Origin of the sequence: Rhizobium sp. CF080, from assembly GCF_000282095.2 — a bacterium.
GTDB lineage: Bacteria > Pseudomonadota > Alphaproteobacteria > Rhizobiales > Rhizobiaceae > Neorhizobium.
This window is the reverse complement of record NZ_AKKC02000008.1, coordinates 115344-228624: the sequence shown is the minus strand read 5'-3', so window position 1 is coordinate 228624 and position 113281 is coordinate 115344. Positions and strand designations below refer to the sequence as shown.

At 62.0% G+C, this 113281-nt stretch carries 105 protein-coding genes, 5 tRNA genes, 3 rRNA genes and 1 pseudogene (1 of these 114 running past the window's edge); 59 read left to right on the top strand and 55 right to left on the bottom strand.

Annotated features, from left to right (window positions below):
- Nucleotides 1–27: 27 nt before the first annotated feature.
- A complete protein-coding gene (locus tag PMI07_RS18430; RefSeq protein WP_007766598.1) occupies nucleotides 28–927 on the bottom strand; it encodes a dihydrodipicolinate synthase family protein in 900 nt (299 codons plus the stop codon).
- Nucleotides 928–1176: 249 nt separating this feature from the next.
- On the opposite strand from PMI07_RS18430, the gene PMI07_RS18425 reads away from it, so the two are divergent.
- From PMI07_RS18425 to PMI07_RS18380, 10 genes are all read left to right on the top strand, one after another.
- Complete coding sequence (locus tag PMI07_RS18425; RefSeq protein WP_024163913.1) at nucleotides 1177–1926, top strand: fumarylacetoacetate (FAA) hydrolase; 750 nt, start codon at nucleotides 1177–1179, stop codon at nucleotides 1924–1926.
- Between the two features lie 23 nt (nucleotides 1927–1949).
- Nucleotides 1950–3584 carry an FGGY-family carbohydrate kinase gene (locus PMI07_RS18420; protein ID WP_007759162.1) on the top strand — a complete coding sequence of 545 codons (1635 nt, stop codon included), beginning with the start codon at nucleotides 1950–1952 and terminating at the stop codon, nucleotides 3582–3584.
- Between the two features lie 40 nt (nucleotides 3585–3624).
- Nucleotides 3625–5238 (top strand): hypothetical protein, encoded by a 1614-nt coding sequence (locus PMI07_RS18415; protein WP_007759163.1) that lies wholly within the window; start codon nucleotides 3625–3627, stop codon nucleotides 5236–5238.
- A 132-nt stretch (nucleotides 5239–5370) separates the two neighbouring features.
- On the top strand, nucleotides 5371–6249 hold the full coding sequence (locus tag PMI07_RS18410) for a dihydrodipicolinate synthase family protein (RefSeq protein WP_007759164.1): 879 nt from the start codon (nucleotides 5371–5373) through the stop codon (nucleotides 6247–6249).
- Between the two features lie 5 nt (nucleotides 6250–6254).
- Nucleotides 6255–6935, top strand: coding sequence for a GntR family transcriptional regulator (locus tag PMI07_RS18405; RefSeq protein ID WP_007759166.1), 681 nt, complete (start codon nucleotides 6255–6257; stop codon nucleotides 6933–6935).
- Between the two features lie 51 nt (nucleotides 6936–6986).
- On the top strand, nucleotides 6987–8318 hold the full coding sequence (locus PMI07_RS18400) for a sugar ABC transporter substrate-binding protein (RefSeq protein WP_024163912.1): 1332 nt from the start codon (nucleotides 6987–6989) through the stop codon (nucleotides 8316–8318).
- The gene (locus PMI07_RS18395; RefSeq protein WP_007759156.1) at nucleotides 8318–9253 is read left to right on the top strand and encodes a sugar ABC transporter permease; all 936 of its coding nucleotides are present in this window, start codon (nucleotides 8318–8320) and stop codon (nucleotides 9251–9253) included. Before PMI07_RS18400 ends, PMI07_RS18395 begins: the two co-directional genes overlap by 1 nt.
- A gap of 29 nt (nucleotides 9254–9282) precedes the next feature.
- A complete protein-coding gene (locus PMI07_RS18390; protein ID WP_037087600.1) occupies nucleotides 9283–10104 on the top strand; it encodes a carbohydrate ABC transporter permease in 822 nt (273 codons plus the stop codon).
- A gap of 27 nt (nucleotides 10105–10131) precedes the next feature.
- Complete coding sequence (gene ugpC, locus PMI07_RS18385; protein WP_024163911.1) at nucleotides 10132–11190, top strand: sn-glycerol-3-phosphate ABC transporter ATP-binding protein UgpC; 1059 nt, start codon at nucleotides 10132–10134, stop codon at nucleotides 11188–11190.
- Nucleotides 11191–11336: 146 nt separating this feature from the next.
- On the top strand, nucleotides 11337–11612 hold the full coding sequence (locus PMI07_RS18380) for a DUF6522 family protein (RefSeq protein WP_007772836.1): 276 nt from the start codon (nucleotides 11337–11339) through the stop codon (nucleotides 11610–11612).
- Nucleotides 11613–11654: 42 nt separating this feature from the next.
- Here PMI07_RS18380 and hemN read toward each other — a convergent pair whose 3' ends face one another.
- The 9 genes from hemN to PMI07_RS18325 all read right to left on the bottom strand — a co-directional run bounded on the left by hemN (nucleotide 11655) and on the right by PMI07_RS18325 (nucleotide 22349).
- A complete protein-coding gene (hemN, locus tag PMI07_RS18375) occupies nucleotides 11655–13007 on the bottom strand; it encodes an oxygen-independent coproporphyrinogen III oxidase (protein ID WP_007772838.1) in 1353 nt (450 codons plus the stop codon).
- A 208-nt stretch (nucleotides 13008–13215) separates the two neighbouring features.
- Nucleotides 13216–14832 (bottom strand): copper resistance protein CopC, encoded by a 1617-nt coding sequence (locus PMI07_RS18370; RefSeq protein ID WP_007772840.1) that lies wholly within the window; start codon nucleotides 14830–14832, stop codon nucleotides 13216–13218.
- 31 nt (nucleotides 14833–14863) lie between these two features.
- The gene (locus PMI07_RS18365; RefSeq protein ID WP_007772843.1) at nucleotides 14864–15391 is read right to left on the bottom strand and encodes a YcnI family protein; all 528 of its coding nucleotides are present in this window, start codon (nucleotides 15389–15391) and stop codon (nucleotides 14864–14866) included.
- Nucleotides 15392–16312: 921 nt separating this feature from the next.
- Nucleotides 16313–16389 (bottom strand) — tRNA-Met (locus PMI07_RS18355).
- Between the two features lie 242 nt (nucleotides 16390–16631).
- Nucleotides 16632–16746 (bottom strand): 5S ribosomal RNA (rrf, locus tag PMI07_RS18350).
- 231 nt (nucleotides 16747–16977) lie between these two features.
- A 23S ribosomal RNA gene (locus PMI07_RS18340) occupies nucleotides 16978–19778 on the bottom strand.
- Between the two features lie 588 nt (nucleotides 19779–20366).
- Nucleotides 20367–20442: transfer RNA gene (locus tag PMI07_RS18335), tRNA-Ala, on the bottom strand.
- 126 nt (nucleotides 20443–20568) lie between these two features.
- A tRNA-Ile gene (locus PMI07_RS18330) sits at nucleotides 20569–20645 on the bottom strand.
- Between the two features lie 223 nt (nucleotides 20646–20868).
- Nucleotides 20869–22349, bottom strand: a 16S ribosomal RNA gene (locus tag PMI07_RS18325).
- Together the 16S, 23S and 5S rRNA genes with 3 tRNA genes alongside form the textbook arrangement of a ribosomal RNA operon.
- Before the next feature lie 763 nt (nucleotides 22350–23112).
- On the opposite strand from PMI07_RS18325, the gene PMI07_RS18320 reads away from it, so the two are divergent.
- Nucleotides 23113–25053 carry a M23 family metallopeptidase gene (locus PMI07_RS18320; RefSeq protein ID WP_024163910.1) on the top strand — a complete coding sequence of 647 codons (1941 nt, stop codon included), beginning with the start codon at nucleotides 23113–23115 and terminating at the stop codon, nucleotides 25051–25053.
- A gap of 73 nt (nucleotides 25054–25126) precedes the next feature.
- Here the strand turns inward: PMI07_RS18320 and clpB are convergent, their stop codons facing one another.
- Nucleotides 25127–27727 carry an ATP-dependent chaperone ClpB gene (gene clpB / locus PMI07_RS18315; RefSeq protein ID WP_024163909.1) on the bottom strand — a complete coding sequence of 867 codons (2601 nt, stop codon included), beginning with the start codon at nucleotides 27725–27727 and terminating at the stop codon, nucleotides 25127–25129.
- 383 nt (nucleotides 27728–28110) lie between these two features.
- On the opposite strand from clpB, the gene PMI07_RS18310 reads away from it, so the two are divergent.
- Nucleotides 28111–29187 carry a 3-deoxy-7-phosphoheptulonate synthase gene (locus tag PMI07_RS18310; protein ID WP_007764289.1) on the top strand — a complete coding sequence of 359 codons (1077 nt, stop codon included), beginning with the start codon at nucleotides 28111–28113 and terminating at the stop codon, nucleotides 29185–29187.
- A 78-nt stretch (nucleotides 29188–29265) separates the two neighbouring features.
- Here the strand turns inward: PMI07_RS18310 and PMI07_RS18305 are convergent, their stop codons facing one another.
- From PMI07_RS18305 to PMI07_RS18275, 7 genes are all read right to left on the bottom strand, one after another.
- Nucleotides 29266–30135 (bottom strand): DUF4167 domain-containing protein, encoded by an 870-nt coding sequence (locus PMI07_RS18305; protein WP_007764294.1) that lies wholly within the window; start codon nucleotides 30133–30135, stop codon nucleotides 29266–29268.
- A 301-nt stretch (nucleotides 30136–30436) separates the two neighbouring features.
- Nucleotides 30437–31300, bottom strand: coding sequence for a peptide chain release factor N(5)-glutamine methyltransferase (gene prmC / locus PMI07_RS18300; RefSeq protein ID WP_007764296.1), 864 nt, complete (start codon nucleotides 31298–31300; stop codon nucleotides 30437–30439).
- On the bottom strand, nucleotides 31297–32379 hold the full coding sequence (prfA, locus tag PMI07_RS18295) for a peptide chain release factor 1 (protein ID WP_007764300.1): 1083 nt from the start codon (nucleotides 32377–32379) through the stop codon (nucleotides 31297–31299). Before prfA ends, prmC begins: the two co-directional genes overlap by 4 nt.
- A gap of 30 nt (nucleotides 32380–32409) precedes the next feature.
- Nucleotides 32410–34677 (bottom strand): phosphoenolpyruvate--protein phosphotransferase, encoded by a 2268-nt coding sequence (gene ptsP, locus PMI07_RS18290; RefSeq protein WP_024163908.1) that lies wholly within the window; start codon nucleotides 34675–34677, stop codon nucleotides 32410–32412.
- 80 nt (nucleotides 34678–34757) lie between these two features.
- Nucleotides 34758–36032 carry an aspartate kinase gene (locus tag PMI07_RS18285; RefSeq protein ID WP_037087471.1) on the bottom strand — a complete coding sequence of 425 codons (1275 nt, stop codon included), beginning with the start codon at nucleotides 36030–36032 and terminating at the stop codon, nucleotides 34758–34760.
- A 269-nt stretch (nucleotides 36033–36301) separates the two neighbouring features.
- The gene (locus PMI07_RS33705; protein WP_024163907.1) at nucleotides 36302–36994 is read right to left on the bottom strand and encodes an SH3 domain-containing protein; all 693 of its coding nucleotides are present in this window, start codon (nucleotides 36992–36994) and stop codon (nucleotides 36302–36304) included.
- Between the two features lie 143 nt (nucleotides 36995–37137).
- Nucleotides 37138–38187, bottom strand: a complete 1050-nt coding sequence (locus PMI07_RS18275; RefSeq protein ID WP_007771782.1) for a LacI family DNA-binding transcriptional regulator — start codon at nucleotides 38185–38187, stop codon at nucleotides 37138–37140.
- A 147-nt stretch (nucleotides 38188–38334) separates the two neighbouring features.
- Between PMI07_RS18275 and PMI07_RS18270 the strand changes: the two genes are divergently transcribed.
- From PMI07_RS18270 to ugpC (PMI07_RS18240), 7 genes are all read left to right on the top strand, one after another.
- Nucleotides 38335–39435, top strand: coding sequence for a glycoside hydrolase family 88 protein (locus PMI07_RS18270; RefSeq protein ID WP_007771783.1), 1101 nt, complete (start codon nucleotides 38335–38337; stop codon nucleotides 39433–39435).
- Nucleotides 39432–40268, top strand: a complete 837-nt coding sequence (kduI, locus tag PMI07_RS18265; RefSeq protein WP_007771786.1) for a 5-dehydro-4-deoxy-D-glucuronate isomerase — start codon at nucleotides 39432–39434, stop codon at nucleotides 40266–40268. The genes PMI07_RS18270 and kduI overlap by 4 nt, the downstream gene beginning before the upstream one ends.
- 7 nt (nucleotides 40269–40275) lie before the next feature.
- On the top strand, nucleotides 40276–42759 hold the full coding sequence (locus PMI07_RS18260) for a hypothetical protein (RefSeq protein WP_007771788.1): 2484 nt from the start codon (nucleotides 40276–40278) through the stop codon (nucleotides 42757–42759).
- An 89-nt stretch (nucleotides 42760–42848) separates the two neighbouring features.
- Nucleotides 42849–44117: an ABC transporter substrate-binding protein gene (locus PMI07_RS18255; protein WP_007771790.1), complete on the top strand. Its 1269-nt coding sequence runs from the start codon at nucleotides 42849–42851 to the stop codon at nucleotides 44115–44117.
- 247 nt (nucleotides 44118–44364) lie between these two features.
- Nucleotides 44365–45393, top strand: coding sequence for a sugar ABC transporter permease (locus PMI07_RS18250; RefSeq protein WP_007771798.1), 1029 nt, complete (start codon nucleotides 44365–44367; stop codon nucleotides 45391–45393).
- Entirely contained in the window at nucleotides 45393–46445 is a 1053-nt protein-coding gene (locus PMI07_RS18245) for a carbohydrate ABC transporter permease (RefSeq protein ID WP_007771799.1), read from the top strand. Before PMI07_RS18250 ends, PMI07_RS18245 begins: the two co-directional genes overlap by 1 nt.
- Nucleotides 46446–46454: 9 nt before the next feature.
- The gene (gene ugpC / locus PMI07_RS18240; RefSeq protein ID WP_024163906.1) at nucleotides 46455–47537 is read left to right on the top strand and encodes a sn-glycerol-3-phosphate ABC transporter ATP-binding protein UgpC; all 1083 of its coding nucleotides are present in this window, start codon (nucleotides 46455–46457) and stop codon (nucleotides 47535–47537) included.
- 16 nt (nucleotides 47538–47553) lie between these two features.
- Here ugpC (PMI07_RS18240) and PMI07_RS18235 read toward each other — a convergent pair whose 3' ends face one another.
- Nucleotides 47554–48447 carry a dienelactone hydrolase family protein gene (locus PMI07_RS18235; RefSeq protein WP_007771879.1) on the bottom strand — a complete coding sequence of 298 codons (894 nt, stop codon included), beginning with the start codon at nucleotides 48445–48447 and terminating at the stop codon, nucleotides 47554–47556.
- A gap of 508 nt (nucleotides 48448–48955) precedes the next feature.
- Here PMI07_RS18235 and PMI07_RS18230 point away from each other — a divergent pair.
- The 4 genes from PMI07_RS18230 to PMI07_RS34320 all read left to right on the top strand — a co-directional run bounded on the left by PMI07_RS18230 (nucleotide 48956) and on the right by PMI07_RS34320 (nucleotide 50785).
- Nucleotides 48956–49393 (top strand): hypothetical protein, encoded by a 438-nt coding sequence (locus PMI07_RS18230; RefSeq protein WP_007771881.1) that lies wholly within the window; start codon nucleotides 48956–48958, stop codon nucleotides 49391–49393.
- Nucleotides 49390–50154, top strand: a complete 765-nt coding sequence (gene ubiG, locus PMI07_RS18225) for a bifunctional 2-polyprenyl-6-hydroxyphenol methylase/3-demethylubiquinol 3-O-methyltransferase UbiG (RefSeq protein WP_024163905.1) — start codon at nucleotides 49390–49392, stop codon at nucleotides 50152–50154. Before PMI07_RS18230 ends, ubiG begins: the two co-directional genes overlap by 4 nt.
- 62 nt (nucleotides 50155–50216) lie before the next feature.
- Nucleotides 50217–50486 carry a hypothetical protein gene (locus tag PMI07_RS18220; RefSeq protein ID WP_007770977.1) on the top strand — a complete coding sequence of 90 codons (270 nt, stop codon included), beginning with the start codon at nucleotides 50217–50219 and terminating at the stop codon, nucleotides 50484–50486.
- Complete coding sequence (locus tag PMI07_RS34320; RefSeq protein ID WP_007770976.1) at nucleotides 50486–50785, top strand: type II toxin-antitoxin system RelE/ParE family toxin; 300 nt, start codon at nucleotides 50486–50488, stop codon at nucleotides 50783–50785. The genes PMI07_RS18220 and PMI07_RS34320 overlap by 1 nt, the downstream gene beginning before the upstream one ends.
- A 62-nt stretch (nucleotides 50786–50847) precedes the next feature.
- On the opposite strand, the gene PMI07_RS18210 is transcribed toward PMI07_RS34320, so the two are convergent.
- From PMI07_RS18210 to PMI07_RS18190, 5 genes are all read right to left on the bottom strand, one after another.
- Nucleotides 50848–51387 carry a DUF3291 domain-containing protein gene (locus PMI07_RS18210; protein ID WP_007770974.1) on the bottom strand — a complete coding sequence of 180 codons (540 nt, stop codon included), beginning with the start codon at nucleotides 51385–51387 and terminating at the stop codon, nucleotides 50848–50850.
- A 1-nt stretch (nucleotide 51388) separates the two neighbouring features.
- On the bottom strand, nucleotides 51389–51817 hold the full coding sequence (locus PMI07_RS18205) for a DUF1178 family protein (protein ID WP_024163904.1): 429 nt from the start codon (nucleotides 51815–51817) through the stop codon (nucleotides 51389–51391).
- Complete coding sequence (locus PMI07_RS18200; RefSeq protein ID WP_024163903.1) at nucleotides 51814–52668, bottom strand: carbon-nitrogen hydrolase family protein; 855 nt, start codon at nucleotides 52666–52668, stop codon at nucleotides 51814–51816. The genes PMI07_RS18205 and PMI07_RS18200 overlap by 4 nt, the downstream gene beginning before the upstream one ends.
- Nucleotides 52669–52680: 12 nt before the next feature.
- Complete coding sequence (grxC, locus tag PMI07_RS18195) at nucleotides 52681–52938, bottom strand: glutaredoxin 3 (RefSeq protein ID WP_007774047.1); 258 nt, start codon at nucleotides 52936–52938, stop codon at nucleotides 52681–52683.
- Nucleotides 52939–53009: 71 nt separating this feature from the next.
- Nucleotides 53010–53786, bottom strand: a complete 777-nt coding sequence (locus PMI07_RS18190; RefSeq protein ID WP_037087589.1) for a ComF family protein — start codon at nucleotides 53784–53786, stop codon at nucleotides 53010–53012.
- 58 nt (nucleotides 53787–53844) lie between these two features.
- Between PMI07_RS18190 and PMI07_RS18185 the strand changes: the two genes are divergently transcribed.
- Nucleotides 53845–54720, top strand: a complete 876-nt coding sequence (locus PMI07_RS18185) for a methyltransferase domain-containing protein (protein ID WP_007774053.1) — start codon at nucleotides 53845–53847, stop codon at nucleotides 54718–54720.
- A 17-nt stretch (nucleotides 54721–54737) separates the two neighbouring features.
- On the opposite strand, the gene PMI07_RS18180 is transcribed toward PMI07_RS18185, so the two are convergent.
- The 6 genes from PMI07_RS18180 to PMI07_RS18155 form a co-directional block, all read right to left on the bottom strand.
- On the bottom strand, nucleotides 54738–54911 hold the full coding sequence (locus PMI07_RS18180; RefSeq protein ID WP_007774054.1) for a Flp family type IVb pilin: 174 nt from the start codon (nucleotides 54909–54911) through the stop codon (nucleotides 54738–54740).
- 58 nt (nucleotides 54912–54969) lie between these two features.
- The gene (locus tag PMI07_RS18175; RefSeq protein WP_007774056.1) at nucleotides 54970–55290 is read right to left on the bottom strand and encodes a hypothetical protein; all 321 of its coding nucleotides are present in this window, start codon (nucleotides 55288–55290) and stop codon (nucleotides 54970–54972) included.
- A 107-nt stretch (nucleotides 55291–55397) separates the two neighbouring features.
- Nucleotides 55398–55811, bottom strand: a complete 414-nt coding sequence (gene mutT, locus PMI07_RS18170) for an 8-oxo-dGTP diphosphatase MutT (protein WP_007774060.1) — start codon at nucleotides 55809–55811, stop codon at nucleotides 55398–55400.
- The gene (locus tag PMI07_RS18165; RefSeq protein WP_024163902.1) at nucleotides 55808–56590 is read right to left on the bottom strand and encodes a GNAT family N-acetyltransferase; all 783 of its coding nucleotides are present in this window, start codon (nucleotides 56588–56590) and stop codon (nucleotides 55808–55810) included. Before PMI07_RS18165 ends, mutT begins: the two co-directional genes overlap by 4 nt.
- A gap of 5 nt (nucleotides 56591–56595) precedes the next feature.
- The gene (gene argJ, locus PMI07_RS18160) at nucleotides 56596–57837 is read right to left on the bottom strand and encodes a bifunctional glutamate N-acetyltransferase/amino-acid acetyltransferase ArgJ (RefSeq protein ID WP_007759129.1); all 1242 of its coding nucleotides are present in this window, start codon (nucleotides 57835–57837) and stop codon (nucleotides 56596–56598) included.
- Nucleotides 57838–57899: 62 nt separating this feature from the next.
- Nucleotides 57900–58769 (bottom strand): peptidylprolyl isomerase, encoded by an 870-nt coding sequence (locus PMI07_RS18155; RefSeq protein WP_007759132.1) that lies wholly within the window; start codon nucleotides 58767–58769, stop codon nucleotides 57900–57902.
- A 253-nt stretch (nucleotides 58770–59022) separates the two neighbouring features.
- Here PMI07_RS18155 and secA point away from each other — a divergent pair, with 253 nt between their 5' ends.
- The 3 genes from secA to PMI07_RS18140 all read left to right on the top strand — a co-directional run bounded on the left by secA (nucleotide 59023) and on the right by PMI07_RS18140 (nucleotide 64616).
- Nucleotides 59023–61734 (top strand): preprotein translocase subunit SecA, encoded by a 2712-nt coding sequence (secA, locus tag PMI07_RS18150; protein ID WP_024163901.1) that lies wholly within the window; start codon nucleotides 59023–59025, stop codon nucleotides 61732–61734.
- A 180-nt stretch (nucleotides 61735–61914) separates the two neighbouring features.
- Nucleotides 61915–63336 (top strand): lipopolysaccharide biosynthesis protein, encoded by a 1422-nt coding sequence (locus PMI07_RS18145; protein WP_280949773.1) that lies wholly within the window; start codon nucleotides 61915–61917, stop codon nucleotides 63334–63336.
- A 53-nt stretch (nucleotides 63337–63389) separates the two neighbouring features.
- The gene (locus tag PMI07_RS18140; protein WP_245277198.1) at nucleotides 63390–64616 is read left to right on the top strand and encodes a GNAT family N-acetyltransferase; all 1227 of its coding nucleotides are present in this window, start codon (nucleotides 63390–63392) and stop codon (nucleotides 64614–64616) included.
- On the opposite strand, the gene PMI07_RS18135 is transcribed toward PMI07_RS18140, so the two are convergent.
- Both PMI07_RS18135 and PMI07_RS18130 read right to left on the bottom strand, forming a co-directional pair.
- The gene (locus PMI07_RS18135) at nucleotides 64617–66251 is read right to left on the bottom strand and encodes an AMP-binding protein (protein WP_024163900.1); all 1635 of its coding nucleotides are present in this window, start codon (nucleotides 66249–66251) and stop codon (nucleotides 64617–64619) included.
- Nucleotides 66252–66382: 131 nt separating this feature from the next.
- Complete coding sequence (locus tag PMI07_RS18130) at nucleotides 66383–67033, bottom strand: hypothetical protein (protein WP_007767830.1); 651 nt, start codon at nucleotides 67031–67033, stop codon at nucleotides 66383–66385.
- A gap of 245 nt (nucleotides 67034–67278) precedes the next feature.
- Here PMI07_RS18130 and PMI07_RS18125 point away from each other — a divergent pair.
- The 3 genes from PMI07_RS18125 (at nucleotide 67279) to PMI07_RS18110 (ending at nucleotide 68922) form a co-directional block, all read left to right on the top strand.
- Nucleotides 67279–67363, top strand: a tRNA-Leu gene (locus PMI07_RS18125).
- A 241-nt stretch (nucleotides 67364–67604) separates the two neighbouring features.
- Entirely contained in the window at nucleotides 67605–68069 is a 465-nt protein-coding gene (locus PMI07_RS18120) for a DUF5343 domain-containing protein (protein WP_007767834.1), read from the top strand.
- Between the two features lie 259 nt (nucleotides 68070–68328).
- On the top strand, nucleotides 68329–68922 hold the full coding sequence (locus PMI07_RS18110) for a Swt1 family HEPN domain-containing protein (RefSeq protein WP_007767840.1): 594 nt from the start codon (nucleotides 68329–68331) through the stop codon (nucleotides 68920–68922).
- Nucleotides 68923–69127: 205 nt separating this feature from the next.
- Here the strand turns inward: PMI07_RS18110 and PMI07_RS18105 are convergent.
- Nucleotides 69128–69204, bottom strand: a tRNA-Arg gene (locus PMI07_RS18105).
- A gap of 263 nt (nucleotides 69205–69467) precedes the next feature.
- Between PMI07_RS18105 and PMI07_RS18100 the strand changes: the two genes are divergently transcribed.
- A complete protein-coding gene (locus PMI07_RS18100) occupies nucleotides 69468–69983 on the top strand; it encodes a disulfide bond formation protein B (protein WP_007767844.1) in 516 nt (171 codons plus the stop codon).
- A 43-nt stretch (nucleotides 69984–70026) separates the two neighbouring features.
- Here the strand turns inward: PMI07_RS18100 and PMI07_RS18095 are convergent, their stop codons facing one another.
- Complete coding sequence (locus tag PMI07_RS18095; protein WP_007767848.1) at nucleotides 70027–70584, bottom strand: HNH endonuclease; 558 nt, start codon at nucleotides 70582–70584, stop codon at nucleotides 70027–70029.
- Nucleotides 70585–70685: 101 nt separating this feature from the next.
- On the bottom strand, nucleotides 70686–71327 hold the full coding sequence (locus tag PMI07_RS18090; protein WP_024163899.1) for a DNA-3-methyladenine glycosylase: 642 nt from the start codon (nucleotides 71325–71327) through the stop codon (nucleotides 70686–70688).
- Between the two features lie 49 nt (nucleotides 71328–71376).
- On the opposite strand from PMI07_RS18090, the gene gluQRS reads away from it, so the two are divergent.
- Complete coding sequence (gluQRS, locus tag PMI07_RS18085; RefSeq protein WP_024163898.1) at nucleotides 71377–72258, top strand: tRNA glutamyl-Q(34) synthetase GluQRS; 882 nt, start codon at nucleotides 71377–71379, stop codon at nucleotides 72256–72258.
- On the opposite strand, the gene PMI07_RS18080 is transcribed toward gluQRS, so the two are convergent.
- A complete protein-coding gene (locus PMI07_RS18080; RefSeq protein ID WP_007766699.1) occupies nucleotides 72187–73161 on the bottom strand; it encodes a YihY/virulence factor BrkB family protein in 975 nt (324 codons plus the stop codon). The two genes, gluQRS and PMI07_RS18080, sit on opposite strands and share 72 nt — an antisense overlap.
- 70 nt (nucleotides 73162–73231) lie before the next feature.
- On the opposite strand from PMI07_RS18080, the gene PMI07_RS18075 reads away from it, so the two are divergent.
- From PMI07_RS18075 to PMI07_RS18045, 7 genes are all read left to right on the top strand, one after another.
- Nucleotides 73232–74065 (top strand): SDR family oxidoreductase, encoded by an 834-nt coding sequence (locus tag PMI07_RS18075; protein ID WP_024163897.1) that lies wholly within the window; start codon nucleotides 73232–73234, stop codon nucleotides 74063–74065.
- Between the two features lie 21 nt (nucleotides 74066–74086).
- Nucleotides 74087–74290 (top strand): twin transmembrane helix small protein, encoded by a 204-nt coding sequence (locus PMI07_RS18070; protein ID WP_007766527.1) that lies wholly within the window; start codon nucleotides 74087–74089, stop codon nucleotides 74288–74290.
- 15 nt (nucleotides 74291–74305) lie between these two features.
- Nucleotides 74306–74878, top strand: a complete 573-nt coding sequence (locus PMI07_RS18065; RefSeq protein ID WP_007766529.1) for a cob(I)yrinic acid a,c-diamide adenosyltransferase — start codon at nucleotides 74306–74308, stop codon at nucleotides 74876–74878.
- Nucleotides 74879–74903: 25 nt separating this feature from the next.
- The gene (locus PMI07_RS18060) at nucleotides 74904–75650 is read left to right on the top strand and encodes a rhomboid family intramembrane serine protease (RefSeq protein WP_007766531.1); all 747 of its coding nucleotides are present in this window, start codon (nucleotides 74904–74906) and stop codon (nucleotides 75648–75650) included.
- Between the two features lie 139 nt (nucleotides 75651–75789).
- A complete protein-coding gene (locus tag PMI07_RS18055; RefSeq protein ID WP_007766532.1) occupies nucleotides 75790–76536 on the top strand; it encodes an electron transfer flavoprotein subunit beta/FixA family protein in 747 nt (248 codons plus the stop codon).
- Between the two features lie 19 nt (nucleotides 76537–76555).
- A complete protein-coding gene (locus tag PMI07_RS18050) occupies nucleotides 76556–77485 on the top strand; it encodes an electron transfer flavoprotein subunit alpha/FixB family protein (protein WP_007766534.1) in 930 nt (309 codons plus the stop codon).
- Between the two features lie 145 nt (nucleotides 77486–77630).
- Nucleotides 77631–78512, top strand: coding sequence for a 3-hydroxybutyryl-CoA dehydrogenase (locus tag PMI07_RS18045; RefSeq protein ID WP_007766536.1), 882 nt, complete (start codon nucleotides 77631–77633; stop codon nucleotides 78510–78512).
- Between the two features lie 336 nt (nucleotides 78513–78848).
- Here the strand turns inward: PMI07_RS18045 and PMI07_RS18040 are convergent, their stop codons facing one another.
- A complete protein-coding gene (locus PMI07_RS18040) occupies nucleotides 78849–79517 on the bottom strand; it encodes a TlpA disulfide reductase family protein (protein WP_007766539.1) in 669 nt (222 codons plus the stop codon).
- A gap of 23 nt (nucleotides 79518–79540) precedes the next feature.
- Between PMI07_RS18040 and argH the strand changes: the two genes are divergently transcribed.
- The 4 genes from argH to PMI07_RS18020 all read left to right on the top strand — a co-directional run bounded on the left by argH (nucleotide 79541) and on the right by PMI07_RS18020 (nucleotide 85382).
- On the top strand, nucleotides 79541–80944 hold the full coding sequence (gene argH / locus PMI07_RS18035) for an argininosuccinate lyase (RefSeq protein WP_007766541.1): 1404 nt from the start codon (nucleotides 79541–79543) through the stop codon (nucleotides 80942–80944).
- Between the two features lie 103 nt (nucleotides 80945–81047).
- Nucleotides 81048–81254, top strand: a complete 207-nt coding sequence (locus tag PMI07_RS18030; RefSeq protein WP_007766542.1) for a hypothetical protein — start codon at nucleotides 81048–81050, stop codon at nucleotides 81252–81254.
- Nucleotides 81255–81269: 15 nt separating this feature from the next.
- Nucleotides 81270–82538, top strand: a complete 1269-nt coding sequence (lysA, locus tag PMI07_RS18025; RefSeq protein WP_007766543.1) for a diaminopimelate decarboxylase — start codon at nucleotides 81270–81272, stop codon at nucleotides 82536–82538.
- A 135-nt stretch (nucleotides 82539–82673) separates the two neighbouring features.
- On the top strand, nucleotides 82674–85382 hold the full coding sequence (locus PMI07_RS18020; protein ID WP_024163896.1) for a TIGR02302 family protein: 2709 nt from the start codon (nucleotides 82674–82676) through the stop codon (nucleotides 85380–85382).
- A gap of 4 nt (nucleotides 85383–85386) precedes the next feature.
- Here PMI07_RS18020 and PMI07_RS18015 read toward each other — a convergent pair whose 3' ends face one another.
- From PMI07_RS18015 to PMI07_RS18005, 3 genes are all read right to left on the bottom strand, one after another.
- Nucleotides 85387–85764: a response regulator gene (locus PMI07_RS18015; protein ID WP_007770731.1), complete on the bottom strand. Its 378-nt coding sequence runs from the start codon at nucleotides 85762–85764 to the stop codon at nucleotides 85387–85389.
- 131 nt (nucleotides 85765–85895) lie between these two features.
- The gene (gene hpt, locus PMI07_RS18010; RefSeq protein WP_007770732.1) at nucleotides 85896–86438 is read right to left on the bottom strand and encodes a hypoxanthine phosphoribosyltransferase; all 543 of its coding nucleotides are present in this window, start codon (nucleotides 86436–86438) and stop codon (nucleotides 85896–85898) included.
- A gap of 62 nt (nucleotides 86439–86500) precedes the next feature.
- Nucleotides 86501–87160, bottom strand: a complete 660-nt coding sequence (locus tag PMI07_RS18005) for a hypothetical protein (protein ID WP_007770733.1) — start codon at nucleotides 87158–87160, stop codon at nucleotides 86501–86503.
- A gap of 207 nt (nucleotides 87161–87367) precedes the next feature.
- Here PMI07_RS18005 and ftsE point away from each other — a divergent pair, with 207 nt between their 5' ends.
- The 4 genes from ftsE (at nucleotide 87368) to PMI07_RS17985 (ending at nucleotide 90750) form a co-directional block, all read left to right on the top strand.
- A complete protein-coding gene (gene ftsE / locus PMI07_RS18000; protein WP_007770735.1) occupies nucleotides 87368–88027 on the top strand; it encodes a cell division ATP-binding protein FtsE in 660 nt (219 codons plus the stop codon).
- 100 nt (nucleotides 88028–88127) lie between these two features.
- Nucleotides 88128–89078, top strand: coding sequence for an ABC transporter permease (locus tag PMI07_RS17995; protein ID WP_245277197.1), 951 nt, complete (start codon nucleotides 88128–88130; stop codon nucleotides 89076–89078).
- A 178-nt stretch (nucleotides 89079–89256) separates the two neighbouring features.
- Nucleotides 89257–89874, top strand: coding sequence for a YdcF family protein (locus PMI07_RS17990; protein WP_245277196.1), 618 nt, complete (start codon nucleotides 89257–89259; stop codon nucleotides 89872–89874).
- Nucleotides 89875–89958: 84 nt separating this feature from the next.
- The gene (locus PMI07_RS17985; RefSeq protein WP_024163895.1) at nucleotides 89959–90750 is read left to right on the top strand and encodes a 1-acyl-sn-glycerol-3-phosphate acyltransferase; all 792 of its coding nucleotides are present in this window, start codon (nucleotides 89959–89961) and stop codon (nucleotides 90748–90750) included.
- On the opposite strand, the gene PMI07_RS17980 is transcribed toward PMI07_RS17985, so the two are convergent.
- Nucleotides 90735–91283, bottom strand: coding sequence for a gamma-glutamylcyclotransferase (locus tag PMI07_RS17980; RefSeq protein ID WP_024163894.1), 549 nt, complete (start codon nucleotides 91281–91283; stop codon nucleotides 90735–90737). The two genes, PMI07_RS17985 and PMI07_RS17980, sit on opposite strands and share 16 nt — an antisense overlap.
- Nucleotides 91284–91338: 55 nt before the next feature.
- Between PMI07_RS17980 and PMI07_RS17975 the strand changes: the two genes are divergently transcribed.
- From PMI07_RS17975 to PMI07_RS17965, 3 genes are all read left to right on the top strand, one after another.
- Nucleotides 91339–92343, top strand: a complete 1005-nt coding sequence (locus PMI07_RS17975; RefSeq protein ID WP_007763515.1) for a DUF2125 domain-containing protein — start codon at nucleotides 91339–91341, stop codon at nucleotides 92341–92343.
- Between the two features lie 112 nt (nucleotides 92344–92455).
- Complete coding sequence (locus PMI07_RS17970; protein ID WP_007763516.1) at nucleotides 92456–92827, top strand: Fucose-binding lectin II (PA-IIL); 372 nt, start codon at nucleotides 92456–92458, stop codon at nucleotides 92825–92827.
- Complete coding sequence (locus PMI07_RS17965; RefSeq protein ID WP_007763518.1) at nucleotides 92824–94239, top strand: metallophosphoesterase; 1416 nt, start codon at nucleotides 92824–92826, stop codon at nucleotides 94237–94239. The genes PMI07_RS17970 and PMI07_RS17965 overlap by 4 nt, the downstream gene beginning before the upstream one ends.
- A gap of 31 nt (nucleotides 94240–94270) precedes the next feature.
- Here PMI07_RS17965 and PMI07_RS17960 read toward each other — a convergent pair whose 3' ends face one another.
- The 3 genes from PMI07_RS17960 to PMI07_RS17950 form a co-directional block, all read right to left on the bottom strand.
- Nucleotides 94271–95203 (bottom strand): prephenate/arogenate dehydrogenase family protein, encoded by a 933-nt coding sequence (locus PMI07_RS17960; RefSeq protein ID WP_007763520.1) that lies wholly within the window; start codon nucleotides 95201–95203, stop codon nucleotides 94271–94273.
- Nucleotides 95200–96309: a histidinol-phosphate transaminase gene (gene hisC, locus PMI07_RS17955; protein ID WP_007763521.1), complete on the bottom strand. Its 1110-nt coding sequence runs from the start codon at nucleotides 96307–96309 to the stop codon at nucleotides 95200–95202. Before hisC ends, PMI07_RS17960 begins: the two co-directional genes overlap by 4 nt.
- A 304-nt stretch (nucleotides 96310–96613) precedes the next feature.
- Nucleotides 96614–97354 (bottom strand): class I SAM-dependent methyltransferase, encoded by a 741-nt coding sequence (locus PMI07_RS17950; RefSeq protein WP_007753688.1) that lies wholly within the window; start codon nucleotides 97352–97354, stop codon nucleotides 96614–96616.
- 88 nt (nucleotides 97355–97442) lie between these two features.
- On the opposite strand from PMI07_RS17950, the gene gloB reads away from it, so the two are divergent.
- Together gloB and PMI07_RS17940 are read left to right on the top strand one after the other, a co-directional pair.
- Nucleotides 97443–98213: a hydroxyacylglutathione hydrolase gene (gene gloB, locus PMI07_RS17945; protein ID WP_007753690.1), complete on the top strand. Its 771-nt coding sequence runs from the start codon at nucleotides 97443–97445 to the stop codon at nucleotides 98211–98213.
- Nucleotides 98214–98633 (top strand): cupin domain-containing protein, encoded by a 420-nt coding sequence (locus PMI07_RS17940; protein WP_007753692.1) that lies wholly within the window; start codon nucleotides 98214–98216, stop codon nucleotides 98631–98633.
- Here the strand turns inward: PMI07_RS17940 and PMI07_RS17935 are convergent.
- From PMI07_RS17935 to PMI07_RS17925, 3 genes are read right to left on the bottom strand one after another with little or no spacing between them, the layout of a single operon-like run.
- Nucleotides 98630–99283 carry a lysoplasmalogenase gene (locus PMI07_RS17935; protein WP_007753694.1) on the bottom strand — a complete coding sequence of 218 codons (654 nt, stop codon included), beginning with the start codon at nucleotides 99281–99283 and terminating at the stop codon, nucleotides 98630–98632. The genes PMI07_RS17940 and PMI07_RS17935 overlap by 4 nt on opposite strands.
- A 34-nt stretch (nucleotides 99284–99317) precedes the next feature.
- The gene (locus PMI07_RS17930) at nucleotides 99318–100205 is read right to left on the bottom strand and encodes an EamA family transporter (protein ID WP_007753696.1); all 888 of its coding nucleotides are present in this window, start codon (nucleotides 100203–100205) and stop codon (nucleotides 99318–99320) included.
- Between the two features lie 34 nt (nucleotides 100206–100239).
- The gene (locus PMI07_RS17925; RefSeq protein ID WP_007753698.1) at nucleotides 100240–101013 is read right to left on the bottom strand and encodes a DUF3108 domain-containing protein; all 774 of its coding nucleotides are present in this window, start codon (nucleotides 101011–101013) and stop codon (nucleotides 100240–100242) included.
- A 250-nt stretch (nucleotides 101014–101263) separates the two neighbouring features.
- Here PMI07_RS17925 and rpmB point away from each other — a divergent pair, with 250 nt between their 5' ends.
- Both rpmB and PMI07_RS17915 read left to right on the top strand, forming a co-directional pair.
- Entirely contained in the window at nucleotides 101264–101563 is a 300-nt protein-coding gene (rpmB, locus tag PMI07_RS17920; protein ID WP_007753701.1) for a 50S ribosomal protein L28, read from the top strand.
- Nucleotides 101564–101678: 115 nt separating this feature from the next.
- Complete coding sequence (locus tag PMI07_RS17915) at nucleotides 101679–102317, top strand: queuosine precursor transporter (protein WP_007753703.1); 639 nt, start codon at nucleotides 101679–101681, stop codon at nucleotides 102315–102317.
- 236 nt (nucleotides 102318–102553) lie between these two features.
- Here the strand turns inward: PMI07_RS17915 and PMI07_RS17910 are convergent, their stop codons facing one another.
- From PMI07_RS17910 to PMI07_RS17890, 5 genes are all read right to left on the bottom strand, one after another.
- Nucleotides 102554–103540, bottom strand: coding sequence for an esterase-like activity of phytase family protein (locus PMI07_RS17910; RefSeq protein WP_007753705.1), 987 nt, complete (start codon nucleotides 103538–103540; stop codon nucleotides 102554–102556).
- An 11-nt stretch (nucleotides 103541–103551) separates the two neighbouring features.
- A complete protein-coding gene (cobT, locus tag PMI07_RS17905; protein WP_007753708.1) occupies nucleotides 103552–105447 on the bottom strand; it encodes a cobaltochelatase subunit CobT in 1896 nt (631 codons plus the stop codon).
- Nucleotides 105447–106262 carry a hypothetical protein gene (locus PMI07_RS17900; protein WP_007753718.1) on the bottom strand — a complete coding sequence of 272 codons (816 nt, stop codon included), beginning with the start codon at nucleotides 106260–106262 and terminating at the stop codon, nucleotides 105447–105449. The genes cobT and PMI07_RS17900 overlap by 1 nt, the downstream gene beginning before the upstream one ends.
- A 39-nt stretch (nucleotides 106263–106301) precedes the next feature.
- The gene (gene cobS, locus PMI07_RS17895; RefSeq protein WP_007753727.1) at nucleotides 106302–107294 is read right to left on the bottom strand and encodes a cobaltochelatase subunit CobS; all 993 of its coding nucleotides are present in this window, start codon (nucleotides 107292–107294) and stop codon (nucleotides 106302–106304) included.
- A gap of 61 nt (nucleotides 107295–107355) precedes the next feature.
- Nucleotides 107356–107991, bottom strand: a complete 636-nt coding sequence (locus PMI07_RS17890) for a J domain-containing protein (RefSeq protein WP_007753729.1) — start codon at nucleotides 107989–107991, stop codon at nucleotides 107356–107358.
- A 104-nt stretch (nucleotides 107992–108095) separates the two neighbouring features.
- Here PMI07_RS17890 and PMI07_RS17885 point away from each other — a divergent pair, with 104 nt between their 5' ends.
- Together PMI07_RS17885 and PMI07_RS17880 are read left to right on the top strand one after the other, a co-directional pair.
- Nucleotides 108096–108377 carry a BolA family protein gene (locus PMI07_RS17885; protein WP_007753730.1) on the top strand — a complete coding sequence of 94 codons (282 nt, stop codon included), beginning with the start codon at nucleotides 108096–108098 and terminating at the stop codon, nucleotides 108375–108377.
- 223 nt (nucleotides 108378–108600) lie between these two features.
- On the top strand, nucleotides 108601–108840 hold the full coding sequence (locus PMI07_RS17880) for a hypothetical protein (protein ID WP_007753745.1): 240 nt from the start codon (nucleotides 108601–108603) through the stop codon (nucleotides 108838–108840).
- Nucleotides 108841–109015: 175 nt separating this feature from the next.
- Here PMI07_RS17880 and PMI07_RS17875 read toward each other — a convergent pair.
- The 3 genes and pseudogenes from PMI07_RS17875 to PMI07_RS17865 form a co-directional block, all read right to left on the bottom strand.
- A pseudogene (locus PMI07_RS17875) lies at nucleotides 109016–109888 on the bottom strand (transporter associated domain-containing protein); the annotation flags it as partial.
- An 11-nt stretch (nucleotides 109889–109899) separates the two neighbouring features.
- Nucleotides 109900–111042: a 3-dehydroquinate synthase gene (gene aroB, locus PMI07_RS17870; RefSeq protein ID WP_007753750.1), complete on the bottom strand. Its 1143-nt coding sequence runs from the start codon at nucleotides 111040–111042 to the stop codon at nucleotides 109900–109902.
- Nucleotides 111039–111647 carry a shikimate kinase gene (locus PMI07_RS17865; protein WP_007753753.1) on the bottom strand — a complete coding sequence of 203 codons (609 nt, stop codon included), beginning with the start codon at nucleotides 111645–111647 and terminating at the stop codon, nucleotides 111039–111041. The genes aroB and PMI07_RS17865 overlap by 4 nt, the downstream gene beginning before the upstream one ends.
- A gap of 147 nt (nucleotides 111648–111794) precedes the next feature.
- On the opposite strand from PMI07_RS17865, the gene PMI07_RS34990 reads away from it, so the two are divergent.
- From PMI07_RS34990 to PMI07_RS17850, 3 genes are all read left to right on the top strand, one after another.
- Nucleotides 111795–111953, top strand: a complete 159-nt coding sequence (locus PMI07_RS34990) for a hypothetical protein (RefSeq protein ID WP_007753755.1) — start codon at nucleotides 111795–111797, stop codon at nucleotides 111951–111953.
- A gap of 11 nt (nucleotides 111954–111964) precedes the next feature.
- Complete coding sequence (gene xerD, locus PMI07_RS17855) at nucleotides 111965–112909, top strand: site-specific tyrosine recombinase XerD (protein WP_007753758.1); 945 nt, start codon at nucleotides 111965–111967, stop codon at nucleotides 112907–112909.
- A gap of 63 nt (nucleotides 112910–112972) precedes the next feature.
- Nucleotides 112973–113281, top strand: partial view of an acetyl-CoA carboxylase carboxyltransferase subunit alpha gene (locus PMI07_RS17850; protein WP_007753759.1) — the start only. It continues 645 nt past the right edge of the window; only the first 309 of its 954 coding nucleotides appear in the window; the start codon lies at nucleotides 112973–112975; its stop codon lies beyond the right edge, outside the window.

The following is a 113281-nucleotide window of genomic DNA, read 5'->3' as shown; positions in this document are numbered from 1 at the left end:
TCCTATCGCCGGCATGCACCGGGCGGGTCAAGCAGCGGCGCGATAACCCGTCCGCTCAAACAATTCAATGAGCATAACACGATCACGCTGGTTGAGAGCAACCAGAGGGGGCACCGCATATGCTAGACTTTCGTCTTTCCGATAATGGGCAAGAGCCGCCTTGAGGGCAACGAGCGATCCGTAAGCATCCACTGCCTCGATGCGCCGCGACTGCTTTTCCAGAAGAACGGCATCGTCTGGATTGTCGTAAAGCGCCTTCAGGTCGCTGGCAAAGAGGTTCGGCATGCCACCGATCATCCCGGCGCCCCCAGCCTCGACGAGCCTGGGCAGAACCCGGTCGTCGCCCGTGAAGACGGCCAGCTCCGGGAAGGACTTCACCAGCATCAGTCCATTGTCGAGATCGCCGGTCGAATCCTTGATCCCGGCGATGCGGCTACCATGCTTGCGTATCAGAGCGGCGATCAGCGGCTGCGTGAAGCGGACCCGGCTGAGCTGCGGGATGTTGTAGAGTACGAGATCGATTACCGTATGCGCCTTGGTCCGCTCGATCAGCGCATCGAAGAAAGCAGCGACGCCATCCTCGCTCGCACCGTAGTAGAAGGGCGGCAGGACGAGGGCCGCGCGACAGCCAAGGTCTCCATAGGCGATCAGCGACGTGACCGCATCCTCGAAGCTGGCGGTCATGATCGCCGGCAGCTGACAGCCCATATCCATCCCGCCCGCCTTGAGGGCTTTGAGAGCTTCGAGCTTCTGGGCGGTCGAAAAGGAGGCGCCTTCGCCCGTCGTGCCGAACGTCGAAATGAAGCTGCAGCCGTTTGCCAGGAGATGATCGATATGCGCCTTCAGCCGGACGGTATCGATACGGAAGTCGGCCGTCACCGGCGTGACGGAGGCGGCAACAATGCCTTTCAGGGCGACATTCGACATAATCAGTTCCTCGTTATAGAACTGATATAATCAGTATATCTATCAGTCGTCAAATGTCTATTTACATCAGTCCTTCGCTGCGGCATGTTGCGTCGGGAGTGAGGATGGAGGACGGAATGCCCGACCGCGGCCGGCATAGTTTGAAGCGTGCCAAGTCCATTGATCTTATTGGGATGCCTGAGAATTCGGCTATTGGTATTGATTGTGAACGCCCTGCGGCTTCCATCGCAAACCAAGGAAACTGAGCCTATGCCTGATACGTCGACCGACACCCGCCCCACCCGTCTCGCGAATGCGATTCGCAATGCCATCCAGTCCAGGACCGTGCTTGATCCAGAACCGTTTCTGGGGCTGCCGCTGGCGGATGCCTATACGGTGCAGACCGATGTGTTTCACGCGCTCGGCCAGCCGTTCAAGGGCGCGAAGCTCACCCTGAAGGGCGATTTCTGCCAGAGCGCACCGCTTCTGTTCGTCGATGAAGAAACAGGCCATGCCCACCAGCCGGGCATTTCGCTGGAAGTGGAACTCGCCTTCGTGCTCGGCAAGGATGTCGTGGCCCGCGACGGCGACGTGACCCGCCGGGATATCGTCGACGCCATCGGCTCGGTGAGGATCGGCGTTGAGCTTCTCCGCAGCCGTTACCAAGGCGGCTCCCGGGGCGATCCGGCCCTCGCCGCCGCCGACATGATGAGCAATATCGGCTATGTCCTCGGCCCGTCGCTGGATCGGAGCCTGCTGGATGAAGGCGCCTCGATCGGTCAATTGTCGGTTATCATCAACGGACAGATCGGTTTCGACAAGCCGGCGGCGCATTCCGACGGTGATCCGCTGAAGACCATGGTCGTGCTGGCGAACCAGAACCAGCTCTCCTCCTTCTCCATGCTCAAGGCCGGACAGGTGATGACGACGGGGACATTGTGCGGACTGATCCCGGTCGGGGAGCCGGGCAGGATCGAAGTGAACATGGGCGGACAACGGTTCGTCCTCGACCTGAGCTGACGCGACCTCCGGAGGATTTGGTGATGACGTATTTCGTGGGCGTCGATGTCGGCACGGGGAGTGCGCGGGGAGGCGTATTCGATGCGGCCGGCCAACTGCTGGGCTCGGCATCGCGGCCGATCGCGACATTAAAGCCCGCGGAGGATTTCGTCGAACAGTCGTCGCGGGACATATGGGAAGCGGTGTGCGATTGCGTGCGCCGCGCCTGCGCCGAAGCAGCGATCGATGTCGGCAAGGTCGCCGGCATCGGCTTCGACGCCACCTGCTCACTGGTCGTGGTGGATGCGGGTGGCGGACCGGTGACGGTCAGTCCGACCGGTGAAGACGACTGGAACGTCATCGTCTGGATGGACCACCGGGCGATCGGCGATGCGGAAGCGATCAACGGCTTCGGCGGCCGGGTGCTCGACTATGTCGGCGGCGTCATCTCGCCGGAGATGGAGATCCCCAAACTTCGCTGGCTGAAGCGGGAAATACCGGCAAGCTGGAAGCGGGCAGCCGCCTTCTTCGACCTGCCCGACTGGCTGGTGTTTCGCGCCACCGGCTCGGCTACCCGCTCGCTCTGCAGCACGGTCTGCAAATGGACCTATCTCGGGCAGGAAGGCATGAACGGCGAAGGCTGGGGGCCGGGCTTCCTGGAGACCATCGGCCTCGGCGACCTGGCAAAGGACGGCTTTGCCGCCATCGGCCAGCACTTTGCCGCGCCGGGCGACAAGGTCGGCGTGCTGTCGGGCATGGCAGCGGTGGAACTCGGACTGCCGGAAGGCGTGGCGGTGGCGGCGAGCCTGATCGACGCCTATTCCGGCGCCCTTGGTACGCTCGGCGTCGGGATGGAGCATGGGCCTCTCGACAGCCGGCTGGCGCTGATCGCCGGCACCTCGTCCTGCCATATCACCGTCAGCCCGGAACCGCCCTTCGTGCCGGGCGTCTGGGGTCCCTATTATTCCGTGCTGCTCTCCGGCCTGTGGGCAAACGAGGCGGGGCAGTCAGCCGCTGGCGCCTTGATCGACAGGGTGATCGACGGCCATGGCGCCGCAGCCAAGACAAGAAAGAGCGCCTCCGAACAGGGTATCAGCCTCTTCGAACTGCTCGACCGCCGTCTGGAAGCCATGGCGGCGGACGGTGGCGAAGGGGAGACCGCGATCCTGACGACGGGCCGGCACGTGCAGCCGGATTTCCACGGCAACCGGTCGCCGCTCGCCGATCCGCACCGCAAGGGCGCTATCGTCGGGCTCTCGCTGGACCGCGGCATCGACGACCTGGCGCTCGATTATCTCGCAACGCTTCAAGCCCTTGCCTACGGCACCCGCCACATCATCGAGGAGATGCGTGCGAACGGCGTGACGGTCGAGACCCTCGTGGTCAGCGGTGGGCTTGCCCAGAACAGGCTGTTCCTGCGCGAACATGCCGACGCCAGCGGCTGCCTGATCGTCGTGCCCGACCAGAAGGAACCGGTGCTCGTCGGCAGCGCCATGCTCGGCGCAGTGGCCGCGGGTCATTATGCCAACCTGCCGCAAGCCATGGCCGCGATGAGCGGCGCGGGCACGGCGATCAGGCCGCGCGGTGGGGAAATCGCCGCCTACCATGACCGCAAATACCGGGTTTTCCGCCGCATGCAGGAGGACTTCGCCGCCTATGCGGCGCTGATGGCCGAATAACGACGACCAGCCGGTTCGTCACCGAATGAGGGATGAGGATATGACGAAGGAAATTGCACTCTTTGCCAGCGGCGACCTGAGGCTCAGCGCTAACCAGCAATGCTGGGCGACCCAGGAGGCAATGGAGAAGACCCTGTCAGACGTGCTGGCCGGCATGGGCTATGTCGTCAAGCGCGCCCATCCCTACAAGCCGGAGGAGAAGCATGGTTTCCTCTCGTCCCAGCGCGAAGGCATGGATGCGTTTGCGACGATCGACCCGCATGTGCCGGTGATCGTTGCCGAATCCGTCTGGCAATATTCCCACCATGTGCTCGCCGGCCTCACCTCCCACAAGGGCCCGATCCTGACCGTCGCCAACTGGTCCGGCCAGTGGCCGGGCCTGGTCGGCATGTTGAACCTCAACGGTTCGCTGACCAAGGCCGGCGTCCCCTATTCCACCCTCTGGAGCGAGGCTTTCGACGACACTTTCTTCCTCGACGGGTTGAGGGAATGGCTAGGGACGGGAACGATCAGGCACGACGCGTCCCACGTGACGCCGCTCGATGCCGCGGCACTGCCCGCCGACCTCAAGGCACTGGCGAGAGAGATCGCCGAAGACTTCCGCCGCAACAAGGTCATCCTCGGCATTTTCGATGAGGGCTGCATGGGCATGTACAATGCCATCATTCCGGACGAACTGCTGATGCCGCTCGGCATCTTCAAGGAGCGCCTGTCGCAGTCGAGCCTCTATTACGCCACCACCCAGGTGCCGGTCGAAGAAGGCAGGGCCATCTATCAGGACCTCCTCGCCAGGGGCATGACCTTCCACCTCGGCTCGGATCCGAAGACCGAGCTTACCGAGGCGCAGGTGATCGACCAGTGCCGCATGTATATCGCAGCCGTTCGCATCGCCGAGGAATTCGGCTGCGAGGCGATCGGCATCCAGTACCAGCAGGGGCTGAAGGATCTTCTCCCCGCCTCCGACCTGGTGGAGGGCATTCTCAACGACGACGGACGGCCGGACGTCAGGAACAAGCGGGGCCAGGTGATCCGCAAGGGCCAGGCGATCGTCCACTTCAACGAGGTGGACGAATGCGCCGGCCTCGACGGACTGATGACCAACCGGTTGCACCGGGCGCTCGGCCAGCCGGTCGAGAACACCTTGCACGACCTGCGCTGGGGCGACCGGGACGCCTCGGGCTCCGTCGACGACTTCGTCTGGGTGTTCGAGATCTCCGGTGCAGTTCCCCCCTCGCATAACGAAGGCGGCTGGAAAGGTTCCGACAGCCTGCGCCAGCCGGCGATGTTCTTCCCGGCCGGCGGCGGCACGCTGCGCGGCATCGCCCGCCCTGGCGAGATCGTCTGGTCGCGCGTCTTCGTCGAGGATAACAGACTGAAGATGGATATCGGTCGCGGCCGGGCGATCTCGCTTCCGAGGGAGGAGACCGAACGCCGCTGGAAATCCACCAACGAACAGTGGCCGATGATGCATGGCGTGCTGACCGGCGTCACCCGAGACCAGATGATGGCCCGCCACAAGGCCAACCACATTCAGGTCGCCTATGCCGACTCGCCGCGCGAAGCCGATCGCGCCGCCCTTGCCAAGGCTGCATTGGCGGCGGAGCTTGGGATCGAGATCAGTTTCTGCGGCCTCAGCCAGGGCCAGCTCGCCTGATTGCACGGGAAAGGCCGGACTCGCGACCGGCCGCTCAGCGTATATCTCGAAATCCCTCAAATTACCTAGTTGATCTCTGACATGTCAGTATGCCAATGTATATTCCAACACTGGGAGGATAGATAATCCAATATGAGTTTCGGGCTCTCTGTCGCACTCGCGACTCCTTTTGACAAAGACGGCCGGATTGCGCTTGACGCGATGGTTGCACAGGCTCGCCGCAGCCTCGATGCCGGCTGTGCCAGCGCCACGATTTTCGGCACCACCGGCGAAGGCTGCTCGATCGGCAATCGCGAACGGGAGGCGGTTCTGTCCGCCATGATTTCGGGCGGCATTGCGCCGCATCAGATCGTTGCAGGCGTTCTCGTCGATGCGGCAGAGGATGCCGCCGAACAGGCCGCATATGCCTTGTCCAAGGGTGCGCGCAACATTCTGCTCGCCCCGCCTTCCTATTTCAAGAATGTCAGCGACGAAGGCCTGTTCGGCTGGTTCTCCACCGTATTCGCGCTTCTGGGCGACCAGGCCCGCGACATCATCGTCTACCACATCCCGTCGGTGACGATGGTGCCGCTCAGCCACGCGCTGATTGGCCGGCTCCGCCAGGCATTTCCCGGCATTGTCACCGGGGTGAAGGATTCCGGCGGCGAATGGGCCTTCACCGAAAAGCTGCTCAAGGAACATGGCGACCTCATCATCCTGATCGGCGACGAGCGGCATCTGGCTCAAGGCGTACGCCTCGGCGGACAGGGCGCGATCTCCGGTGTTGCCAATTTCGCCCCGCGCGAAGTCCGCCGCATGGCCGTCGATGGCGAGGACGACCAGCGGATTGTCGATCTCGTCCTCGAATTGCTGAAATATCCTGTGACGCCGGCCGTCAAGGCGATGATCGCCCATCTTTCGAGCGACCCGTCGTGGCTGACGGTGCGTCCGCCGCTTCTTTCGATCAACGACGAGGGGCAGCGCCTGTTGGCCTCGGCCTTCGACACCCTGTTCCGTTCGAAGGCGGCCTGAAGATCATGGATCAGGCGCGCCCCACGGAAAGTCCGGTCGAGGAGCCGTCCACGCTGAGGGAGAAGGCTTACGAGAGCTTCACGCGCCACCTTCTGGCGCGTGACGTTCGCCCGGGCCAGTTCGTCTCGCAGCGCCGGCTGGTGGAATTGACGGGCCTGACGCTGGGCGCCATCCGTGAACTCGTGCCGAGGCTCGAGGCCGAGGGGCTGATTAAGACCGTACCGCAACGCGGCCTGCAGATCGCCCATATCGACCTCAACCTCATCCGTGAGGCCTTCCAGCTTCGCGTCTTCCTGGAAAAGGAAGCCGTTGCACTGTTCACCCGCTCGGCCTCCGACCAGGCGGTCGCCAGGCTTTTGAAGGAGCATCGCGAGATCGCCCAGGCGATCCAGGGCGGCAATGACAGCCGCGAGCTGGAGCTCCATGCGCAGGCGGTCGACTGGGGCATGCATGACGCCTTCATCGATGCGCTCGGCAACACGATCATTTCGAACGTCTACCGGGTGAATTCCATCAAGATGCGGCTGATCAGGCAGGAGCGGTTCCGCATCGACGGCCGGGTCGGCCCCGTCATGAACGAGCATCTGAAAGTGCTCGAAGCGATCGAGCGGCGCTCCGTAGAGGAAGCGGTCGCGGCACTCGTCGCCCATATCAATCACGCGAGGGATCGCGCGATCAGACTTTAGAAAAAGCAGCCGGAGACAAGGGTATCCGGCGCATTAGGAGGAGGGAATAGCATGTCATCTTCGTTCTGGAATCCCACCCGCCGCAGCTTCCTGGCCGGTTCGGCAGCGCTCGGCGCCGCCGGACTGGTCGGTTCGCGCCCGGCCTCGGCCGCCGTCGACTGGAAGCGCTTCGCCGGCACCACGCTGGAAGTGAACCTCGTCAAAAGCCCGCGCGGCGACACCATCATCAAGTACCTGGCCGAGTTCGAGGCCCTGACCGGTATCAAGGTCAATGCCGAAGCGACCCCGGAACAACAGCAGCGCCAGAAGGCGACGATCGAGCTCTCGTCCGGCAAGCCGAGCTTCGACGTCATCCACCTGAGCTACCATGTCCAGAAGCGCCAATTCGAAAAGGGCGGCTGGCTTGCCGATATCAGCGGCTTCCTGAAGGATCCGTCGCTCACCGACCCGTCTTTGACGGAAAGTGATTTCGCCGAAGCCGGCCTCACCTTTGCAAAGGACAAGGACGGCAAGCTGCGCTCCCTGCCCTTCTCGGTCGACTACTGGATCGTCTACTGGAACAAGGAGCTCTTCGAGAAGAAGGGCCTCGCCTACCCGAAGACCTTCGACGAAATGGCGGCGGCAGCCGAGGCGCTGACCGACAAGAGCTCCAATACCTATGGTTTCGTTGCCCGCGGCCTGAAGAACGCCAACGTTCCGGTCTGGACGACGCTCATGCTCGGCTACGGCGCGACGCCCCTCGGTCCGGATGGCAAGCTGCGCACGACCTCCGACGAGGCCGTCGAAGCCGCCAAGCTTTACCAGCGCCTGATGACCAAGTCGGCCCCGGCCGGCATTTCCGGCTTCAACTGGGCGGAATCCCAGTCGGCTTTCCTGCAGGGCAAGGTCGGCATGTGGCTGGATGGGGTCGGCTTTGCTCCTCCGCTCGAAGATCCGCAGAAATCCCGTGTCGTCGGCAAGGTCGGTTACGGCGTCATGCCGAAGGGACCGAAGGCGCAGGCTGCCGCCACCACCGGCGACGGCATTGGCGTCACTGCCGGCAGCCAGAAGAAGGAAGCCGCCTATCTGTTCTGCCAGTGGGTCATCTCGAAGGAGATGGGCGCACGTCTGCTGCAGGCCGGTGCCGGCGTTCCCTTCCGCCAGTCGATCCTCGCCGATGCGGAAGTCCGCAAGGGTGTCACCATGCCGAGCGCATGGGTTGATGCCGTTGCCGCTTCCGGCAAGGTGTCGCAGCTCGCGCTGCCGGTCATCATCCCGGTCACGGAATTCCGCGACATCTACGGCGTCGGCCTGACCAACATGATCGGCGGTGCCGACCCGGCGACGGAACTCAAGACGGCAACGGCACAGTTCGAACCGGTGCTTGCCAAGAGCGAGGGATAATGGCCTCCGTGAGCATCGAAACAGCACGGACGGAAACCGATAACAAGAGGAGCAAGCCGAGCCGGCTTGCTCCCAATTATTGGCCTTTCGTTGTTCCCGCCCTGATCGTCATCGGCGCGGTCATCGTCTTCCCGTGGGTGTTCACCCTCTGGATGAGCGTGAACAGCTGGACACTGGGACAGGAGCAGACCTTTGCCGGGTTGGACAATTACATCCGGCTGGCGACCGATTTCCGCTTCTGGGAATCGCTCTGGCACACGCTGATCTTCACGGTGTTGGCGGTCGCCGCACCCCTGTTTCTCGGCACGCTCGCAGCACTTATCTTCGATGCTCAATTTCCACTCAGGGGCTTCCTGCGCGGCGTCTTCGTCATGCCGATGATGGCGACCCCGGTCGCCATCGCACTCGTCTGGACCATGATGTTCCATCCGCAGCTCGGCGTGCTCAACTATCTCCTGTCGCTGGTCGGCATCGGCCCGCAGGAATGGATCTATAACCGTTACAGCGTCATCCCCTCGCTGGTCCTCGTCGAAACCTGGCAATGGACGCCGCTGATCATGCTGATCGTGCTCGGCGGCCTCGCCTCGCTTCCCCGCGAACCCTATGAAAGCGCAGAGATCGACGGCGCCAACGCCTGGCAGAAATTCCGCTACCTGACGCTTCCGATGATCGCGCCTTTCCTGATGATCGGCGTCATCATCCGCGCGATCGACGCGATCAAGAGCTTCGACATCATCTACGCGATGACGCAAGGCGGGCCCGGCACGGCGTCCGAGACGATCAACATCTACCTCTACAACACCGCCTTCTCCTACTACGATATCGGCTACGGCTCGGCGATGGCGGTCGTCTTCTTCGTCATCATCGTCGCACTCTCCCTCGTGCTGATGATGGTCCGCGCACGGACGAACTGGTCGGACATGGAGACGCGCTGATGGAACGCCCCCTCGTCAAACGCCCCCTCATCAAACGTAAGACGCTCGATCGCATCGGCCTGCTGTTCGCGGCCCTCGTCATGGTGTCGCCGGTCGTGCTGTTCTTCCTCTGGATGATCTCGCTGTCGCTCAAATACGAGATCGACAACGGCGCCTATCCGCCGATCCTGATCCCGGAAAATTTCGCCTGGTCGAACTATGTGCAGGTGTTCCGCGAAAACAATTTCTTCCTGTACTTCTGGAACTCCGTTCTGGTGACGGGGGCCGCAACGCTGCTGGCGCTCATCATCGGTGTTCCGGCGGGCTACGGCATCGCACGGTTGAAGGCGGAGAAGGCAGCGATCGTCATCATGATCGCCCGCATGACGCCGGGCCTTTCCTTCCTCATTCCGCTCTTCCTGCTGTTCCAGTGGCTGAACCTGCTCGGCACGCTCTGGCCGCAGATCATCATTCATCTCGTCGTCACCGTGCCGATCGTCGTGTGGATCATGATCGGTTATTTCGAGACGACGCCGATGGAGCTCGAGGAGGCCGCGAGCATCGACGGTGCAACGCCCTGGCAGGTGTTTCGCCTCGTGGCGCTGCCGATCGCCAAGCCCGGCATCGTGGTCGCCTTCATCCTGGCGCTGATCTTCTCCTGGAACAACTTCGTCTTCGGCATCGTGCTCGCCAGCCGCACCACGCGAACGCTGCCGGTCGCCGTCTACAACATGCTTTCCTTCGAACAGGTCAGCTGGGGGCCGCTCGCCGCGGCTGCGCTGATCGTCACCCTCCCCGTGCTGGTACTCACCCTGTTCGCCCAGAAGCAGATCGTCGCAGGCCTGACGGCCGGCGCGGTCAAGGGCGGCTGAGCAGGCTCACAAACAGGATCGAACTTCATGGCAACCGTCACTCTCCAGAACATCCAGAAGCGCTTCGGCGCGGTCAACGTCATCCAGGACCTGAGCGTCGATATTGCCGACGGCGAATTCGTCGTTCTCGTCGGCCCTTCGGGCTGCGGCAAGTCCACCCTGCTGCGCATGGTCGCCGGGCTCGAAGAGGTCAGCGGCGGCGAGATCCGCATCGGCGCACGCGAAGTCAGCAACCTGCCGGCCCGCGACCGCGACATTGCCATGGTGTTCCAGAACTACGCGCTCTATCCGCATATGACGGTGGAGGACAACATGGGCTTCGCGCTGAAGCTGAAGCGGGCGAACCCCGCCGATACCGCGGAGCGGGTGAAGAAGGCGGCCGCGATCCTCGGCCTGGAAAACCTGCTCGACCGCTACCCCCGCCAGCTTTCCGGCGGCCAGCGGCAGCGCGTCGCCATGGGCCGGGCGATCGTCCGCAATCCGCAGGTGTTTCTCTTCGACGAACCCCTCTCGAACCTCGACGCCAAGCTGCGCGTGGTGATGCGCGGCGAGATCAAGGCCATGCACCAGCGCATCGGCACGACGACAATCTACGTGACGCATGACCAGATCGAGGCCATGACCATGGCCGACAAGATCGTCGTCCTGCATGACGGCAATATCGAGCAGGTCGGCGCTCCCCTGGAACTCTACGACCGGCCGGCCAACCTCTTCGTCGCGGGCTTCATCGGATCGCCGGCCATGAATTTCCTGGATGGCAAGATCGAGGAAGGCGTTTTCCGCACCGAAAAGGGGCTGATCCTGCCGCTTCCGGCGGAAGTGTCGCCGGCCAAGGCGGGCGGCCGCCCGCTCGTCTACGGCATCAGGCCGGAGCACATCCGCGCCAGCGACCAGGGCATCCAGGGCCGCGCGACCATCGTCGAAGGCACCGGCTCGGAAATCTTTGCCAAGCTCGATTGCGGCAGCGAGCAGCTCTCCTGCCTTTTCCGCGAGCGCATCGATATCCGGTTCGGCGACACCGTCGGCATTTCGATCGACGCGAAACAGGTTCACCTCTTCGACAAAACAACGGGGCACAGGCTCTGAGTAAGGCTGGCTCGCCATGGCGACCGGCACACTTGCGACGAAATCGTTGTCGACCAGACCGTTCCACAACTTCAATCAGTGTCGTAGAACATAAAAAGCGTTGAACAGCGAACCTCGCCTCAACATCACCGGCCTGAGGAAGAGCGATGCATATCGAACGCGACCCGAACGGCGACTTTATCCTGGAGTCCGGCGAGATCGCCGGTAGGTTCGGGCTGTCTCGCGACGAGTTTCGGCAGAGAATCCGCCAGGGTCTCGTGACGAGCACGGTGGAGCGTGGCGAAGCCGAGGACATCGGCACGTCCCGCCTGAGCGTTCGTCTCGGAAACCGCCTCTGGCGTGCCGTCCTGAACAACGAAGGCGAGGTTCAAAACGAAGCCGTGACCTTCGTTCGTGGGAGAGGTCGATTGAGCGGATCGTGACGCCGATACCGCCCATGCGGCGATCGAACGAGCTGAATGCCCCTATGCCGCCTTGCTGAAGGACCTGCCGCTCTTGTTCAGATAGGCGTCAAACGCGGAAGCTGCGGCTCTGACAATGAACCGGTGATCCTCCGAAACCCGGATATACCCGCCCTGGCGTTCGATCAGCCCGTCTCGTTCAAGCTCATCGAGCCGATCATTGCCCCGCAGCAGAAGATCGGCATCGAAGCCGTGCGCCGCCGCAAGCGTGGTGATGTCTACCGCAAAGTCGCACATCAGCCTTTCAATCACGTCGCCGCGCAGACGGTCCTCCGGGGTAAGACGATAGCCCTTGGCGACCGGCAGTTCGCCTTTCGACACCTGGGTCGCATAGAGGCCGGGGGGAACCTCGTTCTGGATATATCCCTGCGGCAGCCGGCCGATAGAGGACGCGCCGAGCCCGATGAGCGCCTCGCAGGCATCCGTCGTATAGCCTTGGAAATTCCGGTGCAGCCGTCCTTCGGCCTGCGCAAGCGAGAGGTCGTCGGCGGGCAGGGCGAAATGATCGAGGCCGATTTTGACATAACCGGCCGCCACCAGGGTGTCTGATATCGCGGATGCCTGAAGCGCGCGCTCCCGCGCGTCGGGAAGTGCCGCCTCGTCGATGAGGCGCTGATGCTTCTTGAAACTCGGGATATGCGCATAGCCGAAGACGGCGAGACGATCCGGCCGCATGCTGACGGCCGCCTCGACCGTCTCGACACAGGATTCCACCGTCTGAAACGGCAGTCCGTAGATCAGATCGAAGTTGATCGCGTTGATGTCGTTCTGGCGAAGATGTTCCACCGCATCCATGGTCGTCTCGACGCTCTGGACGCGGTTGATCGCCTTCTGGACCGTCGGGTCGAAACTCTGGACGCCAAGGCTTGCACGGGTAACGCCCGACTCTCCGAGCGCCATCGCCATCTCCCCGGTCAAGGTTCGCGGATCGATTTCGACCGCCGCATTGACGGCGCCCGCAAAACCGAGACGGTTGCGAAACGCATCCATCAGCGCGATGAATTCGTCCGGCTTGATGATCGTCGGCGTGCCGCCGCCGAAGTGGATTTCCCCGAAGCTGAAGCCGTCGTTTCTGGCGGATGCCAGAAGTTCGATCTCCCGGTGCAAGGTCTCGATATAGTCGAGAATGGGCCTGTCGCGCTCGGTGATCGTCGTGTGACAGCCGCAATACCAGCACATCGCCCGACAGAAGGGGATGTGAATATAGAGCGAGGTGGCTTGTCCTTCGGGCAGCCGCTTGAGCCAGGCCGGATAGTCGAGGGCGTCGAAATCCGAGCTGAAGTTCGGAGCCGTCGGATAGCTTGTGTAGCGCGGCAGCCGCGCGTCGCCATATTTCTCGATTATCGCCGCGGACATGTCGGGCTCCTTTCCGGTTTTCTTCGGAAAGCATTAGCGGCCCGGCGGCCGCCTCTCTTTGTGCAAAATCAACGACAGCGGCCCGTTTCTGCAAAATATTTGTCCCGACGCAAATTTCCTCCGATGCGCCGCTGCTAAATCAAGAAAGCGGCAGGGATCGGCCAAGCCGCTGTACCAGCGCAGGCGTGGCGCGTCAGCCGGCATGGTGTCAAGGCGCGATCTCGATTTCCCCCTCCATCCGAGTGATCTCAAAATCGCTGATGATCACGTCGAGGCGAAGTCGCCACCGCCCGGGAATGGGAAGCACGATATCGGGCACGGTCCAGCCGTCCTTTCCTTTCTCGGCTTTCCGCCTTATGGCTTCGATCTCCGCCCCGGGGTTCGACAGCACAACCGTCACTTCCTGAGGATCGAGCGGAGACCGGTCACCCTTGGCGATGACTGCTGATATCGCCAGTTCCCCGACCCTGTCCGGCGTGATCGTGACGTCAGCCACGGCCTTGCTGGTCTGCAGGTGAACCACGGCAATCCTTTCGACTTCGGCGAGCAAGGTGCGTGGGGGCGGCGTGAACCGCCACGTCGCGGCCACTGCGAAAACGAGGAGCAGAATGACGGTTTCCGCAGTGATCGAACGAACGAGCAGACGGATCGCAGCCGGCTCCCCCTTTTCCGAACCGGACGTGAATTTCCATCGGTTGACGGCAGCCAGGGCAAACAACAGGACGAGCAGCCCGAGCTTGATGAGGAATACGATACCATACGCCGTCGTCACCAGCCCAGCCGGAGTGCGGACCTGAACGACGGCGAGCACACTGCCGGCCAAGGCAAGAACCAGGACGGCCCATGGTATGAAGACCGAGAAGCGATGCAGCGCCGCACCGGCCGCTTCCCCGCCCTTTCTGAACTCGGCCAAGAGCGGCAGCAGCGCGCCCGCCCAGATCGCTAGGGCCGCGACATGCAGGAAAACGGCTGGACGCATCAGCCATTGCGGGTCTGCCGCACTCGCATGACCGCTGAGGCAGAGGGCAAATGCCGCCGTGATGAGGGCCGATATCGATATCCAGCGGGCGTCCCTGCCCCGGCCGCTGGCCAGAGCGAGCCCTGCAAGCGCCAGCGCCGCAATCGCAAAGATGACCGTCGGTCCGAAACTGGTGGTCATTCCCGCCCGCCAGACAGCTGGCGCGAAGAGCCGCGAAATTGGCTCGCCCACCGTGTCGAGACCCTGGAAGCCGGCCGAAAGCAGCGCACCCACAAAGCCGGCGCCAAGGGTAACCACAATCTGCCTCAGCGCCTTTCCGGATCCGTCCGCGAACCAGTGGATGGCAAACACCCCGCCGACGCCCAGGAAGAGTCCGACATAAAGCGCGACCTTGCCGATCCAGAGGCCGGCGCGGACCGGCCAGTCGATATCGGCAGCAGCGCCCCGAGGGTTGGCGTTTGGCTGTCCGATCGAGAAGACGACCGTGCCGCCGATCGGGTGCCCATCTTCCGAAACGACCCGCCAGGAGAGAAGATAGCTGCCGTCCGAAAGATCGCCGGGCGGCGTGATCTCGACCGTCCTGTCCTTCAGGACGACGTTCTTGAGAACAACGGTACTGCCATCCGGCCGCGTGAACCGGAGACTGGTCGGCGAAACAGGCTCGCTGAAGGTGAGAGCGATCACGCGCGGGGCCACGGACACGACCGAGCCGTCGCGCGGCTCGGTCGTGTTGAGGGACGCATGGGCGGATGCCGCCGCCGTCATGACCGACCACAGCAGGATCGCAGACGCGAACCGCTGCAGAGTGCCAGTCAGTGAAATTGCCTTGCGGCAGAACGGCGCCATCAGCCTTCATGCTCCCGAGTGGATGGATCGTTTAGTTGCCAACCTTCTGAAGAAGCTTGACGCCGGGGGCCGGGAGTTCGAGGTCGGAAGCCTTCTGACCCGCGGTCGGCACTTCGATCCAGCGTTCCTTGAGGCCTTCCGGGCATTCCTGGATCACCGGGAAATAGAGCATGTCGCCAGCTTTCAGGTCGGCCGCGATCGTGCCCCGCAGGACGAACTCGTCATATTCGTCGTCGCCGAGATTGCCGCCGCTCCAGACCACTTCCTTGACCCCTTCTGTGACGGGAGAGCCGTGATTGTCATAGGGCTTGGCATAGGCGCCCTTGACCTTGTCGAGCGTCCAGCCGGCCTTCGGCTGCGGCTTGACGCCGTAGAAGCCTTCCGGAATCTGGACGCGCACGGTGTTCGTGGGTTTGCCCTCGCAACCATGCGGCACGCGCAGCACCGCCTTATAGGTCGAATCTACGGGAGCTTCTCTTGCCTCCAGGGTGACATGCGCCAGAGCGGCGGTGCTGCCGAACACGAGGACGGCGGCGGTTGTGGTGATTGTCTTCAACATGTAACTCTCCATGCTTGGCCGCGCTATGGACGGCCCGGTTTCGAGCGACCGGCAGCCGGGATGGCACCGATCCGGTCTGGATTTTGAGAGGGCGATCCTGTCCGTGTTCCGGTTCTGTCGGCCGCGCGGGCGCACCACACGTCTTTCGCCGCTTCGTCGCCGGTTGGTCCGGACCGAACTCAGGAACAGAAGATCCAGGGATTGCCCGACTTAAAGCGCCTCACGATCTCTCAGATTCGCTTCTCACGCTTTAAGCCTTTGTTTTCGCGTGCCCTATCGCAAAACCGCTTCCGGTTTTTGCGTGACATGCCTTCAGGCCGCCTGGGGTGGCGCGCGGGGATTTCCGGGAGAGGTCTCGGGGCGTTCGAAGGGACCTATATCCGCTTCGGCCGGAATCGGTCTGGATTTGGCCTCCAGCCGGTTGCTCAGAAAATTGTCGGAAAATTGTGGTGCGAGTACCGGGGCTAGAACGCTGCACGCCTGCGTGCAGCACTCGGGCAGTTTCGAACTGTCCTTATGATTGGATTGCCCGCTGCTGTCGGCATGGGTAATGCAAAGCGGGTTTCCAAAGTCATCGAAGACGGGAGCTGCGACCGCCGATCCGAGAAGGACGGACCCAAGCAGCATCTGCAGGACGAGCGCGTATGCCGCGATCATCGTGAAGACAATACTTGAGACAGGTGTCCTGCGGTTTCTCACGATCCCCTCATCAGTTGCGACCAGCCATCGATGTCCGGTGCGAACACCCGTTACTGGCACGGCACAGTCACGTCTGTCTATGCGCCCTTCCGCCACAGCATTCTTTGATGCGCGTCAACCCTCGGCTGATGTCGGCAGAGTAGCAGCGAAGATGGAGGCAGGATATCCTCCAAGGCCATGACGCAACGCAAAAAGCCCGCACAAGGCGGGCTTTTGGGAATATGGTTGCGGGGGCAGGATTTGAACCTGCGGCCTTCAGGTTATGAGCCTGACGAGCTACCGGGCTGCTCCACCCCGCGTTATAAGGTTTTTGCCTGCGGCAAAATACCGGTGCGATAAAACCGAAGGCTTTTTCGCGTCTGCGTAAGCCACTTGGGCTTGCCCAAGTTGTCTGATGTGAGGGCCGCAGCGGGAGATTTCCGGTGCGATTTTCCTCGTCTTTCAGTTTTAACAAAGCAAAAAGGCCGCTTTGTGGGCGGCCCTTTGGTCGGCTTAAGGGCCGTAGGTTTCGTGGATCGAGAAGATATGTTGCGTTTAGCAGACCTGGCAGCGACCTACTCTCCCGCGTCTTGAGACGGAGTACCATTGGCGCAGGGGCGTTTCACGGCCGTGTTCGGAATGGGAACGGGTGCGGCCGCCCCGCAATGACCACCAGGTCAGCGAAGCGCAACATTTGAGAAGCTGGTGAAGTTTTCACTTCGTTTTTAGTCTTTTGAACACGTCTTTGAACCTTTCCAGCCCTAGGGATGCTTGTGGCACCCATACAGGCCAGCGGCCGTCGCCAATCGTTTGGCGGGCCGTCCGCAGCGCAGCATCCGAAGGATGCGACAGCGTCAGGACAAGGTCTAATGCCATCAAGCTTTGCTTGATGAGCATGAACAATGAGAACGATCAAGCCAATCGGGCGATTAGTACCGGTAAGCTTCATGCATTGCTGCACGTCCACACCCGGCCTATCAACGTGGTCGTCTTCCACGGCCCTGATAGGGAACACTCGTTTTCAGGTTGGTTTCCCGCTTAGATGCCTTCAGCGGTTATCCATTCCATATATAGCTACCCTGCTATGCCCTTGGCAGGACAACAGGTCCACCAGAGATATGTCCATCCCGGTCCTCTCGTACTAGGGACAGATCCTGTCAATATTCCTACACCCACGGCAGATAGGGACCGAACTGTCTCACGACGTTCTGAACCCAGCTCACGTACCGCTTTAATTGGCGAACAGCCAAACCCTTGGGACCTGCTCCAGCCCCAGGATGCGATGAGCCGACATCGAGGTGCCAAACAACCCCGTCGATATGGACTCTTGGGGGTCATCAGCCTGTTATCCCCGGCGTACCTTTTATCCGTTGAGCGATGGCCCTTCCACGCGGGACCACCGGATCACTATGACCGACTTTCGTCTCTGCTCGACTTGTCAGTCTCGCAGTCAGGCGGGCTTATGCCATTGCACTCGACGACCGATTTCCGACCGGTCTGAGCCCACCATCGCGCGCCTCCGTTACTCTTTCGGAGGCGACCGCCCCAGTCAAACTACCCACCATACACTGTCCCGGATCCGGATGACGGACCGCGGTTAGACATCCATGACGATAAGGGTGGTATTTCAAGGATGGCTCCACGAAGACTGGCGTCCCCGCTTCAAAGCCTACCACCTATCCTACACATGCCGACACGAATGCCAGTGTAAAGCTATAGTAAAGGTGCACGGGGTCTTTCCGTCTGACCGCAGGAACCCCGCATCTTCACGGGGAATTCAATTTCACTGAGTCTATGTTGGAGACAGCGGGGAAGTCGTTACGCCATTCGTGCAGGTCGGAACTTACCCGACAAGGAATTTCGCTACCTTAGGACCGTTATAGTTACGGCCGCCGTTTACTGGGGCTTCGATTCAAAGCTTGCACCTCTCCTCTTAACCTTCCAGCACCGGGCAGGCGTCAGGCCCTATACGTCGTCTTTAGACTTCGCAGAGCCCTGTGTTTTTGATAAACAGTCGCTACCCCCTGGTCTGTGCCACCCCATTATGGTTGCCCAAAATGGGGTCACGCTTCTTCCGAAGTTACGCGTGCAATTTGCCGAGTTCCTTCAACATAGTTCTCTCAAGCGCCTTGGTATACTCTACCTGACCACCTGTGTCGGTTTCGGGTACGGTCTATACGGTGGAGCTATTTCCTGGAACCGCGTCCCTGCAAGATCAATCCAATAAGACCTCACAAGTTGAGCAATCCGTCACTACCACCAGGCCCACGAATATTAACGTGGTTCCCATCACCTACGCATTTCTGCCTCGGCTTAGGGGCCGGCTAACCCTGCTCAGATTAACTTTAAGCAGGAACCCTTGGTCTTTCGGCGAGAGGGTCTCTCACCCTCTTTATCGTTACTCATGTCAACATTCGCACTTCCGATACCTCCAGAGGCCCTCACGGGTCCTCCTTCACAGGCTTACGGAACGCTCCGCTACCACGTGCGACAAGTCGCACATCCTCAGCTTCGGTGCATGGCTTTAGCCCCGTTACATTTTCGGCGCAAAGACCCTTAATTAGACCAGTGAGCTGTTACGCTTTCTTTAAATGATGGCTGCTTCTAAGCCAACATCCTGGTTGTTTTGGGATCCTCACATCCTTTCCCACTTAGCCATGACTTGGGGACCTTAGCTGGAGGTCAGGGTTGTTTCCCTTTTCACGACGGACGTTAGCACCCGCCGTGTGTCTGCCGATTAGTACTCCCGGGTATTCGGAGTTTGGTTAGGATCAGTAAGACGGTGAGTCCCCATAGCCCATCCAGTGCTCTACCCCCCGGGGTATTCGATCGACGCACTACCTAAATAGTTTTCGCGGAGAACCAGCTATTTCCGAGTTTGATTGGCCTTTCACCCCTAGCCACAAGTCATCCCAATCTATTGCAACAGATGCGGGTTCGGTCCTCCAGTTGGTGTTACCCAACCTTCAACCTGCTCATGGCTAGATCACTCGGTTTCGGGTCTAATGCAACTAACTGAACGCCCTGTTCAGACTCGCTTTCGCTGCGCCTACACCTACCGGCTTAAGCTTGCTAGTTACACTAAGTCGTTGACCCATTATACAAAAGGTACGCCGTCAGGCTTGCGCCCTCCGACTGTTTGTAGGCATCCGGTTTCAGGTTCTATTTCACTCCCCTTGTCGGGGTGCTTTTCACCTTTCCCTCACGGTACTTGTTCGCTATCGGTCATGCACGAGTACTTAGGCTTGGAGAGTGGTCTCCCCATGTTCAGACAGGATTTCACGTGTCCCGCCCTACTCTAGGACAATGAGTGTTCTACGCCTACGGGGCTATCACCCGCTACGGCCGCCTTTTCCAAAGCGTTCGGCTTTATTCCTCATTGCCACTGGCCTGGTCCGTGTTCGCTCGCCACTACTTACGGAGTCTCGGTTGATGTCCTTTCCTGCAGGTACTTAGATGTTTCAGTTCCCTGCGTTCGCTTCTTACCCCTATTTTATTCGAAGGTAAGATACCTTTTAACAATACCTAGAAACCTAAACCGTCCCGAAAGACGGCTTAAACTTTCTAGGTATCTAAGGTGGGTTGCCCCATTCGGAGATCCATGGATCAAAGCTCATTCGCAGCTCCCCACGGCTTATCGCAGCGTATCACGTCCTTCTTCGCCTGTGCATGCCAAGGCATCCACCAAATGCCCTTACGACACTTAATCGTTCTCATTGCCAATGCTCATCAATATAGCCACCCATCGGGCTTTCACACCCAATGCGTGGCGGACCGGTTACCTTTTACAACCAGCCCTTCTCATGATGCCATCGACGTGTTCGACAAGCTTGCTTGATTGGGGTCACGCCGAGCGACCCGCTTGCAAACCTGTCTTTAAGACCAGCTTCTCGAGATATGATCCAGGACCGCGCGGTCAGGCAACGGCCATCAGTAATCCGTCAGAAGCACCCCATAAGGAATACCAACAACGAACGACCAGAGTGACAAGCTTCCTACCTACTCCGATCCCTCTTTCGTATCCGGCCGGCTAGGCCATCAACGACATCATTGGAACCGGCTTCGGACATGGGCCTAAACCCATACCTGGAAGCCTCCAGATCAATCTTCTCTTCACGATTTTTGCAGAACAGGCACAGACACTAGAATAGCATCGTGCAAACTTGTTTTTCTTCAGAAGACAAAGGCGGCAAACCAACAACGGGTTCACCCATACAGGCCAGAGGCCGTCGCCGATCGTTCGGCGGCCCGTCCGGAGCGCAGCGGCCAAAGGCCGCGACAGCGTCAGGACAATATATGGTGGAGCTGAGCGGGATCGAACCGCTGACCCCCTGCTTGCAAAGCAGGTGCTCTCCCAGCTGAGCTACAGCCCCAATCACTTGGGAACAGCCTCAGCCGACAAGCGTCAGCACAAAGCCCGTTCATCAACACCATAATCCGCGCGCCATTCAACTGTGTTCGCAACCCGTGCGGCACCAGGCCATCCGCTCTTCAGCAAATGGTGGGCCCGGGTAGACTCGAACTACCGACCCCACGCTTATCAAGCGTGTGCTCTAACCAACTGAGCTACGGGCCCATTCAGTCAAACCGGTCGTGCGGTTTTTTGTCTTCTTGAAGAAAGAGAAACGTAGTCGGCGGGTTCGCCATACCATCCGATTACTTAAAGTAATTCCGTGGCGTATTGCGTTTCGATGGTCACCTGACTGGTGCCATCTATTGTTCTAAAAAGCACGGGAAGGTTCATCCTGAGTTGATCCGAAGATCAGGTCAGGCGTCTTACCGTTCCACAGCTTCCTTAGAAAGGAGGTGATCCAGCCGCAGGTTCCCCTACGGCTACCTTGTTACGACTTCACCCCAGTCGCTGACCCTACCGTGGTTAGCTGCCTCCTTGCGGTTAGCGCACTACCTTCGGGTAAAACCAACTCCCATGGTGTGACGGGCGGTGTGTACAAGGCCCGGGAACGTATTCACCGCGGCGTGCTGATCCGCGATTACTAGCGATTCCAACTTCATGCACTCGAGTTGCAGAGTGCAATCCGAACTGAGATGGCTTTTGGAGATTAGCTCGGGATCGCTCCTTCGCTGCCCACTGTCACCACCATTGTAGCACGTGTGTAGCCCAGCCCGTAAGGGCCATGAGGACTTGACGTCATCCCCACCTTCCTCTCGGCTTATCACCGGCAGTCCCCTTAGAGTGCCCAACTGAATGCTGGCAACTAAGGGCGAGGGTTGCGCTCGTTGCGGGACTTAACCCAACATCTCACGACACGAGCTGACGACAGCCATGCAGCACCTGTGTCCCGGTCCCCGAAGGGAACACTACATCTCTGTAGCTGGCCGGGCATGTCAAGGGCTGGTAAGGTTCTGCGCGTTGCTTCGAATTAAACCACATGCTCCACCGCTTGTGCGGGCCCCCGTCAATTCCTTTGAGTTTTAATCTTGCGACCGTACTCCCCAGGCGGAATGTTTAATGCGTTAGCTGCGCCACCGACAAGTAAACTTGCCGACGGCTAACATTCATCGTTTACGGCGTGGACTACCAGGGTATCTAATCCTGTTTGCTCCCCACGCTTTCGCACCTCAGCGTCAGTAATGGACCAGTAAGCCGCCTTCGCCACTGGTGTTCCTGCGAATATCTACGAATTTCACCTCTACACTCGCAATTCCACTTACCTCTTCCATACTCAAGATACCCAGTATCAAAGGCAGTTCCAGAGTTGAGCTCTGGGATTTCACCCCTGACTTAAATATCCGCCTACGTGCGCTTTACGCCCAGTAATTCCGAACAACGCTAGCCCCCTTCGTATTACCGCGGCTGCTGGCACGAAGTTAGCCGGGGCTTCTTCTCCGGATACCGTCATTATCTTCTCCGGTGAAAGAGCTTTACAATCCTAAGACCTTCATCACTCACGCGGCATGGCTGGATCAGGCTTGCGCCCATTGTCCAATATTCCCCACTGCTGCCTCCCGTAGGAGTTTGGGCCGTGTCTCAGTCCCAATGTGGCTGATCATCCTCTCAGACCAGCTATGGATCGTCGCCTTGGTAGGCCTTTACCCCACCAACTAGCTAATCCAACGCGGGCTCATCCATCCCCGATAAATCTTTCCCCCGAAGGGCGTATACGGTATTAGCTCCAGTTTCCCGGAGTTGTTCCGTAGGGATGGGTAGATTCCCACGCGTTACTCACCCGTCTGCCGCTCCCCTTGCGGGGCGCTCGACTTGCATGTGTTAAGCCTGCCGCCAGCGTTCGTTCTGAGCCAGGATCAAACTCTCAAGTTGAGAATCCAATCCGACTAATCACTCTTGTTCTGAATCGACGAGAACTCACTTTGATAAGGTCCGCATCACTGCGCACCAAACCAGGTGTTCTCTTGTTCAAAACGTGACCGTCATTTGTCTTCTAATGAGCAAAGCCCGAAAGCCCCACCCGCGAAAACCGCCGACCACGTTTCTCTTTCTTCTCATCTTCAATTGTCAAATAACCGACGCCCAAAGCCCGAAGGCACAACCGTCAAAACTTCCCGAACAGCGATACTTCCAGAGACCAAACCGAAACTCGGTCCCAACCAGCATGCGCCAATCAATCAGTGATTTCTTTAGAACGAAGCCTGTCGTCGCCAGCAGCGCCGCCGCCCTCGTTCAGTGAGGGGGCTTATAGATCCCACCCCAGTTTGAAGTCAACAGGGATGTTTTGAAATTTTTGAGAAAAATTCCAACAGATTGATTTCAAAAGATAATTTCCAGAATATTTTCCCGGAGACTGTTTTCCCGTGAATTTCGACCCGTCAGAAGGGTTGGAAACACCTCCCTTTCGGCCCCTGCCCCAAAACCGCCCCGACAAATTCACAATCTCATGGTTACCACGTTCCGGAGAGGGATTCGAAAGCGCGCGATTCAAGCCGATTCAAGCAATGCACCCGTTTGCAGCTTGACCGGTTTGACTCTCTACGCTGAAAGGGGCACATGTTTGGCCCAAGGTCCCGCAGGCAGTATGAAAGCTGCCTACGGCAATAACGAGTATCAGGGACTGGCTTAGACTGGCATGATAACGGCCCGCAGCATGATCCGCTCGCTCGGCAACGAACCGCCGATCCTCGCCGACGGCCGTCGCGCTCCGGATCGACGTGAGATTTCGTTGCGTTGGCTTTCCGGCACGTTTCTGACGGGCATTACATCTTCCATCCTGATGGGCGTTGCTTTGTTTGCCGCTCTCGACGGTCGGCAGCAGCTTGCGATCCCGGCCGAAGCGTCCGCCTCCATCCCCACAAACGATGCCGATGCGGCCTCGCGCGGCAAGCGGCTGCTCGGTGGCAATATCGTCGCCATGCCGACCGACCGGAAGGTGATGGAAGTCTCGACGGTCGTGCACGAGGGCAGCAAGGAAGTCGTCCGCCGCAAACCGTTCGCGCATGTGAAGATGAACCTTGCCGCAAACCACGTGGCGCAGGAAGACTATCCGAACTTCGATCCGATGACGATCTTCTCGTCGAGCGAAACACCGCCGCCGCCTGCCGCGCGTGCCGGCGTCATCTACGGGTCGAACGTCGATTCCGAAGTCAGTCTCCAGACCGTCGCCTTCCCCATCAAGGGCAGCATGTATGCCTTCGCGCAGGCGATGACGCTGGAGGAGGTCGAGGAGAACGTCCGCTCCAACGGTTCCGTGCTCACCGATGGCGGCGGCCAGCTTTCGGCGCTCTATTATGTCGATCCGCAACGCTTCTCGTCGAAGGACGATGGCGGCGGTCTCGATATCACCGCCGGCCTTTCGGCGCGCGTCGTCGAGGAAAACATCTCGGTTTCGACGCCCGAGCCGATCAACTCCCATACACGGGAATATGCCGACGACATCATTCCCGTGCGCAAGCCCGAAACGGTCGGCCAGGCGATGACCGAGGTCGGTTACCCGGAAGGCAAGGCGCGGGAAATTTCCGGATACCTGCAGTCCCGCCTCGGCGAGGCCGGCCTTTCCGTCGGCGACGTGCTGCGCATCGGCGTCATCCAGGAAGGCGATATGGTTCTGGTCGTCCGTGCCAGCCTCTATCGGCGCGGCAGTCACCGGGTCACGGTGGCGCTCGATGATCACGGCCGCTTCGTGGACGGCGAAGAGCCGCCGATGCTGGACGCGGTCGCCTCGGCCTTCAGCGAACAATCCCCGCAGATCGTTGCCGGCCGCGAACTGCCGCGCGTCTACGACGGCATCTACCGGGCCGCCCTCTCCTACGGCATGAGCAAGGAGATGACCGGCACGCTGGTCAAACTGCTTGCCAGCAATGTCGACCTGCAGGCCCAGCTGAAACCGACGGACAAGATCGAGGCCTTCTTCTCGGTCCCCGACGAAAAAGGCCAGGCGAACAAGGATTCCGAACTGCTTTACGTGAATGCCCGTTTCGGCGACACGACGAGCCGTTTCTACCGTTTCCAGAATGCCGACGACAATTCGGTCGACTATTTCGACGAGGACGGCAAGAGCATACGGCAGTTCCTGCTCCGCAACCCGCTCCCGAACGGCCGGATGACCTCCGGCTTCGGCATGCGCGGCCATCCCATTCTCGGTTATTCGCGCATGCATACCGGCACCGACTGGGCCGCCCCGCGCGGCACGCCGATCATCGCCACCGGCAACGGCATCGTCGAAAAGGCAGGCTGGGATTCCGGCGGCTACGGCAACCAGACGCTGATCCGCCACGCCAACGGCTACGTCTCCTCCTACAATCACCAGAGCGCGATCGCGCCGGGGGTTCGCGAAGGCGCCAAGGTGACCCAGGGCCAGGTGATCGGTTACGTCGGGACGACCGGCCAATCGACTGGGGCGCACCTGCATTACGAACTGATCGTCAACGGCACCAAGGTCGATGCGATGAAGGTCCGCCTGCCCGGCGGCAATTCTCTGAGCGGCAAGGCGCTTGCCCGTTTCGAAGACGAACGCAAGCGGATCGATGCCCTGCTCAATACCCAGGCCTCCGACGAAGTCGCCAGCCGGTAAGACAGGGGCCGGCACCCGTACGAACGAAAATGGCGGCCAGGGGCCGCCATTCTGCTTTTACGTTCAGCCTGGCTTACGCAGCTTCGCTCACCACCCGCTTGACGCGGAAGAGCAGCCGGTCGGAACCGGCGCTGACCGCAACGACCGAGCCGTCCGGGATCTGGCCGCCGAGAATCTGCTCGGCGAGCGGATCCTGCATGAACTTCTGGATCACCCGCTTCAGCGGACGCGCGCCATAGACCGGGTCGTACCCCTTGTCGGCCAGCCATTCGCGGGCATCCTCGCCAAGATCGATGCTGATCTTCCGTTCCGCCAGAAGCGACAGCAGCCGCTTCATCTGGATATCGACGATCGCCCCCATCTCGTTGCGCTTCAGGCGATGGAACAGGATGATCTCGTCGACGCGGTTGAGGAATTCAGGCCGGAACGAGGCCTTCACCACGTCCATCACCTGCTCGCGCACGCTCTCGGAATCCTCGCCCTCGCGAAGAGCGGTCAGGTATTCCGCCCCGAGATTGGAGGTCATGATGATCATCGTGTTCTTGAAGTCGACCGTGCGGCCCTGGCCGTCCGTCAGCCGCCCGTCATCGAGCACCTGCAGGAGAACGTTGAACACGTCCGGATGCGCCTTCTCGATCTCGTCGAACAGCACGATCTGGTAGGGTTTGCGCCGCACCGCTTCGGTCAGCGCGCCGCCTTCCTCGTAACCGACATAACCCGGAGGTGCACCGATCAGCCGCGCGACCGAATGCTTTTCCATGTATTCCGACATGTCGAGGCGAACCATCGCGGACTCGTCGTCGAACAGGAATCGGGCCAGCGATTTGGTCAGCTCTGTCTTACCGACGCCGGTCGGGCCGAGGAAGATGAACGAGCCGATCGGCCGGTTCGGATCCTGCAGTCCGGCGCGCGAACGGCGAACCGCCCGCGAAACCGCCTGGACCGCATCGCCCTGGCCGACCACGGACTTCGCCAGCTCGTCTTCCATGCGCAGCAGCTTGTCGCGCTCGCCTTCCAGCATCTTGTCGACCGGAATGCCGGTCCAGCGCGACACCACATGGGCAATCGCATCCGGGTTCACGACTTCCTGCACCATCGCATTGGTCGAGCTGTCCTGGGCTTCGGCTTCCACGAGACGTTTTTCCAGTTCGGGGATCACGCCATAGGTCAGTTCGCCGGCGCGCTGGAACTCACCCTTGCGCTGAGCCGTCGCCAGCTCGTTGCGGGCCTCGTCGAGCTGCTTCTTGAGATCGGCGGCGAGGCCGAGCTTCTGCTTTTCCGCCTGCCAGCGGGCCGTCAGCGCGTCCGCCTGCTCTTCGAGCGAGGTGACTTCGCTTTCGAGCCGCAACAGCCGGTCGGCCGAGGCGCTGTCGGTTTCCTTCTTCAGGGCCTCGCGCTCGATCTTCAACTGCATGATGCGGCGGTCGAGTTCGTCGAGTTCCTCGGGCTTGGAATCCACCTGCATGCGCAGCCGCGAGGCGGCTTCGTCCATCAGGTCGATCGCCTTGTCGGGCAGGAACCGGTCGGTGATGTAGCGGTTGGAAAGCGTCGCAGCCGCAACCAGGGCCGAATCCGAGATCCGGACCTTGTGGTGCTGTTCGTATTTTTCCTTGAGGCCGCGCAGGATCGAGATCGTGTCCTCGACCGTCGGCTCCTCGACCATGACCGGCTGGAAACGACGGGCAAGCGCCGGGTCCTTTTCCACATGCTTGCGGTATTCGTCGAGCGTGGTCGCGCCGACGCAATGCAGCTCGCCGCGGGCAAGCGCCGGCTTCAACAGGTTGGAGGCGTCCATCGCCCCGTCGGACTTGCCGGCCCCGACCAGCGTGTGCATCTCGTCGATGAACAGGATGATCTCGCCGTTTTCCGACTGCACTTCATTGAGCACGCTCTTCAGGCGCTCCTCGAACTCGCCGCGATATTTCGCACCGGCGATCAAGGCACCCATGTCGAGCGCCATCAGCTTCTTCTCTTTGAGGCTTTCCGGCACGTCGCCATTGATGATGCGCAGCGCCAGACCCTCAGCGATCGCCGTCTTGCCGACGCCGGGTTCACCGATCAGGACCGGGTTGTTCTTGGTGCGGCGGGAGAGAACCTGGATGGTGCGGCGAATTTCGTCGTCGCGGCCGATCACCGGATCGAGCTTGCCGTCGCGAGCTTCCGCCGTCAGGTCGCGGGCATATTTCTTCAGCGCCTCGAAACCGGCCTCGGCATTGGCGCCGTCGGCGGTACGGCCCTTGCGGATGTCGTTGATGACCTGATTGAGCCCCTGCGCCGTCACGCCGGCCTTTTTCAGGGTCGCAGACGTCGAGGCCGAGGTCTCGATCGCAAGCGCCAGAAGCAGGCGTTCGACGGTAACGAAACTGTCACCGGCCTTCTTGGCGGCTTCTTCCGCGGTCGCGAAAACCTTGGCGAGCGGCTGGGAGAGATAGATCTCGCCATTGCCGCCGGAGACCTTGGGAAGCTTGGCGAGTGCGGCGTCATTGGCGATGCGCGCTTCCTTGGAATTGCCGCCGGCACGATCGATGAGCGAGGACGCCATGCCCTGGTCGTCGTCGAGCAGGACCTTCAGCACATGTTCGGGCGTGAACTGCTGGTGACCCAGGGCCAAAGCCTGGGTCTGAGCCGACTGCAGGAAACCGCGGACGCGCTCGGAGTATTTTTCGATGTTCATTCTGACACCTCCAGTGATCGACCCGCCCTTGATAAGGCACGAACCGATGATTGAGATTGAGCTCCCTCAAAGGCGAGCCCTGCCGAAGTCTCGGCGTTGCTGAAGATATGGTAAGCTAATTCTCGTGTTTAAAGAGTTCAGACGCTCAAAATCCGTCGGCAGGAACGTCACAAATTTCCGCGTGACAATCCACGATCCAGCGAATACAGAGACCCCATGTCGTTCACGTCCGCCTGCGCCTCGCGATTTTATAGCTACCGCTTTCCCAAGCGGATGCGGGTCCGTGCGTAGCTGATTTCAATGCCACGACATTCCCTCAAGCCGCTAGTCTACCTGGCGGCTTTTTTAATTCCGCACGGTATGACCAAACAGGAGCCATGCCCGTGCCGAATGCCAATCCCGAAAATGCCGTCGACGATCGCCACATCGTCGAGATCACCCCGCTGACCATGCCTGCCGACATCATCGCCGAAATCCCGCGCAACGATGCTGTGACCGAAACCGTGACCCGGACGCGCGACACCGTACACCGCATCCTTCATGGCGAGGACGACCGGTTGATCGTCATCATCGGCCCCTGCTCTATCCACGACCCGGTCGCGGCAAGGGAGTACGCGGCACGGCTGGAAGAACAGCGACGACGCTTGCGTGACGATCTCGAAATCATCATGCGCGTCTATTTCGAAAAGCCCCGCACCACCGTCGGCTGGAAGGGCCTGATGAACGACCCGCATCTCGACGGCAGCTACCGCATCGAGGAAGGCCTGCGGATCGCCCGGCGCCTTCTGCTGGATATCAACGTCATGGATCTTCCGGCCGGTTGCGAATTCCTCGATACGATCACCCCGCAATATATCGCCGACCTCGTCAGCTGGGGCGCGATCGGCGCCCGCACCACCGAAAGCCAGGTGCATCGCCAGCTCGCGTCGGGCCTTTCCTGCCCGATCGGCTTCAAGAACGGCACCGATGGCGGCGTCGGCATTGCGCTCGATGCCATACTGGCCGCCTCGCAGCCGCACCATTTCCCCGCGGTAACCAAGGAGGGCCGGGCGGCAATCGCCTCGACCACCGGCAATGAGGATTGCCACGTCATCCTGCGTGGCGGCAGAAAGCCGAACTATGAGGCGGCCGATGTCGAGGCCGTGTCGAAGGATGGTCTCAAGCGCGGCCTCGATCCACGCATCCTCATTGATGCCAGCCACGCCAATAGCGGCAAGGATCCGATGAACCAGCCGCTCGTGGTCAGGAATGTCGCATCGCAGATCGCTGCGGGAAACATGGGCATCAAGGGCATGATGATCGAAAGCAATATCGTCGCCGGCCGACAGGACCTCGTGCCCGGCAAGCCTCTCGTCTACGGCCAGAGCATTACCGACGGCTGCATCGACTGGGAAACCTCCGTCTCGGTGCTTGAAGACCTTGCCCGCTCCGCCCGCGATCGTCGCAAGGCCCGCGCCTGAAGCAGAAGGATCCATGCTCAAAAGAAGAAGGCCGCCCAAAAGAGCGGCCTTCTTGATCTTGTTGTTCCAAAGCGGCGCTTATTCCGAAGCGGCATCCGCCAGGGCCGGCTGCGAGCCGTCACCCGAGGCTTCGCCTTCGGCAGCACCTTCTTCACCGGCACCTTCGCCACGGCGCGGACGACGCGGACGATTGCTGGCAGTCCGGCGACGGCGCGGAGCTGCCTCGGCCTGGGCCTCTTCCTCGACTGCCACTTCGGCAGGCGTGCCCTCGATCACCGGCTGCGGGCCGGAACCATCGATGACGGGAGCGACCGGCTGAGGTGCCGCGACCTGGACCGGCACCGCTGCGACGGCCGGCTGTTCCGGACGGTTTTCGCGGCGGGGACGTTCGCGCTGCTGGTCACGCTGTTCGCGCGGCTCCCGTTGTTCACGCGGTTCCCGCTGCTCGCGAGGCTCGCGTTGTTGTTCCCGGGGCTGCTCCCGGCGAGGCTGCTGCTGCTGGACCTGCGGCTGCGGAGCCTCGTCCATGGACGGCTGCTGCGAGAAACCATTGTCCTCGTTGTCGCCATTGTCCATGTCGTCCTGATCCTGGACGTTGCCGTCCCGATCCTGGTAGTCGCCGCGATTGTCCTGCTGGAACCTGTCCTGCATCTGCGCCTGTGCGGCGGCAATGATGCGGTTATAGTGTTCGGCGTGCTGGAGATAGTTCTCCGCCATCACGCGGTCGCCGGAGCTGTGGGCATCGCGGGCGAGCTGGCTGTATTTTTCGGCGATATGCTGGGCGGTCCCGCGAATCTTCACATCCGGGCCGGAGCTGTCGTAGGTGCGGCTGAGAGGATTGCCGCCCTTACGGTTGAAGTTGTTATTTCCACCGCCGCCGCCGCCGCCATTGTTGTTATTGTTATTGCCGCGCCCTCGACCGCGTTTGTTCTGCTGTCCTGGCCTCATCTATCGTTCACCAATTCTCTGTCTTCGCTGATAAGGGGCCACGCGACCTGCCGGACAGAGCCGAACAAGACTTCGCGTGCCGCGCACAGGCCGACCAAAGCGTCCTGCCGCTTGTGAAAGTCAAATTAACTGATTCACGCACCGGGAATTGTTCAACCTTCGCAACTCTTCGAAAAGAGAAGGATCAAAGGGTTGCCCTGTAACCCGAACGAATCGCTGTTCATTCCCAGCCGTCCCAGTGCGTATCTGCAAGCTATCCCGCTTCCTCCGGGAATCCAAGCCTTTTCTTTTGTCTGAAAAATCAAGGGTGATTCACGGTAAATACGAGAACCCGATCATTGTCGCCGTAGTCGCGCACAACCTCCGCCAGCGTAAAGCCGGCAATGCGGAAAATCGCACTCACGGTTTCCTTCTGATCGAACCCGATCTCGACGCCGATAACGCCGTCCTTTTCGAGGAAATCTCCTGCACTCGCTGCAATCGCGCGATAGGCTTCAAGCCCATCCGGACCTCCATCTAGCGCTGCCAGCGGATCGAAATCCCGGACTTCCGGTTCCAGTGCGGGGATAACATCGCTTCGTATATAGGGTGGATTTGACACGATTATGTCGAAACACCCTGAAATTGCGTCGAACCAGTGACTGCGGACCGCCTGAAATCTTTCGGACATTCCCAGCCGCGCCGCATTCCGCGTCGCCGTTTGCAGGGCGTCTTCCGAGATATCGCTGCCGATTCCTTGAACGTCCAGGCTTTCCTTCAGGAGCGCCAGAACGATCGCACCGGTTCCTGTACCAAGATCAAGGATACGTGCCGAACCCTTGACTGCGACAATCTGCCTCACATGGGCAAGCATCGAATCCACCAGGATTTCCGTGTCCGGGCGCGGCTCCAGCGTTTCCTTGGAAATCAGGAGCTCCATGCCGTGGAATTCACGTGACCCCAATATGCGGTGCACGGGCTCCCGTTTCAAGCGCCGCTCGACCGCATTCGCAATCCGGGCGATTTCCTCGCCCGTCAGCAGCCGGTCGCCGCCGGTAAAGACTTCCGTGCTCGAAAGCCCGAGCAGCCCGCCAATCAACAGCCGCGCCTCGATCACCGCATCCGGCAGGCCCGCCGCCGAAAACCGCGATCTCGCATCCGCGACGGCTGCGGAAAGTATCGTCATCCCTGTTGCTCGCCGAGCTGCGCGAGCTGGCCGGCCTGGTAGTCGGAAATCAGCGCATCGACCACTTCGTCGATATCGCCTTCCATCATCCGATCGAGCTTGTAGAGCGTCAGGTTGATGCGGTGGTCGGTCACCCGCCCCTGCGGGAAATTGTAGGTGCGGATGCGCTCGGACCGGTCGCCGGATCCGACCTGGCTCTTGCGGTCGGCGGACCGTTCGCTGTCCGCCTTCTGGCGCTCCATGTCGTAGAGGCGGGTCCGCAGTACCTGCATCGCCTTGGCGCGGTTCTGGTGCTGCGATTTTTCCGAGCTGGTCACCACGATGCCGCTCGGCATGTGGGTGATCCGCACGGCGGAGTCGGTCGTGTTGACGTGCTGGCCGCCGGCGCCGGACGAGCGCATCGTATCGATGCGGATATCTTCCGGCCGGATCTCGATGTCGATCTCCTCTGCTTCCGGCATCACCGCCACGGTTGCCGCCGACGTGTGAATACGGCCGCTCGCTTCCGTATCGGGCACGCGCTGCACCCGGTGCACGCCGGATTCGAACTTCAGCTTCGAGAACACGCCGCGGCCGGTCACCGTCGCGATGATTTCCTTGTAGCCGCCGGCCTCGCCTTCGCTGGCCGACAGGACCTCGACCTTCCAGCCCTTGGTGGCGGCATAACGCTCATACATGCGGAACAGGTCGCCGGCGAAAAGGGCTGCCTCGTTGCCGCCGGTGCCGGCGCGGATTTCGAGGATCGCGCTCCTCTCGTCGGCCGCGTCCTTCGGCAGCAGCAAAAGCTGCATGTCCTTTTCGAGACCTTCCAGCCGCTCCTCGGCCTCGGGCAGCTCCATTTCGGCAAGCTCGCGCATCTCGCGGTCGGTGCCCTTGTCGGTCAGCATCGCCCGAAGATCGGCCACTTCGGCGATCGACTTTTCATACTCGCGGATCTTGCGCACCACCGGCTGCAGTTCGGAATATTCGGAAGCGAGCTTGACATAGACGTCGGCAGCCGGGCCTTCCGACATGCGCGCCTCGATCTCGCCGAACCGGCGTTCCAGCTCGCGCATCTTTTCGACAGGAAGCTTCGCCACCCACTAACTCCGTTTTCTTCTTTTTATCCGCTAGACGGGAATATTGTTGGCCTCCGCGAACCGCACAAGCAGAGCGCGGATCGGCTCCGACGACCTTATATCGTCGAGTGCTGCGTTCAATTCGGCGGACAGCTGGTCGATGTCAAGTCCGAGCAGCATAGCCTTGACCGGACCGATCGAGGTCGGGGACATGGAAACCGAGCGGAAACCGACCCCGAGCAGTGCCATGGCCGAGAGCGGCTTGCCCGCCATTTCGCCGCACAGCGTCACCACCGTCTTGTTGCGTTCGCCGGCCCGCGCGATATCGCGCAGAATGCGCAGGAACGGTTTGCCGAGATTGTCGAAACGATCGGAAACCCGGGCATTGCCGCGGTCGGCCGCCATGGTGAACTGGAACAGATCGTTCGAGCCGACCGAGACGAAGTCCACTTCCGCCATCAGCTCGTCGAGCTGCCACATCAGCGCCGGCACCTCCAGCATCGCCCCGAACTGCAGCTTGCGCGGCAGGCTGTGGCCGAATTTCGAAAGATGCTGCACTTCCTTCTGCATCAGCTCGCGCACCGCGTGGATTTCCGAAACCTCGGTCACCATCGGCAGCATCATCTTGAGCTCGGCGCCGGCGGAAGCCCGCAGCAGCGCCCGAAGCTGAGTGCGCAGAAGTCCGGGCCGGTCAAGCGACAGGCGGATCGCCCGCCAGCCGAGCGCCGGGTTTTCCTCTTCCTGGGCGCGGAAATAGGAGACGACCTTGTCGCCGCCGATATCGAGCGTGCGGAACGTCACCGGCCGGCCGGCCGCCTGCTTGATGACGTTGCGGTAGAAGCTTTCCTGCTCCTCGAGCTTCGGCATGGTCGAGGCGATCATGAACTGCAGCTCGGTACGGAAGAGGCCGATGCCATCCGCGCCGGATTCGGCAAGCTGCGGCAGATCCACCAGCAGGCCGGCATTCATCTGCAGGCTGATGCGCTTGCCGTCCTTGGTGAGCGGCTCGACGTCTCTCAGCGCCTTGAACTGCTCCTGGCGGCGGGCACGCAGGCGTACCTTTTCCTCGTAGGCCTTCTGCAGGTCGAGAACCGGCCTCAGGTGAATCTGGCCGTCGTCGCCGTCGATGATGATCGGATCGCCGTTTTCGGCAAGCGCCACGACACCGGCCGCCTGGCCGACGACCGGAATGCCCATGGCCCGCGCGACGATCACCACGTGGCTGGTCACCGCTCCGTCTTCAAGCACCAAGCCGCGCAGGCTGGCGCGCGGATAGTCGAGCAACTCGGCCGCCCCCATGGCGCGGGCGAGAATGATCGCGTCCGCCGGGAACCCTTCATCGAAGGCGCGGCCGGAAAAACCGGTCAGCTGGCGCAGAAGCCGGTTGGCCAGATCGTCGAAGTCATGCATCCGCTCGCGCAGATAGGAGTCGGTCAGGCGCATCATCCGCGCCTTGGTATCGCTCTGGACCTTCTCGACTGCCGCTTCCGCCGTCAGCCCGTTGTGGATCGCCTCTTCCATGCGGCGGACCCAGCCCTGGTCGTGGGCGAACATCCGGTAGGTCTCGAGCACCTCGCGATGCTCGCCTTCCTGGGACACTTCGCGCCGCGACAGCATGTCGTCGATGGAGATGCGCAAGGACCCGAGCGATTCCGCCAGCCGCTGGACCTCCTTCTCCGCGTCTTCGTTGAGAAGATTGGTCACGACGATGCGCGGCTCGTGCAGCACCACATGGCCAAGGCCAATGCCTTCGTTATAGGCGTCGGCGTCGATAGTGATGGCACGGGTGAGGTCGAGTTCGAGGCCGGGCCTCGTGATCTTCTTGAGTTCGCCGGTGGCGATCATCTCGGCGATTACCATCGCCGTGGTTTCGAGCGCCTCGACCTCGTCCTCGCGATAGTTGCGGCTCGCCTTGTTCTGGACGACGAGAACGCCGAGCGTACGGCCGGCCCGCAGGATCGGCACGCCGAGGAAGGAATGGTAGATTTCTTCGCCGGTTTCCGGGAGGTAGCGGAACGCCGGATGCGCCTGCGCGTCGGAAAGGTTGAGCGGCTGGGCGGACGCGGCGATCGTGCCGACAAGGCCCTGGCCCATCTTCAGCTGCGAAGTGTGGACGGCCTCCTTGTTGAGGCCTTCGGTCGCATAAAGCTCGAGAACGCCGTCGGAGCGGAGCACATAGACCGAGCAGACCTCGGCCACCATGTTGCTGGCGATCTGGCGGACGATCCGGTCAAGGCGCTCCTGTGGCTCGAGCGGCTCCGCCATCAACTCGCGTAGCCGCTTCAACAGAACGCGCGGACCTGCCGACAGGTCTCTCATCGCCTATGCTCTCCCGAAACGAGGTCACCCCAACCGCAAGACGGCGCCCCCAACTGCCGACGCGTCCAAACGGTTCATTCTCAACTCTTATCGAGACCGTAAGCGGAATGCAAAGTCCGAACAGCGAGTTCCGAATAGGCACCGTCGATCAGGATCGAAATCTTGATTTCCGAGGTGGTGATCGCCTTGATGTTGATGGATTTTTCGGCAAGTGCCTTGAAAGCGTGCGCGGCAACGCCCGCATGGCTGCGCATGCCGATGCCGATGACCGACACTTTCGCCAGGCCTGATTCGGTCTGAACGACGTCGAAGCCGATCTTTTCCTTGTTGTCGTCGAGCACCTTCATGGCCTTCTGCACGTCTCCGGAAGGCACCGTGAAGGTCATGTCGGTGCGCGAACCGTCTTCCGACGTGTTCTGCACGATCATGTCGACATTGATATGCGCTTCGGCGAGCGGGCCGAAGATCGCCGCCGATACGCCCGGCCGGTCGGCAAGGCGCCGGAGCGAAATCTGCGCTTCATCCTTGGCATAGGCGATGCCGGTGACGACTTCCTGTTCCACGATTTCTTCCTCGTCGCAAATCAAAGTACCGGGCGGGTTCAAAAGGTCACCCATGCCCGGCGCATCGGGATCCTCGAAACTGGAACGCACGAAGGTGCGGACCTTGTGGACCATGGCGAGCTCCACCGAGCGCACCTGCAGAACCTTCGAACCGAGCGATGCCATTTCCAGCATTTCTTCGAAGGAGACCTTCTTCATGCGCCGCGCCTGGGGCACGATACGCGGGTCGGTCGTATAGACGCCGTCGACGTCCGTATAGATGTCGCAGCGGTCGGCCTTGACCGCAGCCGCGATCGCCACCGCCGACGTATCGGAACCGCCGCGGCCAAGCGTGGCGATCCGGTTGTCGGGGCCGAGCCCCTGGAAGCCGGCGACGACGGCCACCTGGCCCTCGCCCATGCGCTTGATGAGCTCGGAACCATCGATTTCCATGATCCGTGCCGCGCCATGGGCGCTATCGGTGCGGATCGGGATCTGCCAGCCCTGCCAGGACCGGGCATTGATGCCCATCGACTGAAGGGCGATGGCAAGGATGCCGGACGTCACCTGCTCGCCGGATGCGACGACCGCATCATATTCGCGCGCGTCGTAGAACGGCGAGTTCGCGCCGGAGACCTTCGGCATGTCCTGCACCCAGCCGACAAGCTCGTTGGTCTTGCCGGACATCGCCGAGACGACCACCGCGACCTCGTGTCCGGCTTCGACCTCCCGTTTCACATGGCGCGCGACATTGTGAATGCGTTCGAGATTGGCGACCGAAGTGCCGCCGAACTTCATGACGATGCGAGCCATACCGACCAAAACCACTGTTTCGCCTCAAGATTCGGGAGCCTTGGGCGTCTGCTTTCAAACCGCCTCGAAATCCCGCCGTTTGTGTCGGGATATCCAAGTTGCGGGGTCTCTTATCGAAAAGGCTGAAAAGGCGCAATGGTCAGAACATAGCCGAACGGTACGCTCGACATAAAGCGCCGACTATGACGAACGCAAAAGGACCGCCGGAGGCGGCCCTCATCATCTACCTATCCCATTGATCCCGCTGGCGGTCGACCTGCGAAACAGGCTTAATTGTTAGAGCCGCCCTGCATCCCGCAATTACCGGGGTTGTTACGGCATTCATTCATTTCTCCCTCGTAGCGCTCTGTCCGTCCGGTATCAGCGCGCGACGGCGAAGAACGGCGGTCGCGATCCCAGTTGTCGCGGTCGCGATTGCCTTCCCAGCGCGGCGGCCGAGGCGGCTGCCGGTCGCCCGGGCTCCAGCTGCGATCCCGATCGAAGCGTGCCGGCGGCCCGTCACGGTCCCAGCGCGGCGGCGGGGGCGGAGGCGGCGGAAGACGTGCATCGCGCCTCCAGTCGTAGCGGTCCCAGCGATCGCGATCACGGTAGAAGTCGCGGTTGCGATAGTAGCGGCCCCAGTAGTTGCCCACGTCGAAGGTGACCATCGGAATGCCGAGGCCCTCGTAATAGTCGGGTGCCACATAGACGCGGTTGGAACGATAGGTCGCCTGCACGTAATTGCCGGACACCCAGCCTCGACCGCCGACAAAGGCGACGTCGCACCAGTTGACACTGCTCATGCAGCCATAGATCGTCACTGACGCACCGACCGGAATGACGTCAACGGCCGGATAGCCGGTGCTAGGTCCGGACCGCATGTTGACATTGGCCGTAGCGACACCGCGCACGGCCGCATCCGCAATCGACGGCGCCACGAACAGGGCGCAAAGTGCCGCAACGGACATCAGAATTTTCTTCACGGGCTTCCTCCTGAGAAACCGAATAACGTTCGAACCGGCTTGACCATCTACCGAACGGATTACCTCGGCATATCAATGTTCGATACATCCCTATTGTTCCAGCATGCCTCTGAATGGCGCATGAATAAACCGTTTGGCCGGCGTTAACCTTTGGCCGGCCCGGTCGACTGCCGCTCGGCGATGTGACAGGCGAGTTCCACCCGCCGCGCCGGGTTTGCGAAACCCGTCATCCCGTCCCTCAAAAGATCGAGCGCCACGGCACCCAGCTCGCGCATCGGAATATGCACGGTCGTCAGCGGCGGATTGAGGAAGGCGGCCTGCGGCAGGTCGTCCATGCCCATGACCGAAACATCGCCCGGCACCGTATAACCCATCTGCTGCACGCCCATCATCGCGCCGACGGCGAGACTGTCGCCGGCAGTCAGCACGGCCGTGAAATCGAGCCCGTTCTTGCGCAACCGCTCGCTCACCGCCTGGGCAGCGAGCTCCGGCAGCCAGTCTTCGACCGGCACGACCAGATCCGGGGGGCACGGAAGTCCATGATGCTGATAGGCATCCTGCCAGCCCTCCCGGCGCCGGTCGATCGTCCGCCTTCCCGGGCGCATCAGGAACAGGATACGCTTGTGCCCGAGCCGGATGAGATAGTCGGCGGCCAGATGCGCCGCAGAACGATTGCAGGGCGTCACGCTCGAAAGCCGCATCATCGGATCGTCGCCGTTGATCAGCACGACCGGCTTGCCGAAGCCGCGGGTGGCGTCGAGCATGCCTTCGTCGTCGACGGTCAAAAACAGCAGGCCCGCGACGTCGGGATCGACCCGCGCCTCTTCCAGCACCACCTTTTCCTCGGACTGGTCGGCAACGGCGCGGGTGACGATGTCGAGCCCGAGCGCCTGCGCCCGGTCCCGCAGGCCCTCCAGCACATAAAGCGTGAACTGGTTGCGCACATAGTCGATCATCGCGGCACTCGAGGCGGCGAGGATCACCTTCTTTCCCGCGACCGGCGCGGGCATGGCGTAGTTGGCGTCTTTCGCGGCTTCGAGAATCCGCTGGCGGATGTCGGCGCGCACGCCCTTCTCCCCGGCCAGCGCCCGCGAAACGGTGGAGAGCGATACGCCCACCTTTTCCGCAATATCCTCCAGCCGCACCCGCCGGCTTTTCTTGCCGCGCTTGCCCGGCACGATCGTCGCCGTCATGACATCCTCCCCTTCACCGATGCGCACACTGCAAAAAATTTTCAGATTGCGCAATCAATTTTCAGATGTTTTCATAGGTCATCGCTCGGGAGAAGCGGATCGAAAATGCTGCGCAGCAAATGCTGCAGCAAAGGGAGGAATTGAGACATGGGCCTTTCAGCCCGGGACATCCGTGAAAAGCTTGACCGCCTCGTGACCGGCATGACCGGGCTTCGCGACGACGGTCGTTTCCACGAACCCAATCTCGACGGGACCGCCGGCGACTATATCTCTTTCGAAAGCTGGGAATGGCCGCAGGGCGTCGGCCTCTATGGCCTGATCCGGCTGTGGCTGTTCACCGGTCGCGAAGATTTGAAGGCGCTGATCGAGAACTGGTACGCGTCCCGCATCGAAGCCGGCCTCCCGACGCTCAACGTCAACACCACGGCGCCGATGCTCGGCCTCTCCGTCCTCTGGCGCGAAACCCGCGACCCGCGCTGGCAGCCGGTCCTCGACGCCTGGGCCGACCGCGTCATGAGCAGCATGGGCCGCACCGAGGAAGGCGCCTTCGAGCATCACGTTTCCGACAAGGTCAACGACGACGAACTCTGGGACGACACCCTTTACATGGTCGCCCTCTTCCTCGCGTCCTACGGTGAGGCAAGCGGCCGCCGCGAACTGGTCGACGAGGCGGCAAAGCAGTTCCTCGTCCATTCCCGTTACCTCGCCGACACCAGGACCGGCCTCTGGTTCCACGGCTGGACGTTCCAGGGTCGCCACAATTTTGCGGAAGCCCGCTGGGCGCGCGGCAATGCCTGGATCACCGCCGGCATGCTCGATCTTTTCGACCTTGCCGAGATTTCGAAGCCGGTGAAGGATTTCCTGCTCGGCGTGCTGACGGCGCAGGTCAACGCGCTGCTGCCGCTGCAGGCCGCCTCCGGCGCCTGGCGCACCCTGCTTGACGATCCGTCGTCCTACGAGGAAATTTCGGCGACCGCAGGCTTCGGTTACGGCCTGCTGAAAGGCTACCGCCTCGGCCTCGGCACCCATGAATGGCGCGTCGCCGGCCTCAAGGCCGTTGAAGCTGTTCTCAACAATATCGACGAAACCGGCACCGTGCTCAACGTCTCCTATGGCACGCGCATGGGCCATGATCTGCAATTCTATCGGGATATCCCCATCCAGCCGACCGGCTACGGGCAGGCGCTTTCGATCCTGTGCCTTTCCGAAGCCATCCGGCATGTGGAAACGGGAGGCGAGACGCCATGACGATGAAGGTTCTCTACGGGGCCGGCCCCAACGACATCAAGACCTATGACACCGCGCGCCTGCGCGGCGAATTCCTGATCGAGGACCTGTTCCAGGCGGACAAGGTCTCCTTCACCTACACCCATGTCGACCGCCTGATCCTCGGCGGTGCGGTTCCGGTATTGTCGACGCTGAGCTTCGGCTCCGGCGAGGACATCGGCACACCCTTCCTGCTCTCGGCGCGCGAAATGGGCATCGCCAATCTCGGCGGCACCGGGGTCGTCTCGGTCGACGGCAAGAGTTTCACCCTGGAAAACCGCGACGTCCTTTATATCGGCCGCGGCGCGCAGGACATCTCGGTCGCCAGCGCCTCGGCGGACAAGCCCGCCCGGTTCTACATGAACTCGGTTCCCGCAGGCGCCGATATCCCCCACCGCCTCATCAAGCGGGCGGAATCCAAGATGCTGACGTTTGGCGATGCCAGGCGCGCCAATCTGCGGAACCTGCGGATGTACATCCATCCGGAAGTCACGCCGTCCTGCCTGCTTCTGCTCGGGATTACCGATCTCGCCGATGGCAGCATCTGGAACACCATGCCGCCGCATCTGCACGAGCGCCGCATGGAAGCCTATTGCTATTTCGATCTGCCCGAAGAAGAGCGTGTGATCCACGTCATGGGCCGCCCGGAAGAGACGCGCCACCTCGTTGTGAAGAACCTCGATGCGGTGCTGTCTCCCGCCTGGTCGATCCACATGGGCGCCGGCACCGCGCAATACGCCTTCGTCTGGGGCATGACCGGCGAGAACCAGGAATATAACGACGTGGCCACGGTGGCCCTGAGCGAGCTGAGATAAGACTGCCATGAACCCCGAAGCAAACTGGATGCGAAAGACGTTGAAGCCGGGCGAAGCCGTCCGATATTGGCAGCTCGGCCCTATTGCACAAGAACGTTTCGACGTGCCGGACGCCCCGATGAAGGGCGAGATGGACCCATTCTTCTTTCTGACCAAGGTCAAGAACTTCATCCCGCACGAATATCCCTGCCGCACCATCTTTGCCGAGACCTATCGCGGCAAGCGCCCGGATGTCCGCGGTTTCTTCGATGCCACCCGCTGGTGGCTGCCTTTCGGCTCGCCGCGGCTCGATCTCTCGGGCTTCTGGTTCCGCCCGACCCGGCTCGCCACCTGGACGCGCACCTATATCGAGGCGGAAACCGCGGGCACGGCAAAGATCCGGCTCGGCACCTGCGGCGGCGCGGTCATCTGGGTCAACGGCACGGAAGCCGGCTGGATGGCGCCCTATAGCCGCAATCTCGAAGCCAAGCAGGAATTCGAACTGCCGCTCGTCGCCGGCCTGAACGAGATCACCCTGTTCTTCGACGACCTCGCCGAACGCGACGCCCGTTATTTCTACCAGTTCGATTATGTCTCTGGCCCGGCCGCCAGCGTCGCCCTGCCCGTTCCGGTCGCAAGCACCGTCGCAGCCAGCCTCGAAGCGGCGCTCGACACCATGTTTTTCGACCGCCAGCATTATTTCGGCGGCGACATCACTCTGCTCCTCTCCGAGCCCCTGCCGGTCGAAGTGCAGGTCAATGTCGCGGTCGAAGGCGATTTCATGTCGCGCGAGCGCTTCGATTTTGACTTCACCCTGCCGGCTGGCGCCACCAGCCTCAATGTCGGCCCCTCGGAAAAGGCGCCCGCCGATTTCCGCCATTTCCGCATCACGCTGAATGCCGGCGGCTTCGTCGTGTCCCGTTCGCTCGGCGTCGAGATCTGCCATGCCGAAAGCCAGGGGCAGGCTCCTGCATCGCTGACCGATCGCATTGGCGAAACCCTGGCGCAAATTTCGGAAAATTCCGAACGCGACACCGTGCGCGCCTTCGCCCGTCTCGCCAGCGGCCGTTCCGGCCCCGATACGGATGCGATGATCGAGGAGATCCTGCCCTCGATCGAAGACTGCCACGATTGCGCCGACTTCTCGCTCGTCCCGCTCATCTGGTCGCGCACCGTCTGGGGCAAGGACATCAACGAAAAGACCCGTGCCCGCATCGACGGCGCCATCCTCAACTACCGTTACTGGATGGATGAGCCGGGCAATGACGTGCAGTGGTATTTTTCCGAAAACCACGCCCTGCTCTTCCATACCTCGGCCTATCTCGCCGGCCATCTCCTGCCCGACGCCACCTTCGCGCGCTCCGGCCGCAAGGGTTCCGAACAGAGCGCCGTCGGTGCCGCCCGCGTCCGCGCCTGGCTCGACCATTTCGAACATTGGGAAATGGCCGAATTCAACTCGGCGCCCTATTTCCCGATCGACCTCAAGGGCCTGACGGCGCTTGCAGCGCTCTCGCCGGACAAGGATATCGCCAACCGCGCCAAAGCCGGCATCGTCCGCCTCTGCGAAATCATCGCCCGCTCCGCCCATCACGGCATGGTCACCGCGGCTCAAGGGCGCTCCTACGAGCACACGCTCTGCGCCGGCCGGTCGCTGGAACTTTCCGGCGTCGCCCGCCTGCTGTGGGGCAAGGGCTGGTATGGCCGTCGGGTGCATTGCCTGCCGCAGATGGCCGTCTGCCTGCGCGACCACGGCCTCGAAATCCCGTCCGAGCTTGCCGCGATCGCCGATCACCGCGGCAGCCAGCACCAGGAATGGCGTTTCGCCCAGGGCGAAAACTCCTTCGCCGCGCTCTATCACTACAAGGGCGAGCACTTCGCCATGGGCTCGACGGTTCATTACCGCTGGGACGAATGGGGTTACCAGGAAACCGTTCTGCACCTGCGCCTCGGCGACAAGCCTGAGGCCGCGATCTGGATCAACCATCCGGGCGAGACCATCCAGTTCGGCTATGGCCGCCCGTCCTATTGGGGCGGCTGCGGCACCATCCCCCGCGCCCAGCAGTATCGCGGCCTGGCGATCCTGGAATTCACCACCTACGAGGAACAGCCGGATTTCACTCATGCCTGGTTCCCGAAGGCGGAGTTCGACGAAACCAGCGTTTCCGGCGGCATGGCGCTGGCCCGTTCGGGCAAGGGTGCCGTCTTGCTGATCAGCCCCTCGAAGCTGGAGGCTGTGACCGAAGGGCCATCGGCCGGGGCGGAACTGCGCCAGTACGGCCAGAAGACCCGTTGGATCGTCCGCGTCTGCGAGGCGAACAATCTCATGGCCGTCGAGTATCGCTTCAGCGGGCTCGCGGCGCGGCAGGGGCCTGACGGCACCGTCGTTATCGACGATCCGGAATATGGTACCGTCCGCTTCAGGAAGGACGGCTCCGTGGAAGCCGAAGGCCGCGTCATCGCGCGGGCGGATTATACCGTGAGGGGCGAAGCAACGATGCTGGGCTCCGCATAACGAGGATTTTTCAGGTTAAGGCGCACAGAAGTGCGCCTTAAGGAAACCGGACGGGAGGAGGCCCTGTCCACTTAGAGGAGGAAATGAGCATGAAAACCAAATCGCTTCTGGCGGGCGCAGCGCTCGCCCTTCTCATGTCGACGGCGGCGCATGCCGGCGACGTGCGAATCATGTGGTATTCGGACGGCGTCGAAGGCGACGTCATGAAGGACCTCGTCGGTCGCTTCATGAAGGAAAACCCGGGCATCAACGTCATCCTCGACAACGTATCGTACAGCGTCGTCAGGGAACAGCTGCCGGTCCAGCTGGAAGCCGGCAACGGCCCGGACATCGCCCGTGTCGCCCAGATCAAGGACAATTCGAAGCACTGGCTCGATCTGCGCCCGCTGGTCAAGGATGCCAAGTATTGGGACGATAATTTCGGCGCTCAGGCGGACTGGATGCGTCCGGACGGTTCCAACCAGATCTCCGGCTTCATGACGCAGATCACCCTGACCGGCGGTTTTGCCAACAAGACCTTGTTCGACCAGGCCGGTGTTCCGCTTCCGGGCCCGAAGGCCACGTGGGACGAGTGGGCCGCAGCCGCCAAGAAGGTCAAGGAAAGCCAGAAGACCCCGTTCTCCATGGCGATCGACCGTTCCGGCCACCGCCTGACCGCTCCGCTCCTGTCCTACGGCGCCAACTATATCGGCAAGGACGGCAAGCCCGCCCCGCTCGACAAGGGCGCCAAGGATTTCCTGACCAAGTTCGTCGGCTGGGTCGGTGACGGCTCCTTCTCGAAGGACGTCTGGGTCTCGGCCGCCGGCAACACCTATCGCGCCGCCGCCGACGACTTCATCAACGGCCAGCTTCCCTTCTATTATTCCGGTTCCTGGCAGGTGGCGAACCTTGCCACCAAGATCGGCAACAACTTCGACTGGGTGGCGACCGGCAGCCCCTGCGGCCCGGCAGCCTGCACCGGCATGCCCGGCGGCGCGGCACTCGTGGCGGTGAAATATACCAAGAACCCGAAAGAGGTCGCAGCCCTCATGGACTGGCTCGCCCAGGAGAAGATCGTCAAGGAATTCTCCGAGCGGACCCTCTTCCTGCCCGGTCACAAGGGCGTGGTCGACAAGGGCGGTCTGGACTTCAAGACCGACAATGCCTTCGCCAAGGCGGCCCTGACTAAATATGTCGAGGCATCCAAGACCACCGCCGACACCGCCCTGAAGCTGCCCGGCTGGCGCTGGTCCGACACAGTCTATGCCGCGATCGTCACCCGCGTCGGTCAGACGCTCGCCGGCGAACTAAAGCTCGAAGACGCGTTCACGCGCATCGACGCGGATATCGCCCAGAAGGTCAAGGATAGCGGCCTTTGATGGCGGTTGCTACCCACCTTCCGACATCCACTCTCCCCCGGTTTGGGGGGGAGACCACCGCCTATTTGGTTCTGGAAACGGAACGCAGCCACGGACTCCCTCTTCTCCCCAGCGGGGAGAAGTGCCGAGCGAAGCGAGGCGATGAGGGGGCCACACGGCAATCCCTTTCCGTCCTGAGGCTGGCGCCCCCCCTCATCCGACCCTTCGGGCCACCTTCTCCCCGCTGGGGAGAAGAGGGAGTGACCCCATGACCGCACCGACGCCCTCACCCACCCTCACCGAACGCCTCGGCAGCCTCCTCATGGCGCCCGTGCATCTCCTGATGCGCGCGATCGACATCCCCCTGCGCGCCGTCCAGAAGGCGGCGGGCATCGGCGGCATGGCGACCGTATTCCTTGCTCCGAACATGCTGATCTTCGGCATTTTCGTGCTCCTGCCCCTCGTCATCAACTTCGTCTACTCGATGACCGGCGGCACGGCCTTCTTCCTCACCGAGCGCCAGTTCGTCGGCGCCGACCAATATGCCCGTCTGTTCCAGTGCGCCAATTATCTCGATCCGATGTCCTGCCAGGAGGATGCCTTCTGGACCGCCGTCGGCAACACGTTCTGGTTCGTGGTCCTGCAGGTCTCGCTGATGATCCTGACGGCGCTGATCACCGCGCTGATCCTCAACCGCGATCTCGCCGCCCGCTCCTTCTGGCGCGCCGTGTTCTTCTTCCCCGTGCTCCTGTCGCCTGTTGTCGTCGGCCTGATCTGGAAATGGATCCTGCAGCGCCAGGGCCTGCTGAATTTCGGCCTCTACCAGTTCGGCGTCGAGCCCTATACCTGGCTCACCGACCGCAACTGGACCTTTGTCGCCACGATCGGCGTATCGCTCTGGGCACATATGGGCTTCTATGCGCTGATCCTGCTCGCCGGCCTGCAGGCGATCCCGAAGGATCTCTATGAAGCGGCAGAAATGGACGGCACCAAGCCGGCGCGCGTCTTCTGGCGCATCACGCTGCCGCTGCTCATGCCCAATCTCCTGGTCGTCGTGGTGCTCGCGCTCATCCGCGCCGTGCAGATCTTCGACGAGGTCTACGTACTGACGGGCGGCGGTCCGGGCACCAGCACGCTCTACCTCACCCAATATATCTACGAGACCGGCTTCGCCTCGGCACTCCGCAATCCGGGCCTTGCCGCCGCCGCCTCGATCCTGATGGGCCTCGTGCTCGTCGTTCTGACACTGATCCAGCTGGGCATTGGCCAGCGCGGCGAAAAGAAGGGGAAACGCTGATGGGTGTCGCCTCCCGTTTCATTCTGCGCCGCCGCGGCGGCAAAAGCTGGCACTGGACGGATATCGTCACCTGGGTCTGGCTCGTCGGCGGACTGATCATCATGTTCGGCCCGGCCGTCTGGCTCGCCTTCTCGTCGTTCAAGACACCGGCGGCACTTGCCGAGTTCCCGCCCTCCATCCTGCCTTACGTCACCAGCCAGGCCACGGTGCAGGGTTACGACAAGCCGCTGCAGCTGTTCGACGCCAAGATGCCGGACGGTTCGACCAAGGTGCTGGCCGAAGTGCGCCGCATCGGCCTCGTCGCCCAGATGGTCGATCCGAAGGCGCCCGGCGAAATCGTCCGCGTCAACATCAACGATCGCACCCCGGTCCGCTCGGTCTCGTTTGCCACGGAAAACTACACGACGCCCTTCACCCAGTTCGATTTCCTGCAATACCTGTGGAATTCCGTCTTCGTGACGGTGACGGCGACGCTGATCACCCTGATCGTCAATTCCATGGCCGCCTTCGCGCTGTCGAAATACGAATTCCGCGGCCGCTCGCTCGCCATGCTGGTTATCCTTGCGACTCTGATGGTGCCGCTTTCGGTGATCATGGTGCCGCTCTATTCGATCATCTCGTCGCTCGGGCTGTTCAACAATCTCTGGGGCGTCATCCTGCCGACGGTCGCCACCCCGACCGGCGTGTTCATCCTGCGTCAGTACATGCTGACCATCCCGGACGAACTGATCGACGCGGCGCGCATGGACAAGGCGTCCGAGTGGCAGATCTACTGGCGCATCGTCCTGCCGCTGACGGCGCCGGCACTCGCGGTGCTGGCGATCTTCTCGGTCGTCTGGCGCTGGAACGACTTCCTGTGGCCGCTGATCGTGCTGTCGCGCCGCGAACTCTACACCCTGCAGGTGGGCCTCAGCATCTATTCCGGCGAGCTGAACGTCCAGTGGCACTTCATCCTGGCGATGACGGTCGTGACCATGATCCCGGTCGTGCTGGTCTTCATCTTCCTGCAGCGTTTCATCACCACCGGCATTGCCGGCACCGGCCTGAAATAAGGATCACCGATGGGCGAGATCACACTCACCAAAATCAAGAAATCCTTCGGCGCGGTCGACGTCCTGAAGGACATCGACCTCGAGATCAAGGACGGCGAGTTCATCGTCTTCGTCGGCCCGTCCGGCTGCGGAAAATCGACCTTGCTGCGCACCATTGCCGGCCTCGAAAAGGTCTCCAGCGGCGAGATCGAGATCGACGGCAAGCGCGTCAACGAGGTGTCCGCAGCCGATCGCGGCCTTGCCATGGTCTTCCAGTCCTATGCGCTCTATCCACACATGAGCGTGCGCCAGAACCTCGCCTTCGGGCTGGAAAATTCCAACATGCCGAAGACCGAGGTCGCCGAGCGCATCCTCGAAGCCGCCCGCATGCTGGAGATCGAACCCTATCTGGAACGCCGGCCCGGCCAGCTTTCCGGCGGCCAGCGCCAGCGCGTCGCGATCGGCCGCGCCATCGTGCGCCGCCCGACTGCCTTCCTGCTCGACGAGCCGCTGTCGAACCTCGACGCCGAACTGCGCGTCTCGACCCGCGCCGAACTCGCAGCCCTGCACGGCCGCCTCGGCTCGACGATGATCTACGTCACCCACGACCAGGTGGAGGCGATGACGCTCGCCCACCGCATCGTCGTGATGCGCGCCGGCAAGATCGAACAGGTCGGCACCCCGCTCGATCTCTACAACACGCCCGCCAACCGCTTCGTCGCCGGCTTCATCGGCGCGCCGCACATGAATTTCCTCGCCGGCGAAGTCACTGAGCTGCAGAACGGCGCCGCGACGCTTGCGACATCCGGCGGCCACCGCCTGCTCGTGCCGTTCTCGGGCCATTCCCTCTCCGTCGGCGACAAGCTGACGATCGGCATCCGCCCGCAACACATCACGCTCGCCAATGATCCCGGCAGCCTCAAGGTGAAAGTCCGGCTGGTCGAAGCGCTCGGCTCCGAAACGGTCATCCATGCGGATCTGAACGGCGAAAAACTCCTCGCCGTCGTTCCGGGCCAGAAGCTCATTTCACCGGGCGACGAAGCTCACTTCTCCGTCGCCGGCGCCCCGCTGCACCTGTTCGACCGCAATGGGCTGAGGGTGAAGGGGTGCTGATTTCCAGAATTGCCCCTCACAAATACCCCTTGAAAAACACCAGCATCGCCCGCCGCATCGCCGCCGTCTCGCGATGGCCGACGCCTGCCTCCGGCAGGAAGACCAGCGCGCCGAGCGCTTCGGCCTTCAGATAAGCCGCCTCCGTTTCGGCAAAGGCGCGCTCCACCGCGTCAGGCGGCGTCAGCGGGTCGTCCCAGCCGATGCAGATCAGCTGCGGCCGCGGCGCCGCCAGTCCGGCGATCTCGCCGATCGATGTTTCCTTCAGCAGCCCCGGCACGGTCAGGTAATGGCCGTGCAGATCATGGGCGCCGGTTTCGATGAGCGTCGCGAAATCCGCGTAGCAGCATAGGTGCGCATTCGCCTTCACCCGCGGGTCGATCGCCGCCAGGAAATAAGCAAGCGTCGCGCCCATCGACAGCCCCGCGACGCCGATCCGTTGCGGATCGACCTCCGGCCGCCCTGCAAGCCAGGTCAGCGCCGCGGCCTGTTCCGAAAGCATCTGCCCGAACAGCGTTTTCCCGTGCCAGAGGGCCGCCTTGGTCGCCGCATCCTCGGTTACCCCGGCGCGTTCGCCGAACGTCGGCATGTCGATGCACAGGACCACATATCCCTCACGCGCCAGCGCCGGCCCCGGCGCATCGAGCAGAGCCGGCCGGCCCTCGATCAGTTCGGAGGCGCCGATATCCCACCGGGCGCCATGCGCGTGGGCATGCAGGATCGCCGGCCCCGCAGTCAGGAAGCCTTCGCTCGGCCGGGTCAGGAAGCCGCGCACTTCCGTCCCGTCGCCCAAGCGAAACCGCAGCCTCTCGAGAATATAACCGTCCCGGATTTCCGCGGAACTGTCCGTAAGCGTCAGGACAGCCTCCTCGAAGGCAAGCAGCTCCTTCAATCGCTCAACCGTGATCGCCATCGCCCCTCCTCCCGGCTGATCATCCTTGCCCTCCAAGCGAGGACGACTGCCTTTTGTGCCCCGCGGCTTTTCAAAGACATAGACGAAAACTCCTCCTCTCGCATCCCCGCCGTATGATCAGGTGCCTACAATCGACCCGTCCCGTTTCGGCTACACCGGCCCGCATGACCGGCGAGGCGGGACCGGTGCCTTGGTGATCTGCTGTCATGCAGGTGGGCCATCAGGGGCTGCGCAGAAAATGGTCCCCCTCTCGCCTTTTGGCGGGGCGTGCGTGTGTCGCACACAACCCGGTATGGCATCCGCAAGGACTTGAAGCCCGTGCCGCCGCAGAGGGACCGGAGTTGCGCGGAAAAACATGACCGAACGGGACACGTCGCGTGTCACCTAACTAAATTTATTACGAGGCACACGACGTGTCCCGGCCGAACCTGGGTTTGACCCCAGGGTGACGAAAGAAACCGAGATCGCCAAGGACGGAGTCCGTCTTGCAAGAAGTTCAGGGAAGAACATGGATAAATCGGGTTTGAGCGACTACGAAAGGCTTCGCGCCGAACAGCATGAAGAGTTATGCCGAGCCACGGCGACCATCACCTTGATGGGCACCGGCTTCTGTCGCCTGCGGGCCTGCCGCCGCCGGGGTGTCTGCAGCGGCCCGATGGTCCCGTCAGCGCATCAGCTCTGGAAGGTCCGCGCCCAGCAGGAGATCGGCCTGAGTGGCAAGGCCTGCGCCGATCTTCCGCTTTGCATCGCCAATCGCGAACCGAAATATTATGAACTCTTCCAACAGACCATGCAGAAGCTCCAGCAGGTAGCGATCGATGAACCGAATCTCGACGTGCTCTGCGCCTGCATCCTGGTTGCGGCAAGGCGGCGCGCCAAGAAACATCTCTTGACTTCTCGCCCGCTGCATCCGACTTCAACGATAGAACAAGGAGCAGGACCATGACCGAAGCCGCCCGCAGCACGCTCGATCCCCGCACGACGATCGACCAGAGCGAAGTCGACCGGTTTTCCGCGATGGCCGCCGAATGGTGGGACCCGACCGGCAAGTTTAAGCCGCTCCACAAGTTCAACCCCGTGCGGCTCGCCTATCTCCGCGATCGTATTGCCGAAAATTTCGGCCGCGATCCGAAGAGCCACCTTCCCCTGTCCGGCCTGCGCATCCTCGATATCGGCTGCGGCGGCGGCCTGCTCTCCGAGCCGATCGCCCGCATGGGCGCCACCGTCGTCGGCGCCGACCCGTCGGAAAAGAACATCGGCATCGCCTCCACCCATGCGGCGGAGACCGGCACTTCGGTCGATTACCGCGCCGTCACCGCCGAACAGCTCGCCGAAGCCGGCGAGACTTTCGATGTCGTGCTCAACATGGAAGTGGTGGAACACGTCGCGGACGTCAATTTCTTCATCACCACCTGCGCCAACATGGTCCGCCCCGGCGGCCTGATGTTCGTCGCCACCATCAACCGCACCTTTAAGGCAGGCGCGCTTGCGATCTTCGCCGCCGAAAACATCCTGCGCTGGCTGCCCCGCGGCACCCATCAATACGAAAAGCTGGTCCGCCCGGACGAACTCGAAAGACCGATCTCGGCCGCCGGCATGGACATCATCCACCGCACCGGCGTCTTCTTCAATCCCCTCCAGGACCGCTGGAACCTCTCGCCGGACATGGACGTGAATTACATGATGCTGGCGAAACGGCCGGCGTGAGGCAACTTCCACGGCCTGCCGTTCCTGTGATAAGCTCCGAGCATCCCGTTTTGGAGAAGTCGATGACGGAAGCTGTGAAAATTACCGTGACGCTGGAGCCGGACATCGAGGATTTCGTCCGCGATCAAACAGAGCGTGGCTCGTTCACATCCTCCGGCGAATATATTGAGACCGTGCTGCGCGAGCGATACGAGCGAGAACGCGCCCGCGAACGGCTGGACGCGGAATTGCAGAAGGGTCTCGATGATGTTCGAGCCGGCCGGCTGGTGCCGATCGACGAAGCATTTGCGGAAGTCCGCAGACGGTTGGGCATCACTAAAAGCGGGCAGTGATGAAAGTCACCCTTTCTCGGGAAGCCATCGAGGATCTCGTCAGGATAGGCAACCATATCTTTCCGTCAAATCCTGCTCGAGCAGATACTTTCGTCACCGAGCTGGAAAGCAAGTGCCTCCAATTGGCGGAAATGCCATTCGCCTTTTCCAGAGTCCCTCATAGCAGCACTGCCCACATCCGCCGCCGGCCGCATGGGAACTACCTTATCTTTTACAAAATCCTGGATGCCGAATTGGTCGTCTTGAGGATCCTGCATGGCGCCCAGGACCACGAAAGCATCCTCTTCCTGGAAGAATAACATTCTCGCCCTCTCCCGCTCGGCTACAATGCCGCCGAAAGCAAATGCGCAAGCAGATCCTTCTACTTCTCCGCATTGCGCGCGGAGAGTTCGCGCACTCGGGCACGGTCGATGGCGATCCTTCCGCCATCCGGCCCGTAGGGTTCTTTGAAATGGAAACCCTTGGCGCTCGGCCCGTGGTCGTGGAGATGTTCGAACCGCTCGACCGCCTCCGCCCAGTCCGGGCGGCCCTGCGTCCACCACAGCACCAGCGCCGGCCAGCGCCGTTCGACATTCCAGTCGCGGGCGTGTTTGAGCGCATCGGCATGCACGCCGTCATAGGTGAAGGCCATCAGGGATTCGAGATCGGCCCATAGGGACAGCGTCGAAGGCGCCGTCACAAAGCCGCTGCCATCGATGAAGCGTGGGAAGACCTGTGGTCCCCAGCTTCGCGGACCCGGCTCGCCGGGGTAACCGGACCGGCCCAGAAAACCTTCCGCCTGCTCGGCAGCCTGAAAATTGGCCGGCTCGCGAAATCGAAAGCCTTCGACTTGCGGGCTTTCATACGGGGCGACGAACAGGCCGAAATTATAGATCGCCAGCCGCTTCTCCGTCCCGCTCATCTCAGTTCGCGTCTTCGGGAATGACCGGCAGCGGTGCGATCTCGATGCCCTCGTCGAGGAGGTCGCGCACCTCGCCGAGGCTCGCCTGGCCGATGATGCCGCGGGCGTCCGCCTCGCCATAGTGGATCTTGCGGGCTTCCTCGGGAAACTTCTCGCCGACATCCTCGGCATTGGCCTTGATCGCCGCGACCGCTTCCTTGAGCTTGGCAATCATCTCCTGGCGCGCCAGGTCCATCACCATCGCCTGCTTCTCTTCCTTCTTTCGGGCGGTCGAAACGGAGGGTGCCATCAGCGTCTTGGAAATGGATGCGGAATTGCAGACCGGACAGGTGAGGAACCCGCTCGCCACCTGCCGGTCGAAATCGGCGCTTTCCGAAAACCAGCCTTCGAACGTGTGGGCATTGTCGCAGATGAGGGAATACTTGATCAAGCGGCTACCCCTCCCGCCGCATCGGGAACCGCATCGAGCGAGAACTCGCGGGCGTTCTTGAGGTTGGGGATCTTCCCCCGCGCCGCAGCGACTGCGGCGATGTCGATATCGGCCAGCACGACGCCTTCGCCGGTGCCGCCGGCGGATGCCAAGACCTTGCCCCAGGGATCGACGATCATCGAATGGCCGAAAGTCTCGCGGCCGTCCTCATGCACGCCGGCCTGGGCGGCGGCGATCACGAAGGCGCCGTTCTCGATCGCACGGGCACGCAGCAGGATTTCCCAATGCGCCTCGCCAGTCTGGCGGGTGAAGGCGGCGGGCACGGTCAGGATTTCGGCGCCGGCCAGCGCCTCCGTGCGGAAAAGCTGCGGGAAGCGCACGTCGTAGCAGATCGCGAATCCGAGCCTGCCGAACGGCAGGTCGGCGACCCGCGCTTCGCTGCCCGGCTCATAGGCCGAGCTCTCGCGCCAGCTCTCGCCATTGTCCAGATCGACATCGAACATGTGGATCTTGTCATAGGTGCAGATCTGCCGCCCGCCCGGCGCGAACAGGAAGGCACGGTTGGCGATCTTGCCGCCATCGACGGCAATCGCCGTCGAGCCGACATGCAGGTGGATGCCGAGTTCGCTCGCAAGGCTGCGGGCGGTCGAGACGATGATGTCGCCCGCCTCGTCGCGCAGCACGGCGCGCATCGCCTTGCGGTCCCGCTGCAGGAAGCCGGTCATCTCCGGGGTCTGGATATAGACCGCACCGTGAGCCGCGGCTTCCCGCACCAGCCGCGCCATGTCGGCGGCGTTCTTTTCCGGATCGACGCCGGAGCACATCTGGATGGCAGCAACCTTGAAAGCCATGGGAGACACCTCTCAGTTCGCCAGCATCGGGTCCAGCTTGCCGGCCCGGTCGAGCGCGTGCAGGTCGTCGCAGCCGCCGACATGCGTGCCGTCGATGAAGATCTGCGGGAAGGTCGCGCGGCCGTTCGCCTTGCCGATCATTTCCTGGCGCAGTTCCTGCGAATAGGTGGCGTCATGCTCGGTATAGGCCACACCCTTGGTGTCCAGCAAAGCTTTTGCGCGTGCGCAGTAACCGCAATATTCGCGGGTATAGATAGTAACCTCTGCCATGATCTTCTCCGGGCGCGGCCCAGGGGAAAGGAAGCCGGGAAAAGGCCGCGCGCAATAGTGTCTTCTTCTGTTCATATAGGCCCGGCGACAGCCATTGCAAAGGTCAAAACCGTGACCTCCGCAGCCCCTGCTTTCCTCAGCGCCCGCGTGGCGGAAGAAACCGTCGCACCGGTCGTATAGACGTCGTCGACCAGCACCAGCCGCTTGCCGAACACGCGGTCCTCCTGGCCCGGCGCGATTGCGAAAGCCGCTCGCACATTGTCCTCCCGGGCCCGCGCCGAAAGCCCCACCTGCCGGTTCGTGCGCTTGACGCGAATGAGGGTCGCGGGCAGGAACGGCTGGCCGGATTGCCGCGACAGATGCCGGGCAAGCTCCGCCGCCTGGTTGAATTTCCGCAAGGCGAAGCGCGAGCGGTGCAGCGGCACGGGAACGATCCCCTCGCAGTTTGCCACGTGCCCGTCGGAGGCACGCAGCATCCAGCCCGCCATCATCGCCGCAAGGTCGGTGCGGTCCCGGTATTTCAGCGAATGGACGAGGTCGCGCGCCGCCCCCTCGAAGATCGCCGCCGAGCGCAGGCGGTCGAAGACGGGCGGTTCGGCGATCGCCTGTGCGGACAGGATGCCCGGTCCCGGATCGTAGGAGAATGGCAGCCCGAGTTTCTCGCAATAGGGCCGCTCGATGAAACGGATCTCCCGCCAGCAGGAAGGGCAGAAGCCCCGATGTGCCCCGGTTCTGACCCCGCAGCCGGGACAGGTCGGCGGATAGACGAAATCGCCGACCCATCTCGTCCACCCCGCGGCGAACGATGTTAGAAGTCGCAAGGGGTTGATGTTGGGCTCGGCGGACATGACTTGACAATAACCCACGGAGCGCGCCTTTGCGACGGCAGAATACGAGTGGACGACCATGGAAATTCTTTTCGACGAACAGCTTGTGAGCGCACGGCGCCGACGCGCGATAACCGCCCAAGACAGCAATGCCGCATTCCTCCTGGACATCGCCGCCCGCGAACTTGCGGATCGCCTGGCCGTCGTCGAGCGCCGGTTCGAGACGGCGGTCGAACTGCATGGCGGAACCGGCATCGCCGCCCGTGAGGCGCTGGCCACCGGCAAGATCGGCACCTTGAGCCGTATCGAAACCGACGCCGCCTTTGCAAAGCCCGGAGATGCCTTCACCGCGGCTTCATTGGATGAGGTGCCGCTCGAGCCCGAATCCGTCAATCTCCTCCTGTCGCCGCTGTCGCTGCATCTGGTCAACGATACGCCCGGCACCCTGATCCGCATCCGCCGGGCGCTGAAGCCCGACGGGCTTTTCTTGGCGGCGATCCCGGGCTCGGGTACTCTTCAGGAAATGCGCGACGTCCTTCTCTCCGCCGAGGCGGAACTGACGGGCGGCGCAAGCCCGCGCGTCATTCCCTTCGCCGATGTGCGCGATGTCGGCGCCCTCCTGCAGCGGGCCGGCTTCTCGCTGCCGGTCGTTGATGCCGAGACCTATACGGTGCGCTACGACTCGCTTTTCCCGCTGATGCGCGACCTGCGCGCCATGGGCATGACCAATCCGCTCGCCGGCCGCAGCCGGGTGCCGGTGACGCGGCGTTTCTTCGTGAGGGCGGCCGAGCTTTATGCAGAGCGTTATTCCGACCCGGACGGCCGCATCCGCGCGACCTTCTCGATCATCTATGCCTCCGGCTGGGCACCGCACGAAAGCCAGCAGAAGCCTTTGAAGCCGGGCTCCGCCAAGATGCGTCTTGCCGACGCGTTGAACAACCGTGCCCCGCGCTGAGCGGCCTCGACCCGAATTCAGGGAATAGGCTTGTCTACGTGGTTAGAGACGGTTTCGAACGTATTCGTCAATGCGTCGGCAAAAGTGGTGAAACCGGCGATCATTGACAGCGAGATGATCGCGATGATGAGGCCATATTCCACAGCCGTCGCCCCGCGCTCGTCGCGTATGAAGGACCGGAAGAGACGCATGAATTGCCCTTTTGAACGAAAGAATTCGTAAGCCGCCAGATTATATTACAACATTTAATCAGCAGTCGCTGCCGACGCCATAGCCCTGTACGATGCAGACCGAACCGGGCGTTTCCTGCAATACGCTGCGCCGGATCGTATAATGTCTTGCGCCCTTTTCGCCGGGCTTGATGGAGCCCGTGCTGATCAGGTCGAAATCTTCCTGGACATGCGCCAGCCGGCGGTCGTCATTGCGGCCGGCCAGCATCGGCGTCACGATCAGCGAAAGAGCGATCGCGGCCGTCCCGAACAGGAGTGCGATATTGAGCGCGCCGGTTTTGCCGGAGCCATGCGTCGTCCGCTGACGGACCCGCACAGTTTTCCAGAATTCCTCGTCCATGCCTTCTAAAGCCTCGTCAACGCGTTACCGGATAAGCCTTGAAGGTGCCACAATCGGCTAAACGATCCCTTAACGCAGGATAAATTCGATTGTTCTAATTTTATCGATCAGAGCAGATCCTGCAGGATTGGGATCAGCGGCTCGTCGGCCGGCGGCATCGGGTAGTCGCGTAGCGCGTTGGGCCGCACCCATTTGATCGCCTGTCCTTCCCGCCCCGTCGGGATGCCTTCGAACCGCCGGCAGACATAAAGCGGCATCAGGAGATGGAAGCTCTCGTAGGTGTGGCTGGCGAAGGTGAGCGGCGCAAGGCACGGGATCTTGGTCTGGATGCCGAGCTCTTCCTCGAGTTCGCGCACCAGCGTCTCCTCCGGTGTTTCACCGGGTTCGACCTTGCCGCCGGGAAACTCCCAGAGGCCGGCGAGCGACTTGCCTTCGGGCCGCTGCGCCAGAAGGATGCGGCCGTCGGTATCGATCAGCGCGCAGGCGGCAACGAGCAGGATCTTGCGGGGCGCGTCGCTCATGCCCGGCCTTCCTGCCGCCAGTAACGGTATTCATAGGCCTTGCGGAAGCTGAACTTCCGATAGAGCGCCAGTGCCGGTTCGTTGGTCGAAACCACCTGCAGCCAGGCCGACCGAGCGCCGCTGATCCGGGCCCAGCGCAACGCCGAGGACAGGATCTCGGTGCCGAGACCCTCGCGGCGATGCGCCTCGGCGACGGCAAAGGAGATGATGCCGGCGAGATCGTTGTCCTGCACGCAGAGAGCCACGGCGGCGGCCCCTTCCTGCGGGTTCTCCTTGATGAAGAAACCGGAGGTCGGCTTGATCGAGCTCAGGATCTCCGCAAGTGCCGGCTTCAGTGCCGGATCCTCGCCGTCGACGGCAAGGCTTGCATCGCAGAACCGGCCGATATCGTGGCTCGGCAGGTAATCGAGCGTGTCCGGCAGTTCCAGTTCGGTGAGGTTGACGGTCAGGACGTCGACGGTCTCGAAAACTCGCCAGCCGGCAGCATCGAGATGTTCGATGAGCTTGGGAGGAGCGAGCGGCGTCTCCCGGACGACCAGTTGACGGCCATAATCCTCGAACCGCTTGCGCGCCTTCTCCAGCCGCATCCCCATGTCGCGGTGATCGGACGGGTCGAGCGGCACGATGCAGTTCAGGCGCTTGGAAGGATGACCACCGGTCAACCGCACCTGCCAGCTTCCGTCATAAACGACGGACGCCGCCGGCCAGGCTCGAAAGCCGACGGCTTCGAGCCGCCTGACCAATGGCAGATCGTTCTGAGGAGAGGATGCTTCGTTCAATCCCGTCAGCTCCGGTAGTCGCCGTTGATGGCAACATATTCCTTGGTGAGGTCGCAGGTCCAGACTGTCGCCCGGCCGTTGCCGAGACCGATATCGACCTTCACCGGAATGTCCTGTTCCTTCATGACCGCAGTGGTCGCGGCTTCGGAATAGGCCGGATCGCGCTCGCCGTCGACGGCGACGCGCACATCGCCGAACCAGATCGCCAACCGGTCGCGGTCAGCCATTTCGCCCGACTTGCCGACGGCCATGACGATACGGCCCCAATTGGCGTCCTCGCCGGCGACCGCGGTCTTGACCAGCGGCGAATTGGCGATCGAAAGAGCGATCGTCTTGGCCGCGGCATCGCTTTCGGCGCCGGTGACGGTGATCTCGACCATCTTGCGGGCGCCTTCGCCGTCGCGAACGACCTGCAAGGCGAGATCCTTCAAGAGATCGTTGAGCGCCGCGCGGAAGCTCATGAGGCGCGGATCATCGGCAGTTTCGACGCGAGCCTGGCCATCTGCGGCGGCGGCACCAGTGGCAAACAGCATCAGCGTATCGGAGGTCGAGGTGTCACTGTCTACGGTGACCGAATTGAAGGTGGGGCCAACGCCGGCGGACAGCAGGCTCTGCAGCGCCGGCGATGCGATGTCGGCATCGGTCGCCACGAAGGACAGCATGGTCGCCATGTCGGGGGCGATCATGCCGGCGCCCTTGGAGATGCCGTTGATCGTCACCTTGACGCCGCCGATCTCGGCGGTGCGGGTCGCGACCTTCGGATAGGTGTCGGTGGTCATGATCGCTCGTGCCGCTTCCAGCCAGAAGTCGCCGACGGCGCCGCTGTTCATGTCGCCGAGCACGCCGGCGAATTTCGTCGCGTCCAGCGGTTCGCCGATGACGCCGGTCGAAGCCAGATAGACCTCGTTCTGGCCGCAACCGACCGCCTCGGAGGCCGATTTTGCGGTGAGTTCAGTCGCAGCCTTGCCCCTGACACCGGTAAACGCGTTGGCATTGCCGGAATTGACGACCACGGCGCGGGCAACCCCGTGCGACAGATTGGCGCGGCAGAAATCGACCGGTGCCGAAGGGCACTTGGAGCGGGTGAAGACGCCGGCGACAGTCGCCGGCTTGTCGAACACCATCATCAGAACGTCGGTGCGGTTCTTGTACTTGATCCCGGCGGCGGCGGTCGCCATGCGCACGCCGCGGATCGCCGGCATGTCGGGATAGGATTTCGGAGCAAGCGGCGAAACGGAATCGGACATCGGAAAACTACCTGGCTCAAATAGGAAAAGGGCCCGGAAGATCCGGGCCCGTCGTCAAAAGATTACTGCTGGGCCGGCACGTCGCCGTCCTGCATCTTGCTGACGTCGTCATAGCCCTTCTTGAGGCCCGCATCCATGATGTCGATCTTCTGCTCGCTCTTGGCCTTGGTGATGAGAGCGACATACTTGTCGCGCATCACGAGCTGCTTGACCTGGTCCTCGACCTGTTCGAAAGCCGGTGCCGGAGCATCGCGCGTCTCTTCGAGCTTGATGACGTGAAAGCCGAACTGCGACTTGACCGGGGTCTTGGTGTATTCGCCCTTCTTCAACGCGAAAGCGGCTTCCTCGAATTCCGGAACCATGCGGCCGCGGCCGAACCAGCCGAGGTCGCCGCCTTCGTCCTTGTTGGAATCCTGGGACTTTTCCTTGGCGATCGCGGCGAAATCCTTGCCCTTGTCGAGGTCGGCGATGACGGCCTTGGCCTCTTCCTCGGTCTTCACCAGGATGTGGCGGGCATGCACCTCTTCCTGCTTCGGCAGGGAGGCGATTTCCTTGTCGTAACGGGCCTTGACCTCTGCCGGGGTGGTGGCATCGATCACATGCTTGCGGAAATAGGCGTTATGCAGCTCGCGATCGGCGATATATTCCATCCGCTTCTTAAAATCGGGCGTGTCCTTGATGCCTTCGGCGAGAGCGCCCTTGGCGAGCAGCTTGACGTCGATGGCGCCGGAAAGGGCTGCGACCTTCTTCTGGTCGTCCGGAAGCTGGGCGAGCTGCGGGTCGAGATTCTGGACTGCAATGTCCAGTTCCGACTGGTGGATTTCCAGGTCACCGACCTTGGCAACGACCGGATCTTCCGCCGCAAAGGCAGGAGCCTGGCAGAGGATCGCGGCGGCCAGCGCGGCCGTCATGAGAAATTTGTGGCGCAACATCGATAAAGACCTTTCGATAGGGTACCGGTTTCAGAAGCCCTGATTCCGGCCAGAAAACCTTCACAAACACCGGATTGTGGCCATTCTGTATCGGCCGCCACCGTTGACATCATTCGACCCCCCTCTTATCTGTCACGCAACTTCGCGTCCAGCAGAGTTTCCGGGCGTGACGGGTCATTTTATCGGCGTCAGAAACCGATAGTTCGACCGGTCCCGCGCCCCCATGGGACAGATTTCAGAAAGGACCATTCGTATGGTCAGCCTTGGCGGCATCGCCCGCAAATTGTTCGGTTCGGCAAACGATCGCCGCGTGCGCGGTTACCGGCCAACTATCGACGCCATCAATGCAATCGAGGAGAAGACCAAGGCTCTCTCCGACGAACAGCTTGCAGGCCAGACGGTGGAGTTCAGGAAACTGCTCGCCGAAGGCAAGACGCTCGATGACATCCTGATCCCCGCCTTTGCGGTGGTGCGCGAGGCGTCCCGCCGCGTGCTCGGCATGCGCCCGTTCGACGTGCAGCTGACCGGCGGCATGATCCTTCACGATGGCGCGATTGCCGAGATGAAGACCGGCGAAGGCAAGACGCTGGTGGCGACATTGCCCGTCTATCTCAACGCGCTCGCCGGCAAGGGCGTGCATGTGGTCACCGTCAACGACTACCTCGCCCAGCGCGACGCCCACACGATGGGCAAGCTCTACGGCTTCCTGGGCCTGACCACCGGCGTCATCGTGCATGGCCTCGACGACGACCAGCGCCGCGCCAACTACGCCTGCGACATCACCTACGCCACCAACAACGAACTCGGCTTCGATTATCTGCGCGATAACATGAAGTACGAGCGCAGCCAGATGGTCCAGCGCGGACACAATTACGCGATCGTCGACGAAGTGGACTCGATCCTGGTCGACGAGGCGCGCACGCCGCTGATCATTTCCGGCCCGCTCGACGACCGTTCGGAACTCTACAACACGATCGATGCCTTCATCCCCGTCCTGACGCCGGAAGATTACGAGATCGACGAGAAGCAGCGTTCCGCCAACTTCTCCGAGGCCGGTACCGAAAAGCTGGAGAACCTGCTGCGCCAGGCAGGCCTGCTCAAGGGCGAATCCCTATACGACGTCGAGAACGTCGCGATCGTCCACCACATCAACAACGCGCTGAAGGCCCACAAGCTCTTCACCCGCGACAAGGACTATATCGTCCGCAACGACGAGATCGTCATCATCGACGAATTCACGGGCCGCATGATGCCCGGCCGTCGGTATTCGGAAGGCCAGCATCAGGCGCTCGAAGCCAAGGAAAAGGTGCAGATCCAGCCGGAGAACCAGACGCTCTCCTCGATCACCTTCCAGAACTATTTCCGCATGTACGGAAAGCTCGCCGGCATGACCGGTACGGCCCAGACCGAAGCGGAAGAGTTCGGCAACATCTACAAGCTCGAGGTGGTCGAAGTGCCGACCAACCTGCCGATCCAGCGTATCGACGAGGACGACGAGGTCTACCGGACCTTCGAGGAAAAGTTCAAGGCGATCATCGCCGAGATCAAGGACGCTCACGAGCGCGGCCAGCCGGTTCTCGTCGGCACGACCTCGATCGAGAAGTCGGAACTGCTGGCAACCATGCTGCGCCAGTCCGGCTTCAACAATTTCCAGGTGCTGAATGCCCGTTATCACGAGCAGGAAGCCTATATCGTCTCCCAGGCCGGCGTGCCGGGCGCCGTCACGATCGCCACCAACATGGCCGGCCGCGGTACCGACATCCAGCTCGGCGGCAATATCGACATGCGCCTCGAGCGCGAGCTCGAAGGCATGGAGCCGGGTCCGGAGCGCGATGCGCTGGAAGCGGCAAGCCGTGAAGAAGTCAGGCAGCTCAAGGAAAAGGCGCTGGCTGCCGGCGGCCTCTACGTCATTGCCACCGAACGCCACGAAAGCCGCCGCATCGACAACCAGCTGCGCGGCCGTTCCGGCCGTCAGGGCGACCCGGGCCGCTCGAAATTCTACCTGTCGCTCCAGGACGACCTGATGCGCATCTTCGGTTCCGACCGCATGGACGGCATGCTGCAGAAGCTTGGCCTCAAGGAAGGCGAAGCGATCGTCCATCCCTGGATCAACAAGGCGCTCGAACGCGCCCAGAAGAAGGTCGAAGCCCGCAACTTCGACATCCGCAAGAACCTTCTGAAATACGACGACGTCACCAACGACCAGCGCAAGGTGATCTTCGAACAGCGCATCGAGATGATGGATTCGCCTGACGTTTCGGAAGTCGTCGAGGAAATGCGCGCCGAGGTGATCGAGATTCTTGTCACCAAGCACATTCCCGAGCGCGCCTATGCCGAACAGTGGAATGCCGCGGGCCTGCGCGAAGACGTCGGCCGCCTTCTCAATCTCGACCTGCCGATCGAGGACTGGGTCAAGGAAGAAGGCATCGGCGAGACCGATATCCGCGAACGCATCACCGAGGTTGCCGACAAGGCTGCCGCCGACCGCAAGGAGCGCTTCGGCGCCGACATCATGACCTATGTGGAGCGCTCCGTGCTGCTCCAGACGCTCGACCACCTGTGGCGCGAGCATATCGTCAACCTCGACCATCTGCGCTCGGTCATCGGCTTCCGCGGTTACGCCCAGCGCGATCCGCTGCAGGAATACAAGGCGGAAGCCTTCGAGCTGTTCCAGGCCCTGCTCGCCAACCTGCGCGAGGCGGTCACCGCCCAGCTCATGCGCGTCGAGCTGGTGCAGAACCCGGAACCGCCGCAGCCGCCGGCGATCTACGACGAACAGCATGTCGATCCGACGACCGGCCTCAATCAGGTCACCGGCTTCGACAGCGAGAACTTCATCGCCGCGCCGGAAGACCGCCGTCCGGAAGATCCTTCCACCTGGGGCAAGATCGGCCGCAACGAGGCCTGCCCTTGTGGATCCGGCAAGAAATACAAGCACTGCCACGGCGCCTTCGAACAGGCCTGAGGCTCATCCGAAAACCCGGTCATGCAAGCGCCGCCCTTCCCGGGCGGCGTTTTCGTTTCCGCGGCAGGGCCTGCATGACCGTCAACCCTTTAACCTCCTTTACCCACTTGGGCGAACCCTTTCTTAACCCTGCTGTGGCAACACTTTTGCCCATTGTTCCCGTCTCCGTTAGAGTATTGCGTGCCCATCATGGCGGTTATCGAAACAGCGGAAAGATTGCTTCCGCCTGGTCTGAGGACCCGGCTCGCTCCGCTGACGCGCAAGCTTCAATCGATCCTCACCGATGACGACGAGACCGCCCGTGCCCAGCGCCGTGCCCTGATCGCCTTCGTGATCCGCGTCTTCAGCGCCGCCATCGCCTTCGTGTCGCAGATCGTGCTCGCCCGCCTGATGGGCGAGTTCGAATACGGCATCTTCGCCTTCGTCTGGGTTCTGGTCGTGCTCGCCGGCAATCTCTCCTGCCTCGGTTTCCACACCTCCGTGATCCGCTTCCTGCACCAGCACAAGGCGCGCGACGAGGTGGCGACGGTGCGCGGGCTCAATCTCACCGTCCGCCTGGTGGCGCTCATTTCGGCTAGCACGGTGGCCGGCCTCGGTTTGCTGTTCCTGCATGTCTACGGCCACACGGTGGAGGCCTATTATCTCGTGCCGGTGGCGCTCGCCTTCTTCACAATGCCGATGATCGCGCTCGGCGACGTGCTCGACGGCACGGCGCGCTCGAACGGCTGGACGGTGACTGCGCTCTCGCCCACCTACCTGATCCGCCCGACCCTGATCCTCGCCTTCATGCTGGCAGCCCTCTGGTTCGGCGCTCCGCACACAGCCGTCACCGCCATGGAGGCCGCCCTTGCCGCGACCTATGTCACGACGCTCTCGCAGCTCCTGCGCCTGACGCTGCGCCTGCGCCGGCTTTACGGACCAGGCCCGATGCAGTTCGAGATCGGCGCCTGGTTCCGTTATTCGCTGCCGCTCTTCCTCGTCGACGGCATCGGGTTCCTGCTGACCAATGCGGACGTGGTCGTTGTCGGCCTCTACCTGCCGCCGGACCAGGTCGGCATCTACTACGCCGCCGCAAAGACGATCGTGCTCGTCCAGTTCGTCTATTTCTCCATCAAGGCCGCAGCTGGCCCCCGCTTTTCCGCGATCATGGCCGAGGAGGACATGCCGGCGCTGGCCGCCTTTGCCGGCCAGACCGTGCGCTGGAGCTTCTGGCCGTCGCTGGCCGTCGGGCTCGCGGCTCTCGCATCCGGCGAACTGCTTCTGTCGCTGTTCGGCAGCGCGTTCACCGCCGGCTACTGGCTGATGGCGATCCTGTTTTGCGGCATCCTCGCCAAATCCATGGTCGGCCCCGGCGAGGTGCTGCTCAGCATGGCGGGCCGCCAGAAGCTCTGTGTCGTGCTCTACGCCGTAACGCTGTCGGCGAGCATCGGCCTCAACATGGCGCTGATCCCCCGCTTCGGCCTGACGGGTGCCGCGATGGCCACGGCATCTTCGATGATGATCGAGGCGATCCTGTTGCATATCGCAGTCCGCCGCACGCTCGGCATCGTGCTCTTCGCGTTTGCCGATCCGACGCCCTCTGCTCCTTCAAAGGCTTCCTGACCATGGCGTTACCCCCGTTCAGCAGCGAATTCGAGGGCAATGGCGGCGGCCGGATGAGCATGATCCAGGCATTTCGCGCAGAACGGCCTGACGCCGACACGCATCTCCAGGTCGGCCGGCCGGGCCGCGAACTCTGCCTCTATCCCGCCGCCTTCGGTTACGACCTGCAGGAAGAACTCGAGTTCCTCTCCAACCGCGCGCTCGAGCCGAACATCTTCTTCTCCGCCCGGCTGCTCGCCCCCGCCATGCCGCGGGTCGAGGACAAGCAGGTCCGCCTGGCGCTGATCCGCGACGAGACGGGTGCGCGCAGCCGCATGCGGCTGCTGATGCCGTTCACGATCGAAAAGCCCGGCTTTTCCGTTGGCGCCTCGATCATTCGCGCCTGGGCCAATCCGTTCGGCCCGATCGGCACGCCGCTCGTCGATGCGGAAGATTCGGCCGAGACGATCGACAACCTTTTCGACGCGCTGAGCATGCGCGAAGCCCGCCTCCCCTCCGTGCTGGTCATGCCGGACGTACGGCTCTCCGGCCCGTTCGCGCAGCTTGCCAAGGCCGTCGCGATCGGTCGCAACCTGCCGGTCACCGTCACCGATCCCTATCTGCGGCCGATGCTCGAAAGCCTGCTCGACGGCGAGGCCTATCTCAAGCACGCGATCTCGTCGCACCACTATCGCGAAATGCGCCGCCTATGGCGCAATCTGGGATCGAAGGGCACGCTTTCCTATTCGGTCGCCCGCCAGCCGGAGGAGATCCGGCTGCGGATGGAGGAATTCCTGGCGCTCGAAGCCAAGGGCTGGAAGGGCCGCAAACGCTCGGCCCTGATCAACGACCGCTACCGCGCCGCCTTCGCCCGCGAAGCGATCACTAACCTGGCGGAAGTCGATGCGGTCCGCATCCACACCATCGATTTCGACGGCCGCGCGATCGCTTCGCTCATCGTCTTCATCATGGCCGGCGAGGCCTATACGTGGAAGACCGCCTACGACGAGGGCTTTTCCCAGTTCTCGCCCGGCAAGCTCTTGATGGTGAAGCTGACCGAATGGCATCTCGAAGACGCCAACATCACGCGCACCGACAGTTGCGCGGTTCCCGACCACCCGATCATGAGCCGCTTCTGGGAAGAGCGCGAGGACATGGGCACGCTCGTGATCGGCCTGCGCCAGAACGGCGACCGCGACGTGCGCCAGGTGGCAGCCCAGCTTCACCTCTACCGCAACACCCGCAACATGGCCCGCATGCTCCGGGAAAAGATCATGTCGCTCGCCGGCCGTTCGGAATAACTACTCTGCGGCCGCCTTGTCCCGCAGCAGCCGGCGGATGACCTTGCCGCTGGTCGTCAGCGGAATGTCGTCGACGAAGGCCACCTCGCGCGGATATTCGTGCATGGAGAGCCGCGTCTTCACCCAGTCGCTGACTTCCGCAGCCAACTCATCGCTGGGAAGATAGCCCGGTGCGAGCGCGATATAGGCCTTGACGATCTCGGTGCGGATCGGGTCCGGCTTGCCGACCACGGCCGCCAGCCGCACCGCCGGATGGCCGGTCAGACAGTCCTCGATCTCGCTCGGCCCGATGCGGTAACCGGACGATGTGATCACGTCGTCGTCCCGCCCGATGAACTCCACATAACCATCGCTGTCCTTCCGGCCGAGATCGCCCGTGATCAGCCAGTCGCCGACGAATTTTGCTTCCGTCGCAGCCTCGTCGTTCCAGTAACCGAGAAACATCACCGGATCCGGACGGCGGATGGCGATCTGGCCCATCTTGCCGGCCGGCAGCTCAATGCCCTTGCCATCGACCACCGCCACATGATGGCCGGGTACCGCCCGCCCGATCGCCCCGCCGCGCGACACGCCAAGATTGGCGGCCGAGGACAGCACGAAATTGCATTCGGTCTGGCCGTAGAATTCGTTGACCGTCAGCCCCAGCGCCGCCTTTGCCCAGTCATAGGTCTCACGGCCCAGCGCCTCGCCGGCCGAGGCGATCGTCCGAAGCTTGAGATCGTATTTTTCGAGCGGCTTTTCGACCGATTTCAGGAGCCGGAGCGCCGTCGGCGGAATGAAGGCATTGCGCACGTCCATCTCGCTCATGATCCGGAAGGCCATGTCCGCATCGAATTTTTGGGCCGGCGAGGAGACGACCGGAATGCCGAGCATCAGCGCCGGCAGCAGCACGTTGAGCAGGCCGCCCGCCCAGGCCCAGTCCGACGGCGTCCAGATCCGGTCGCCTTCCTGCGGCGCGAATTCATGCGCCAGCTGGAAACCCGGGATATGGCCTGCCAGCACCCGGTGACCATGCAGCGCCGCCTTCGGTGGCCCGGTCGTGCCGGAGGTAAAGATCATCAGCGCCGGATCGTCCGGACCGCTATCGACAACCTCGAACACGGGAGGATGGGCGGTTATCAACGCATCGAGCCCCAGAAGGCCCTCGCCGGCCGGCGCCTCGCCCGTGACGATGACATGCCGCAACTCCGGCAGCTTTTCGCGCAGATCCGCAAGCCGCGATAGGCCGAAGGGGTTGGTGACAATAGCTGTCGCCCCGGATGCCTTCAGTCGGTATTCGAGCGCTTCTGCCCCGAACAGCAACGCCAGCGGCAGGGCGATGCCGCCCATCTTGTAGATCGCCACATGCGCGATCACCGTCTCGAAACTCTGCGGCAGCAGCAAAGCCACCCGATCGCCGGGCTTCAGCCCGAGGGCGACAAAGGCATTCGCCAGCGCGGCGGACCGCTTGGACAGCGCGCCATAGGTCAGCGCCCGATGATCGCCATCCGTGCTGAAATGCTGGAGACAGATGCGCTCCGGAAATTCTTTCGCCCAGGCATCGCTGACCACCTCTCCCATATTGAATCGCTCTGGGATCTCCCAGGCGAAATCGCCAAAAAGGTCTTCATAGGAGGTACGGGCGGGCAGTTTCATGGGCAGCGCTTCTATTTTTGCTGCACCAGCTAACATCCGGGATGCCGAAAATACAAGGGGGACATCGGAGGGGACCTGATATGGAGAAACCCATCCCCTGCGATGGGGATGGGCTTCGAATACCAGGCAGATCAACGCGAGGCGCTCATCCGCAGCATGCGGCAGAGCGATTCCAATGCCGCATCGCCGCCGCCAGAGGCGAGATCTGCGCAGCGGGTGAGCAGGCGGCGCTGCTCGGTTTCGGACATCGCCTGGAAGGCCTGGAGCTGCGGGGCGGTGAGCCCGCCTACACCCGGAGCACCCGCGGCGCCTGCACCGGCCAATGGGGCTGCGCCGATCCCTGTGCCTCCGAGGCCGAGCAAACCGGGACCGGAAGCCGCACCGGGACTGCCGCCGCCGATCGATGCGGTCGTCCCGGCATCGACGCCATCGCCGCTACCGAGCGCAAGGCCGGCATTGACGCCATTTCTGCCTCCGAGAGAAACGGCCGCATCCCCATCTAGCCCATCCTCTCCATCGACATTCGCATCGGCATTCAGACCATCACGCCCGCCCGCCGTCGCATCCGCATCCGCCACGCCGCTGCTGCCGCCGATGCCGACATCGGCATTGACGCCGCCGGTTCCGCCAACGGAGACATCGGTAGCGATCCCGTCGCTCGTATTCACATCGGCGCTGACGCCATTCTCGCCGCCAACCGACAGGCCCTGCGCAAAACTCTGCCCGGTAAAAGGCAGGGCGAGGCATCCGGACAGTAACAGGACACGCAATGATTTCCGCATGATAGTCTTCTCCTTCCGAAACCCGGCACCATTGCCGGACCTCCGAGAACCGAATGTCCAGGCGGCACACATGTTTCAGGAGATGCTAAACAACGGCGATATGCCGTTAAGGAAAGGGAAAAATCCACATCCGGCTGCCTTGATCCGGGACAACCTCGCAGGCATGGAGCAGACGGGATTGCGCCTTCACTTCACCCTTGCATGCCGGTGCGACGCCGTGATAGAGCGCATACCGCTACCCGAGTGCCCCGTTGGCGGAATTGGTAGACGCGCCTGACTCAAAATCAGGTTCCGAGAGGAGTGCTGGTTCGATTCCGGCACGGGGCACCACAAATCTTGAAAACGTTGACATAATTGCGCGTTTCGATTTTGGCCGAAGCGGCAGCTTGCGTGTGGCCGGATTGAGCCGCGCCTTTCAGGGCTTCGATTCCCGGCAACCCGTCGGCTCAGACCGCGACCGAAACCGGCATACTGTCGCCCGATTTATCCCGAAAGGATAGTTGCACATAAGTCCGCGGACACCTTGCAGACGCAGACCGTTGCGATAAGCTCCCGTCGGCTGGGAGACATCATGGCAAAGCAACCGAATCCTACAGGCATCGCGAAAGCGGAGGAAGATAACAACGACGTGCTGGAGGAAGCTCCTGCGTCCTCCGCCGACAGAGGCAAGCCAAGAGAGATCAAAGGCGGCGTTCCCTATACGCCGTCTCCCGGCGTGTTCAAACGCGCCCTAGAAGGGATCATAGCTGCGGAGCGGCCCGACAAGTTCAGCCCCGACTTCATGGAGACGATCCTCCACCTGACGGGTGGTGGGGCCAGAGCGGTGCCCCCGATGTTAAAGAAGATGCAGTTTCTCAGTCCTGACGGTTCGCCCACGACTTTGTACTCGAAGTTCAAGACCGATGGCGGTCGGAGCCAAGCGGCCTACGAAGGATTGCGGAACGCGTTTGGCGAGCTGTTCAGGCGGAAAGAATTCGTGCACCGCGCCGACGAGAACGCTGTAAAGGACGTCCTCTCGTCGAAATTACCGGGCTGAAGAGAACCGACGCTATTATCCGCCTGATGTACGCCTCCTTCGAAGCGGTTCGCGCGTTCATTACGACCGACGCCGCAAAGGAGTCGGATGCAGGGCGAGAGACCGACGTCGGGAATGCTTCTGAAAGGATTCCCCAGGATCGTCCGGTTAGCGGAGTGAAGCTCGGACTATCGTACCAGATAAACATCGTTCTGCCAGAAACCGAGAACATTGCGGTCTTCAACGCCATTTTCAAAAGTCTGCGGGACAATCTCCTCAGATGAGCCAGGAAGATCACATCGAGCTGTTCATCCTCAAGAATGCGGTGATAACTCGCGATCTTCGGACCGCCTTCAATGTCAACAGGATCGGCAATACGAGAGGCGCGCTTGAAGCCCAGGCTGACTCGCTCGTCGCCGACTACTTGAGGCAGGTAGACTTCGAAACGCTCGCTGCCGCCGAGCGGATGAGCGAGTTCTACAAGCTCTTCTACGCGCTCGAAAACGACATCAGAGAGCTGATCGAGGCGACGATGCTCGAGAGCAGTGGAAACGACTGGTGGAAGACCTGCGTCCCGCAGGTCTTAAGAGAGAACGTTCAAAAAAACTACGATCGCGAGGCGGCTGAAGGACTGCCTCCTCGTTCGGACCGCCTAATTGACTACACGACCTTCGGCGAACTCGGCGAAATCGTGAAGGACAACTGGGATGTCTTTTCAGGGATGTTCTCCAATGCTACGCGAAATAGGGTTCTTCGCGTCATCAACCGTCTGAACCTCGTTCGAGGGCCAATCGCCCATTGTAATTTTCTGCCGGAGGAAGAGGCGATCCGGCTGAAGCTGGCCATACGCGACTGGTACAAGCTCATGGAATAGAACTTCGCTCGAAGGGCAGTGAACTAGCAACAGGCTTTAAAGCTGATCGCGTGGAATTGACGCTAATGCGGGTGACCATGCAAGACCGTCCGGAACTGTTTAGGCTTGGGTAAATCCGCGTTCATGCCGTCAGAATCCGCGCTATGTGGTACTCAGTCCACATTTATACGGCGACGTATGTGTCCAGAACGGACCCTGAGAAAAATGGCGCACCCGACAGGATTCGAACCTGTGACCTTTGGAATCGGAATCCAACACTCTATCCAGCTGAGCTACGGGTGCTAACCTGAAAGGCGATGACTCGCCTCCGTCCGATGGTGGTTCTTAGCTCAGGACGTAGCCCGCATCAATCGCCAATTTGCGATGGGCACAAATCATCTGATGGCGATACTCTGTTTTCCTTGCGGTCAGGGGCCTCATGGTTTCCTGCCCCGCGGGCGATCAGGGTGCCGAGTTCAAAATAATTTGTCTTACCGCGCCGGCGCATCTGCTCTAAGTGAGGCCATGGCGTCCCGGCCGGTCGAAATGCATATCAGGAGAGGCGCATGGCGCTGACAGCTTCCACACCCCGTTCCCGCGCCGGCATCGGTTATGCCGTCGTCCTGACCCTCGGCATGGCGGCGACCGTTGGCGGGGCCCTCGCCTTTCAGTATATCGGCGGTTACATCCCCTGCGCGCTCTGCCTGCTGCAGCGCAATCCCTATTATTACGGCATCCCGGTCGGCATTCTGGCGATCGTCGTTGCGGCGATCGGCCTGCCCGCCTGGGTCACCCGCGCGCTGCTCGTCGTTATCGGCGTGATGATGCTGGTCGGCGCCGGCATGGGCGTCTATCACTCGGGCGTTGAATGGGCTTTCTGGGAAGGTCCGGCAAGCTGCGGCGGCGGCGCGGGCGTCACCACCAATGCCGGCAGCCTGCTGTCGGACCTGAACACGGTGCATGGCCCGTCCTGCACGGAAGCGGCCCTTCGCGTGGCTGGTCTCTCGTTTGCCGGCTGGAACGTGATTGCGAGCGTGATCCTCGCCGCCATCGCCTTCGTCGGCGCAAAAAAGGCCGCCTGAGGCGGCCTTCATCCTGTCGAATACCGGCTCGATCCGTTCCGTCTTACGGCTGCAGTTCCGTATCCCAGTAGAGATAGTCCATCCAGCTTTCGTGCAGATAGTTCGGCGGGAAGAGCCGGCCGTTATTGTGCAGGTCCTGCACCGTCGGCTGATAGGGCTTCTGGTGCGGGAACATGGCGGCCTGCTTGGGCAGCTTGCTGCCTTTCCGCAAGTTGCAGGGCGAGCAGGCGGCCACGACATTTTCCCAGGTCGTCTCGCCGCCATGGGCGCGCGGGATGACGTGGTCGAAGGTCAGGTCGTCGTGTTCGCCGCAATACTGGCATTCGAACCGGTCGCGCAGGAAGACGTTGAACCGGGTGAAGGCCGGGTTGCGGGTCGGCTGGACATAGGTCTTCAGGCTGACGACGCTCGGAAGCTTCATAGAGAAGCTCGGCGAGCAGACCGAGTGATCGTATTCCGCGATGATGTTCACACGGTCAAGAAAAACTGCCTTGATCGCGTCCTGCCAGGACCAAAGCGACAAGGGATAATAACTCAGCGGCCGGTAGTCAGCGTTCAGAACGAGCGCCGGCAGGGCCTGCGGGGAGACTGCAATCGTCAAATGACGCTCCTACCCGATTCGGCATCTGTCCTTTCTATATTAGGTCCGTTGTTACAGGATTGTGAAGCCCAATAAATGCAGTGGGATACTCTGGCCCGGCTTCAGGCCAAAGGTGTGACATCACGACGCATTTTCGCCGCGTAATAGGCCCAGAAAAGCCTTGCTGCGACGGAACGCCACGGGCTCCAGAGGCCCGCCGCAGCAGCCAGATTTCTGGACGAAGGACGTGCTTCAAGCCCGAACGCATGGGCGACCGCCGCCTGCAGCGCCACGTCGCCGGCCGGGAAGATATCGGCATGTCCGCCGCAGAACATCAGATAGACTTCCGCCGTCCAGGGGCCGATGCCGGGAAGTGCTACCATCTGCCGGATCGCCTCGGCCGTTTCGAGCGCGCAGACGGAGGCGAGATCGAAAGACCCTTCCGAAATTGCTGTGGACAAATGGAGAAGCGTCGCCGCCTTGGCCCGCGACAGGCCGAACGTGGCGACGATGGCGGGGTCGAGCGCCCGGTACCCGGCGGCAGTGACCGGACCGGCGGCCGTTATCCGCCGCCAGATCGCCTCGGCGCTCGCCCGCGACACCATCTGCGAGACGACGATCGAGGCAAGGCCCGAAAAACCCGGCTCGTTCAGCCTGAGCGGCACCGGGCCGGAGGCCTCGACGACCACTGCCAGCCGCGGGTCGATCGCGATCAGCGCCTCGAGACCCGCCTGGATGTCCGAATGATCGCGGATGATGGACACGCCTTACCTCTCCCATGGCCGTTTTTCCAAAAGCGTGGCAGAAGACATCATGCCCGCCTCGCCTTCAGATAAATCGGTCTATCGTTTCGCGCCAAGCCCGAACGGGCTTCTGCATCTCGGCCACGCCCTGTCGGCGCTTATCAACCACGACATGGCGGCTGCAAACGGCGGCCGTTTCCTGCTGCGAATCGAGGATATCGACCTGACGCGCTGCACCCCGGAATTCGAGGCGGCGATCTATCGCGATCTCGCCTGGCTGGGGCTTGGATGGGAAGAGCCGGTGCGGCGGCAATCCGAACATTTCGACGCCTACCATGCGGCGCTCGACCGATTGACCGACATGGAGCTGGTCTATCCGGCCTTTCTGACCCGCGGCGAGGTGAAGGCCAAAGTCGCGACTTACGAAGCGAGCGGAAAGAGCTGGCCGCGCGATCCGGACGGTTCCCCGCTTTATCCCGGCGACGACCGGCATCGCGGCGAGGCCGAGCGGCGGAGGCTGATCGCCGATGGTGTCCGGCACGCCTTCCGTCTCGACATGAAAAAGGCTCTCGATCTGATCGCGGCACCGTTGAGCTGGACCGAGACCGGCGACGGAGATCGCGGCGAGATTCTCGCCGATCCGTCGGTCTGGGGCGATGTGGTCCTCTCCCGCTCCGATGCCCCGTCGAGCTACCATCTGTCGGTGACTGTGGACGACGCCGCGCAGGGGATCACCCATGTGGTGCGCGGGCTCGACCTCTTCGAGGCGACGGCCGTGCACCGGCTGCTGCAGGACCTGCTGGGGCTGCCGCAGCCGATCTACCACCACCACCGGCTGGTGCTCGGCGCGGACGGCAGGAAACTGTCGAAAAGCGAGGGTTCAACCGGGCTCGCGTCGCTTCGCGACCAGGGTCTCGGCCTCAGTGATATCCGTCGCCTCCTTGGCCTTTGACAACGCTTCCCCGCGTTGGCGCCGTTCCCGCCGGAACCGGTTGAAGACCGAGTAGATCCGGTATTTCATCAGGGCGGCGTTGAGCTCGGCGCCGAGAATGAAGATCACGCTGATCATGTAGAGGAAGACCAGCACGATCATGATCGATGCCAGCCCCGCATAGGTCGCGGCATAATTGGCGAAGCTCGACAGGTAGGAGGCGAAACCGAGGCCGAAGGCGGTCCAGATGACGATCGTCAGCGTCACGCCAGGCAGGACGTCGATGATCCGCCGGCGCCCTGCCGGCAGCCATTTGTGCGAGAGCAGCAACCCCAGCATCAAAAGCAGGGCCGTGCCATAGAGGCCCCAGTTGGCGGCGCGCGTCAGGTCGCCGACCAGCCAGGGAAAACGGGTTTCGGCAAAACGGAGCGCCACCGGCACGGCAACCAGCACGATGCTGATCACCGCGAAGATGACGACGGCGACGATCACGTAACCAAGGCTGGCGAGACGGGTCACGTACCAGGGCCGGGTTTCCGTCACGCGGTAGGCGCGGTTGAGGGAAATCCGAAGCGCCTCGACGCCGTTGGAGGCGAAATAGGCCGCCGCCAGGACCGAGATCGTCAGCAGCCCGCCGCGCGGGATTTCCAGCACCTGGCGGATTTCCGACGCGATCGGCGCGGCGATATTCGCCGGCCAGGTGTCGAAGAGCAGATGCACCGCGGTTTCCGAAAAACCGCCGGCGCCCAGAAAACCGGCAAGCGCCGTACCGAAGATCAGGAACGGAAACAGCGCCAGCAGGCCGGAGAGCGCCACATGGCTCGCCATGGCCCAGCCATCGTCATCCGAGAAGTGCCAATAGGCGTCCCAAAGCACCTTGAAGGCGAGGCGATACCACCGGACGGGGCGGTTTTCTTCGGACAATTGCAACTCCGTTGTGACGTGGCGGGAAATATGGGAGGAACTCTTTCGATTGTACAGGGAACCTTATTCAATGCCCGAAAATAGAACGATCATCGTTACCGGCTGTTCCTCCGGCATCGGCGCTCATTGCGCCCGGGCTCTGAAGGCGGACGGCTGGCGGGTGTTCGCGACGGTGCGCGGGCAAGCCGATCTCGCAGCCCTGGAGGCGGACGGCATCGATGCCCTGCTGATGGACTATACCCAGCCGGATACGATCGCAGCCTTGGTCGAAGCGGTGCTCGAGCGCACCGGCGGACGTCTCGATGCGCTGTTCAACAACGGCGCCTACGGCCAGGCGGGTGCCGTGGAGGACTTGGAGACCGACGTGCTGCGCGTGCAGTTCGAGACCAATTTCTTCGGTTGGCACGAGCTGACGCGGCGGGTTATCCCGGTCATGCGTGCACAGGGCCAGGGCCGCATCGTCAACTGTTCGTCGATATTGGGGCTCCTGCCCTATCGTTACCGCGGCGCCTACACCGCTTCGAAATACGCGCTCGAAGGCCTGACCATCACCATGCGCATGGAGCTCGAAGGCAGCGGCATCGCGGTGAGCCTTATCGAACCCGGACCGATCACCTCGCGCTTCACCGCCAACGCGCTCGCAAAGATCAAGGAACATGTCGATCTCGAAGGTTCGGTCCATGCCAAGCAGTACGAGCGGCAGCTCAAGCGCCTCGATGGACGGGGCCAGATCAGCCGCCATAAACTTGGCCCGGAAGCGGTCTACGACGTCTTGACGCATGCCTTGACCGCGCCTCGTCCGAAGCCACATTATCTGGTAACGAAGCCCGCCAAGCAGGGCGCTTTCCTGAAAAGAATACTCCCGGCCGCGCTCTTCTACAAATTGATGCGCCGGCTGGACTGAGCAAAAGGCAGCAATCCGACAATGTCCACCTTCACAACCGTCCTTGCCCTGATCGTCATGGGCCTCGTCGTGCTCGTCCTGATCCGCGGGCTGTTCAACATGGTCAAGGGCACCGACGCCAACAAATCCAACAAGCTGATGCAATTGCGTATTCTCTTGCAGGCGGTTGCAATCGTCCTCATCATGCTCACTCTCTGGATTACGGGCGGTGGTCGCCCGACCTGATTCTGATGATGGCGGATGGTAAAGCTCAACAAGATCTACACGCGCACCGGCGATAACGGCACCACGGCGCTGGTGTCGGGTCCGCGTCGCGACAAGCACGACCTGCGCGTCGAGGCCTATGGCGCGGTCGACGAGACCAATTCGACGATCGGGCTCGCCCGCCTGCACACTGCCGGCATGGCCGAACTCGATGCCATGCTCTTCCGCATCCAGAACGACCTCTTCGATCTCGGCGCCGATCTTGCGACACCCGATACCGGCGAAAAGCTGGACTACGAGCCGCTTCGCATCGTCGAAGCTCAGGCGACGAGGCTGGAAACGGAGATCGATGCGCTGAACGCCCATCTCGATCCGCTGACCTCCTTCGTGCTGCCGGGCGGCTCGACCGCCGCCGCCCATCTGCATCTCGCCCGCACCGTGTCGCGCCGCGCCGAGCGGCTGATGGTCGAATTGTCGCGGGGCGAGACCGTCGGCACTGCCGCGCTGAAATACATCAACCGGCTTTCCGACTTTCTGTTCGTGGCGGCACGTTTCGCCAATGACGGCGGCAAAGCTGATATACTCTGGGTCCCGGGCAAGAACCGATAACCGCAACGGGCGGAGGAGCCACAGCATGTTCATCCCGCTGCACGACGCCGTCGAACTCAAATACATCCGCGTCCAGTACGTCACGATCAGCATCATCGCCGTCAACGTGCTGGTTTGGCTGTTTACGAATTTCTCCGCGCCTGAAGTCGCCGAACACGCCTCGCTCGGGCTCGGCTTCATTCCGGCGGTGATCTTCAACTATGCAACGCTCGATCCGTCGCTGGTGATCGTGCCGGATGACTTCACCTTCGTCACCTATGCCTTCCTGCACATGGATTTCTGGCATCTCGCCTCGAACATGCTGTTCCTCTGGGTATTCGGCGACAATGTCGAGGATGCGCTAGGGCATGTGAAGTTCCTCGCCTTCTATCTCCTCTGCGCAGCGGCGGGCGCCGCTCTCCACGGTTTCGTCGCCTCGAATTCGGAAGGTCCGCTGATCGGTGCATCCGGGGCGATCTCCGGCGTCGTTGCCGCCTATTTCCTGCTGCATCCGCGCGTGCGGGTCTGGGTACTGGTGCTCTTTCGTATTCCGCTGCCGCTGCCGGCCTTTATTCCGCTGGCGCTGTGGATCGTCCAGCAGTTCGCCATGCTGGCGCTCGATCTCGACGGCATGGTCTCCTGGGGCGCGCATGTGGGCGGCATCATTGCGGGCGCCATCCTCGTGCTGTTCATGCGCCGCAAGGGCGTGCCGCTGTTCGACCGCAACATCGTTACCCCGAAGGCTGTCGAGCGAAAGCCGGGCGTTCCAGGAGTCGCTGCGGCAACCGAATAGAACTATGAGAAAACGGCAATGCCCGGCGGCAAATCCGCGTTGTAATCGCGCGAAAAATGCGTATCCATGTCGCCCACTGACAAATGAGGACGCGGCAAATGTCGCAATTTGCGGCTGGAGATAGTCAAGGAAGGACCCCATGAAGATTCTCGTGCCTGTGAAGCGGGTTGTTGATTACAACGTGAAAATCCGTGTGAAGTCGGATGGAACGGGCGTTGAACTCGCCAACGTGAAGATGTCGATGAACCCGTTCGACGAAATCTCCGTCGAGGAGGCGCTACGTCTGAAGGAAGCGGGCAAGGCCGAGGAAGTGGTGGTCGTGTCGATCGGCCCGGCCAAGGCCGAAGAAACCCTGCGCACCGCACTTGCCATGGGCGCCGACCGGGCGATCCTGGTCGAGACCGACGATGCCGTCGAGCCGCTGACTGTGGCCAAGATTTTGAAGGGCATCGTCGATGCCGAACAGCCTGGCCTGATCATCGTCGGCAAGCAGGCGATCGACGACGATTCGAACCAGACCGGCCAGATGCTGGCAGCGCTGCTCGGCCAGCCCCAGGCGACCTTCGCCTCGAAGATCGAGATCGCCGACGGTTCGGCCAAGGTGACCCGCGAAGTCGACGGTGGTTTGCAGACGATCGAAGTCAAGCTTCCGGCCGTCGTCACCACCGACCTGCGCCTGAACGAGCCGCGCTACGCCTCGCTGCCGAACATCATGAAGGCCAAGAAGAAGCCGCTCGACAAGAAGACCCCGGCCGATTTCGGCGTCGAGACTGCGCCGCGCCTGAAGGTCCTGAAGACGGAAGAACCGGGCGGCCGCAAGGCGGGCATCAAGGTGAAGACGGTCGAGGAACTGGTCGGCGCGTTGAAGACCGCCGGCGTTCTGTAAGAAAAGGGAGAACATCATCATGGCCATTCTTCTTCTGGCAGAACACGACAATTCGAGCCTCAACGACCAGACCGCCAAGGCCCTGACCGCTGCCATACAGATCGGCGGCGACGTGCATGTGCTGGTCGCGGGCGCCGGCGCCAGGGCTGCCGCAGATGCCGCTGCAAAGCTTGCCGGCGTTTCCAAGGTTCTGCTCGCCGACGATGCGGGTCTTGCCAACAACCTCGCCGAGCCGCTGGCGGCCCTCATCGTTTCGCTCGCCGGCTCCTACGACGTTATCATCGCGCCGGCGACGGCATCGGCCAAGAACGCCATGCCGCGCGTCGCAGCGCTGCTCGACGTCATGCAGGTCTCGGAAATCATCGAGGTCATCTCGGCCGACACGTTCAAACGCCCGATCTACGCCGGCAACGCCATCCAGACGGTGCAGTCGACCGACGCCAAGAAGGTGATCACCGTGCGCACGGCCTCCTTCCAGGCTGCCGGTGAAGGTGGCTCCGCTTCGGTGGAAACCATCTCGGCTGCGGCGAACCCCGGCCTGTCGAGCTTCGTTTCGGATGCGCTGTCGTCGTCCGAACGTCCGGAACTGACCTCGGCCAAGATCATCATCTCCGGTGGCAGGGCGCTCGGCTCGTCCGAGAAGTTCAACGAGGTGATCCTGCCCGTCGCCGACAAGCTCGGCGCTGCCGTCGGCGCATCGCGCGCCGCAGTCGACGCGGGTTACGCCCCGAACGACTGGCAGGTCGGCCAGACCGGCAAGGTGGTGGCGCCGGCGCTCTATATCGCCGTCGGTATTTCCGGCGCCATCCAGCATCTTGCCGGCATGAAGGACTCGAAGGTTATCGTCGCCATCAACAAGGACGAGGAAGCCCCGATCTTCCAGGTCGCCGATTACGGCATCGTCGGAGATCTCTTCGAAATCCTGCCGAAGCTCGAAAAGGCGCTTTGAGCCTTGTTCATTTCGCAAGCGCGAAAAATGCTGGCAAAACGGCAAGTAGCGGAATAACAATCTGCCGGACTGCATACATGCAGTCCGGCATTTTCATAAAATCGGCGTACGCTGGAGATAGCGTAAACGCCCAGGGAGCGAAACCATGGGTTTGGTCATAAAGAACATCGGCGTCATCGGAGCAGGCCAGATGGGCTGCGGCATTGCACATGTTTCGGCTCTCGCCGGCTACAAGGTGCAGATGTACGACGTGTCCAAGGACCGGATCGAGGCAGCGCTCGCAACCATCAACGGCAATCTCGCCCGCCAGGTCTCCAATGGCAAGCTCGGCGATGACGAGCGCAAGGCTGCTCTTTCACTGATTTCCGGTTCTTCCGACCTCAACGATCTCGCCCCGATGGACATGGTGATCGAGGCCGCCACCGAAGACGAGAGCGTCAAGCGCAAGATTTATGCGCAGGTCTGTCCGGTCCTGAAGCCCGAAGCCCTGCTTGCCACCAACACCTCGTCGCTTTCCATTACCCGCCTGGCGTCCGCAACCGACCGTCCGGAGCGCTTCATGGGTATACATTTCATGAACCCGGTGCCGGTCATGAAGCTCGTGGAACTGGTGCGCGGCATCGCCACCGACGAGCCGACCTTCCGGGCCGCCAAGGACTACGTCGTCGCGCTCGAAAAGACGGCGACGGTCGCCGAGGACTTCCCGGCCTTCATCGTCAACCGCATCCTGCTGCCGATGATCAACGAGGCGATCTACACGCTGTATGAAGGCGTCGGCTCGGTCGAGGCGATCGACACCGCCATGAAGCTCGGCGCCAACCATCCGATGGGCCCGCTGCAGCTCGCCGATTTCATCGGCCTCGACACCTGCCTGTCGATCATGCAGGTCCTGCATGACGGCCTCGCCGACAGCAAATACCGCCCCTGCCCGCTTCTGGTGAAATATGTCGAAGCCGGCTGGCTCGGCCGCAAAGCCGGCCGCGGGTTCTACGACTATCGCGGCGAAGCGCCTGTTCCGACGCGGTAGGCGGGCACGAACCATCGCAATCCTTGCCTTGCCAGTTAGGCCATTCCGCACTATATTGATGGAGTGAGAGGCGAGCTTTTGCCCGCCTCTCGTGTTTACGCTAGGAATTGTACCCGCACGCTTGCCTGCCAGCTCGTGCGGGTTTTTCGTATCGTAAACGTGATGCTAAATGGCTTGAACCACATAGCTCACCCTCCAGTTGGATAACGAGGCCTTCGCCTTGGTCGAAGTGGCCTATCCTCTCCGATGCGCCTGGCAGGGCGCGTCTGCTTTCGCCGTCACAACCAAAGGGAGCATAACGTAGAGTCCTACGTTACTCCACTTCGAAAAGCGGGATTATATTCCCTTTGCCGCCGTTATCAGCGCCCTGGCATCCGGGCTGTCCCAAGCCGCCGGGCCGTTCATAGCCGAAATCAGGCAGCCTTGTCTGTCCATGATCAGCGTCACCGGCAGGCCGAAGGCAAGGCCTTCTTTTTTCAGCGAGTTGAAGACGCCCATCGAGCTGTCGCGATAATAACCGAGCGTCTCGACGCCGTATTCGGCAAGAAAGGCCTTAGGCTTCTCGTCGCTGCCGGTATCGATATTCACCGCCACGACCTCGAAATCCGGCCCGCCCATTCCCTTCTGCAACGCGTTCAGCGCCGGCATTTCTTCCCGGCACGGGCCGCACCAGGTGGCCCAGAGATTGAGCAGCACCGTCTTGCCGGCGAAATCGGCGGTATTGAGGTCCTGGCCCTCAGGTCCCTTGAAGGCGAGGTCGAGCGGCCGCGGCGGCTGGGCGGCGACCATGGCGGCGACCTGGCCCTTGGAGAATTGCGAAACCGACCTTACCTTTTCGACCGCCCCCGCGCAGGCGCCGGAGGATTGGGCAAGCAGGCTGGCCTCGCCATTGCCAGACCCCACACTCCTCACGTATACCGCCACGGCACCGGCAAGTATTCCCGCGACGGCGGCAATCACGATCAATCTGGCGGACGGAAGGCCGAAAGGTCTTTTGGTCGTCATCAACTACTCCAGGACTAGGCATCATGGCTGACGGCACGAAGGACGCAGTATCCTCCAACCAGATGTGGGGCGGACGCTTCGCTTCAGGGCCGGATGCGATCATGGAGGAGATAAATGCCTCGATCGGTTTCGACAAGAAGCTGTTCGCCCAGGATATCCGCGGCTCAATAGCGCATGCGACGATGCTCGCGGAAAAGGGCATCATTTCTGGCGAAGATAAAGACAAGATCGTGTCCGGCCTGAACACGATCATGTCAGAAATCGAAACCGGCAAGTTCGAATTTTCGCGCAAGCTCGAAGACATCCACATGAACATCGAGGCGCGGCTGGCCGTGCTGATCGGCCCCGCCGCCGGACGGCTGCACACCGCCCGCTCGCGCAACGACCAGGTGGCGCTCGATTTCCGCCTCTGGGTCAAGGAAGAACTCGTCAAGACGGAGCGTATGCTGACCGACCTGATCGCCGCCTTCCTCGACCGCGCCGAGGAGCATGCCGATACGGTCATGCCCGGCTTCACCCATCTCCAGACAGCCCAGCCCGTCACCTTCGGCCATCACTGCATGGCCTATGTGGAAATGTTCGGCCGTGACCGCGCCCGTGTGCGCCACGCGATCGACCATCTCGACGAAAGCCCGATCGGCGCCGCCGCTCTTGCCGGCACGCCCTACCCCATCGACCGCCACATGACGGCGAAGGCCCTCGGCTTCCGCGAACCGACCCGCAACTCGATCGACACCGTCTCCGACCGCGACTTTGCGCTGGAATTCCTGTCGGTCGCGGCGATCTGCGCCGTGCATCTGTCGCGGCTCGCCGAAGAGATCGTCATCTGGTCGACGCCGCAATTCGGCTTCGTGCGCCTGTCCGACGCATTCTCGACGGGCTCGTCGATCATGCCGCAGAAGAAGAACCCGGATGCCGCCGAACTGGTGCGCGCCAAGACCGGCCGCATCAACGGCTCGCTGGTGGCTCTCCTGACCGTCATGAAGGGCCTGCCGCTCGCCTATTCCAAGGATATGCAGGAAGACAAGGAACAGGTCTTCGACTCTGCCGAGAACCTGGAGCTGGCAATCGCCGCCATGACCGGCATGATGCGCGACATGACGATCCGTGCCGACAAGATGCGCGCCGCCGCCGGCGCAGGGTATTCGACCGCCACCGACCTTGCCGACTGGCTGGTGCGGGAAGTCGGCCTTCCCTTCCGCGATGCGCACCATGTGACCGGCCGCGCCGTCGCACTCGCCGAAAGCAAGGGCTGCGACCTGTCCGAACTGTCGCTCGAAGAGCTCCAGTCGATCAATCCGGCGATCACCGGCAAGGTCTTCAACGTCCTGTCCGTCGACGCCTCGGTCGCCAGCCGCACCAGCTTCGGCGGCACGGCGCCGTCCGAGGTCCGCAAGCAGATCGCCTGGTGGCGCGCCAGAAATTGACCCGGGCCGGAACGAACGCCGAGAAGTGATGCCGGATAGTGACTGCACAAGCGAGCGGAACTTCGCTATGAAAGTTCCGCAGCCGTGGCGGAGAAGGAATAGAATGTCGAAGTCCCTGGTAAATATTACCCGCATCACCTTTGCGCTGAGCCTTGCCGGCGTCGTTGCCGTGGGCTGCGGCCGCAAGGGCGATCTCGACCGCCCGAGCACGCCGGTAGAACAGCAGAACATCCGCAAGAGCGGCAAGCCGGGCGAGAAGAAATCCGAGCCGGTTGCCGAAAAGCCCTTCCTACTCGACCCGCTCCTGTAATTTCCGAGTTTTGACGTGAATCATTTCCACTATATCGACGGCGTGCTGCACGCCGAGAACGTACCGATCCCGGAAATCGCCAAGGCGGTCGGGACTCCGTTCTACGTCTATTCCACCGCGACGCTGGAACGTCACTACAAGGTTTTCGCCAAGGCGTTTTCCGATGTGGACGCCATGGTCTGCTACGCCATGAAGGCTAATTCCAACCAGGCGGTGCTGAAGACGCTCGGCCGGCTCGGCGCCGGCGTCGATGTCGTGTCGGGCGGAGAATTGCGCCGCGCGCTGGCCGCCGGCATTCCGGCGAACCGCATCATGTTTTCCGGCGTCGGCAAGACGGTGCAGGAAATGGATCTGGCGCTATCGGCCGGCATCTACTGCTTCAACGTCGAATCCGAGCCGGAGCTTGAGGTCCTGAATCTGAGGGCCTTGAAGGCCGGCAAAAAGGCGCATGTCTCCTTCCGCATCAATCCGGATGTCGACGCCGGCACCCATGCCAAGATTTCGACGGGCAAGAAGGAAAACAAGTTCGGCATCGCCTATGAACGCGCCCGTGCGGTCTACGCCCATGCGGCGACGCTCGATGGCATCGGCGTCACCGGCATCGACATGCATATCGGCAGCCAGATCACCGAACTGCAGCCTTTCGAGGATGCCTTCCGGCTATTGCGCGAACTGGTCGATACGCTGCGCAGCGACGGCCACCGCATCGATCATGTCGATATCGGCGGCGGCCTTGGCATCCCCTATCGCGAGGACAACAACCCGCCGCCGCTTCCCGATGCCTATGCGGAAACGGTGAAGCGCCAGCTGCGATCGCTGGAGTGCAAGATCGTCACCGAGCCCGGCCGGCTGATCGTCGGCAATGCCGGCATCCTGGTGACCGAGGTCATCTACGTGAAGGACGGCGGCGAAAAGTCGTTCGTGATCGTCGACGGCGCGATGAACGACCTGATCCGCCCGACGCTCTACGACGCCTATCACATGATCCGACCGGTCGTGGTTCCGCCGGCCGATGCTCCGCGCATCAAGGGGGATGTGGTCGGCCCGGTCTGCGAAACCGGCGACTACCTGGCGCTCGACCGCGAGATGGCGGAACCGAAGCCAGGCGACCTGATCGCCGTCGCTTCGGCAGGCGCCTATGGCGCCGTGCAGGCGGGCACCTACAACACCCGGCTGCTGGTGCCCGAGGTTCTGGTGAAGGGATCGGAGTTCCATGTGGTGCGCCCGCGCGGCAGCTACGAAGAGCTCATCGGCCTCGATTCCGTGCCCGCATGGCTTGCGTGACCGCTTAACGCGACGTTCACTTTTACGGGAAATCCGGGAAAATATGGGGGCGAATTGCCCCCTGCCCTCGTCTTCGCCACAAACACTGTTATCTTGGAAGCTTGATTTGCGCCGCCACGATTGGAGACGGACCGCATGAGCTTCATCCGCAAAGGTGCCTTCGAATCGCATCCCGTGCTTGCGCGCCGCGTCGCACTGAAACGGTCCTTCGCCCGGATCGTGTTGTTTTTCGAACGGATTTTGCCGCTGCTGCTCGCCCCCCTCGGGATCGCGGCACTGTTCCTGTCGGTTGCCTGGTTCGGGATTTTCCGGATCGCGCCGGACTGGGTGCGCTGGGTCCTGGTCGGCGGCTTCGCCTTTGCCTTCGTGTATGCGATTTTGCCGTTCAGCCGCCTGCGCTGGCCGGCGGTGGCTGAAGCCGATCGGCTTCTGGAAGTCCGCAACAACCTGCCCCATCAGCCGGTCGGCGTGCAGGACGACCAGCCGGCTTTCGAAACGGCCTTTTCCCGCGCCCTCTGGAAGGAACACCAGATCCGTATGGCCGAGCGCATCGCAGCGCTCGATGCCGGCCTGCCGCAGCCGGATATCGCCCGGTACGACCGGTTCGCGCTCCGCGCCATTCCAGCTCTCGTCTTCGTCGTCGCGCTCGGTTATTCGTTCTCGAATGGCGGCGGTTCCCCTGCCGATGCCTTCCGGCCCGCGCCGCCGGCGCCGAGCATCAACCCGGACCTGCGCATCGACGCCTGGCTGACGCCGCCCTCCTATACCGGCCGGGCTCCGGTGTTCCTGACCGGCCGCGAGGCGACCGCAACCGTCGCCGCCGTCTCCATTCCGCAGAATTCGGCGCTGACCGTGCGTGTCACCGGCGGTGAAGGCGGCGAGGCCGTGGTCTTCGCGCCGAAGGCCGGCGGACAGCCGTCGACGCTCACCACCGAGGAAGCCAAGAAGGCGGCGGAAGCCGCCGCACAGCAGCCGCAGCAAGGTGCTCCCGGACAGCAGGCCCCTGCCTCACAGACATCGGCCCAGCCGGCGGCTCAGCAACAGCCCAATCAGCCGCGGCAGCCGCGCACTTATGCACTGAATGTCGCCGAGAGCGGCAGCCTGACCGTCAATGGCCAGACCTGGGCCTTCGATGTCATTCCGGATCGCCCCCCGGAAATCGCCTTCGACGGCCAGCCGAAGCGTTCCGTCAACGGCGCGCTGGAGATCGGCTTCACCGGCAAGGACGATTACGGCATCCGCGAGGCCCATGCGCTGATCGAACCGGTCGATCAGCCGGCTCCGGGCGCAACGCCCCTTTATCCGCCGCCGGACTACCGGCTCGACCTGCCGCGCCAGAACAGCCGCGAGGTCAAGAGCCTGACGAGCCGCAGCCTCATCGAGCATCCGCTTGCCGGCAAGCGGGTCAAGATTACCCTGATCGCCAAGGACGGCGCCGGCCAGACCGGCCGCAGCCCGACCCATGAAATGGTGCTGCCGTCGCGCGGCTTCTCCGAACCGCTCGCCGCCGCCGTTGCCGAAGAGCGCCAGGTCTTCGCGCTTGACACCCGCCAGATGCCCCGCGCCATCGAGCTCAACGAGGCGCTGGCAATCCGTCCCGACGAGACGATTCCGAACCTCAGCCACTTCCTGCTGATCCGTTCGGCGCTCGAGCGCATGAAGCTTGCCCGCAACGAGGAACAGCTGAAGGATACGGCCGAATATCTCTGGGAGATCGCGCTCGGCATCGAGGATGGCGACCTGTCTCAGGCCGAACGCCGCCTGCGCGACGCCCAGCGCAATCTCGCCGAAGCGCTGCAGAACAAGGCGTCCGACCAGGAGATCGCAAAGCTGATGCAGGAACTGCGCGAAGCCATGCAGCAGTTCATGAACGAACTGGCGCAGCGCATGCAGAACGCCCCGCAGGCGCCCAACAACATGCAGTCCCAGAACGTCATCCGCCAACGCGACCTGCAGAATATGATGGACCAGATCGAGAACCTCGCCCGGTCCGGCAATCGCGATGCCGCCCAGCAGATGCTCAACGAACTGCAGCGGATGATGAACAACCTGCAGGCAGGCCGGCCGCAGCGCGGCCAGCAGGGCCAGCAGCAGCAGAACAGCCAGATGCGCCAGCAGATCGACAAGCTCGGCGAGATCATGCAGGAACAGCAGCGGCTGATGGACCAGACCTTCAAGCTGGACCAGGCGCTGCGCGACCGCATGCAGCGCGGCGACCCGAACGAGCGGCCGGGCCAGGAAGGCCAGCAGCAGCAAGGGCAGCAGGGCCAACAGGGTCAGCAGGGGCAGCAGAACACCGACCAGATGACCGCCGAGCAGCTTCGTGAAGCGCTGAAGAACCTCCGCGCCCAGCAGGAAGGCCTCGGCAAGAAGCTGGAAGAGCTGCAGCAGGCGCTGAAGGGCCTCGGCATGCAGCCCGGCGAAGGTTTCGGCAAGGCGCAGAGCGAAATGGGCAATGCCGGCAAGGCGCTCGGCGAGGGCCAGGGCGAGCAGGCCGTTCAGGGCCAAGGCAATGCGCTGAGCGCGCTGCGCCAGGGCGCCCAGAACATGATGCAGCAGATGATGCAGGCCATGCAGCAGCAGGGCCAGGGTCAAGGCCAAGGCCAGGATCGCGGCGGCCCGGGCGAGAACATGACCTCGCAGGGTGGCCAGAACGGCCGCGACCCGCTTGGGCGCCCGCGTGCCACGTCAGGCCCGGATTTCGGCGATCAGGTGAAGGTGCCTGATGAAATCGATGTCCAGCGGGCTCGCGAAATCCTCGAAGCAATCCGCGAAAAGCTCGGCAACGCCCTGTCCGGCGAGGCGGAGCGGCAATACCTGGAACGGCTTCTGGATATCCGTTGAGCGATCAGGCCGCGTGCGAGTCTGCGGCCGCCAGGGCCGAGGCGACAGCCCGGCGGATGTCGGGAAGCGCGAAGGGCTTCTGCACGACGTCGATGATCTTCGCTGCGAGATCGTCGGCCCGCTCCCGTTGCTCGGCATAACCGGTCATCAGCAGGATCTTGAGGTCCGGGAACTTGGCGGAAGCCTGGTGCACCAGTTCGATCCCGTCCATGACAGGCATGCGGATGTCGGATAGCAGCAGATCGAAGGTCCCCTCGCCCAGCTTTTCAAGTCCCTCGGCGCCGTCGGCCGCTTCATGGGTCTCATGACCATCGAGACGAAGCGCCCGCGCAACGAACATGCGAAGCGAATCTTCGTCCTCGGTAATCAGGATTTTTGCCATTGCGGTGATCGCTCCCGTGTTCTGTTTGTATGGGACGCAAATCAACAGAGTTTTCTTGTCGAGGAGTAAACGTCGGCCCGTTGCGGGCCGACATGGTTAATATCTCGTCTCGCCCGCTCAGGCAATTTCGATCAGGCGTCTCCCGTCACCACGCCGACGAAAGGCAGCTCGCGGAAAGCGTAGGCGACATCCATGCCGTAGCCGACGACGAAGTAATCCGGGCATTCGAAACCGACATAGTCCGCCTCGAGATCTTCCTGGCGCTTGACGCGCTTGTCGAGCAATACGGCGATCGAAACGTTGCGGGCGCCGCGCTCATAGAGCATTTCCTTGGCAAATTTCAGGGTGCGGCCGGATTCGAGGATGTCGTCGATCAGCAGCACATCGCGGTCCTTCACGTCGCTGTCGATGTCCTTGACGATCCGCACGCCTTGCGAAACGGTGCCGGCACCATAGCTCGACAGCGTCACGAACTCGACTTCCGGCGCCAGACCGACGTCATGCAGCGCGCGCAAAAGGTCGGCGGCGAAGATGAACGAGCCCTTGAGGATGGCGATAACGAGCAGATCCTTGGTCGGCCCTGTGGCGATCTGTGCCGCGATCGCATGGTTGCGCTCGGCGATCTGTTCGGCGGTATAAAGCGGCTCGATGATTTTACCGCGTACGACGGGCATGAGGGTCTCCTACGTGTCCGTAAAAAACCGCGATACCACAATCAACCGAGAAAGCGAAAGCTTTAGGCGCCCCGTTCCGCGAAGGAAAGCCGCAGATCGGGCAGTTTTCCACCGGGGTGAGGTACGCGCGCCGAGAAGCCACGGCTCTGGCCGCCTTCGATGGACGAGGCCGGCGGCGAGATCAGCGTCGTCGCTGTCACGCTGCCACCCGACATCAGATCGGCGCGGATCTGCGGCATGGCCCGATTGTCGCCGCTGCGGTTCTCGACGATGCCGTTGATCAGCAGCACGCGCATGCCGTTGGCATCCTGCGGCGTCATCGTCACATGGGTGATGTCGAGCGTCGGGCCTGCCTCGGCCGTTGCTGAACCGGCGAACAGAAACGTGAAGCCGCCCGCGAGGCTGAAAACGACAACGAACACAGCCGCCACCACCGCCGAGAAGAAATCGGCGGAGAGACGCATCAGGCCACGCTCGATGCCAGCGAGTATCCGCTCAGGGGATGGCCGGGCCATTGCGGCAGAATCTGCGCGATTGCTGCGATTGTCGTTGTGGGAGCGCCGGGTCGGCCCGCGGCGGAAAGTGTCGCGAACGGTGACGAACTGGGCGTCGACCACCTCGCCTCGCCGCTGGTTCACCCTTGTGCTGCGTGCGGAAGGTTCCGGCGGCAGGATGTCCATCCGGATGACCGTCTTGCCCTGATGGCTGCTAAACGTGCTCATGGGGCCCTCTTCGGCCCGTTTTCCCCTTTGTTCGGGATGGCGGGCATTGAATCGAATCCCACCTAGTCGTAAATTCAAATGGTTAACGCTTCGCAAATAAGGCCTGAAATTAGCCCTTTTCCGCGCGCGATTTACCGTTCGTTTACCCGGGTCGTTAAGAGATAGACGGGCACCAGAGAGTCGAAAGAGCGAGGACTGGGTCAGCCGTTGATTCATTTCGAAAACGTTGGTCTGCGCTATGGGATGGGTCCGGAGATCCTGCGGGATATGACCTTCGACATCCCCAAGCGCTCATTCCAGTTCCTCACGGGCCCATCGGGCGCTGGGAAGACCACACTGCTGCGCCTGCTGTTCATGTCGCTGCACCCGACCCGCGGTATCATCCACATGTTCGGCCGCGACCTGTCGCAGATCCCGCGCGCCGAACTGCCGATGCTGCGCCGTCGGGTCGGCATCGTCTTCCAGGATTTCCGCCTGCTCGACCACCTGACCACCTATGAGAACGTCGCGCTGCCGCTGCGCGTGCGTGGCAAGGAGGAGAGCTCCTACCGCAACGACGTGATCGAGCTTCTGAAGTGGGTCGGGCTCGGCGAACGCATCAACGTGCTGCCGGCCGTTCTTTCAGGCGGCGAAAAACAGCGTGCAGCGATCGCCCGCGCGCTGATGGACCAGCCGGAAATCCTGCTCGCCGACGAGCCGACGGGCAATGTCGACCCGCCGATGGCGCGCCGGCTCCTCAATCTCTTCCTCGAACTCAACCGGCTCGGCACCGCCGTCGTCATCGCCACCCATGATCTGGCTTTGATGGACCAGGTGGACGCACGGCGGATGATCCTCACCGAAGGGCGGCTCGACATCTATGAATGAGCTGAGCCGCCCGAAAGCGACGAAGAGCGCCCAACCGCAAAAGCCCGCAAACGAGCAGCAGTCCTCGCCGGCGGGCCAGAAACAGGCGCGCCGCGTCGAGATGCGGGTGCGGCCGACCGCGCCGATCCTGCCGCCCTCCAACATCCAGGGCAACGCGCTGATGGTGGTGATCGCCATCATGGCCTTCCTCGCCTGCCTGACGCTCGGCGCGGTCAGCATGGTGAGGGCGACGGCATCGAGCTGGCAGAGCCAGATTTCCCGCGAGATCACCATCCAGATCAAACCCGATGACGGGCTGGACATGAACGCAGCCTTGAAGAAGGCCCGCGACCTGGCCCTCACCTTCGTCGGCACCCGCGAGGGCACGATCATGGACGAAAGCGCCACGGCAAGGCTTCTGGAGCCATGGCTCGGTACCGGATTGAACTTCGACGACCTGCCCATACCGCGCCTCGTCATCATCACCATCGACGAGCAGAACCCGCCCGATTTCGCCGGAATGCGCGATCTCCTGAAGACGGAAATCCCGCAAGCCTTCCTCGACGATCACCGGACCTGGGTGGATCGCCTGGTGTCGATGGCCCACACCACGGTGCTGATCGGCATGGGCGTCCTCGTTCTCGTCTTCACGGCGATGATCCTGACGGTGATCTTCGCCACGCGCGGGGCGCTCTCCGGCAATCGCCATATCGTCGAGGTTCTGCATTTCGTCGGCGCCGAGAGCTCGTTCGTGGCCGGTGAATTCCAGAAACATTTCCTGAAGATCAGCATCAAGGGGTCGGCCGCCGGCGGTGCGCTCGCAGCCGCGATCTTTGCTGTCGCCAACATGTGGCAGGCCAATTCGCTGGCGACGCCGGAAAGCGACCAGGCCAGCGCCCTGTTCGGCTCCTTCACCATCGGCGTCGGCGGTTATCTCGGCATTTTCGCGACGATGATCGTGATCGCGCTGCTGACGACACTGACGGCCCGGTTCACGGTCATGCGCACGATCGACGAAATCGACCTGATCCGCTCCGATCCGGCGCGTTCCGACGGATTATCAGCTTCTTGAAACGGGTCCCGTCCCTCTGTAGGTTGGCCCTGTTCTCGCCACGAATCTCCGGCTATGGACAGTCATGACACCGGCCCCGACCACACCCGAAAATGGAACGGAGCGCCACCCGCGGCGGTGGTTCGGTGGAGTGTTTTCACGCAACAGCCGCCTGCGATGGGCCGCGCGCCGTATCATCATGGCCTGCGTGCTCGGATTGGCCCTGCTTTTCGGCGGATTTTTATGGTTCGCGAATGCCGTGACCTCGCTGAAGGCACCTGACGGCGTCAAGGCCGACGCGATCGTCGTCCTGACCGGCGGCTATCTGCGCATCGAGCAGGCGCTCGGGCTCTTGCGGGACGGAGCCGGCCAGCGACTGCTGATCTCCGGCGCGCATCCGTCCACCAGCCCCACCCAGATCCGCAAGGTCACGCAGGCATCGCCGGATCTCTTCGCCTGCTGCGTCGATATCGGTTACGATGCGATCGACACGATCGGCAATGCCAACGAGATCACCCGCTGGATCCACGACCACGGATACAAGTCCGTGCTGGTCGTCACCAACAACTACCACATGCTGCGCAGCCTGCACGAACTGCGCCGTGCCGACCCGGTGACCGTGTTCATTCCCTATCCCGTGGTCAGTTCCGATCTCACCCGAAAAGCCTGGTTTGCCGAGCCGGATGTGTTGCGCACCATGCTTTCGGAATACGGCAAGGTCGTGCTCGCCACAGGCCGCGACTGGTTCGGCATCGAGCGCGGCAGCGGATTGCGCAACGATGACCCGCCGAAGACCGCCTCAAAGCCCGCGCCCTGACACTTTTCCCTCCGCATGACACCCTGGCGCTTTTTTCGCGGCGCGATCTCGTGTAGGCAACGCCTGTCCAAGAGGAAGCCTTTCATGCTGCTGGTGCGTTCGGTTCTTTTCAATACCGCCTTCTACACAAACCTGATCGTCCGCATGATCGTGCTGAGCCCGATCTATTTCCTGATGCCGCGCAAGGCGGCCTACCGCATCCCCAAAGCCTGGGCCGCCTCCTGCAACTGGCTGATGGCAAAGATCATCGGCGCCACGTTCGAGATCGAGGGGCTGGAAAACGTGCCCGAAGGCGGCTGCATCTTCGCCCCCAAGCATCAATCCGCCTGGGATACCGTCGCCCTCCTGCCCTGGCAGCGGGACCCGGTCTATATCCTCAAGCGCGAGCTGATGTGGATCCCGCTGTTCGGCTGGTATGCCGCCAAGCAGAAGATGATCCCGGTCAACCGTGGCGCCCGCGGCAAGGTCATGGTCGACGTCATGAACCGGACGAAGGAGGAGATGGCCAACAACCGCCAGCTCATCATCTACCCGGAAGGCACGCGCCGCCCGCCGGGTGCCGAGCCGCAATACCGCTACGGCATCGCCCGCATCTATCGCGACGTGCAGGTGCCCGTCGTGCCGATCGTCGCCCATTGGGGCCTGTTCTGGGGCCGCCGCAAGCTCATCAAATATCCCGGTCATTTCAAGGTCCGCATCCTGCCGCCGATCGCGCCGGGCATGGATCCGGATGCCTTCTACGCCCTTCTGGTCGAGACGCTGGAACGGGAAAGCGACAAGCTGCTGATCGAGACCGTGGCCGCCAACCCGCACCTGCCCCTGCCGCCCTCGGCGGTCAAACGGCTTGCGGAGCTGAAGGCTCAGACGGCGGCCTGACTGAAAGTGGCCACGGTCGCGCCGACCTCTTCCAGCCAGTGATCGCGGATACCCATGTCCTTCAGATGCGCCAGCGTATTGAACACATAGGTATCGTTCGGCCCCGATTGACCGGAGGACACGCGGACGATCTCCGCCGCCTGCTCGATCTCGAGCGCCCCGGCATACTGGACATGATTGCGATCAACGATATAACCGACGGCCTTCACCTGCCGCCCGTCGCCGAGCGAAACGGGCAGGATCTTTTCCAGATAGACATTCGTAACGAGTTCCCGGCGGCGCAGATAGTCGAGCACGTCCTCCCGGTTCTCCTCGCTTACCCGGAAGGCGACGCCGCGGCATGAACCGCCGCGGTCGAGACCGAGGACCAGGCCCGGATGATCCGGCGTGCCGCGATGCACATGAGACCAGACGCAGAGGGAGCGGCGGAAGCCGAAGGCACGTGCAGTCAGTCTTTCCTCAAACGCAAAACCCGGATTCCACATCAGGGACCCGTAGCCAAACACCCAAAATTCGTCCATATCCCGCGCCACACCATTCCAATCGAAGCGCCCCGCCCCAACTTTCCCAGCACCATTGGAGAACATCATGGCAGCGTCAAGCCGAACCGGCGTCAGCGGAAAATTATGGCTACTCGCCTGCGGGGTGGTGCTGGTGATCGCACTTTACACGGCCGGCTGGTTCTATGGCGCCTCGGTGCTGAAGGAGCGGACGCTGAGCCTGCTCGGCAGCCAGGAAAAACGCGGCATCTCGGCCGAATGCGCTGACGCGGACTATCGCGGCTACCCCTTCCGGATCGGCCTGTTCTGCTCGAAGGTATCGGTCGACGATCGCACCAACGGCATTTCCGCAATGTTCGGATCCCTGCGGTCCGCAGCCCAGGTCTACAATCCCGGCCATATCGTCTGGGAACTCGATTCGCCGGTCGAAATCCGCACCGGCCACGGACTTTCGATTTCCACCACCTGGGAAAATTTCCAGTCGAGCCTGATCACCCGGTTTCGCGGGGTGGAGCGCACCTCGACGGTGATCGAGAACGCGAAAACGAACATCCTGTCGTCGGCCACCGGCCAGGCTTTCAACATCAGCGCCGGCCACACCGAGATCCATCTGCGCCAGAACGGCAACGATCTCGATGCGGCCCTGACACTCCAAAACACCGACATGGTGATGAAGGACCTGCCCCAGCTTCTGCCACGGTTCACGGCCAATCTCGACCTGACCCTGACTGGCCGCGCCGGCATGATCGACGGAAGCGATCCGAACGGCACCGCTCTCTATGGCACGCAAGGGCAGATGCGCAGCCTTTCGGCCGATCTCGGCGAAGGCAAGCTGATCACCGTTTCCGGTCCCTTTTCCTTCGACGAGCAAGGCTACCTGTCGGGCAAGCTGAAGCTCCGGGTCGAGCAGATCGATGCTTGGCGCGACAGCCTGAGCCAGGCATTTCCGCAGATCGCCCCGACGCTGAAAACCGCCGCCAACATGCTGTCCGCACTCGGCCGCGGCAAGAGCGCATCGCTCGATCTCACCATCAACCGCGGCAAGGTGTTCGCCGGCGGCTTTATCCAGATCGGTGAAATCCCGCCGATCTGAATTTCGGCCTTGGCTTTAGAATTGGTAGCAACCATAATTTCATACAATTTAATGTTGTATTTCCGCCGCGACTGAGGCAAGCTCCCGTCATCTTTTTTGGGGGGGACAAGAAATGCCTGCAACCATTCTTCTGCCACCATCGACGAACGTCTTCGTCACGGCATTGACCAACGCGGCGGACCTGCAAAAGGTCACGATCACGGTGCCCGGCGCCAGCCCGATCCTGTGGCAGGGCACCGGCGAAGGCAATCACCAGATCGGCTCCACCTTCGTCATGACCCCGTCCGGCAGCCAGGACGTCCAGGCAACCGTGGATGTCCAGCACTCGGCAAACGGCGGGAATACGTGGCAGGAATCTGCCCTACTTCCGGGCGGCTGCTCCATCGGCACGATGAACCTTCAGGTCCTCCTCTCCGAGGACCAGGTTGACCGGGACTATAACGACGCTGTGGTGCAGTTCCTCTGGTGGGTGCCGCTGTCATGACGAAGGCCGCGCTCATCCCGAATGCAGCCGCACGGCGGATACGCGCCTCGCTGACCGCCGCGCTCTTTTGGATGGCGCTCGGTCAGGCTGCATTGGCGAGCCCGATCGTGGTGGGCCTCATCGGCGACCAGACGGGTTCCTCCAATATCGACCAGTCCTATACCGTGCTGCAACAGGGCGTGGATGCTCTCAACGCGGCCGGCACCCCGCCGGCGGTCGTTCTGCATCTCGGAGATCTGGTCGAAAGCACCCAGACACCCAGTCAGATCACCACCCGCTTCAACCAGGCGACGGGCATACTCGGCGGGTTGAAGGCCCCCTGGTACATGACGCCCGGCGATCACGACGTCAATCCGCCGGTCTTCGTCCAGGACTCCACCGACCGGTCCCGCGAGCAGCTGTTCCAGCAACTTTACACGCCGCTCAATCCGCTGGTGGCGCAGAACCTCTATTATTCCTTCAACGTCCAGAACTGGCATTTCGTCGCGCTCGACAGCCTCGAACATCTCGATACCGATCCGCGCTGGGGCAATGTCTTCTACGCGCAGATCTCCGACCAGCAGTTTGCCTGGCTCCAGCAGGATCTTCAGGCGAATGCGGGCGGCAAGGACGGCATCGTCGTTTTCCTGCATCAGCCGCTCTGGTACAACTGGACGGGGTGGAAGCGGGTCCATGCGCTGCTGGCCCAATACCCGGTCAAGGCGGTGATCGCGGGACATACGCATTACAATCAGGCCGATTCCAAGCTTGACGGCATCCAGTACTGGGTCGTCGGGTCGGCCGGCGGAGACACGAAGGAAGGAAGCCCCAATGCCGGCGACCTCCATCACGTGACGACGCTATCGCTCTCCGCCAACGACATCGCGTTCAACATGATCCCGCTCGCACCCTTCGTGCAGAATACATGGACGGATCGCAGCGTGATGGACCAGGTTCAGGCGATCTCGGTGATCCTCGGCAACAGCTATAATTTTGATGCGTCAGCCCAGGTCTTCCTGCAAAACGGCCAGCTCACCGGCACCTGTGGCGCAAGCACGCCGGCAACCGTATCACTTCCCGATATCGGAAATGCCATCGCCGAGCCCGTCAACGTCTCCATCGTCTTGAACTCGCCGACTACCATGCTTTCGGCGGGAACATTCGGAGCCAATTTCTGCCAGACGGATATCGACCAGTACAGCTGCCAGCTGGCTCCGTCCGCGGGCGTTGCCGTTTCCAACAACTCGGTTGTGGAGATGTCGCAATACCCACCCCCGCCGCCGCTCTGGAGCGGGACGGTGGTTCCCAAAAACGGCGCCAGCCCTGCCGTGGGAGACCCGCTGACCCTCGAACTGACGATGGCCTTCAACGAAGAGAACCAGACCTACGCCATCTCGACGCTCGCAAACACCACCGTGAAGAAATGCCAGTAGGCCGCCGCGCGGGGCAGCGACCGCCGGACTGTCACGCCTTCTTCGGATCGAGCGCGTGGCGGCCGAAGTCCGGCGCGTCGACATCCTGGCCGGCCTGGACGATCGAGCGGCGGATGGCGCGGGTGCGGGTGAAGAGTTCGAACAGCTTGTCGCCCTCGCCCCAGCGGATCGCCCGCTGCAGATAGGCGAGGTCTTCCGAAAAGCGCGCCAGCATTTCCAGGATCGCATCCTTGTTGTGCAGGCAGACGTCACGCCACATGGTGGGGTCGGACGCGGCAAGGCGGGTGAAATCGCGAAAACCGGAGGCGGAATATTTGATGACTTCCGCGTCGGTCACCGTCTCGAGATCGTCCGCCGTGCCGACGATGTTGTAGGCGATGATATGCGGCAGGTGGGAGACGATCGCCAGAACCTTGTCATGGTGCTGCGGATCCATCTCGTCGATCCGCGAGCCGAGCGCCATCCAGAAGGATTTCAGGGTGTCGAGAGCGGCCTGATCCGTATCCGGCAGCGGCGTGAAGATGCACCAGCGATCCCGGAAAAGACCGACGAAGCCGGCATCCGGACCGGATTTTTCGGTACCCGCCAGCGGATGGCCCGGAATGAAATGCACGCCTTCCGGCATATGCGGCGCCATCTGCGCGATGACCGACGCCTTGGTGGAACCGACGTCGGTGACGATGGCGCCGGGCTTGAGGCTGCCGGCGATCTGCCTGGCAACCGCTTCCGATGCGCCGACCGGCACCGAGACGATGACGAGGTCGGCATTCTTCACCGCATCGGCCGCGGACGCGACATAATGCGTGCCGAGCGCCAGCTCTTCGGCACGTTTCAGGGTTTCGGCGCTGCGGCTGGAAATCACCACCTCGCCGGCCAGGCCCAGTTCCTTGACGTCACGGGCGATCGACGAGCCGATCAGGCCGATGCCGATCAGCGCGATCCTGTCGAAATGCGGCGTGCTCATGCGCTTTTACCCATGAATTCGCCGAGCGTCTCGATGACGCCGCGATTGGCCTCTTCCGAGCCGATGGTCATGCGCAGCGCGTTCGGGAAACCGTAACCTTTGACGGCGCGCAGGATGTAGCCGCGGCTGGTGAGAAACGCATCCGCTTCCGGCGCCCGCTTGCCGTCGACATCCGGGAAATGGATGAGCACGAAATTGGTAACCGACGGCGTCACCTTGAGACCGATCGCTTCCAGCGCATGGGTAAGCTTGTCGAGCCAGAGATTGTTGTGCTCGACGGCCTTTTCGACGAAGGCCTGGTCGCGGATCGCGGCCGCACCCGCGGCGATCGCCGGCGCGTTCATGTTGAACGGGCCGCGCACGCGGTTGAGCGCGTCGAGAATGCCGGCCGGGCCGTACATCCAGCCGATGCGCAGCGCCGCAAGGCCGTAGACCTTCGAGAAGGTGCGGGTCATTACCACGTTCTTGTTGGAGGACACCAGTTCGAGGCCGGCTTCGTAGTCGTTCTTGCGCACATATTCCGCGTAAGCCGCGTCGAGCACCAGAATGACGCTCTTCGGCAGCCCGGCATGCAGGCGGCGGATATCGGCGACCGGGACATAGGTGCCGGTCGGATTGCCCGGATTGGCGATGAACACCATCTTCGTCTTGTCGGTGACCGCGGCGAGGATCGCGTCGACATCGACGGTGCAATCCTTCTCCTTTACCTCGACCACCGTGGCGCCGGCGCCCATGATCTGGATCTTGTAGACGAGGAAGCCGTGCTCGGTGATGATGGCCTCGTCGCCGGCGCCGAGATAGACGTGGCAGAGCAGGCCGAGCAGCTCATCCGAGCCGTTGCCGCACATGATGTTCGCGATATTGAGGCCATGCACCGACGCGATCGCCTCGCGCAGCGCTATCGCCTGGCCGTCCGGATAGAGTTCGAGATGGCCGGCGGCTTGTGCGAAGGCCTCGATTGCCTTGGGGCTGGCGCCGAGCGGCGTTTCGTTGGAGGAAAGCTTGAAGACGCGTGCCACGCCCGGAGCATGTTCCTTGCCGGGCACATAGGCGGCGATATCCAGGATGCCTGGACGCGGAACGGGCTCACTCGTGACGATGCTCATCGGATCAACCTTTTTTGGAAAGCCTGGACGGCGGGTGTGATCCAGTGGGATTAAAGCCGAAATTCGGCTTTGTCGAGTGTGTGCTTGGGGCTCCACTCCCACGAGAGATGCGGGCGACGGCGATGCCCCTCATCCGCCTGCCGGCACCTTCTCCCCGTTCTGACGGGGAGAAGGGATCTGACGCACCGTTTCGTTCCCTCCTATCCGAGGGTATGAGCAAAAAAATGAGGAGCGGGCTGCTTGCGTCCTTCTCCCCGCTTGCGGGGAGAAGGTGCCGGCAGGCGGATGAGGGGCAATTCGGCGCTCACCGGGTCCGCGTCGTCGGCACCCCCTGCGGTGCCAGCACCGGCACGAAGACGCGTCGCGACGCGCGGGCGGCGACCGGCAGGCCCTGGTAGAGGCGCTTCTGGGCCTCTACCACGATCACCCCCGAAAACACCGGCCAGAAGCGGCGCCCCAGGCGCTCGAAGGCTTGGCGCAGCTTCAGCACGGCGCGGATCTTCGAAGGCGGAAAGAACAGCGCCTCCGCACTTGCGCCAGGTGTAAAGTTCGTCTCGCGCAGCAGCGAGGTGAGCTGGCCGCGTGAATAGGGTCGGCCGGAACCGAACGGCGTATGCTCCATGCGGGCCCAGACGCCCCGCCGGTTGGGTACGACGATGACGAGCCGGCCACCGGGCGCCAGCACCCGCCAGAGTTCCTTCAGCGTCTCCCGCGGATTTTCGGCAAATTCCAGCGAATGCACCATCAGTACGCGATCGACGGAAGAATCCGGCAGCGGCAGCTCCTCGTCGAACACAAGCGCAGTGGAAGAAAGCTCGCCGACCGGCCAGTTCACCGCCCCTTGCCCCGCCGGCATGAAGGCGAAGGTGCGCTCCGTATCGGCGCGAAAGCGGTCGAGATAAGGCACGGCATAACCGAGGCCCACCAGCCGCTCTTCCGGCAGCCGCGCCCACAGCGAGGAGAGCGCGAACGCGATCGACTGCTCGGCAAGGTGGCCGAGGGGAGAGTGATAGAATTCGCGGAGATCGACGATATCTGCGTGCATGCGTAATTTGGTACCAGACGGTGGTTGGACTTCAAGGGACCAGTCTCTACATTGTGACGCAAAACTCTTTCAGCAATGGGGTTATGTTATGAGACCACTGGAACTCGAAGTTTTTTCATGCCGCAGCGATAATTACGGCGTTCTCGTGCACGACCCGGAAAGCGGGCTGACGGCTTCGATCGATGCGCCGGAGGAAAAGCCGATTCTCGAAGCGGCGACCCGCCGCGGCTGGAAGATCACCCATATCTTCACCACCCATCATCATGGCGACCATGTGGAAGCCAACCTCGCGCTCAAGGAAAAGTTCGGGCTGGAAATCATCGGCCCGTTCAACGAGGCGATTGCGATCCCCGGCCTCGACAAGACCATGGCGGACGGTGACGAGTTCCAGTTCGGCGAGCATCTCGTACGCGTCATCGAGACGCCCGGCCATACCGCCGGCCATATCTGCTACCATTTCCCGGACGACAAGATCGTGTTTGCGGCAGACACGCTGTTTGCGCTCGGCTGCGGCCGGCTGTTCGAACGCCCGGCTGCCGACATGTGGCATTCGCTGCAGAAGCTCGCCGTTCTGCCGGACGAGACGGCCGTCTATTTCGGCCACGAATATACGCTTTCGAATGCGAAGTTCGCGCTGAGTGTCGACCCGGACAACGAGCGTCTGCAGGCCCGCGCGAGCGAGATCGAGACGCAGCGGGCTAGCGGCCAATTCACCATTCCGACGACGATCGGGCTGGAGAAGGAAACCAATCCGTTCCTGCGCGCCACCGATCCGGCAATCCGTCGCAATCTTTTGATGGAGAGCAAGTCCAACGAGGAAGTCTTTGCCGAAATCCGCAAGCGCAAGGACAATTTCTAGATGACGCCGAACGAGATCATCGCCGCCCTCGGCATGCAACGCCATCCGGAGGGCGGCTGGTATGTCGAGACGTTTCGCGACGGTGAGGGTGGCACCCGCGGCCATTCGACGGCGATCTACTATCTGCTGGAAGCCGGCGAACGCTCCCATTGGCACCGGGTTCGTGACGCGGCGGAGATCTGGCACTTCTACGCCGGCGATCCGCTGCGACTGCGGATTTCCGATGGCCGGACTGTCGAAGAGGTGACACTGGGCACCGATCTAGCAAAAGGCGAGCGGCCGCAGGCCGTGGTCCCGGCTGACGCCTGGCAGGCGGCGGAACCGCTCGGCCGGTTCACGCTGGTCGGCTGTACGGTGGCACCCGGCTTCGAGTTTTCGAGCTTCGAGATGGCGCCGCCCGGCTGGGAGCCGGCGACCTAAGACAAACGCAGGCCGGCAATCGCCAACGTAAAGACGAGCTGCGCTGCGAAGTAGGTACCCCAGACGAAGGGTTTCAGCCTCGCCATGACCGGGGCATCGCGCTTCACCAGGAATGTCTGGATCGCCAGCGCCGTATCGGACATCACGAACAATGCCGCTGCGGCCGATGGCAGGATCGGCTTCACTGCCAGCGCCGAGAGCGCCATGACAACGATCGCGATCGCATAGACGGTGACCGGGATGGCAAGCCGCCCGGTGGGTCGCCACAGCATGAAAAGCGTCATGCCCGTCAGCACGACGACGACCCAGGCCGCCGTATAGCGCCAAGCGGAACCGACCAGCAGGCTCGGTTCGATCGACGGCCAGAACAGCGCGACATAGGCAATATGCAAAGCGAAGAAGGCCGCGAGCCCAGCGATGAAGGCCGTCTCTCCCTCGTAGGCGAGGAAGGCATCGCCGAGTGCGCCGAGCATCAGCGCCGCAACAAGCAGGGCCGGCGCGCCGGCCAGAACAGCATAGAGCGCCAGCAGCAGAACCGGCACGGCCTTCAGCACCGTGCGCAGATGGCCTGAGGGCCTTCCGAGCCAGCGGAAATAATTGACCGCAAACGCGGTCGAGGCGGCAAGCACCGCCCATGACAACAGAACCATCTCTTCCCCCACGTCCCCGACCCATCAGGGACGCCTATTCGGCAATGGCGTCGGCAATCGGCTTCGGCCGGAACATATCCCGCGCCGCTAGCACCGCTCCTCCGGTGATCAGCAGGCAGGCAAGCAGAATGCGCCAATCCGGCTCGGCAAAGCCGGATGCGACCAGGATCAGCGTCGACAGCAGAGGTGCCGCATAGCTCACAGCCCCGATGATCTGGATATCGCCGTTCTTGACCCCGTAGTCCCAGGCATAAAAGGCCGCACCAACCGGCAGCAGGCCGAGCCCAACGACCGCCGCCCACTCGCCGCCATTGGTCGGCCAGACGGTCGTCTCGAGCGCCAGATGGCAGATCAGCGAAAGAAGCGAGGTGCCGAGGCAGAAGCCGGTAACGACATCGGTCGAAACCCGGTCGAAGCGCCGCGTCAGCAGCGAATAACCCGACCAGGTGAAGGCGCAGAGAAAGGCGGCACCGTAACCCACCAGATAGGCGTCGTCGAAGGCAAGCCCGTTGCGGGAAACGATGGCGATCGTGCCGCAAAGCCCGGCGACCGCGCCGAGCACATGATACCAGCGCAGCCTTTCGCCCGGCAGCAGGGCCGAGCCGACGACGATGAACAGCGGCCACAGATAGGCGATCAGCCCCGCCTCGACGGCCGGCGCATTCCGCAGCGCCGTGAAATAGAGGAAATGATAGCCGAACAGGCCGCCAATACCGGTGATCCAGACCTTGGCCGGCTGCTTCAGGAAGGCGATCCGTTCCGGCTTGAGGATGAAAAGCACGATGCCCGGCAGGCTGCCGATCGCAAACGTCATCGCATTCATCTGGAAAGGCGGCACTTTTCCGGATGCAGCCGTCATCAGGGCCAGCAGCGACCACATCAGGATCGCTGTAAAACCGATCAACGTTCCCCGGATTTTCACTCCCGCCCCCCCGGGCGCCCGGACGAGCGCCGCATCAGCCGCCGTATTTGACGGCGGTCACGTAAACCTGCCCCATCCTCGTCGGGATGACGGCATAGACGGGAGCATATACATTTACCGACTGCGCCTTGGCAAACCAGATTTCTATCGGCGTCTTGCGCAAGTATTCGATATCGCTGCGGCCGCGCCGGAAGCCTGATCTCGGAAGGTAGCGGATCGAGCAGACGATCGCTTCCCCCTTGAACCCGTCCGTCGAGAACGGCCTGGTGCCCTTCGGCGTCAGCACCAGATCCATGCGCGACTCACCGTCATAAATCGGCAACCGGCTGGGGCAGACCTTGGCATCGCCCGGGAAGATGAGGCCGCTCAACGGGTCGAGCACAGCGCGGAGGTCCTTGTCGGTCACCGGAATCCAGGTTTCCGGATTGCGGGTCGGCTCGGGTTTGACAGTCGTCTCGGTGACATTGCCGTTGCGGTATTCGACGTCATAGATACGTGTGCGCTTGCCGGCGCTGTAGACGAGGTTGTAGCGATCGGCCTGCAGCTTGTCGGCCTGCATGCGCCCGCTGACGCTGGTCTCGGCGGAGATGCGGCTGATGATATTGACGATCCCCGCCGACTTGAACGTTCCGGTGATCTTATAGTCGCTGCTGTTGAATTCGCTGGCGAAAGACGCCTTGGCGATCGGCAGGATTCCGAGGGAAATATCGTATTCGCTGACATGCCGGATTTCAGCCGAGCCAAGCGGAACGGTGGTGAACCCGAAGACGAGCACGAAGGCACTGACGAAACAGCCGCGAAGGTTCATGATTCTGCCCTGACCGATGAAGGCGCCGGGAAGCGTCTTCCTTGAGACATATAGACGGTGCATAGTGGCAAGAAAATAGCCGCTTTACGGCACTGTCGGCGGATTCTCTTGAGTGCAGGCCAAGGTTTTGGCTTGACGCGACGGGCCCCACTGACTATAGAACCGCAACTTTCCACTCAGGACCAGTTGGATCGGCGCACCGGCATTGTCCGGAAGTACCATCCGATTGCAGAAGAACAAAGGTGTATCCATGTCTCGTGTGTGCGAACTGACCGGCAAGGGCGTTCTGACCGGCAACAACGTAAGCCACGCCAACAACAAGACCCGCCGTCGGTTCCTGCCGAACCTGTGCCAGGTCACGTTGATCTCCGACGCTCTCGGCCAGCGTTATCGCCTGCGCGTCTCGGCGCACGCTCTGCGCTCCGTCGAACATCGCGGCGGCCTCGACGCCTTCCTCCTGAAGGCCGACGAGACCGAACTGTCGATGCGCGCCCGCCTGCTGCGCCGCCAGATCGTCAAGAAGACCGCCGAAGTCGCTGCTGCGGCTTAATTGGCCTGACGACAAATCATCCGGCTTTGAGTGAGGCTTGAACGGTTAATACCGGCCAGGCCTTTTCTCTTGTCCTCATAGAACTCCAACTGGTGGCATCACCCAGGATAAAAAAATGCTGACCTCCCGCTATACCCCTATCTATGCCCTGCTGATGGCGGCCGTTGTCGTCGCCTCCAATTTCCTGGTGCAGTTTCCCGTCACGGGAACGCTCTGGGGCATCGCTCTTGGCGATCTTCTGACCTGGGGCGCCTTTATCTATCCCTTTGCCTTCCTGGTGACCGATCTCGCCAACCGGCAGTTCGGGCCTTCGATCGCCCGACGCGTCGTTCTCGCAGGCTTTGTCGTCGGCGTGACGCTGTCGTTCCTGGCCTCCGCCCCGCGCATCGCCATCGCCTCGGGCACCGCCTATCTGGTCGGCCAGCTTCTCGATATCTCCGTGTTCAATCGCCTCCGCCGCCAGACCTGGTGGCGCGCGCCGCTCGCCGGCTCCCTGCTCGGTTCGGCACTCGACACGCTGCTGTTCTTCTCGCTGGCCTTCGCTCCGATTTTCGCCTTCATCGGCCCCAATGAGGACTTCGCGATCCAGTCCGCACCGCTCCTCGGCGCGTTTTCGGCAGAAGCCCCGCGCTGGATCTCCTGGGCGCTCGGCGACCTCGTGGTCAAGATCCTGGTCGGTGTCGTCTTGCTGCTGCCCTATGGCGCGCTGATGAACGTGCTGAAGCCGATGCCACAGGTCGCGAAGGCTGCCTGAGCAAGCGCGGCTTGGCGGTTGCGCATTGCTTGTCGATGGATCCTCGGGTCAAGCCCGAGGATGATGAAAGAGAAGCTGTGCTTCTTGCGCCCACAGAAAACGAAGCTGAGCAATGCAGCGGCCGCTGTTGTTGCTGATGGCTCGGCAAACTCGTCATCCTCGGGCTTGACCCGAGGATCCAAGCATCTCCGCCTTAAGAAGACAAAGTCGAAGCCGTTCCGCAATGGCGACTTCAGTTAATTCAGGCGGAATTCCAGCATCACGTTACGCTGCAGCAGATTGCCGTTGTCATCCGAAATCAGGATCAGATGCGGCTTGCCCTCCGGCCCGGCGATGACGTCGAGCCCTTCCATGTTGTCGATCGCATAACCCATATCGGCATCGAGAAGCACCTCGCCGTCCACGACGGCACCAGGGTGGATGCTGTCGCCCTTGATGAGGCGGATGCGCATGCCGAGGCCGCCGAGGAAGCTGAACCGGCGCTCCAGCAGCAGGAAATCGCCGTTCGGCAGGAAAGCACCGTCCGTCGCGTCATAAGGATCGTGCCTCATCACCTTGAACACGCCCTTCAGCGGGCCTTCCAGGATCGCGGCGAAAAGGTTTCCCTGATCATCAAGGCTATGCTCGGTGACCACGATGGGCGCCCCCCTGAGCGGACTGGCTTGAGGCGACACCGCCACCGTCTCCATGCCGGCATTCATCCGGAATTCGTGGCGAGGGATCGGCAGATCAAGGCTTTTCAGGGGAGCGGATGTTTCGAACCCCGGATCCGGATAGGCATCGACCCGATGCAACTGCTCGAAGCTGACGAGTGCCTGACCGTCCCTCAGCGCCAGGCCCTCGGCATCCGAATTGTATTTCGAGCCGACACGGCCACCGCGGATGAGGATCGGGTTGATGGCAAGATCGGTGAGATTGGCGAGGTGCCCACCGGCATCCCGCTGGATGCGGCCGGTCAACCAGGAACCAGTATCGAGCACCGATACAAAACGCTCCCCATCGGCGCGAAAACGGATGCTCGACAACGACTGTAGCCGGCTATCGGACGACGAAAACTCGATGCCGCTCAGGAATTCGAAGGCACCGAACCGCGTTTCCGGCGAACCGCGCTTGAATTCGGTGATCGCCTGCACCCGAATCGGGACATTGTCCGTGGCCGGCGCCACCGGGAAAGCGATGGCGCCGAAAAGGCCGGCCCAGACAACGAGGCGGGAAAATTTCAAGCGGGCGGACCTCAGCTGGCCCGTCGCATGCGGCCCTGTCGCCCGCCATTTTCCGCAAACAGTTCGGCAAGCTGCTCGGTCATCGCGCCGGCGAGCTCGTCAGCATCGACGATCGTCACGGCCTTGCGATAATACCGCGTCACGTCGTGCCCGATGCCGATCGCCAGCAGCTCGACCGGAGAACGCGTCTCGATCTGTTCGATCACGGCGCGCAGATGCCGTTCGAGATAATTGCCCGGATTGACCGACAGCGTGGAATCGTCGACCGGCGCGCCATCCGAAATCATCATCAGGATCTTGCGCTGTTCGCGGCGAGCGATCAGGCGGTTATGCGCCCACATCAGCGCCTCGCCGTCGATGTTTTCCTTGAGCAGGCCCTCGCGCATCATCAGGCCGAGATTGCGGCGCGAGCGGCGCCACGGGGCATCGGCGGACTTGTAGACGATATGGCGCAGGTCGTTGAGGCGGCCGGGCGTCGGTGGCTTACCGCTTGCCAGCCATTTTTCGCGCGCCTGCCCGCCCTTCCAGGCCTTGGTGGTGAAGCCGAGGATCTCGACCTTGACGCCGCAGCGCTCCAGCGTACGGGCTAGGATATCGGCGCAGGTGGCGGCAACCGTGATCGGCCGGCCGCGCATCGAGCCGGAATTGTCGATGACCAGGGTCACGACGGTATCGCGGAACTGCGTGTCGCGCTCCTTCTTGAAGGAGAGCGGCTGCATCGGGTCGATGATCAGGCGCACGAGGCGGGCCGGATCGAGATAACCCTCTTCCAGGTCGAAATCCCAGGAGCGGTTCTGCTGCGCCATCAGGCGGCGCTGCAAGCGGTTGGCGAGGCGCCCGACGGCACCCTGGAGGTGGGCGAGCTGCTTGTCGAGGAAGGCCCGCAGCCGGTCGAGCTCCGCTTCGTCGCAAAGCTCTTCGGCCGTGATTTCCTCGTCGAACTCCTGGGTGAAGATCTTGTAATCGACCTTCTCGTTGAAATCGTCGAACGGGCTGTTGGGCCGGCGGGTTTCGCCCGGCGTCTCGGAATGTTCGTCGCTGTCGTCCGACATGTCGTCGTCGGACATTTCCGCGCCGTCCATCTCGCCGTCGTCCATCTCCTCGTCGGAAGCGTCGCTCTGCTCGGCGGGGGCGGCATCGGAACCGGCCTCTTCCTCGACCTCGTCGTTCTCGGTCTCGTTGCTGCGCGGCTGGTCTTCCTGGTCCGGATTTTCCATCTCCTCCGGATCGGTATCCTCGTCGGCAAACTCCTCCGCCATCTGCATGGAGGTGAGCATGTGCCGCACCAGCTTGGCGAATGCCTGCTGATCTTCGATCACGTTGCGGAGGTTGTCGAGATCGCCGGCCGCCTTGTCCTCGATGAACGGACGCCAGAGATCGAGCACCTTGCCGGCGCTGGCCGGCGGCTTGATGCCGGTCAGCTTTTCGCGCACCAGCATGGCGACCGCTTCGCCGATCGGCGCGTCTTCCTGCCGTTCGACGCCGGAGAAATTCGCCTTGGAGTATTTTTCCGCATGCATCGAATTGAGGTTCGACGCCATGCCGGCCATGCGCAAGGCGCCGATCGACTCGACGCGCGCCTGCTCGACGGCATCGAAGACGATGCGCGCATCGGCACCCTGCGGCGACATGCTGGCATGCACGCCGGTATCGTGGCAGGCAATCCGCAGCGCCATGGAATCGCCGAGCCCGCGGGTCACCGCGAGCTCATGGGCTGTCGGCCGCTTGGAGATTTCCGGCAGGCGGATGCGTTCGCCAGCAAGGCCCGGACGTTCGTTGGCGAACGTGACCTCGACTTCCGCGTCGCCGGCGATGGAGCGCACGCAGCCGGTAATCGCCCGCCGCAACGGCTCGGTATCGACCGGACCGCCGGATTTGGCTTTCGAATTGTCTCCGCGACCTGCCATCAGGTACCTTCACTTCTTACTTCAGAAGCCGCAGCGATCTCGACAATCCTGCGAGCCTCAGCTTCGATTTTCTTTCCGCCTATTTTGACATAGGTTTCAGGCCAAAATTGAAAAATTAAACGGTCCACAATTGTCAATATGGCGACCAAAATCAGTATACCAACTACTAGAAACAACATAATCCAAAGCACAGCATCGCGGCCAGAGTACAAAGACGTATCCAGCGGCTGCTCGCCGAAACCGCCTCGAGCCGACTTATCAATGATGTCTTGTTTTTTTCCAGCGAGAAGAACTAGGAAATTTTTTGATTTTACATCCACAATGAATGTGGAGAATCCCGTGATGTTCACCGACTTTCCAGGATCTATATAATTTATTATAAAATCCGCTCCCGAATCGACGGAATTGAATATTTCATTGGAAACACTCTCATTTACGACAAACGCTCCAAACTGAAATTCATGCTTAAATGTAATTCTCTCTATTCTCTTATCTGTATCATTGTAAATCCGAATATCACGCACACTTGAAAACGCCTTACTATCAAAAAGTTTTGCCTCAATTATACGCTTATAGAAATCAAAGACCTTTTCCCGTACTTCAGCATTCTCCTTAGCGACCTTGTCGTCCACGATATATTTGAGGACAAAATTCCTCACTATGGAGTCGGGATAATATAATACGGCGTCATCGTACTCCACGCGAAGTCTACTTTCCGGAGGGAGTTTCTCTTCAGGAATAAGAAAATAGGCGCTAACAATCGCCACGATCAGCCCGCCAACAACAGCTACAGCTAAATCGACTACGTGTTTCACCAAGTTCCCCCGCGAAAAGCACTACCCTCCGGAATTAGCTTACGCTCCGAGAACGATGTTGGCGGCACTTTCCTTCAGCTCGACACCGAAGGCGCGCTGGTACTGTTCGGCGACCAGCGTGCGTTCCAGTTCGTCGCACTTGTTGAGGAAGGTGATGCGGAAAGCGAACGCGATATCACCGAAGATCTCGGCGTTTTCCGCCCAGGTGATGACGGTACGCGGGCTCATGACGGTCGAAAGGTCGCCGTTGATGAAGGCCGAACGGGTAAGGTCGGCGACGCGGACCATCTTCGACACCGTCTCGCGGCCCTCGGCCGTGCTGCCAAAGGATTTTACCTTGGCGGCGACGATATCGACTTCCTTCTGGTGCGGCAGATAGTTCAGCGTCGTCACGATCGACCAGCGGTCCATCTGTGCCTGGTTGATCTGCTGCGTGCCGTGATAGAGGCCGGTCGTATCGCCCAGCCCCACCGTGTTGGCGGTCGCGAAGATGCGGAATGCCGGGTGAGGACGGATGACGCGGCTCTGGTCGAGCAGGGTCAGGCGGCCGGAGGATTCCAGCACGCGCTGGATGACGAACATGACGTCCGGGCGGCCGGCATCGTATTCGTCGAAGACGAGTGCGACATTGTGCTGGTAGGCCCAGGGCAGGATACCGTCCTTGAATTCGGTAATCTGCTTGCCGTCCTTCAGCACGATCGCGTCCTTGCCGACGAGGTCGATACGGCTGACATGGCTGTCGAGGTTGATGCGCACGCACGGCCAGTTGAGGCGGGCTGCGACCTGCTCGATATGAGTGGACTTGCCGGTGCCGTGGAAGCCGGACACCATGACGCGTCGGTTATGAGCAAAGCCTGCGAGAATGGCGAGCGTCGTATCGCGGTCGAACAAGTAGTCCGGGTCGAGATCCGGAACATAGGGGTCGCCGCTGCTATAGGCCGGAACCTTGATATCGCTGTCGATGCCGAAGACTTCCCGGACCGAAACGGTGGTGTCGGGAAGGTTGGAAATGTCTAGATCAATCTTACTCATCGTCTCTCCAAGGCGCGAGCCGCCGCCCGGCCGTCATCCTTACTGCCATAATTTTTACGGCTTAGCAGAAACCCGCCTGCTTCAACAACTGGTATGCTTGAATGACGGCACGAAAACGTTCTTCCGAGCCGCGGTCGCCGCCATTCGCATCCGGGTGGTGTTTCTTCACCAGTTCCTTGTAGCGGCTCTTGATCTCCGCCGCGCTCGCATTGGCGCCCAGCCCCATCGTATCGAAGGCCTTGGCCTCCAGCGTCTTCAGCTTGCGCCCCTGCGTCTGGAAGCGCGAGCCGGTCGCCCGCGCACTGGACACGAAGCCGAACGGATCCTTGAAGCGCTGCTGGGTGCCGGTAGCACCGGCAGCCCCCGAACGGGCCGTTGAATGAAGCGGCGCATCCTTGGCAGCCTTGTTGACGCCCACCGTCCAAGTGGGGCGGTGGCCGGTGATCGCTTCCTTCTGGTAACGGGCGATCTCGCCGTCCGAAAGGCCGGAGAAATAATTGTAGCCCTTGTTGTATTCCCGAACGTGCTCGAAACAGAACAGAAAGAACTGGCCTTCCGCGTTGCGGCCCACGGGCGCGCGATGGGCGCCGGGTTTTTCGCATCCGTCCCATTGGCAAGTGGGCGCTTCAGGCACAGCTTCCTGCTGCCTGGTCTTGCGCGTCCGGATGCGGTCGAAATATTTGGAATCTAATTTCATAAGGCCCTCATTATGGGGCGACGAACAGGGCGCGGCAAGAATTGACAAAGTCCTTTCTTACTGGTTTGTCAGATGCCCCTTTTTGCGTCGCAACGGAGACCGAAATGTCCGTCAAATCCCGGATCGAAATCACCCTCACCGATAATCTCGAGCCGGAACGGCTGGTCGTCATCGATGAAAGCCATCAGCACGCCGGCCATCAGCCCGACATCACCGGAACCGGCGAAACCCATATGCGGGTCCGCATCGTCTCGAAAAAATTTTCCGGAATGAGCCGGCTCGACCGGCATCGGACGGTGAATGCCCTGCTGAAGCCCGAACTCGACGCCGGACTTCACGCGCTCGCGGTGGAAGCCTCGGCACCGGGTGAGCCGACGCGCTGGTAACAGGTCTTTAGATAGGGATGGCGGAGCGAGAGGCCAAGGTACCGGCATGACGCATTGGGGGTATCGCTTTGACCGGCCTGCCGCCATTTCCTGATGGCTGACGGCGTGGCCGCTTGGCGCCAATGGCGCTCATCCAATCTGATCAAAAATGCTTGATAGGCAATTGACGCGGAGCGCTCATAGTGAATTTACTTCGCTATCTTCCGACTTAGGAAACAAAGCGATGACCTATCTATTCGTTTTTGTTCTTTTGCTTGGCTGTGGCCTTGCAAGTGCGCTTGGCCCTAAAAGGGATATGCGCGGCGCAAATCTCAAAAGAGCAGTGAGTGACGCGCACGAAAGTCTCTATCGTGTCATCTCCAAACGCGACGCAATGCGAGCGGAGCTCAAAGTCCTCGCCCTTCTTGTCTGGTGGGTCGCAATGGTTGCGCTGTTGATATCGCTCTTTGAAGGCTTTTGGTGAAGTATTGGGCAAACAATGATGCCCTTGGAAGATTTAGTGCCGCTGATTGTTGTCGGCACATTCCTACACAAATTTCTCGTGACGTGAATCGAGGCAAAGCAGCTTTTCGTTTGTCCCTTGGCCGAAAGCCGCCAATTTCGACGCGAGAACTGAAAAGCTTTCGTGAAACGAAAGACTACCCCGCCGGCAGTGTCACATCTTCCGCCGGCCGTATCCTCAGCCTCGTAATGCGGTTCTTCTCCCGCTTCAACACGACAAATCGCTTGCCGTAGAACGTGAACGCCTGCCGCTCCTGCGGAATGAGCTTCGATTCGTGGATGACGAGGCCCGCGATCGTCGTAGCTTCAGCATCCGGCAGGCTCCAGTCGAGTGCACGGTTCAGATCACGGATCGGCACCGAACCATCGACGACGATCGACCCGTCCGCTTCCTGGCGCACGCCCTGGATCTCGATATCATGCTCGTCGGCAATGTCGCCGACGATCTCCTCCAGGATGTCTTCCAGCGTGACGATGCCCTGCACCTCACCATATTCGTCCACGACGACGGCGAAATGCCCCTTGCGCCGAAGGAAGGCGCTGAGCTGGTCCTTGAGGCTGGTGCTGTCGGGCACGAACCAGGGTTTCTGGGCAATCTTGACGATATCGAGGTTTTCCGGCTCGACATTCGGCTCGGCGAGCGCCCGGAGCAGGTCCTTGGCATGCACGACACCGATGATGTTCTCGGTCGAATGACGCCAGAGCGGCATGCGCGTATAGGGGCTTTCGAGCACGGTGCGGACCGCCACCTCCGGCGGATCGTCGGCATTCACCGCCCGCATCACCGTCCGGTGCTTCATGACGTCGGAGACTTCGAGTTCCTCGAGTTCGAAAAGGCCATTCAGGCGGTCGCGGTCCTGCTTGTCGAAATTCCCGTCGCGATGAACGAGATCGAGTGCGGCATGCAGGTCGTCATGGCTGGAAAGGGCGAGCGTCTGTTCGGACAGGGAAACACCGCACAAGCGGAGAAGCCCGCGGATCACCGCGTTGACAGCGCGCGACAGCAGACCTGCTTTGGATGTCATTTCGGCCGCTTTTCCTCCAGGAAGCTCAAGACCTCGGACGACGGCACGTCGTTGGCGATGAAGGACTGGCCGACGCCGTGGGTCAGGATGAAGGTGAGCTTGCCGCTCATGACCTTCTTGTCCTGCATGATCGCGTCGAGCAGCTTTTCGGTCGGCGGCAGCTGTCCGGGAATATCGCTCATCGAAGTCGGCAGGCCGACGGCTTTCAGATGGGCCGTCACGCGCGCCGCATCGTCCGGGCTTGCAAGGTTCATGCGCGCCGAGAACTGGTGCGCCAGCACCATGCCGATCGCCACACCCTCGCCGTGCACGAGGCGGCTGCTATCGTATTCGGTTGCGGCCTCCAGCGCATGGCCGAAGGTGTGGCCGAGATTGAGCAGCGCCCGGCGGCCGGTCTCGCGCTCGTCCTCGACGACGACGTCGGATTTCGCCTGGCAGCTGATGGCGATCGCCTCGATCCGCTCCGGACCGCCGGCAAATACCTGTTTCCAATTCTTTTCGAGCCAGGCGAAGAAATTCGGCTGGTCGATCAGGCCGTATTTCGCCACTTCCGCATAACCGGCCCGGAATTCGCGCTCAGAGAGCGAATCGAGCGCCGCCGTATCGGCAAGCACGAGGTCCGGCTGGTGGAAGACGCCGAGCAGGTTCTTGCCGTGGCGGGTGTTGACGCCTGTCTTGCCGCCCACCGACGAATCGACCTGCGCCAAGAGCGTGGTCGGGATCTGCACGAAACGCACGCCGCGCCGGACGATGCCGGCCGCAAAGCCGGCCAAATCGCCGATCACCCCGCCGCCGAGCGCGATCACCGCGTCGTTGCGTTCGATGCGGGCCGACAGCACCATGTCGCAGACGGTCGCCAGATGTTCGAAACTCTTGGTTTTTTCACCGGCCGGCAGCGTCAGCGAAACGGCTTCGATCCCGTCGGTCTGCAGGCTGTCCATCAGCGCTTCGAGATAAAGCGGCGCCACGTGCTCGTCGGTGACGATGGCCGCCTTGCGGCCCTTCAGCCGCGCGGTGATCTCGCCGCCGGCACGCGTGATCAACCCGGGGCCGATCAGGATGTCATAGGCCCGTTCGCCGAGCGGCACATGCACCAGGCGCTCGGAGCCTCGGTCCTCGGGTCGGGAAGACATGTTCATTGCATTTCACCTTCGCTGGGCCATTCACCTTCGCCGGGCAGACTGGCCACCGCGGAAAGTACCTCGTTGACCATCACGTCCTTGCGGACATTTTGGGACTGCACCGTCAGGTCAGCCTCGGCATAGATCGGATAACGCTGGGTCATCAGGTTTTCGAGCGTCTGCTTGGGATTCTCGGTCTTCAGCAACGGCCGGTGATCGCGTTTGTTCACCCGCTCCCACAAGACGTCGAGATCCGCCTTCAGCCAGATGGAAATGCCGCCGATCTTGATCTGGTGGCGGGTATTCTCGTTGATGAAGGCGCCGCCGCCGGTCGAAACCACGCGCGGGCCGCCCCTGAGCAGCCGCTCGATGACGCGGGTTTCCAGCGCCCGGAACTCCGTCTCGCCGTAAGCGGCGAAAAGTTCGCTGATGCTCATGCGGGAAACCTTCTCGATCTCCGCATCCGTATCGATGAAGGGAATGGAAAGCGTCTGCGCCACCAGCCGGCCGATCGCCGATTTGCCCGCCCCCATCAGCCCGACAAAGATCAGGTTGCGCTTGCCGAGGACGGCGCGCGCCTTTTCGCTGAGTGCCGGTGCGGCGGAGGTTGCGACTTCTATCATTGTCAGGTCCGTTTCGAGAAAACGGTATCGACAAATGCGTCGGCAGCGTCAAGCCGTCGCAACCCTCAAAGAATGCGGGGGATTGTTTGTTCTTGCCGATATGTAAACCTTTATCGATATATTGCGGCGCAACTCCGGGAGTCGTGAATGCCCACCCTTTTTCGTTTCCTCTTCGTGCTGGCGGCGATCGCAGGCATCGTTTATGGAAGCATGGTGGCTCTCGTCATGCTGGTAGACCCGCGCGAGCGCGACGTGACCGTGCGCATTCCTTCCGAGCGGTTGAACCCGGCACCGCCGCAACAATAGCGACAGGCGACATGGCCGACCTTTCCCGAGCCCATATCGAAGCCTTTCTCGAAATGATGAGCGCCGAACGGGGCGCAGCCGGCAATACGCTCTCCTCCTACGAGCGCGACCTCGAAGACCTGCATTCCTTCCTTGTCGCCAGCAACACCTCGGCCCTGACCGCGCAAAGCGCCACGCTCTCCGCCTATCTCGCCCATCTCGGCAAACAGGGGTTTGCCGCTTCGTCCCAGGCGAGAAAACTGTCGGCGATGCGGCAGTTCTACAAATTCCTCTATGCGGAGGGCCTGCGTGGCGACGACCCGACCGCAATCCTCGACGCGCCGAAAAAAGCCCGCTCGCTGCCGAAGATCATGAGCGAAGACGAAGTGACGCGGCTCCTGGACCTGGCCGCCAAGGAGGCCGCCGAACCCGGCCCGGATCAGCTCGCGCGTCTCAGAATGCTGGCGCTGCTCGAGCTCCTCTATGCGACCGGCATGCGCGTCAGCGAGCTCGTGTCGCTGCCGGTCAAGGTCCTCGACCAGGAGGGCCGTTTCCTGGTTATCCGCGGCAAGGGCAACAAGGAACGCCTGGTGCCACTCTCCCGTTCGGCAATCGCCGCTGTCGTATCCTATGGCGAGGTCCGGCGGCTGGCGCTTGCAAAGACCGGCGACAGCCCATGGCTGTTTCCGTCGACCGGCAAAGAGGGTTACCTGCCGAGGCAGGTTTTTGCCCGCGACCTCAAGGGGCTAGCCGCCCGCGCCGGACTTAGAGCCGCCGCAATCTCTCCCCATGTGATGCGCCATGCCTTCGCAAGCCACCTCCTGCAGAACGGAGCGGACCTTCGCGTGGTGCAGGAACTGCTCGGCCATTCGGACATTTCCACCACTCAAATCTATACGCATGTCCTGGAAGAACGGCTGCGAGAGCTGGTTCAAACACACCACCCTCTTGCAAAACAGGCCAAAAACCGGGATTAGAGGCCCCAAACAGAAAATGGGAACTCCGTGTTCCCGAGATAAAACAACCGGAAACCGGCTCTCATGCAGACCTATCTCGATTTCGAAAAGCCAATCTCGGACCTCGAGGGCAAGATTCACGAGCTGAAAAAGCTCGCCTCGGAAGACGAAAGCATCGATACGTCCGAGGAAATCGGCAGGCTGGAGACCCGGGTCAGGGAAGCCACCCGGGAAATCTATTCCAAGCTCGGCGCCTGGGAAAAGACACAGGTCGCGCGCCATCCGCAGCGACCGCACTTCCTAGATTACTCCGCCCATCTCTTCACCGATTTCACGCCGCTCGCCGGCGACCGCAATTTCGGCGAGGACGCCGCCATCCAGGCCGGCCTTGCC

Coding starts and splice junctions, on each gene's coding strand:
- PMI07_RS18430 (WP_007766598.1), bottom strand. CDS start 927: ATGTCGAATGTCGCCCTGAAAGGCATTGTTGCCGCCTCCGTCACGCCG.
- PMI07_RS18425 (WP_024163913.1), top strand. CDS start 1,177: ATGCCTGATACGTCGACCGACACCCGCCCCACCCGTCTCGCGAATGCG.
- PMI07_RS18420 (WP_007759162.1), top strand. CDS start 1,950: ATGACGTATTTCGTGGGCGTCGATGTCGGCACGGGGAGTGCGCGGGGA.
- PMI07_RS18415 (WP_007759163.1), top strand. CDS start 3,625: ATGACGAAGGAAATTGCACTCTTTGCCAGCGGCGACCTGAGGCTCAGC.
- PMI07_RS18410 (WP_007759164.1), top strand. CDS start 5,371: ATGAGTTTCGGGCTCTCTGTCGCACTCGCGACTCCTTTTGACAAAGAC.
- PMI07_RS18405 (WP_007759166.1), top strand. CDS start 6,255: ATGGATCAGGCGCGCCCCACGGAAAGTCCGGTCGAGGAGCCGTCCACG.
- PMI07_RS18400 (WP_024163912.1), top strand. CDS start 6,987: ATGTCATCTTCGTTCTGGAATCCCACCCGCCGCAGCTTCCTGGCCGGT.
- PMI07_RS18395 (WP_007759156.1), top strand. CDS start 8,318: ATGGCCTCCGTGAGCATCGAAACAGCACGGACGGAAACCGATAACAAG.
- ugpC (WP_024163911.1), top strand. CDS start 10,132: ATGGCAACCGTCACTCTCCAGAACATCCAGAAGCGCTTCGGCGCGGTC.
- PMI07_RS18380 (WP_007772836.1), top strand. CDS start 11,337: ATGCATATCGAACGCGACCCGAACGGCGACTTTATCCTGGAGTCCGGC.
- hemN (WP_007772838.1), bottom strand. CDS start 13,007: ATGTCCGCGGCGATAATCGAGAAATATGGCGACGCGCGGCTGCCGCGC.
- PMI07_RS18370 (WP_007772840.1), bottom strand. CDS start 14,832: ATGGCGCCGTTCTGCCGCAAGGCAATTTCACTGACTGGCACTCTGCAG.
- PMI07_RS18365 (WP_007772843.1), bottom strand. CDS start 15,391: ATGTTGAAGACAATCACCACAACCGCCGCCGTCCTCGTGTTCGGCAGC.
- PMI07_RS18320 (WP_024163910.1), top strand. CDS start 23,113: ATGATAACGGCCCGCAGCATGATCCGCTCGCTCGGCAACGAACCGCCG.
- clpB (WP_024163909.1), bottom strand. CDS start 27,727: ATGAACATCGAAAAATACTCCGAGCGCGTCCGCGGTTTCCTGCAGTCG.
- PMI07_RS18305 (WP_007764294.1), bottom strand. CDS start 30,135: ATGAGGCCAGGACAGCAGAACAAACGCGGTCGAGGGCGCGGCAATAAC.
- prmC (WP_007764296.1), bottom strand. CDS start 31,300: ATGACGATACTTTCCGCAGCCGTCGCGGATGCGAGATCGCGGTTTTCG.
- ptsP (WP_024163908.1), bottom strand. CDS start 34,677: ATGAGAGACCTGTCGGCAGGTCCGCGCGTTCTGTTGAAGCGGCTACGC.
- PMI07_RS18285 (WP_037087471.1), bottom strand. CDS start 36,032: ATGGCTCGCATCGTCATGAAGTTCGGCGGCACTTCGGTCGCCAATCTC.
- PMI07_RS18275 (WP_007771782.1), bottom strand. CDS start 38,187: ATGACGGCGACGATCGTGCCGGGCAAGCGCGGCAAGAAAAGCCGGCGG.
- PMI07_RS18270 (WP_007771783.1), top strand. CDS start 38,335: ATGGGCCTTTCAGCCCGGGACATCCGTGAAAAGCTTGACCGCCTCGTG.
- kduI (WP_007771786.1), top strand. CDS start 39,432: ATGACGATGAAGGTTCTCTACGGGGCCGGCCCCAACGACATCAAGACC.
- PMI07_RS18260 (WP_007771788.1), top strand. CDS start 40,276: ATGAACCCCGAAGCAAACTGGATGCGAAAGACGTTGAAGCCGGGCGAA.
- PMI07_RS18255 (WP_007771790.1), top strand. CDS start 42,849: ATGAAAACCAAATCGCTTCTGGCGGGCGCAGCGCTCGCCCTTCTCATG.
- PMI07_RS18250 (WP_007771798.1), top strand. CDS start 44,365: ATGACCGCACCGACGCCCTCACCCACCCTCACCGAACGCCTCGGCAGC.
- PMI07_RS18245 (WP_007771799.1), top strand. CDS start 45,393: ATGGGTGTCGCCTCCCGTTTCATTCTGCGCCGCCGCGGCGGCAAAAGC.
- ugpC (WP_024163906.1), top strand. CDS start 46,455: ATGGGCGAGATCACACTCACCAAAATCAAGAAATCCTTCGGCGCGGTC.
- PMI07_RS18235 (WP_007771879.1), bottom strand. CDS start 48,447: ATGGCGATCACGGTTGAGCGATTGAAGGAGCTGCTTGCCTTCGAGGAG.
- PMI07_RS18230 (WP_007771881.1), top strand. CDS start 48,956: ATGGATAAATCGGGTTTGAGCGACTACGAAAGGCTTCGCGCCGAACAG.
- ubiG (WP_024163905.1), top strand. CDS start 49,390: ATGACCGAAGCCGCCCGCAGCACGCTCGATCCCCGCACGACGATCGAC.
- PMI07_RS18220 (WP_007770977.1), top strand. CDS start 50,217: ATGACGGAAGCTGTGAAAATTACCGTGACGCTGGAGCCGGACATCGAG.
- PMI07_RS34320 (WP_007770976.1), top strand. CDS start 50,486: ATGAAAGTCACCCTTTCTCGGGAAGCCATCGAGGATCTCGTCAGGATA.
- PMI07_RS18210 (WP_007770974.1), bottom strand. CDS start 51,387: ATGAGCGGGACGGAGAAGCGGCTGGCGATCTATAATTTCGGCCTGTTC.
- PMI07_RS18200 (WP_024163903.1), bottom strand. CDS start 52,668: ATGGCTTTCAAGGTTGCTGCCATCCAGATGTGCTCCGGCGTCGATCCG.
- grxC (WP_007774047.1), bottom strand. CDS start 52,938: ATGGCAGAGGTTACTATCTATACCCGCGAATATTGCGGTTACTGCGCA.
- PMI07_RS18190 (WP_037087589.1), bottom strand. CDS start 53,786: ATGTCCGCCGAGCCCAACATCAACCCCTTGCGACTTCTAACATCGTTC.
- PMI07_RS18185 (WP_007774053.1), top strand. CDS start 53,845: ATGGAAATTCTTTTCGACGAACAGCTTGTGAGCGCACGGCGCCGACGC.
- PMI07_RS18180 (WP_007774054.1), bottom strand. CDS start 54,911: ATGCGTCTCTTCCGGTCCTTCATACGCGACGAGCGCGGGGCGACGGCT.
- PMI07_RS18175 (WP_007774056.1), bottom strand. CDS start 55,290: ATGGACGAGGAATTCTGGAAAACTGTGCGGGTCCGTCAGCGGACGACG.
- mutT (WP_007774060.1), bottom strand. CDS start 55,811: ATGAGCGACGCGCCCCGCAAGATCCTGCTCGTTGCCGCCTGCGCGCTG.
- argJ (WP_007759129.1), bottom strand. CDS start 57,837: ATGTCCGATTCCGTTTCGCCGCTTGCTCCGAAATCCTATCCCGACATG.
- PMI07_RS18155 (WP_007759132.1), bottom strand. CDS start 58,769: ATGTTGCGCCACAAATTTCTCATGACGGCCGCGCTGGCCGCCGCGATC.
- secA (WP_024163901.1), top strand. CDS start 59,023: ATGGTCAGCCTTGGCGGCATCGCCCGCAAATTGTTCGGTTCGGCAAAC.
- PMI07_RS18140 (WP_245277198.1), top strand. CDS start 63,390: ATGAGCATGATCCAGGCATTTCGCGCAGAACGGCCTGACGCCGACACG.
- PMI07_RS18135 (WP_024163900.1), bottom strand. CDS start 66,251: ATGAAACTGCCCGCCCGTACCTCCTATGAAGACCTTTTTGGCGATTTC.
- PMI07_RS18130 (WP_007767830.1), bottom strand. CDS start 67,033: ATGCGGAAATCATTGCGTGTCCTGTTACTGTCCGGATGCCTCGCCCTG.
- PMI07_RS18120 (WP_007767834.1), top strand. CDS start 67,605: ATGGCAAAGCAACCGAATCCTACAGGCATCGCGAAAGCGGAGGAAGAT.
- PMI07_RS18110 (WP_007767840.1), top strand. CDS start 68,329: ATGAGCCAGGAAGATCACATCGAGCTGTTCATCCTCAAGAATGCGGTG.
- PMI07_RS18100 (WP_007767844.1), top strand. CDS start 69,468: ATGGCGCTGACAGCTTCCACACCCCGTTCCCGCGCCGGCATCGGTTAT.
- gluQRS (WP_024163898.1), top strand. CDS start 71,377: ATGCCCGCCTCGCCTTCAGATAAATCGGTCTATCGTTTCGCGCCAAGC.
- PMI07_RS18075 (WP_024163897.1), top strand. CDS start 73,232: ATGCCCGAAAATAGAACGATCATCGTTACCGGCTGTTCCTCCGGCATC.
- PMI07_RS18070 (WP_007766527.1), top strand. CDS start 74,087: ATGTCCACCTTCACAACCGTCCTTGCCCTGATCGTCATGGGCCTCGTC.
- PMI07_RS18065 (WP_007766529.1), top strand. CDS start 74,306: ATGGTAAAGCTCAACAAGATCTACACGCGCACCGGCGATAACGGCACC.
- PMI07_RS18060 (WP_007766531.1), top strand. CDS start 74,904: ATGTTCATCCCGCTGCACGACGCCGTCGAACTCAAATACATCCGCGTC.
- PMI07_RS18055 (WP_007766532.1), top strand. CDS start 75,790: ATGAAGATTCTCGTGCCTGTGAAGCGGGTTGTTGATTACAACGTGAAA.
- PMI07_RS18050 (WP_007766534.1), top strand. CDS start 76,556: ATGGCCATTCTTCTTCTGGCAGAACACGACAATTCGAGCCTCAACGAC.
- PMI07_RS18045 (WP_007766536.1), top strand. CDS start 77,631: ATGGGTTTGGTCATAAAGAACATCGGCGTCATCGGAGCAGGCCAGATG.
- PMI07_RS18040 (WP_007766539.1), bottom strand. CDS start 79,517: ATGACGACCAAAAGACCTTTCGGCCTTCCGTCCGCCAGATTGATCGTG.
- argH (WP_007766541.1), top strand. CDS start 79,541: ATGGCTGACGGCACGAAGGACGCAGTATCCTCCAACCAGATGTGGGGC.
- PMI07_RS18030 (WP_007766542.1), top strand. CDS start 81,048: ATGTCGAAGTCCCTGGTAAATATTACCCGCATCACCTTTGCGCTGAGC.
- PMI07_RS18020 (WP_024163896.1), top strand. CDS start 82,674: ATGAGCTTCATCCGCAAAGGTGCCTTCGAATCGCATCCCGTGCTTGCG.
- PMI07_RS18015 (WP_007770731.1), bottom strand. CDS start 85,764: ATGGCAAAAATCCTGATTACCGAGGACGAAGATTCGCTTCGCATGTTC.
- hpt (WP_007770732.1), bottom strand. CDS start 86,438: ATGCCCGTCGTACGCGGTAAAATCATCGAGCCGCTTTATACCGCCGAA.
- PMI07_RS18005 (WP_007770733.1), bottom strand. CDS start 87,160: ATGAGCACGTTTAGCAGCCATCAGGGCAAGACGGTCATCCGGATGGAC.
- PMI07_RS17995 (WP_245277197.1), top strand. CDS start 88,128: ATGCGGGTGCGGCCGACCGCGCCGATCCTGCCGCCCTCCAACATCCAG.
- PMI07_RS17990 (WP_245277196.1), top strand. CDS start 89,257: ATGGCCTGCGTGCTCGGATTGGCCCTGCTTTTCGGCGGATTTTTATGG.
- PMI07_RS17985 (WP_024163895.1), top strand. CDS start 89,959: ATGCTGCTGGTGCGTTCGGTTCTTTTCAATACCGCCTTCTACACAAAC.
- PMI07_RS17975 (WP_007763515.1), top strand. CDS start 91,339: ATGGCAGCGTCAAGCCGAACCGGCGTCAGCGGAAAATTATGGCTACTC.
- PMI07_RS17970 (WP_007763516.1), top strand. CDS start 92,456: ATGCCTGCAACCATTCTTCTGCCACCATCGACGAACGTCTTCGTCACG.
- PMI07_RS17965 (WP_007763518.1), top strand. CDS start 92,824: ATGACGAAGGCCGCGCTCATCCCGAATGCAGCCGCACGGCGGATACGC.
- PMI07_RS17960 (WP_007763520.1), bottom strand. CDS start 95,203: ATGAGCACGCCGCATTTCGACAGGATCGCGCTGATCGGCATCGGCCTG.
- hisC (WP_007763521.1), bottom strand. CDS start 96,309: ATGAGCATCGTCACGAGTGAGCCCGTTCCGCGTCCAGGCATCCTGGAT.
- PMI07_RS17950 (WP_007753688.1), bottom strand. CDS start 97,354: ATGCACGCAGATATCGTCGATCTCCGCGAATTCTATCACTCTCCCCTC.
- gloB (WP_007753690.1), top strand. CDS start 97,443: ATGAGACCACTGGAACTCGAAGTTTTTTCATGCCGCAGCGATAATTAC.
- PMI07_RS17940 (WP_007753692.1), top strand. CDS start 98,214: ATGACGCCGAACGAGATCATCGCCGCCCTCGGCATGCAACGCCATCCG.
- PMI07_RS17935 (WP_007753694.1), bottom strand. CDS start 99,283: ATGGTTCTGTTGTCATGGGCGGTGCTTGCCGCCTCGACCGCGTTTGCG.
- PMI07_RS17925 (WP_007753698.1), bottom strand. CDS start 101,013: ATGAACCTTCGCGGCTGTTTCGTCAGTGCCTTCGTGCTCGTCTTCGGG.
- rpmB (WP_007753701.1), top strand. CDS start 101,264: ATGTCTCGTGTGTGCGAACTGACCGGCAAGGGCGTTCTGACCGGCAAC.
- PMI07_RS17915 (WP_007753703.1), top strand. CDS start 101,679: ATGCTGACCTCCCGCTATACCCCTATCTATGCCCTGCTGATGGCGGCC.
- cobT (WP_007753708.1), bottom strand. CDS start 105,447: ATGGCAGGTCGCGGAGACAATTCGAAAGCCAAATCCGGCGGTCCGGTC.
- cobS (WP_007753727.1), bottom strand. CDS start 107,294: ATGAGTAAGATTGATCTAGACATTTCCAACCTTCCCGACACCACCGTT.
- PMI07_RS17890 (WP_007753729.1), bottom strand. CDS start 107,991: ATGAAATTAGATTCCAAATATTTCGACCGCATCCGGACGCGCAAGACC.
- PMI07_RS17885 (WP_007753730.1), top strand. CDS start 108,096: ATGTCCGTCAAATCCCGGATCGAAATCACCCTCACCGATAATCTCGAG.
- PMI07_RS17880 (WP_007753745.1), top strand. CDS start 108,601: ATGACCTATCTATTCGTTTTTGTTCTTTTGCTTGGCTGTGGCCTTGCA.
- aroB (WP_007753750.1), bottom strand. CDS start 111,042: ATGAACATGTCTTCCCGACCCGAGGACCGAGGCTCCGAGCGCCTGGTG.
- PMI07_RS17865 (WP_007753753.1), bottom strand. CDS start 111,647: ATGATAGAAGTCGCAACCTCCGCCGCACCGGCACTCAGCGAAAAGGCG.
- PMI07_RS34990 (WP_007753755.1), top strand. CDS start 111,795: ATGCCCACCCTTTTTCGTTTCCTCTTCGTGCTGGCGGCGATCGCAGGC.
- xerD (WP_007753758.1), top strand. CDS start 111,965: ATGGCCGACCTTTCCCGAGCCCATATCGAAGCCTTTCTCGAAATGATG.